At 36.1% G+C, this 115,343-nt stretch carries 91 protein-coding genes; 43 read left to right on the top strand and 48 right to left on the bottom strand.

Translation table 11 applies throughout. The features are described from left to right. Positions 1-244: 244 nt before the first annotated feature. The 5 genes from EKL98_RS06750 to prfA form a co-directional block, all read right to left on the bottom strand. Positions 245-1,030, bottom strand: coding sequence for an alpha/beta fold hydrolase (locus tag EKL98_RS06750; RefSeq protein WP_126461574.1), 786 nt, complete (start codon positions 1,028-1,030; stop codon positions 245-247). A 250-nt stretch (positions 1,031-1,280) separates the two neighbouring features. Further along, positions 1,281-2,093 carry an ABC transporter substrate-binding protein gene (locus tag EKL98_RS06745; protein ID WP_199736841.1) on the bottom strand — a complete coding sequence of 271 codons (813 nt, stop codon included), beginning with the start codon at positions 2,091-2,093 and terminating at the stop codon, positions 1,281-1,283. A gap of 201 nt (positions 2,094-2,294) precedes the next feature. Continuing rightward, positions 2,295-3,122, bottom strand: coding sequence for an orotidine-5'-phosphate decarboxylase (gene pyrF, locus EKL98_RS06740; RefSeq protein WP_126561866.1), 828 nt, complete (start codon positions 3,120-3,122; stop codon positions 2,295-2,297). Between the two features lie 38 nt (positions 3,123-3,160). Continuing rightward, the gene (locus EKL98_RS06735; RefSeq protein WP_126460991.1) at positions 3,161-3,520 is read right to left on the bottom strand and encodes a four helix bundle protein; all 360 of its coding nucleotides are present in this window, start codon (positions 3,518-3,520) and stop codon (positions 3,161-3,163) included. Between the two features lie 63 nt (positions 3,521-3,583). After that, entirely contained in the window at positions 3,584-4,660 is a 1,077-nt protein-coding gene (prfA, locus tag EKL98_RS06730) for a peptide chain release factor 1 (RefSeq protein ID WP_126460993.1), read from the bottom strand. 1,366 nt (positions 4,661-6,026) lie between these two features. Here prfA and EKL98_RS06725 point away from each other — a divergent pair. The 5 genes from EKL98_RS06725 (at position 6,027) to EKL98_RS06705 (ending at position 14,048) form a co-directional block, all read left to right on the top strand. After that, positions 6,027-8,318, top strand: coding sequence for a DNA topoisomerase 3 (locus EKL98_RS06725; RefSeq protein WP_126561865.1), 2,292 nt, complete (start codon positions 6,027-6,029; stop codon positions 8,316-8,318). 648 nt (positions 8,319-8,966) lie between these two features. Continuing rightward, on the top strand, positions 8,967-9,446 hold the full coding sequence (locus EKL98_RS06720) for a DUF6265 family protein (RefSeq protein WP_126561864.1): 480 nt from the start codon (positions 8,967-8,969) through the stop codon (positions 9,444-9,446). 188 nt (positions 9,447-9,634) lie between these two features. Beyond that, positions 9,635-11,782 carry a TonB-dependent siderophore receptor gene (locus EKL98_RS06715; protein WP_126561863.1) on the top strand — a complete coding sequence of 716 codons (2,148 nt, stop codon included), beginning with the start codon at positions 9,635-9,637 and terminating at the stop codon, positions 11,780-11,782. A gap of 63 nt (positions 11,783-11,845) precedes the next feature. Beyond that, complete coding sequence (locus EKL98_RS06710) at positions 11,846-12,973, top strand: PepSY-associated TM helix domain-containing protein (RefSeq protein ID WP_126561862.1); 1,128 nt, start codon at positions 11,846-11,848, stop codon at positions 12,971-12,973. A gap of 526 nt (positions 12,974-13,499) precedes the next feature. Continuing rightward, positions 13,500-14,048, top strand: a complete 549-nt coding sequence (locus EKL98_RS06705; RefSeq protein WP_126555588.1) for a PepSY-associated TM helix domain-containing protein — start codon at positions 13,500-13,502, stop codon at positions 14,046-14,048. 91 nt (positions 14,049-14,139) lie between these two features. On the opposite strand, the gene EKL98_RS06700 is transcribed toward EKL98_RS06705, so the two are convergent. Continuing rightward, positions 14,140-16,833 carry a valine--tRNA ligase gene (locus EKL98_RS06700; RefSeq protein WP_126561890.1) on the bottom strand — a complete coding sequence of 898 codons (2,694 nt, stop codon included), beginning with the start codon at positions 16,831-16,833 and terminating at the stop codon, positions 14,140-14,142. A gap of 217 nt (positions 16,834-17,050) precedes the next feature. Between EKL98_RS06700 and EKL98_RS06695 the strand changes: the two genes are divergently transcribed. Next, positions 17,051-17,437 carry a DUF1573 domain-containing protein gene (locus EKL98_RS06695; RefSeq protein WP_126461017.1) on the top strand — a complete coding sequence of 129 codons (387 nt, stop codon included), beginning with the start codon at positions 17,051-17,053 and terminating at the stop codon, positions 17,435-17,437. 198 nt (positions 17,438-17,635) lie between these two features. Here EKL98_RS06695 and EKL98_RS06690 read toward each other — a convergent pair whose 3' ends face one another. Next, positions 17,636-18,964 carry a PDZ domain-containing protein gene (locus EKL98_RS06690; RefSeq protein ID WP_126561861.1) on the bottom strand — a complete coding sequence of 443 codons (1,329 nt, stop codon included), beginning with the start codon at positions 18,962-18,964 and terminating at the stop codon, positions 17,636-17,638. Positions 18,965-19,091: 127 nt separating this feature from the next. Here EKL98_RS06690 and EKL98_RS06685 point away from each other — a divergent pair, with 127 nt between their 5' ends. The 5 genes from EKL98_RS06685 to lgt all read left to right on the top strand — a co-directional run bounded on the left by EKL98_RS06685 (position 19,092) and on the right by lgt (position 24,155). Next, positions 19,092-20,297 carry a pyridoxal phosphate-dependent aminotransferase gene (locus EKL98_RS06685; protein ID WP_126461023.1) on the top strand — a complete coding sequence of 402 codons (1,206 nt, stop codon included), beginning with the start codon at positions 19,092-19,094 and terminating at the stop codon, positions 20,295-20,297. A 225-nt stretch (positions 20,298-20,522) separates the two neighbouring features. Continuing rightward, complete coding sequence (folE, locus tag EKL98_RS06680; protein ID WP_126461026.1) at positions 20,523-21,194, top strand: GTP cyclohydrolase I FolE; 672 nt, start codon at positions 20,523-20,525, stop codon at positions 21,192-21,194. A 141-nt stretch (positions 21,195-21,335) separates the two neighbouring features. Continuing rightward, entirely contained in the window at positions 21,336-22,814 is a 1,479-nt protein-coding gene (gene cysS, locus EKL98_RS06675; protein WP_126561860.1) for a cysteine--tRNA ligase, read from the top strand. 75 nt (positions 22,815-22,889) lie between these two features. After that, positions 22,890-23,147 carry a membrane protein insertion efficiency factor YidD gene (gene yidD, locus EKL98_RS06670; RefSeq protein ID WP_126461032.1) on the top strand — a complete coding sequence of 86 codons (258 nt, stop codon included), beginning with the start codon at positions 22,890-22,892 and terminating at the stop codon, positions 23,145-23,147. Positions 23,148-23,201: 54 nt separating this feature from the next. Then, positions 23,202-24,155, top strand: coding sequence for a prolipoprotein diacylglyceryl transferase (lgt, locus tag EKL98_RS06665; RefSeq protein WP_126454092.1), 954 nt, complete (start codon positions 23,202-23,204; stop codon positions 24,153-24,155). A 59-nt stretch (positions 24,156-24,214) separates the two neighbouring features. On the opposite strand, the gene EKL98_RS06660 is transcribed toward lgt, so the two are convergent. The 11 genes from EKL98_RS06660 to EKL98_RS06610 all read right to left on the bottom strand — a co-directional run bounded on the left by EKL98_RS06660 (position 24,215) and on the right by EKL98_RS06610 (position 43,260). After that, on the bottom strand, positions 24,215-24,823 hold the full coding sequence (locus tag EKL98_RS06660) for an acyloxyacyl hydrolase (protein WP_233589376.1): 609 nt from the start codon (positions 24,821-24,823) through the stop codon (positions 24,215-24,217). A gap of 139 nt (positions 24,824-24,962) precedes the next feature. After that, complete coding sequence (gene secDF / locus EKL98_RS06655; RefSeq protein WP_126561858.1) at positions 24,963-27,935, bottom strand: protein translocase subunit SecDF; 2,973 nt, start codon at positions 27,933-27,935, stop codon at positions 24,963-24,965. 226 nt (positions 27,936-28,161) lie between these two features. Next, complete coding sequence (mdh, locus tag EKL98_RS06650; protein ID WP_126461042.1) at positions 28,162-29,097, bottom strand: malate dehydrogenase; 936 nt, start codon at positions 29,095-29,097, stop codon at positions 28,162-28,164. 85 nt (positions 29,098-29,182) lie between these two features. Continuing rightward, the gene (gene gyrB, locus EKL98_RS06645; RefSeq protein WP_126461045.1) at positions 29,183-31,126 is read right to left on the bottom strand and encodes a DNA topoisomerase (ATP-hydrolyzing) subunit B; all 1,944 of its coding nucleotides are present in this window, start codon (positions 31,124-31,126) and stop codon (positions 29,183-29,185) included. Between the two features lie 184 nt (positions 31,127-31,310). Continuing rightward, a complete protein-coding gene (asnB, locus tag EKL98_RS06640) occupies positions 31,311-32,927 on the bottom strand; it encodes an asparagine synthase B (protein WP_126561857.1) in 1,617 nt (538 codons plus the stop codon). A 192-nt stretch (positions 32,928-33,119) separates the two neighbouring features. Continuing rightward, positions 33,120-34,745, bottom strand: coding sequence for an amidohydrolase (locus EKL98_RS06635; protein WP_126561856.1), 1,626 nt, complete (start codon positions 34,743-34,745; stop codon positions 33,120-33,122). 171 nt (positions 34,746-34,916) lie between these two features. Continuing rightward, a complete protein-coding gene (gene asnB, locus EKL98_RS06630) occupies positions 34,917-36,593 on the bottom strand; it encodes an asparagine synthase B (protein WP_126461053.1) in 1,677 nt (558 codons plus the stop codon). A 269-nt stretch (positions 36,594-36,862) separates the two neighbouring features. Continuing rightward, positions 36,863-37,312, bottom strand: a complete 450-nt coding sequence (locus EKL98_RS06625; RefSeq protein ID WP_126561855.1) for a hypothetical protein — start codon at positions 37,310-37,312, stop codon at positions 36,863-36,865. Positions 37,313-37,435: 123 nt separating this feature from the next. Further along, positions 37,436-39,241: a TonB-dependent receptor gene (locus EKL98_RS06620; protein ID WP_233589374.1), complete on the bottom strand. Its 1,806-nt coding sequence runs from the start codon at positions 39,239-39,241 to the stop codon at positions 37,436-37,438. A gap of 66 nt (positions 39,242-39,307) precedes the next feature. Continuing rightward, positions 39,308-40,171, bottom strand: coding sequence for a PhzF family phenazine biosynthesis protein (locus tag EKL98_RS06615; protein WP_126561854.1), 864 nt, complete (start codon positions 40,169-40,171; stop codon positions 39,308-39,310). 74 nt (positions 40,172-40,245) lie between these two features. Beyond that, positions 40,246-43,260, bottom strand: coding sequence for a tetratricopeptide repeat protein (locus EKL98_RS06610; protein ID WP_126561853.1), 3,015 nt, complete (start codon positions 43,258-43,260; stop codon positions 40,246-40,248). A gap of 253 nt (positions 43,261-43,513) precedes the next feature. Here EKL98_RS06610 and EKL98_RS06605 point away from each other — a divergent pair, with 253 nt between their 5' ends. From EKL98_RS06605 to EKL98_RS06585, 5 genes are all read left to right on the top strand, one after another. Continuing rightward, positions 43,514-46,015: a TonB-dependent receptor gene (locus EKL98_RS06605; RefSeq protein WP_126561852.1), complete on the top strand. Its 2,502-nt coding sequence runs from the start codon at positions 43,514-43,516 to the stop codon at positions 46,013-46,015. A gap of 5 nt (positions 46,016-46,020) precedes the next feature. Beyond that, on the top strand, positions 46,021-46,974 hold the full coding sequence (locus EKL98_RS06600) for an alpha/beta hydrolase (RefSeq protein ID WP_126561851.1): 954 nt from the start codon (positions 46,021-46,023) through the stop codon (positions 46,972-46,974). Between the two features lie 4 nt (positions 46,975-46,978). Next, a complete protein-coding gene (locus tag EKL98_RS06595) occupies positions 46,979-47,893 on the top strand; it encodes a glycerophosphodiester phosphodiesterase (RefSeq protein ID WP_126561850.1) in 915 nt (304 codons plus the stop codon). Between the two features lie 304 nt (positions 47,894-48,197). Continuing rightward, positions 48,198-48,884, top strand: coding sequence for a cell division ATP-binding protein FtsE (locus EKL98_RS06590; protein WP_126461087.1), 687 nt, complete (start codon positions 48,198-48,200; stop codon positions 48,882-48,884). Beyond that, the gene (locus EKL98_RS06585) at positions 48,884-49,780 is read left to right on the top strand and encodes a glycosyltransferase family 2 protein (RefSeq protein ID WP_126561849.1); all 897 of its coding nucleotides are present in this window, start codon (positions 48,884-48,886) and stop codon (positions 49,778-49,780) included. Before EKL98_RS06590 ends, EKL98_RS06585 begins: the two co-directional genes overlap by 1 nt. Here EKL98_RS06585 and EKL98_RS06580 read toward each other — a convergent pair. Genes EKL98_RS06580 through EKL98_RS06570 form a run of 3 tightly spaced genes read right to left on the bottom strand, consistent with a single transcriptional unit; the run spans position 49,777 to position 52,384 of the window. Next, a complete protein-coding gene (locus tag EKL98_RS06580) occupies positions 49,777-50,880 on the bottom strand; it encodes a glycosyltransferase family 4 protein (protein ID WP_126561848.1) in 1,104 nt (367 codons plus the stop codon). The genes EKL98_RS06585 and EKL98_RS06580 overlap by 4 nt on opposite strands. Further along, a complete protein-coding gene (locus EKL98_RS06575) occupies positions 50,877-51,281 on the bottom strand; it encodes a sugar 3,4-ketoisomerase (RefSeq protein ID WP_126461096.1) in 405 nt (134 codons plus the stop codon). Before EKL98_RS06575 ends, EKL98_RS06580 begins: the two co-directional genes overlap by 4 nt. Then, positions 51,278-52,384, bottom strand: a complete 1,107-nt coding sequence (locus EKL98_RS06570) for a glycosyltransferase (RefSeq protein ID WP_126561847.1) — start codon at positions 52,382-52,384, stop codon at positions 51,278-51,280. Before EKL98_RS06570 ends, EKL98_RS06575 begins: the two co-directional genes overlap by 4 nt. A gap of 46 nt (positions 52,385-52,430) precedes the next feature. Here EKL98_RS06570 and EKL98_RS06565 point away from each other — a divergent pair, with 46 nt between their 5' ends. Further along, a complete protein-coding gene (locus tag EKL98_RS06565) occupies positions 52,431-53,330 on the top strand; it encodes a glycosyltransferase family 2 protein (RefSeq protein ID WP_126561846.1) in 900 nt (299 codons plus the stop codon). A 1-nt stretch (position 53,331) separates the two neighbouring features. Here the strand turns inward: EKL98_RS06565 and EKL98_RS06560 are convergent, their stop codons facing one another. The 5 genes from EKL98_RS06560 to EKL98_RS06540 are packed head-to-tail and all read right to left on the bottom strand — an operon-like array spanning position 53,332 to position 58,273. Further along, entirely contained in the window at positions 53,332-54,087 is a 756-nt protein-coding gene (locus tag EKL98_RS06560; protein WP_231507370.1) for an acyltransferase, read from the bottom strand. Further along, positions 54,080-55,567: an oligosaccharide flippase family protein gene (locus tag EKL98_RS06555; RefSeq protein ID WP_126561845.1), complete on the bottom strand. Its 1,488-nt coding sequence runs from the start codon at positions 55,565-55,567 to the stop codon at positions 54,080-54,082. The genes EKL98_RS06560 and EKL98_RS06555 overlap by 8 nt, the downstream gene beginning before the upstream one ends. Positions 55,568-55,569: 2 nt before the next feature. After that, positions 55,570-56,688: a DegT/DnrJ/EryC1/StrS family aminotransferase gene (locus EKL98_RS06550; RefSeq protein WP_126561844.1), complete on the bottom strand. Its 1,119-nt coding sequence runs from the start codon at positions 56,686-56,688 to the stop codon at positions 55,570-55,572. Then, positions 56,685-57,635, bottom strand: coding sequence for a FemAB family protein (locus EKL98_RS06545; RefSeq protein ID WP_126561843.1), 951 nt, complete (start codon positions 57,633-57,635; stop codon positions 56,685-56,687). The genes EKL98_RS06550 and EKL98_RS06545 overlap by 4 nt, the downstream gene beginning before the upstream one ends. A 35-nt stretch (positions 57,636-57,670) precedes the next feature. After that, positions 57,671-58,273 carry a trimeric intracellular cation channel family protein gene (locus EKL98_RS06540; RefSeq protein WP_126455951.1) on the bottom strand — a complete coding sequence of 201 codons (603 nt, stop codon included), beginning with the start codon at positions 58,271-58,273 and terminating at the stop codon, positions 57,671-57,673. 177 nt (positions 58,274-58,450) lie between these two features. Between EKL98_RS06540 and EKL98_RS06535 the strand changes: the two genes are divergently transcribed. The 6 genes from EKL98_RS06535 to EKL98_RS06510 all read left to right on the top strand — a co-directional run bounded on the left by EKL98_RS06535 (position 58,451) and on the right by EKL98_RS06510 (position 65,276). Continuing rightward, positions 58,451-59,236 (top strand): TrmH family RNA methyltransferase, encoded by a 786-nt coding sequence (locus EKL98_RS06535; protein ID WP_126556320.1) that lies wholly within the window; start codon positions 58,451-58,453, stop codon positions 59,234-59,236. A gap of 394 nt (positions 59,237-59,630) precedes the next feature. Next, entirely contained in the window at positions 59,631-61,850 is a 2,220-nt protein-coding gene (locus EKL98_RS06530) for a RelA/SpoT family protein (RefSeq protein ID WP_126556323.1), read from the top strand. Positions 61,851-61,966: 116 nt separating this feature from the next. Continuing rightward, the gene (locus EKL98_RS06525; RefSeq protein WP_126461125.1) at positions 61,967-62,449 is read left to right on the top strand and encodes a Fur family transcriptional regulator; all 483 of its coding nucleotides are present in this window, start codon (positions 61,967-61,969) and stop codon (positions 62,447-62,449) included. A 31-nt stretch (positions 62,450-62,480) separates the two neighbouring features. Next, positions 62,481-63,752, top strand: coding sequence for an adenylosuccinate synthase (locus EKL98_RS06520; RefSeq protein ID WP_126461129.1), 1,272 nt, complete (start codon positions 62,481-62,483; stop codon positions 63,750-63,752). Positions 63,753-63,813: 61 nt separating this feature from the next. After that, the gene (nudK, locus tag EKL98_RS06515; RefSeq protein WP_126515818.1) at positions 63,814-64,395 is read left to right on the top strand and encodes a GDP-mannose pyrophosphatase NudK; all 582 of its coding nucleotides are present in this window, start codon (positions 63,814-63,816) and stop codon (positions 64,393-64,395) included. After that, positions 64,395-65,276, top strand: a complete 882-nt coding sequence (locus tag EKL98_RS06510; RefSeq protein ID WP_126556329.1) for a DMT family transporter — start codon at positions 64,395-64,397, stop codon at positions 65,274-65,276. Before nudK ends, EKL98_RS06510 begins: the two co-directional genes overlap by 1 nt. Positions 65,277-65,358: 82 nt before the next feature. Here the strand turns inward: EKL98_RS06510 and EKL98_RS06505 are convergent, their stop codons facing one another. Both EKL98_RS06505 and EKL98_RS06500 read right to left on the bottom strand, forming a co-directional pair. Beyond that, positions 65,359-65,997, bottom strand: a complete 639-nt coding sequence (locus EKL98_RS06505) for a peroxiredoxin (RefSeq protein WP_126561842.1) — start codon at positions 65,995-65,997, stop codon at positions 65,359-65,361. Positions 65,998-66,284: 287 nt separating this feature from the next. Then, the gene (locus EKL98_RS06500; RefSeq protein WP_126561841.1) at positions 66,285-67,496 is read right to left on the bottom strand and encodes an MFS transporter; all 1,212 of its coding nucleotides are present in this window, start codon (positions 67,494-67,496) and stop codon (positions 66,285-66,287) included. A 544-nt stretch (positions 67,497-68,040) separates the two neighbouring features. Between EKL98_RS06500 and EKL98_RS06495 the strand changes: the two genes are divergently transcribed. The 7 genes from EKL98_RS06495 (at position 68,041) to EKL98_RS06465 (ending at position 81,970) form a co-directional block, all read left to right on the top strand. After that, positions 68,041-72,774 carry a LamG-like jellyroll fold domain-containing protein gene (locus EKL98_RS06495; protein WP_126561840.1) on the top strand — a complete coding sequence of 1,578 codons (4,734 nt, stop codon included), beginning with the start codon at positions 68,041-68,043 and terminating at the stop codon, positions 72,772-72,774. Between the two features lie 579 nt (positions 72,775-73,353). Next, the gene (locus EKL98_RS06490; RefSeq protein WP_126561839.1) at positions 73,354-73,575 is read left to right on the top strand and encodes a hypothetical protein; all 222 of its coding nucleotides are present in this window, start codon (positions 73,354-73,356) and stop codon (positions 73,573-73,575) included. Positions 73,576-73,764: 189 nt separating this feature from the next. Further along, positions 73,765-74,349: an RNA polymerase sigma factor gene (locus EKL98_RS06485; protein ID WP_126561838.1), complete on the top strand. Its 585-nt coding sequence runs from the start codon at positions 73,765-73,767 to the stop codon at positions 74,347-74,349. A gap of 92 nt (positions 74,350-74,441) precedes the next feature. Then, a complete protein-coding gene (locus tag EKL98_RS06480) occupies positions 74,442-75,386 on the top strand; it encodes a FecR family protein (RefSeq protein ID WP_126561837.1) in 945 nt (314 codons plus the stop codon). A gap of 182 nt (positions 75,387-75,568) precedes the next feature. Beyond that, on the top strand, positions 75,569-78,925 hold the full coding sequence (locus EKL98_RS06475) for a SusC/RagA family TonB-linked outer membrane protein (RefSeq protein ID WP_233589373.1): 3,357 nt from the start codon (positions 75,569-75,571) through the stop codon (positions 78,923-78,925). Positions 78,926-78,939: 14 nt separating this feature from the next. Further along, complete coding sequence (locus EKL98_RS06470; protein WP_126555216.1) at positions 78,940-80,370, top strand: SusD/RagB family nutrient-binding outer membrane lipoprotein; 1,431 nt, start codon at positions 78,940-78,942, stop codon at positions 80,368-80,370. Positions 80,371-80,395: 25 nt separating this feature from the next. Then, a complete protein-coding gene (locus EKL98_RS06465) occupies positions 80,396-81,970 on the top strand; it encodes a calcineurin-like phosphoesterase C-terminal domain-containing protein (protein WP_126561835.1) in 1,575 nt (524 codons plus the stop codon). A 261-nt stretch (positions 81,971-82,231) separates the two neighbouring features. Here EKL98_RS06465 and EKL98_RS06460 read toward each other — a convergent pair whose 3' ends face one another. Beyond that, positions 82,232-83,146 (bottom strand): AEC family transporter, encoded by a 915-nt coding sequence (locus EKL98_RS06460; protein WP_126453692.1) that lies wholly within the window; start codon positions 83,144-83,146, stop codon positions 82,232-82,234. Positions 83,147-83,312: 166 nt separating this feature from the next. Between EKL98_RS06460 and meaB the strand changes: the two genes are divergently transcribed. Further along, a complete protein-coding gene (meaB, locus tag EKL98_RS06455) occupies positions 83,313-84,401 on the top strand; it encodes a methylmalonyl Co-A mutase-associated GTPase MeaB (protein WP_126561834.1) in 1,089 nt (362 codons plus the stop codon). A gap of 2 nt (positions 84,402-84,403) precedes the next feature. On the opposite strand, the gene EKL98_RS06450 is transcribed toward meaB, so the two are convergent. Next, positions 84,404-84,631, bottom strand: coding sequence for a hypothetical protein (locus tag EKL98_RS06450; RefSeq protein ID WP_126453696.1), 228 nt, complete (start codon positions 84,629-84,631; stop codon positions 84,404-84,406). A 27-nt stretch (positions 84,632-84,658) separates the two neighbouring features. Next, on the bottom strand, positions 84,659-86,041 hold the full coding sequence (locus EKL98_RS06445) for an MATE family efflux transporter (RefSeq protein ID WP_126561833.1): 1,383 nt from the start codon (positions 86,039-86,041) through the stop codon (positions 84,659-84,661). Positions 86,042-86,264: 223 nt separating this feature from the next. Here EKL98_RS06445 and EKL98_RS06440 point away from each other — a divergent pair, with 223 nt between their 5' ends. Beyond that, entirely contained in the window at positions 86,265-86,816 is a 552-nt protein-coding gene (locus tag EKL98_RS06440; RefSeq protein ID WP_126461169.1) for a hypothetical protein, read from the top strand. Between the two features lie 40 nt (positions 86,817-86,856). Here the strand turns inward: EKL98_RS06440 and EKL98_RS17835 are convergent, their stop codons facing one another. Next, complete coding sequence (locus tag EKL98_RS17835; protein ID WP_126561832.1) at positions 86,857-87,063, bottom strand: hypothetical protein; 207 nt, start codon at positions 87,061-87,063, stop codon at positions 86,857-86,859. Between the two features lie 100 nt (positions 87,064-87,163). Here EKL98_RS17835 and EKL98_RS06430 point away from each other — a divergent pair, with 100 nt between their 5' ends. After that, positions 87,164-88,000 (top strand): DUF6929 family protein, encoded by an 837-nt coding sequence (locus EKL98_RS06430; protein WP_126561831.1) that lies wholly within the window; start codon positions 87,164-87,166, stop codon positions 87,998-88,000. A gap of 148 nt (positions 88,001-88,148) precedes the next feature. Continuing rightward, entirely contained in the window at positions 88,149-88,865 is a 717-nt protein-coding gene (locus tag EKL98_RS06425; RefSeq protein WP_126461175.1) for a 3-ketoacyl-ACP reductase, read from the top strand. A 148-nt stretch (positions 88,866-89,013) separates the two neighbouring features. On the opposite strand, the gene mtaB is transcribed toward EKL98_RS06425, so the two are convergent. Beyond that, positions 89,014-90,342 carry a tRNA (N(6)-L-threonylcarbamoyladenosine(37)-C(2))-methylthiotransferase MtaB gene (mtaB, locus tag EKL98_RS06420; protein ID WP_126461178.1) on the bottom strand — a complete coding sequence of 443 codons (1,329 nt, stop codon included), beginning with the start codon at positions 90,340-90,342 and terminating at the stop codon, positions 89,014-89,016. Positions 90,343-90,472: 130 nt separating this feature from the next. Here mtaB and EKL98_RS06415 point away from each other — a divergent pair, with 130 nt between their 5' ends. Beyond that, positions 90,473-90,658 carry a hypothetical protein gene (locus tag EKL98_RS06415; RefSeq protein WP_126555233.1) on the top strand — a complete coding sequence of 62 codons (186 nt, stop codon included), beginning with the start codon at positions 90,473-90,475 and terminating at the stop codon, positions 90,656-90,658. Between the two features lie 368 nt (positions 90,659-91,026). On the opposite strand, the gene EKL98_RS06410 is transcribed toward EKL98_RS06415, so the two are convergent. The 11 genes from EKL98_RS06410 to EKL98_RS06360 all read right to left on the bottom strand — a co-directional run bounded on the left by EKL98_RS06410 (position 91,027) and on the right by EKL98_RS06360 (position 102,891). Beyond that, complete coding sequence (locus EKL98_RS06410; RefSeq protein WP_126561830.1) at positions 91,027-91,824, bottom strand: Cof-type HAD-IIB family hydrolase; 798 nt, start codon at positions 91,822-91,824, stop codon at positions 91,027-91,029. 602 nt (positions 91,825-92,426) lie between these two features. Further along, positions 92,427-92,645 carry a DUF2007 domain-containing protein gene (locus tag EKL98_RS06405; RefSeq protein ID WP_113633582.1) on the bottom strand — a complete coding sequence of 73 codons (219 nt, stop codon included), beginning with the start codon at positions 92,643-92,645 and terminating at the stop codon, positions 92,427-92,429. Between the two features lie 353 nt (positions 92,646-92,998). Then, positions 92,999-93,598 carry an REP-associated tyrosine transposase gene (locus tag EKL98_RS06400; protein WP_126461188.1) on the bottom strand — a complete coding sequence of 200 codons (600 nt, stop codon included), beginning with the start codon at positions 93,596-93,598 and terminating at the stop codon, positions 92,999-93,001. A 90-nt stretch (positions 93,599-93,688) separates the two neighbouring features. After that, positions 93,689-94,369, bottom strand: a complete 681-nt coding sequence (locus EKL98_RS06395; RefSeq protein ID WP_126561829.1) for a DEAD/DEAH box helicase — start codon at positions 94,367-94,369, stop codon at positions 93,689-93,691. 96 nt (positions 94,370-94,465) lie between these two features. Further along, entirely contained in the window at positions 94,466-95,629 is a 1,164-nt protein-coding gene (locus tag EKL98_RS06390; protein ID WP_126461194.1) for a sigma-54-dependent transcriptional regulator, read from the bottom strand. Between the two features lie 52 nt (positions 95,630-95,681). Next, a complete protein-coding gene (locus EKL98_RS06385) occupies positions 95,682-96,998 on the bottom strand; it encodes an ABC transporter permease (protein WP_126561828.1) in 1,317 nt (438 codons plus the stop codon). A gap of 97 nt (positions 96,999-97,095) precedes the next feature. After that, positions 97,096-98,016, bottom strand: coding sequence for an ABC transporter ATP-binding protein (locus EKL98_RS06380; protein WP_126555245.1), 921 nt, complete (start codon positions 98,014-98,016; stop codon positions 97,096-97,098). Between the two features lie 231 nt (positions 98,017-98,247). Continuing rightward, complete coding sequence (gene dnaJ / locus EKL98_RS06375) at positions 98,248-99,363, bottom strand: molecular chaperone DnaJ (RefSeq protein ID WP_126453722.1); 1,116 nt, start codon at positions 99,361-99,363, stop codon at positions 98,248-98,250. A gap of 76 nt (positions 99,364-99,439) precedes the next feature. Continuing rightward, positions 99,440-100,012 carry a nucleotide exchange factor GrpE gene (locus tag EKL98_RS06370; RefSeq protein WP_126461203.1) on the bottom strand — a complete coding sequence of 191 codons (573 nt, stop codon included), beginning with the start codon at positions 100,010-100,012 and terminating at the stop codon, positions 99,440-99,442. Between the two features lie 288 nt (positions 100,013-100,300). Beyond that, entirely contained in the window at positions 100,301-101,677 is a 1,377-nt protein-coding gene (hisS, locus tag EKL98_RS06365) for a histidine--tRNA ligase (RefSeq protein WP_126461206.1), read from the bottom strand. Between the two features lie 125 nt (positions 101,678-101,802). Next, the gene (locus EKL98_RS06360) at positions 101,803-102,891 is read right to left on the bottom strand and encodes a hypothetical protein (RefSeq protein ID WP_126561827.1); all 1,089 of its coding nucleotides are present in this window, start codon (positions 102,889-102,891) and stop codon (positions 101,803-101,805) included. A 235-nt stretch (positions 102,892-103,126) separates the two neighbouring features. Between EKL98_RS06360 and EKL98_RS06355 the strand changes: the two genes are divergently transcribed. Continuing rightward, entirely contained in the window at positions 103,127-104,371 is a 1,245-nt protein-coding gene (locus tag EKL98_RS06355; protein WP_199740681.1) for an ABC transporter permease, read from the top strand. Positions 104,372-104,430: 59 nt separating this feature from the next. Here the strand turns inward: EKL98_RS06355 and prmC are convergent, their stop codons facing one another. Both prmC and EKL98_RS06345 read right to left on the bottom strand, forming a co-directional pair. Next, a complete protein-coding gene (prmC, locus tag EKL98_RS06350; RefSeq protein WP_126561826.1) occupies positions 104,431-105,306 on the bottom strand; it encodes a peptide chain release factor N(5)-glutamine methyltransferase in 876 nt (291 codons plus the stop codon). A gap of 14 nt (positions 105,307-105,320) precedes the next feature. Further along, positions 105,321-105,806 carry a GNAT family N-acetyltransferase gene (locus tag EKL98_RS06345; protein WP_126461216.1) on the bottom strand — a complete coding sequence of 162 codons (486 nt, stop codon included), beginning with the start codon at positions 105,804-105,806 and terminating at the stop codon, positions 105,321-105,323. Positions 105,807-105,946: 140 nt separating this feature from the next. On the opposite strand from EKL98_RS06345, the gene ribD reads away from it, so the two are divergent. Genes ribD through EKL98_RS06330 form a run of 3 tightly spaced genes read left to right on the top strand, consistent with a single transcriptional unit; the run spans position 105,947 to position 108,265 of the window. Then, complete coding sequence (gene ribD, locus EKL98_RS06340) at positions 105,947-106,990, top strand: bifunctional diaminohydroxyphosphoribosylaminopyrimidine deaminase/5-amino-6-(5-phosphoribosylamino)uracil reductase RibD (protein ID WP_126561825.1); 1,044 nt, start codon at positions 105,947-105,949, stop codon at positions 106,988-106,990. Further along, positions 106,983-107,585 (top strand): HAD family hydrolase, encoded by a 603-nt coding sequence (locus EKL98_RS06335; RefSeq protein ID WP_126461222.1) that lies wholly within the window; start codon positions 106,983-106,985, stop codon positions 107,583-107,585. Before ribD ends, EKL98_RS06335 begins: the two co-directional genes overlap by 8 nt. A gap of 56 nt (positions 107,586-107,641) precedes the next feature. Then, a complete protein-coding gene (locus EKL98_RS06330; RefSeq protein ID WP_126561824.1) occupies positions 107,642-108,265 on the top strand; it encodes an IMPACT family protein in 624 nt (207 codons plus the stop codon). Positions 108,266-108,294: 29 nt separating this feature from the next. Here EKL98_RS06330 and EKL98_RS06325 read toward each other — a convergent pair whose 3' ends face one another. Continuing rightward, positions 108,295-108,699 (bottom strand): acyl-CoA thioesterase, encoded by a 405-nt coding sequence (locus tag EKL98_RS06325; protein WP_126461228.1) that lies wholly within the window; start codon positions 108,697-108,699, stop codon positions 108,295-108,297. Between the two features lie 186 nt (positions 108,700-108,885). Between EKL98_RS06325 and dnaA the strand changes: the two genes are divergently transcribed. From dnaA to EKL98_RS06305, 4 genes are all read left to right on the top strand, one after another. Next, positions 108,886-110,313, top strand: a complete 1,428-nt coding sequence (dnaA, locus tag EKL98_RS06320; protein WP_126461231.1) for a chromosomal replication initiator protein DnaA — start codon at positions 108,886-108,888, stop codon at positions 110,311-110,313. Positions 110,314-110,320: 7 nt separating this feature from the next. Next, entirely contained in the window at positions 110,321-110,788 is a 468-nt protein-coding gene (locus tag EKL98_RS06315; protein ID WP_126561823.1) for a low molecular weight protein-tyrosine-phosphatase, read from the top strand. Between the two features lie 87 nt (positions 110,789-110,875). Next, a complete protein-coding gene (locus tag EKL98_RS06310; protein ID WP_126555260.1) occupies positions 110,876-111,598 on the top strand; it encodes an SAM-dependent methyltransferase in 723 nt (240 codons plus the stop codon). Between the two features lie 435 nt (positions 111,599-112,033). Then, entirely contained in the window at positions 112,034-112,915 is an 882-nt protein-coding gene (locus tag EKL98_RS06305; RefSeq protein WP_126461240.1) for an SDR family oxidoreductase, read from the top strand. A gap of 215 nt (positions 112,916-113,130) precedes the next feature. Here the strand turns inward: EKL98_RS06305 and EKL98_RS06300 are convergent, their stop codons facing one another. Next, the gene (locus EKL98_RS06300) at positions 113,131-115,062 is read right to left on the bottom strand and encodes a polysaccharide biosynthesis protein (protein ID WP_126561887.1); all 1,932 of its coding nucleotides are present in this window, start codon (positions 115,060-115,062) and stop codon (positions 113,131-113,133) included. Positions 115,063-115,343: the final 281 nt, after the last annotated feature.

Genomic DNA, 115,343 nt, shown 5'->3' with positions numbered 1-115,343 from the left:
AACAAAAAGATAACTCAAAATTAAAACCTGAGACAGTCCATCGTGTAACTTGCTACCGAGTGAACAAAAAGTATGCATTGAAACAAAGTAAAAAAAAACTTAACGTATGTACAACAAAGTAATAACAAAATCTTAACAGCAAAACGCCTCTGTAAGTGTGATCTTTGCAGAGTAATAAACTGGTTATTTATTATTTTGGTTTTGGTTAGTTAAAGAATTGCCTGCATAAAAATGCAGGCAATTTTTATTTAGCAGTGTTTATAAAAGAAAGAACAGCATCGTTAAAAACATTAGGCTGTTCCACATTGACTACATGTCCACAGTTTTGTATTACAAACAACGTAGACGATTTGTAATGATTTTCTACCACTTTTTTAACTGATGGTAAAAACATATAATCCTCTTCGCCCATCACATAAAGCGTAGGAATATTTAACTCGACCTGACGGAACCATTTGAGTACCGGATTTATTTCGGCGGTGAGTTTAAACCATTTGATAAATTCTTTTTGGTATAATTTCTTGGCCTCGTTGATAAAAAGCACCCGAGACTGTTTGTGACTTTTTTTTGGCATGATGACAAAGGCAAAAAACTGATATAAAACCAAATAAGGCAGTACATATTTAAACAAATTACCCAATCGCATCAATACTTGAGAACGGAAATTCATTTTCAATATCGCACCGCCAAGGATCATGCTTTGCACGCGTTCCGGATACATTTCAGCCAATTGTCTGATGAGTATGGTTCCCAATGAAATTCCGACAAAATGTGATTTTTCAATTTTGAGATGGTTTAAGACTTCCAGAATATCATTGGCCAAAGCCGAAAAAGTATATTTTTGTTTGAAAGCTGTTTTCAGCGTAGGTTTTGATTCCCCGTGACCGCGTAAATCCAATAATAAAACACTATGCTGTTTCTTAAAATCCCGTATTTGTTTGAACCATATAGACGAACTTCCACCAGCACCGTGAACAAAAGTTACCCATTGGTCGCTGTTTTTATTTTCGTAAATGGTATAATTGATCACGTCTTTTTTTTGTAAAAATAGCACATTAATTTTAAATCCCAATCTTAACAAATAATAATGCTTCTTTTAAGATCGTAAAATGTAAATTTGCATAAAATCATCACCCATGAAAGGATTATTGCAAGAGAAAAGTGAAATAGAAAAGCTTAAAAAAGAGTACCAAAAGTTCTCAGAACTAAATTTCCATATCGAAAATTCTTCTGTTAAATCGATCGTGACAACAGAAAAATTGATTTTAGAAGAATGCGAATTATAATTTTTGATGCATTTTTTTAAAATAGTCAAACGCTTTTAACAGCCTGCTTCCATACCAGGAAAACATTTCACCATCTACAAATACCGTTTTTGCGTGGTGTGTGTGTCTTCCTATTTCGAAAGCATCTTCCTCTTTGAAAGGATACGGCTCTGATGAAAGAAAAACCAAATCCGGATCCCCTTCTAAACGCATTTTTTTGAGTTCAATTTCCGGGTAACGTCCAGAAGTCTCGGCATTGCCTGCATATATGTTTTGAAAATGGTTTAGTTTCAGTAATTCATTGATAAAATTATTAGAACCGGCAACCATAAAAGGATTTTTCCAAATGAAATATACTACTTTTTGTTGCGGCTTATCTTTTATAAAGTTTTTAAAATCGCTCAGGGCAAAAGCCAATTTATCGTTCCATTTCTGGGCTTCGGTTCTGCAATTGAAAAGTTGACCAAAGTCGGCAATCATCTGAAAATTATCTTCAATCGTGATGATATTGGTCACCCAAACCGGACAAATTTTACGCAACTCTTCCACAATTTCAGCGGTATTTTCCTCTTTGTTACAAATGACAATATCCGGTTGCAACAATCTGATTTTTTCGTAATGCACTTTTTTGGTGCCACCAACTATTTTCTTGGTCGACTTAAAATGATACGGATGCACACAGAATTTTGTAATTCCTATAATTCGGTCTTCCAAACCTAAATCATACAGCAATTCCGTTTGTGAGGGAACCAATGATATAATGCGTTTTGGCGAAGTTTCAAAAGAATGTGTTATTCCGATTTGATCGATTAAAGTTTTTTGTCTCAAGTTTAATGTTTAATGTTTAGTAAATCTAATCAAAAATTATATTTTTAAACCATTAAGAAATTTAGAAAAATTAAGGCTTAAAAAGTTTAGCGCTAAAATTTTTGATTCAAATCTTAGCGCAAGGGTAATAAAACTTAATTTCTTAATGGTTTAAAATGAAGAATGATTGAATTCAAAATATTTTATAAAAACCCAAAAACGTTAAACGTTAAACTTCAAACTCATAATTTGCTCCATTTCCTGTTGCATTTTCAACGCTTCGGTTCTTGCTTTATCGGCAAAATCAGTTCCGTTTGAAGCATAAATAATCGCTCTGGAAGAATTGATTAGTAATCCAACATTCGCATTCATTCCGTATTTACAAACTTCAGCCAGACTTCCGCCTTGTGCTCCTACTCCGGGAACAAGCAAGAAACTGTCAGGAACAATTTTGCGAATTTCAGTGAAATATTCAGCTTTTGTTGCACCTACAACATACATCAGGTTTTCGCTGTTTTTCCAGTTTTTAGATATTTCCAAAACTTGTTTATACAATTCTTTTCCGTTTAAGTTTAAAGTCTGAAAATCAAAAGCACCTTCGTTAGAAGTCAAAGCCAACATAATCGTATGTTTACTTTTGAAAGCCAGAAAAGGCTCCACTGAATCTTTTCCCATATAAGGAGCAACGGTAATACTGTCAAAATTCAAATCTTCAAAAAAAGCTTTGGCATACATGGCAGACGTATTGCCTATATCACCGCGTTTGGCATCGGCAATAGTAAAAATATCCGGATACGTTGAGTTGATGTAATTAATTGTTTTTTGTAGAGACGTCCATCCTTTCAAACCATACGCTTCATAAAAAGCAACATTTGGTTTATAAGCCACAGCCAAATCATGCGTTGCATCGATTATCGCTTTATTGAATTCGAAAATGGGATCTTCCAATTCTAATAGATGCTGTGGAATTTTAGTCAAATCGACATCGAGTCCTACTGCTAGGAATGATTTTTTTTGTTGAATTTGGTCAATAAGTTGTTGTGTAGTCATTTTTTAGGTGGTGGGTTCTTAGATGTTGGGTGTTGGTTTTAAACCTTGGAATCAACATACTTTTTTAAGGATTGAATTCTTTTTTGAATTATGTTAAGCTCGGAAATAATTTCTAAGTGTAAAAACACATCCACAAAACCTATCTCTTTAGCTATTTCAATTTGAGTCTCTAATTCAAAGGCCGAACCTAAACTTATCTGTAAAAATCTAGAAAAATCCTTTTGAGAAGTTCTGGAACAACCTTCCGCTATGTTCGAAGGAATTGAAACTGCACATCTATTGATTTGAGAAACCAGTCCAAATTTTTCTTCTTTGGGAAACGAACCAGTAATAATATAAATTTTTTTAACAAGTAAAACAGAACTTTGCCAAACTTCTAAATCCCTAAAGTTTCTCATATATTTTAGTTTTACAAAAACCTATAACCTACTAAGACCTAAAACCCGGCGCCCAAAACCTATTTAAAAAACCTCGCTGGCTTCTTTCAGTTTTTCCATGTTGTTGACTAACGCCAACTCATCTACAATTTTCTGAATATCACCATTCATGATATTTCCCAAATCGTACAACGTCAAACCTACACGGTGATCCGTTACACGACCTTGTGCATAATTATAGGTACGAATTTTTGCAGAACGGTCACCAGAACTTACCTGAGACGTACGCGTTGTAGCATCTTCCGCTTGTTTTTTGGCTAATTCCTGTTCGTACAAACGGGAACGCAAAACGCCAAAAGCTTTATCTTTATTCTTGTGTTGTGATTTCTGATCCTGACATTGCGCCACCAATCCAGTTGGAATGTGTGTCAAACGAACCGCTGATTTAGTTGTATTTACCGATTGTCCACCAGGTCCTGACGAACAGAAGAAATCCACACGCACATCATTCATATCAATTTGCACATCAAATTCCTCTGCTTCCGGCAATACCATAACAGTCGCCGCTGATGTGTGAACACGTCCTTGTGTTTCCGTTTGCGGTACCCGTTGTACACGGTGAACACCCGCTTCAAACTTCAAGGTTCCGTAAACATCCTCACCGGTAACTTCAAAAATCACCTCTTTGAAACCACCCGAAGTTCCCTCATTCATATCGACCACCGAAGTTCTCCAACCTCTGTTCTCACAATATTTCGTGTACATACGAAACAAATCCCCGGCAAAAATACTCGCTTCATCCCCACCTGTTCCGGCACGAATCTCCACCATAACATTTTTAGCATCTTCGGGATCTTTAGGAATCAACATAAACTTGATTTCATCCTCCAGTTCCGGCAATCTTTCCTTAGCTTCGTCCAGTTGCATTTTGGCCATTTCGGTCATATCCGCATCACTGTTATCGGCAATTATTTCGTTTGCTTCGTCGATGTTTGCCATCAAAACAACATATTCATCGCGTTTTTCAGCCAAAGCTTTTAAACTTTTGTACTCTTGATTCAATTGCACATAACGCTTCTGATCCATAATAACATCCGGCTGAATAATCAAATCCGAAATCTCATCGAAACGTTGTTTTACTATTTGAAGTCTATCTAACATTTTCTTAGTCCTTTATTTCTTCTCGTTTATATTTTGCCCAAGGGCAGAAGTAACCTCTTATGACGATTTTTTATTTTAATCAAAATCATCTTTCGGTTTAGACCGCAAAAATACGAAAAAGTATTGCAGTTTGCAAGGTTCGTTTTTTGCTATTTCAGTAACTACTTGTCATTCCGAGGTACGAGGAATCTCCTAACGGGAATAACCAATGTGATTCCTTTTACCAAGATTTATTTTTTTGCCATTTCAATAACTACTTGTCATTCCGAGGCACGAGGAATCTCATAATACAAATAGCCAATGTGATTCTTAATTATCTTATTGATATAACACGATAATCTAGAGATAATTCAACTATCGAAACATTTTCCCCGATCGCTCAGATATCCACAATCGTTAGCGCAGAATTGCATTCTGTGCCCACAAACGAGGGCAGGAAAAAACAAGTCAGAAAGCTATGTCAGTAAAACGATATTAGCTTTTTTTTAATGTTTAACACCCGATCGCTCGGATATCCACAATCGTTAGCGCAGTTTTGCAAACTGTGCCCAGAACGATGAGCAAATAAAATAATAGACTAACTAGATGCGATTGCTTCGTTCCTCGCAATGACTTAACCCTCCCCGTTCATAACTCCACAAAATTTCTTCTTAATACCAACTTCTAAATTCTTAATTTGCGGACCCGATTGCTCAGATATCCACAGTCGTTAGCGCAGAATTGCATTCTGTGCCCACAAACGAGGACAGGTAAAACAAGTCAAAAGAGCTAATCCATAAAACGATATTAGCTTTTTTTTTAATTTTTAAAGCTGATTTAGAAGTAATTTTGTAAATTAGTTTGGGTGTCAATTGGAGTGGGCACAGAATGCAATTCTGCGCTAACAGTAAATGAGAATATATGAAGTAATCTACGGCATTTTCTCTTTCGTTATTATGAAAATGAGACGTAATCAATAGCCCTGATAGAAGCGGCATCCCACGCTTTTTAGCGTGGATACAGCGGACAGCAGGAAGATGGGTTCTTGAAAAAACGCCATTCGTACTGCTCCTAATAAACAGCACGTCCTAACCGTTCATAACTCCACAAAATTTCTTTTTAATACCAATTTGTAAATTCCTAATTTGCACCCTCAAAATAAGTAGCAAAAATGAAGGTCTGTATTACCGATCGCTCGAATATCCACAATCGTTAGCGCAGAATTGTATTCTGTGCCCATAACGATAAGCAAATAAATAATAGACCAACTGAATGGGATTGCTTCGTTCCTCGCAATGAATCACATACCAGTTCATAACTCCATAAAATTTATTTTTAATACCAATTTCTAAATTCCTACTTTGCACCCTTAAATCAGTAGGAAAAAATGAAGGTCTGTATTGCCGAAAAACCAAGTGTCGCCCGCGAAATCGCATCCGTTTTGGGAGCCAATACCAAGCATGACGGATATTATGAAGGCAATGGTTATCAGGTCACCTACACTTTTGGGCATTTATGTACCTTAAAAGAACCGAACGATTACAAGCCCCATTGGAAAAGTTGGGATTTGAACAATCTGCCCATGCTTCCCGACAAATTCGAAACCAAAGTGGTCGAGAATTCGGGGATCCAAAAGCAATTCCGAATCATAAAAAGCCTTTTCGACAAAGCCGAGTTGGTCATTAACTGCGGGGATGCCGGGCAAGAGGGTGAACTTATTCAGCGTTGGGTGATGAACGAAGCCAATTATAAAGGCGAGGTGCAACGCTTGTGGATTTCTTCCCTAACCACCGAAGCCATCAAAGAGGGTTTCCAGAACTTGAAACCATCTGCCTACTATGATAATTTATACTATGCAGGATTTTCCAGAGCCATTGGCGACTGGTTACTGGGCATGAATGCCACGCGTTTGTACACCGTAAAACATGGCGGATACAAACAAGTTTTGTCTATTGGCAGGGTACAAACCCCAACATTGGCAATGGTTGTGGACCGATTCAAGGAAATCGAGAATTTCAAACCGCAACCGTATTGGGAGTTGCAAACTTTATACAGAGAAACTCTTTTCAGCTATGAAGAAGGACGCTTTTTGAAAAAAGAAGATGGCGAACTCTTGGCCAATAAAGTCAAGGAAAGTGAGTTTGAAATAGTTTCTGTCGAAAAAAAGAATGGCAATGAGTTTGCCCCAAAACTATTTGATTTAACAGGATTACAGGTGTATTGCAATACCAAATTTGGTTTTACGGCAGATGAAACGCTCAAAATTGTCCAAACTTTGTACGAACAAAAAGTGGTCACATATCCCAGAGTTGATACGACGTTTTTGCCCAATGATGTTTATCCAAAAGTGGCTGGGATTCTGAAAAACTTGACAAATTATGCTGCGTTGACGCAACCGCTTTTGGAAATAAAGATAAAAAAATCGCCCAAAGTTTTCAACGATAAAAAAGTTACGGATCACCATGCGATTATTCCAACGGGGATTCAATCCAACTTGCAATACAATCAGCAGCAAGTATATGACATAATTACCAAGCGATTTATAGCCGTGTTTTATGACGATTGTTTGGTTGCCAATACAACCGTTATTGGGAAAGCAGCAGATGTAGCCTTCAAAACGACAGGAAAAGAAATCCTTAAAAAGGGATTTCGCGTAGTCTTTGAAGATCCAAACGCCAAAGAAAAAGAAGCCGATATTTTACCGAGTTTTGTTGTAGGTGAAAAAGGGCCACATGAACCCTCGTTTTTAGAAAAGGAAACCAAACCACCGAATCAGTTTACCGAAGCTACTTTATTGCGCGCTATGGAAACTGCAGGTAAGCAAGTAGACGACGAGGATTTACGCGAATTGATGAAAGAAAACGGTATTGGGCGTCCCTCCACGCGAGCCAATATTATTGAAACGCTGTTTAAACGCCAATACATCATTAGGAACAAAAAACAGGTATTGCCAACACCTACGGGAATTCAGCTTATTGACACCATTCAAAATGATTTGATTAAATCAGCTGAACTCACCGGCTCTTGGGAAAAGCAGTTGAAAGATATTGAAAAAGGAACTTTTACCGCTGCTGCGTTTATTAAGAACATGAAAAACATGGTAGAAGCTTTGGTCTATGAAGTGCGAAGTGAAACCAGACGTGCCAATATCTCGCATGCGGGAAGCATTCAAAAAGAAGTTGTTAAAGTCGAGAAAAAGAAAGCCGCAGGGATTTTGGCGGAAGCCTGTCCAAAATGCAGAAAAGGAACACTTATCAAAGGAAAATCTTCATTTGGATGTACCAATTATAAAGCAGGTTGCACGTTCCTATTGCCTTACACTTTTGCAGAGAAAAAAATATCCGAGAACCAATACTTGCGATTACTACAAAAAGGATCTACTGTAAACTTGAAAGATTTTAAAACTGATATCGGCACTCTGGAAGGTTTGCTTCGTTTTGACGAAAATTTCCAACTTCAATTAGAAGCCAAGAAAGCTTTAAAAAAAGTCATTCCGGACGAATTAGCCTGTCCGAAATGCAAGAAAGGAACGGTGCTAAAAGGAAAAATGGCTTATGGCTGCAGCGATTATAAATCAGGCTGTGATTTCAAAGTGCCTTTTGATGTGGTCAGAGCAAAACTGAAAGATCAAAAACCAACTAAAGAATTGGTTTATATTATTTTGAATGAAAGTGATTAAATTTTGTTTTAACCATATAAGTAGCAAGAAAGATATATTGTCGCAATTATTAAAAAGAGTTTTTGCCACAGATTGTAAGGATTAAAAAGATTTTTAAAATTACATAACGAATTAATCTGTGCTAATCTGTGAAATCTGTGGCAAAGAAATTTAGTGCTTTATTAAAATACGACATTAAATTTTAGTCATTACTTAAGTTATATAAGAAAACCCGTTGGGTGCAATTATTCAAAACGTCAGTTCGAGTGTTTTTTGTGTAGTAAAATGGAACAAACTTCTCGATACGCTTCGCACTCGAAGTGACGTGTATCGAGAACCGTTTTTAATACTAATTTTCTAGTTCTCGATATAATCCCGCCCAAAAGCGGGATCACTCGAACTGACGAAAATTATCATCAAAAATTAATTGCACCCAACGGGTTAAGAAAGTTAGTTTATTTGTCACATTGGCTGAAGAGAATGTAAATTAAAACATTCTTTATGAACTATGCGACTTTCCTTAAATGAACTGTTTTTTTCCTTTATTCTATTCAAATTAAAAACTTATATGACTTATATGGTGAACCTGTGATTCCAAAACTAAAAAAGCGACGTTATTCTATTTTTTCTTAATTTAGCAGTTCAAAATAACACCAAATATTTACACCAATGTTTCAAAAAACAACTCTTATATTACTTTTGTTAACCATTTTTTCCTGCAAAGAATCGGATGCAAATGAATTAGAAAAAATGAAAGCCGCCAATTGGATTTTAGGAAATTGGGAAAATAAGTCCGTTGATGGAAATCTTTCTGAAACTTGGAAAAAAGTAAACGACAGTACTTTTGAAGCGCAATCCTATTTTATCAAAGAAAAAGACACTTTGCATTTTGAATCTATTATTTTGCAACAAAAAGGAGAAGAATTAACGTATTCAACTATGGTAAAAGGACAAAACGAGGATAAAGCAGTCGCATTCAAGTTGACAACGACAACTGAGAAACAACTGGTTTTTGAAAACCCGAAACATGATTATCCTCAAAAAATTATTTATAGTCAAATCAATCCAGACAGTATGGTGACAAAAATTTCAGGAATCCAGCAAGGAAAACCCAGTTCCGAACAATATTCAATGAAAAAAATCAACTAAAATTTTAACATTTTAGTTCCAATCAAAACCTTGCTCGAAATAAGCAAGGTTTTTTTATGCCGTTAAAAAACTGTTTTGCAGTGGAATAAAAATTAATTTTAAATATTATCTATAATTAGTCTAAATAAGTTTTGTTAAGAACAAAAGCACTCTTATATTTGCAACTTATTTTTAATTAATCTAAATAAATGAAAAAGATACCTGCCTTTTACCTGTTCGTTTTGCTTTTTGGAATAACGGTTACTGCTCAAGAAAAGAAAGAGCAAGAAAAAGATACCTTAAAAACATTGAAAGAAGTGATTATAAACACCAACAAATACAGGTATAAAAGAGAAAAAAGCACCACAGTCTCTAAAATGCCTTTGAATAATATTGAAAATCCACAGGTGTACAATACCGTTACCAGCGAGTTAATGAAAGAACAAGTGGTTACTAACTTTAGTGATGCGCTAAAAAATGCAACTGGAATCACGCGTCTTTGGGAATCAACCGGGCGTGGCGGCGATGGTGCTGAATATTTTTCCATGAGAGGTTTTTCAGTTCAGCCAACAATGATCAACGGGCTTCCCGGAATCAACAATGGAAGTATTGATCCGGCCAACGTGGACAATATTGAAGTGATCAAAGGACCTTCAGGAACATTATTTGGCAGTAGTTTGATTTCATACGGAGGTTTAATAAATATTGTAACTAAAAAACCTTATTCAAGATTTGGTGGAGAAATCAGTTATAATGCCGGATCGTATGGTATGGATCGTCTTACTGCAGATGTAAATATCCCACTAAACACAGATGTTTCCGTACGAATAAATACAGCCTACCAAAAAGAAAATTCGTTTCAGGATGCCGGTTTTGGCAAATCCTTTTTCTTTGCGCCTTCCTTGAGTTATAAAGTTAGTGATAAACTTTCGTTCTTGATCAATACTGAATTTACAAACCGAAATTCATCAAATGCCCCGATGCTTTTCTTGAACAGAAATTCCGCTCTATCATTTGATTCGATGGAATTATTCGAAAAAAACTATAATAAATCATTCACTTCAAACGAGCTGTCCATCAGCAATCCTACTTATAATTTACAGGCTCAAATGTTTTATAAAATATCGGATCAGTGGACTTCACAAACGGTATTATCCAGAAGCAACAGTAAAACAAATGGGTATTATTCCTATTTATTTGATGCATCAAACGGAAATGATTTTACACGATTCATTTCTAAAAGAAACGGAGAAACTTTAGCAACGGATATTCAACAAAATTTTATTGGAGACTTTAAAATTGGAAACTTAAGAAACCGATTGGTTGCTGGTGTCGATTATTATAAATCAAATATTATAAACGGGAGTACCGGTTGGGTTGGAAACGGAATTGTCTCCCTAATCGATGGATCAGATACCGGAGATTTGACCCAAGCGGGAGTTGATAATCTTTTAGTAGATTCGTTTGACGGAAATTCAACTGCTGAAGTTGAGGTTATTAGTGCGTACGCCTCAGATGTGTTGAATGTTACCGATAAATTATCGGCAATGATCAGTTTGCGCGTCGATCATTTCAAATCGAAAACAGCGACCGAAGAAAACAGCCAAGCAGCCGTTTCTCCAAAATTCGGTCTGGTTTATATGTTGATTAAAGATAAAGTTTCGGTTTTTTCAAATTATATGAATGGCTTTGTAAATGTAACGCCACGAGAAGTTTCTGAAGTGGATGGTTCTAATACAAGAATGGAATCTTTTGATCCGGAGCAAGCTAATCAATATGAATTTGGATTAAAAACAAACTTATACAAAGACATCATTTCGGCATCGATTAGCTACTACAACATTGATGTAAAAAACCGATTAATGACGGATCCAAACAATATTAACAACGCAATTCAGGGCGGTGAAGTCAACAGTAAAGGAGTTGAAATCAGTTTTACGGCAAACCCAATGAAAGGATTTAATGTGATTGCTGGATTCAGTAATAACAAAAGTGAAGTTACAAAAGACAATCCCGGTGATGGATATTTAGGATTAAGACCTGAAGAAGCCGGACCAGAAACGCTAGTAAATTTTTGGGCAAATTACACGTTGACTTCCGGGAAATTAAAAGGATTCGGTCTAGGATTTGGCGGAAACCACGCCAGTGAATATAAAACGTTGAACAGAGCGAATATCGGAACATTTGCCTTACCAAGTTATACCATATTAAATTCGGCTTTGTCGTATTCGAATGATAAATTCAATTTAGCTTTAAAATTAAATAACATATTAAACGAAAAATATTATTCAGGCTGGTCTACTGTAACTCCACAGCGATTAAGAAGTGTAACTGCCGGTTTGACATATAAATTTTAAGATTCCTAATTCGTTTTGTCTAACTAAACTCCTCTTTTCCTGGAGAAGTTTAATCCATTTATAATGAAAAATAACACCTTAAAAAAAGCAATCCTAAAAATCCATCTTTGGCTTGGCTTATCCTCAGGCATACTTGTTTTCATAATTGCCATCACGGGAAGTTTGTATGCCTTTCAGGAAGAAATACAAGATTACACCGATGAGTACAGGTTTGTTACAAAACAGGAAAAACCATTTCTATTACCTACGCAATTGGAAGAAATTGCCCGAAAAGAAATTCCAAACAAAGTGTTACATGCCATAAAATACAATGGTTCTGTCAAATCAGTGGAAGCTATATTTTTCCATTACGAACCTTCCTATCATTATATTGTGTACCTCAATCCGTATACAGGTGAAGTCCTTGAAAAAACCAATATGGAAGATGGGTTTTTTAACTTTATTCTTGACGGTCATTTTTATCTTTGGCTGCCTCATGAAATTGGACAAACCGTTACGGCATCGGCAACTTTAGTGTTTTTGATTCTGCTGATTACGGGAATGATTCTTTGGTATCCAAAAAATAAAAATGCTGCCAAACAACGTTTTTGGTTTAAATGGAAAAAAGGATTAAAATGGAAACGCAAAAACTATGACTTGCATAATATTACTGGCTTATACGTGCTTATAATTGCCCTTATTTTTGCAATTACGGGTTTAGTCTGGGGTTTCCAATGGTTTGGTTATTCTTATTATACGGTTCTTGGTGGAGAAAAATCATTGGTTTATGAAGATCCAATTTCGACTATAAAAACAAAAAAAGTAGATAAACCGCTGGATCAAATTTGGACTTTGATGCAAAAAGAATATCCAAAAGCAAAATCTATAGAAGTGCATCCACCGGAAAGTGCCAGTTCTTCTATTGCTGCAAATGCAAATCCTGAGGAAGGCACGTATTGGAAAATAGACTACCGTTATTTTGACCAATACAACCTAGAAGAACAAAAAGTCGATCACCTTTACGGAAGGTATAAAGAAGCTAAAATTGCCGACAAACTACTGCTCTTGAATTACGACATTCATACGGGTGCCGTTTTTGGAATAGCCGGAAAAATATTTGCCTTTTTAATCAGTTTACTTATTGCGAGTCTTCCTATAACCGGATGCTATATTTGGTGGGGAAGAAACCGAAAATCAAATGTTAAAATTTAACATTTCACGCTAAAATTAAAAATCCTTGTCTAAAAGCAAGGATTTTTTTTATTTAAAAAACTGTATTACAATACATTAAAAAACATTTAAATTATTATCCATATTTAATCTAAATAGTTTTGTTAAATCAAATTCAGATTCTATATTTGCATCGTTATTTTTAATTATTCCAAATAAAGATTCATGAGAAACATTTTAATACCCGCTTTAGTTTTGTTATTCAGTCTAAGCGGCTTTGCACAAGAAACAGCACACATAATTGAAAATTTCTAAATCTTTTGGTACAAGCGGCAGTCTTGTAGTAGAGGATATTTTAGCAAGAACAACATAACATACAGCCAATTTGAGTTTTTTTTTGCAGATTGTCAAATATTACAAATGTTTTGAATTATACCGTACATGAAAATTACAGTGTAAACCCAACAGCACCTCGTCAAGTGATGACCAGCTTAAAATATAAATTCTAATTAAACCTTTTACCAAATAAAAAGTCTGATTCATAATTCAAAACCTAAAATTCAAACCCATGATGAAAATAAAAGCAAGAAATTTACACCGTGATTTAGGGTATTTCTATATCGGATTAATTGTTTCTTTTGCCCTCTCAGGACTTATGATGAACCACAGAGAATACTGGCATCCGGAAAAATACACTACCGAAACCAAGGCTATCCAAGTAAAAGTTTTTGCTGAAAATGAAATTAATGAAAAATTTGCTGAAGATTTAGGCAAACAATTGGGCATCGATGATAAAATGAGACGTCAAATGGTAAAAAAAGGAACCTTTAAAATTTCTTTTGAAAAGCACGATGTCGAAATTGACCTGAAAACTGGAAAAGGAGAAATTGTTTCCTTCTCTAAAACGCCAATTATCAGCCAAACGATGAAATTGCATAAAAACACCTCTAATTTTTGGATTTATTATTCTGATATTTTTGCGATCAGCTTAATCATTATTGCCTTAACAGGAACGGTTATGATTAAAGCCGGAAAATTCAGTTGGAAAAACAGGGGTTGGAAACTGGCCGTTGCCGGAATTATATTTCCGTTATTATTCTTGTTTTTATTTGGCTAAATTTCTGCTTCAATCCTGCTAAACTAAGTTGACACAAAAAAAAACCCGACCCATATTGAAAATGGGTCGGGTTTATATATTTTGTCTAAGTCTATTTTAAACCCGCCAAACTGTGCTCGATAGTTTCCATTTTTGCCAGAGCATCTGCTTCTTTTTGTCTTTCGTTGGCTAAAACTTTCTCCGGTGCACCAGCCACAAATTTCTCGTTGGCTAGTTTATTTTGTACTGATTTCAAGAAACCTTGCGTATAGACTAACTCCGCCGTCAGTTTAGCAATTTCAGCTTGTACGTCAATATTTCCGGTGATTGGGATGAAATATTCATTCGATTTGACACGGAAAGACAAGGCGCCATCCACTTTATCCAAAACATATTCTAAGGAAGTCAAGTTTCCTAATTTAGTCACCACCGAATCAAAATAATCCGAAGTATTGTCATTATTGACAATTTTAAATTCAATCGCATCTTTAAACGGAATATTCTTGTCTTTACGGATCGTACGAATTCCGGAAATAACCTCCATTGTGTTTTCAAAATCAGCAATTAAACGGGAATCAAACGGTTTTATTTCTGGCCAAGTCGAAACGATTAATGCTTCATCTGTAATTCTTTCGGCAAGAATTTGCCAAATTTCCTCTGTCAGGAACGGCATAAACGGATGCAATAATTTTAAATTATTTTCAAGCATTGCTATGGCTTTCGCCAAAGTAACGCTGTCGATTGGCTGTTGGTACGCCGGTTTTATCATTTCCAGAAACCAAGAGCAGAAATCATCCCAAACCAGTTTGTAAATTCCCATTAAAGCTTCGGAAATTCTGTATTTTTCGAAATTATCTTCGATTTCTAGAAGTGTTTGTTGCAACTTGGCTTCATACCACTCGATTGCTACTTTTGAAGATTCCGGTTGTGGAATCGTTTCCGAAACTTCCCAACCTTTGATCAATTTAAAGGCATTCCAAATTTTATTGGTGAATGCTTTTCCTTGGTTGCACAATTCTTCGTCAAACATAATGTCATTTCCGGCAGAAGCGCTCAAAAGCAATCCAACCCGAACACCATCGGCACCAAATTTTTCTATTAAGTCTAAAGGATCCGGTGAATTCCCTAATGATTTAGACATTTTACGTCTTTGTTTGTCACGAACTAAACCAGTCAAATAAACATTTGTAAAAGGTTTTTTTCCTGTGTACTCATATCCTGCAATAATCATTCTCGCTACCCAGAAAAACAAAATATCCGGACCAGTTACTAAATCATTGGTTGGATAATAGTATTTAAAGTCTTCACTTTCTGGATTCATTATACCTCCAAAAACGGACATTGGCCATAGCCAAGACGAGAACCAAGTGTCAAGAGCGTCAACATCTTGCTTTAAATCTTTTGTTTCAAGTTTAAGGTTTAAAGTTTTCTCTCTCGCTAACTTTAGAGCGTCTTCAATATTTTCAGCGACCACGAAATCCTCTTTTCCGTCGCCATAGAAATAGGCCGGAATTTGTTGTCCCCACCACAATTGACGCGAAATATTCCAATCGCGAATGTTGTTTAGCCAATGGGCGTACGTATTGTTAAAACGTGCTGGATGCAATTTAATTTCGCCATCAACCAATACGGATTGAATTGCCGGTTTTACCAAATCTTCCATTTTCAAGAACCATTGGTCTGATAAACGAGGCTCGATAACTGCTTTGGTTCTTTCCGAAGTACCTACTTTATTTAAGTGTGTTTCTGTTTTTGCTAAAGCACCTATAGTCCCTAGTTCTTTTGCAATTTCTTCACGAACCACAAAACGATCTTTCCCTTGGTAATGCAAACCAAAACTATTCATCGTTGCATCTTCGTTGAAAATATCAATAATCTCCAAATTATGCTTTTCTCCCAATGCCTTGTCATTCATATCGTGAGCCGGAGTCACTTTCAAACAACCGGTACCAAATTCGATATCAACATAATCGTCTTCGATAATCGGAATCACTCTTCCGCAAATAGGCACAATCGCTTTTTTGCCTTTCAAATGAGCAAAACGTTCGTCATTTGGATTAATACAAATGGCGCTATCTCCAAAAATAGTTTCCGGACGCGTGGTTGCTATTGTCAGAAATTCCTCCCCAAAACTCTCCGAAGGAGGGGAGTTAAAAGTTTCAGCTCCCTCTCCTTCGGAGAGGGCTGGGGTGAGGATTTTATATTGTATATAATATAATTTTCCCTGTTGTTCTTCAAAAATCACTTCTTCATCAGACAAAGTCGTTTTGGCTTCCGGATCCCAGTTGACCATTCGATACCCACGGTAAATCAAACCTTTGTTGTATAAATCTACAAAAGAACGAATCACAGATGCCGACATGTCAGGATCCATGGTGAATTTTGTTCGATCCCAATCACATGAACAGCCCAATTGTTTGAGTTGTTCCAGAATTACACCGCCATATTTATCCGTCCATTCCCAGGCATGCGCCAAAAATTCTTCACGTGTTAAATCATTTTTATGGATTCCTTCAGCTTTTAATTTGGCTACCACCTTAGCTTCTGTAGCTATTGAGGCATGATCCGTTCCCGGAACCCAGCACGCATTGAACCCTTTAAGACGCGCTCTTCTTATTAATACATCTTGAATAGTATTGTTCAACATGTGTCCCATGTGTAAAACTCCAGTCACATTAGGCGGTGGAATTACGATAGTATATGGTGTTCTATGATCCGGCTCTGAGTGAAAATAATTGTTTTTCATCCAGTAGTCATACCACTTATTCTCAATAGTTTTAGCGTCAAATTGTGCAGGAATAATCATTTTATTGTGGGTCATTTAATCGTTAAATTCAATTGTTTGTTGGTTCCGTTAAACCAATAACCAGATCAACAAATACCCTTGTAGACTTTGGTCTGATATTTGTAATTCTGATAGGGCACAAAAGTAAATAATTAAGTAGACTATAAAAAGGGAAATAAAAATTTGTGCGTTAATTAAAACAAAGTATATTTACTTTAATGAATTTAAAAAAATGAAAATGAAAAAAATACTAATTTTATTTGCATTCACATTAATTAGCACCGTAGGATTTGCTCAAAATGGCCCTAAAATTGAATTTGCTGCAAAAGACAATACAATCGATTATGGGAGGGTTACCAAAAATGATAATGGAACCCGTAATTTTATTTTTACGAACACTGGAAATGCGCCATTACTTATTACAAATGTACTTTCTACTTGTGGGTGCACCATTCCAACAAAACCAACCGAGCCAATTATGCCAGGAAAAACAGGAAAAATATCCATAAAATACAATATGGCTCCCGGACCAATTAGAAAAACAATAACTGTTGAATCGAATGCCGTGAATTACGATTCCGGGAGAGTCGCTTTAAAAATAAAAGGGGAAGTAGTTGCAAATTAAATCACGCAATTGTGATTTATTTAAAACAAGGAGATACCCTGTTTCCTCAGACTTTCGCGTTAAGGAGCCAATGGACAAAAACACTATTCCTCTAAATCCAATGTGTCCTATTTGATTTTTACCCGACCTACTTGATGGATTTAAATTCCATGTGTACACATCAATACGCTTCCTGAAACCCTCTGGAGGCGTTTTTTGTTAGAGAAAATCCTGTAACTGAAATCTAAATTTCAGAATCTGACTGTTTCTTTCCACTTCCAATGTTATCCATTTTTCCTCCTCAGATCTAAAGAGAGAATTAACTTTTTGCAACGAATATCTATAAGCAGGAGCGTTATTGATTAAAATAATAATATCGCCTTTTTGTACTCCTGAATTTGCTGCAGGCGAATTATTTCTAACATTTGCAATCTCATAAATAGGCTTTAATTGGAATTTATATTTAAAGTCATTGAGTACTTTAGTTTCGCCTGACTCATTATATTTTGGTAACAAAGGGACGGTTTCCATCCGAACAGTTTCCTGAACCCACTGTAATCCGTTGTGCTGGATCTCTACTCCGCTTTTATTGTATGCAAAAGGATCGTTGTAAAGACTATTTTTTTTTACATACATTTCTTTTTTAGGGTAATTAAAAATAACGGTAAATCTTTTCATAATCTCTCCTCCTACTGATCCCATCCGATCAGGAACCATAGTAACATTCCTAATTGAAGTAGAGTCCGGGAAAGCTACTATTGGATTATTAAATACAAACTGATTCCTTGCGAATTTTTGAATTCTGGCTCTTTTTCCTTCAACATCACCACTAAATCCTCTGCCCAAAAAATCAGCAAAATTTTTCGGGGGAACTTTAAGAAATTCGGAGCGATCCTGAAACAACCATATTGCATCACTATTTCCTATATCAATCAGCAACTTGACCACCAGTTCCTTATTATTCAACAACACCGTACCTTTTAAATACGGCTTTGATTTCTCGATAGCGACAGGAATAGTTTTGAACTTTCTAACTATTTTTTTTCTATTTTTAGCGGTATCGCTATAGACTATAACTCTCTTTTTAGAGTAATTAATTTCAACCAGATTATTTCTAAAAAACTGAAATCCTATAATTCCGTTTACAGGAATCCCAATATGAGAGGATAAATTAAAATCCTGATTCAAAACAATATAAACCATATGATCCGCATACAACATGCTGCCGAATTGCAATATATTATTGGTCGATTTCAATCCCTCGACCGCCTCTTGACTCCCTAATCCTCTTAATAGTACTTTTTCAGCGTTAAAAAAACGAACTTCTTTTTTTTCTTCCAAACTAAATAATATGGTCTCTTCTACACCGGAATCCAATAAAAAATTCAATTCTACTCCATTCACTTTTATAGGCAGAAGCACTAAATTATTGATCAACTTGAAAGGCACACTAATTTTGTCTCCGTTTTTTTCAAACTGAAATCCTTGCTGCGCCAAAACACTGAATATTGAGAAGATTAAAAAAAATAAATTTAGCGTTCTTTTCATTGTGCTAGCTTTCTATAAAAATACTAAAAATATAAAACAAAACCGTATTTTATATGATATATCCGGGCATAAATTGTGATAAATTCGAAAAAAAAATCGCAAATTTGCAATTCAATAATTTAAGACTATGCCAACAATATCAAATAAAGGCAAACAAATGCCTGAATCACCAATACGAAAATTGGTTCCCTACTCTGAAATAGCGAAAAATAAAGGCCATAAAGTATACCATTTAAACATTGGTCAACCCGATATCAGAACTCCTGAAGTTGCTATGAATGCGGTTAAAAATATAGATTTAACTATTTTAGAATACAGCCATTCCGCCGGGAATGAAAGCTATAGAAAAAAATTAGCTGCCTATTATACAAATCAAGGAATTCCTGTACATATTGAAGATATTATAATCTCCACCGGAGGATCTGAAGCCTTGATGTTTGCTATAGGCAGCACGATGGATCATGGTGATGAGATCATTATTCCGGAACCATTTTATGCAAATTATAATGGATTTTCAACCGCATCAGGAGTTTCTGTAGTTCCAGTAATCTCGAGTATTGAAACCGGCTTTGCATTACCGGCCGTAGCTGATTTTGAAAAGCTGATTACGCCAAAAACAAAAGCGATCCTGATTTGTAATCCAGGAAATCCAACAGGTTATTTATATTCAAAAGAAGAAATCATGCAACTGGCTGCCTTAGTCAAAAAACATGATTTATTTCTAATTTCTGATGAAGTATATCGTGAATTTACTTATGATGGTGATGTCCATTATTCAGTAATGAATGTTCCCGGGCTTGAAGAACATGCAATCATGATTGATTCTGTTTCAAAAAGATACAGCATGTGCGGTGCCAGAATAGGATGCATTGTTTCTAAAAACAAGGAACTGATGGCTACTGCAATGAAATTTGCACAAGCAAGATTAAGTCCACCAACGATTGAACAGATTGCAAGCGAAGCTGCTCTTGACACTCCACAAAGTTATTTTGACGAAGTAATTTCAGAATATAGAGAACGCAGAGACACTTTGATTGAAGAATTAAATAAAATAGATGGTGTTATTGTAAGCAAACCAAAAGGGGCTTTTTATTGTATTGCGCAACTACCAGTTGCTAATGCCGATGCTTTTGCGCAATGGCTATTAGAAAGTTATGACCTAAATGGAGAAACAGTAATGGTAGCGCCAGCAGCCGGTTTTTACTCTACTACGGGAATGGGATTAAATCAGGTTCGAATTGCTTATGTTTTAAAGAAAGAAGATTTAATTAGCGCAGTACGAATCCTGAAAGCAGCGATTCCTGTTTATAATGCGACACTAACGAAAGTATAATCAAACACATTTTGGTAGACATCCCCTTTAGGGAACCGGAACTATTTTATAAAAGGCAGTAACGAGTTCGTTATTGCCTTTTCTTTTTAGATCCAAAAAAGAGAGTATAACGGGCGGCTGAACCGATAAAGTAGTCTTAAATAGTAGGAGCGATAGAAATTTTTTAATTTTTATTATTTACCTTTACCCCTTAAATATTTACACCAACAATAATAGTTGCTTTTAATGATAAAAAACGAAGAATTTCAAGACGAAATAGGAGAAAACCATATTAGTTTATCCGCAAAAAATCCAGTACGAGATGATGCTTTTGTCATTTCTGATGAGGAAAAAATTGAAAAAATAAAAAAGGACGTAGAGAGCATTCTAATCACACTTGGAATGGACTTGACCGATGATAGTTTAAAAGGCACGCCCAATCGTGTTGCCAAAATGTTTGTAAAGGAAATTTTTGGCGGTTTAAATCCTGCTAAAAAACCAAAAGCATCTACATTTGACAATAATTACAAGTACGGTGAAATGTTAGTTGAAAAAAATATCATCGTATATTCTACCTGTGAACATCATTTATTACCAATTATAGGAAGAGCGCATGTGGCTTATATTTCAAACGGCAGAGTTATTGGTTTGTCTAAAATGAACCGTATCGTAGAATATTATGCTAAAAGACCTCAGGTTCAGGAGCGCTTAACCATGCAAATTGTTCAGGAATTACAAATCGCATTAGGTACAGAAGATGTAGCCTGTGTAATCGATGCCAAGCACCTTTGTGTAAATTCAAGAGGAATCAGTGATATTGAAAGTAGTACCGTAACCTCTGAATTTGGCGGAAAATTTAAAGATAGTGTCACTCGCAGAGAGTTTTTAGATTACATTAAATTAGAAACTAAGTTCTAGTCCTCTCCCCGACCCTCTGCAAAGGAGAGGGAGCCCAGCTTGGTAAGATCAGAACAAGATTACAACAATTATTAATAACGCATTCACGTCTCAACTCCCTTCCCTTTGGGAGGGCTGGGGTGGGGAAAACAATAATCTACAATGCCATTATACAATAGCCAAAATCTAAAAATATACAATTCTCTTTCAGGAGAAAAAGAAATTTTCAAACCTATTCATGAAGGAAATGTAGGAATGTATGTTTGTGGACCTACAGTTTACAGCAATGTACATCTTGGAAATGTGCGTACCTTTATGTCTTTTGACGTGATTTTTAGGTATTTTTTGCATTTAGAATACAAAGTACGCTATGTTAGAAACATTACGGATGTGGGGCATATTGTGGACGATGTGGATGAAGGTGAGGATAAAATTGCCAAAAAAGCACGTCTGGAACAACTCGAACCAATGGAAGTAGTGCAACGCTATACGGTTGATTTTCATGAAATTCTGAATGCTTTTAACTTTTTGTCACCAAGTATCGAACCTACTGCAACGGGACATATTATTGAGCAAATTGAAATTATCAAAACCATAATTGAAAAAGGAATTGGTTATGAAGCCAATGGCTCTGTTTATTTTGATGTGGTAAAATTTAATGAAACCAATCATTACGGCAGATTAAGTGGCCGAAACATTGAGGATATGCTAGCCAATACCCGCGATCTTGACGGGCAAAGTGACAAGAGAAATCCACAGGATTTTGCGCTTTGGAAAAAAGCGGAAACTCAACATATTATGCGTTGGCCTTCGCCGTGGAGTGATGGATTTCCTGGATGGCATTTAGAATGTACTGCAATGAGCACTAAATACTTAGGCAATCATTTTGACATTCACGGTGGCGGAATGGATTTAAAGTTCCCGCATCATGAGTGTGAAATTGCACAAAACGAAGCCTGTACCGGTCAAACTCCGGTTAATTATTGGCTCCACGCCAATATGTTGACTTTGAACGGAAAAAAAATGGCAAAATCTACGGGAAATAATATTTTGCCAAGAGAAATATTGACTGGAGAAAACACCGTTTTAAGTAAAGCTTTTTCAGCATCAGTAGCACGATTTTTTATGCTCCAGGCGCATTACAGAAGTATTCTTGATTTTTCTGATGATGCCATTGTTGCTGCCGAAAAAGGATACAAACGATTGATGGAAGCGATGAATTCGTTGAAAGAAATCACTGTTCACACAAAAAGCACCGTTGACATTCCGGCTTGGAAGCAAACCTGTTATGATGCAATGAATGACGATTTTAACACGCCAATTTTGATTGCGCAGTTGTTTGAAGGTGTACGTTTTATCAATTTATTAAAGGATGAAAAAGAGACCTTGAATGCGGAAGATTTAAACCATTTTGCAAAAACAATGCATACATTTGTGTTTGACGTATTAGGATTAGAAGACGAAAAAGTCTCGGACAGCAATAACGATAAGTTAGAAGGAACGGTCAATATGCTTATTGAAATGAGAAAACAAGCTCGCGACAATAAGAATTTTGCACTTTCTGACCAAATAAGGGATCAATTAATTGTATTAGGAATTCAGTTAAAAGATGGTAAAGAAGGAACTTCGTTTAGTATCTAGTTCGCTAAATACCGAAATCGATTACAACTGAAAAATAATTTTGAATAACAACAGAGAAGTTTTAATTTTAAAATCATGTTATCAAAAATCATCATTTACCCATTTTTACTATTGGTTCGTTTCTATCAAGTGGCCATTTCACCCTTTACACCTGCGGCTTGTAGATTTGAACCCACGTGCTCCTCGTATATGATTGAAGCTTTACAAACCCACGGTTTGTTTTATGGCGGGTTTTTAGGTATAAAACGTGTTTTTAGTTGCCATCCTTGGGGAAAAACCGGCTATGATCCGGTTCCCAAAAAATCATGTACGCATAAAGATTCTCTTTTTTAATACGAATTTTACATTTAATCTCTATTTTTACGTCAAACATATAAAATACAATACATGACACACGCTTTAAACATCGTTTGGAATCCATCAGAAGGAATTGATTTAGGCTTTTTTATCATTCGTTATTACAGTTTAATGTTTGTAATTGCTTTTGGATTAGGCTGGTATATTATGAAAAATATCTTTGATCGTGAAGGGGAATCAATAGAAAAATTAGATTCGTTATTTATCTGGACTGTATTAGCGACCTTACTTGGTGCACGTTTGGGTCACGTTTTCTTTTACGATTGGGAGTATTATCGCAATCATTTATTGGAAATTTTTATGCCAATACGAGAAAATCCAAACGAAACGATTTTATACATTATAAAAGGATGGGAATTCACAGGTTTTCAAGGTTTAGCAAGTCATGGTGCTGCCATATCAATAATTATTGCTATGTATTTTTACAGTAAAAATATATTGAAAAAACCCCAGTTATGGATTTTGGACCGGGTGGTTATTCCTGTTGCAAGCGGTGCTATTTTCGTCAGATTGGGTAACTTTTTTAATTCGGAGATTATTGGTCATAAAACGACTTCTGACTTTGGAATAAAATTCTTGAAAGACCATTTTAGTGCTATGGACGCGGTCAATGCGACTCAAATACCCAATCCTCAAGCTGCGTACTCAGCCATTGCGAACGACCCTAAATTTGTCTCTTTACTGGAACAAGTTCCGGTAAGACATCCTACTCAATTGTACGAGGCATTCTGTTATATTTTTGTTTTTGCAGTCTTATTTTTCCTGTATTGGAAAACCGAAAAAAGAAGGTATACCGGATTTATATTTGGTATGTTCCTGGTTCTTTTATTTACAGTCCGTTTTATAGTAGAATCTGTTAAGGAAAGTCAAGGCGGTTTTGAAAGTGCTTTAGGTTTATTTTCAACCGGACAATGGCTTAGTATCCCCTTTATTCTTATAGGACTGTATTTTATTCTTACGTCAGAAAAAGAAATAACAAACTAAATAACAATACATTACAACAAAAAAAAGCGTTAGCTGCATCTTAGTAGCTAACGCTTTCTTTATAACGAAAAGGAGATCCCAAAGTCAATGTTTTTAGTCGTATATCCCGCATTGGTTTTCTGTAATCCCCCATTAGACACATGACGAATATTTGGTCTTACATCTAAAGTCACACCCTTAAACCTAAAAGTAAATCCTACCGCTAAAACATCTGAAAAGGCAAAACCTTTGGATAGTCGTTCCGTTTCTGTATCTGTAATCATTGGACCTATGCTCCCTAAAACATAAATACTCGCCGATTTAAAGACTGGTTTTCGCACTAAAAAGCCAAGATTAAGAACGTATTCTTTTACATCTTTTAGCTTTGTATAGCGCTCCCGTTTTGCAATATAATCCGGATAATCAGGCTCCACAAAATAAATATTTAGGAGTTGATGGCTTGCAAAATTAATTTCTGGCTGAAGCACTAGTGCGTATTTAAAATTCTTCGTTTGTTTTACAACATAATAAAATTGCACCTTATAAGACTGATTTGTAAAGGTATAATTTCTGTTTTTAAATTCATTTCCTATTCCATACGAAAAACCCAAATCAACTTTACTTGCCTTTTCTTGGGCATAAAATGGAATTGTACAAAGGACTAAAACTAAAATAACTAATACTTTCATCCGCATAACTACTAGTATTTTCGTTTATCTGATTATACAGTTTTCAAAAAAGGAATTAAAATTATGTTTGGAGTTACAAATAAAAAAAGAGATTCAACTTACGCTGAATCTCTTTTTTTGATTGATATAAAAGCTGTTTCTAGTTTTCTAGATGCGCCTTTTCGACTCTGTCTTTATCTTCTTTTGAGATGGTGTCTACAAGTACTGGTGTTGCAATAAACAATGAAGAGTATGTCCCTACAATGATACCAACTAACATAGCAAATATAAATCCTCTGATAGATTCTCCTCCAAAAATAAACATGATCAACAACACCACAATCATCGTCAAAGAGGTATTGATAGTTCTTGACATCGTTGTATTAATAGATTGATTTACGATTTCAGAGAAAGAACCTTTAGTTTTTCCGGCTAAATATTCACGAACCCTGTCAAATACAATAACTGTATCATTCATAGAATACCCAATAACGGTTAGAATCGCAGCAATAAAATGCTGATCGATTTCCATACCAAAAGGCATAAATTTATAGCACAATGAATAAATTCCTAGCACAAAAATAACATCGTGGGCAACAGCAGCAATCGCTCCTAAACTGTATTGCCATTTTCTATAACTGATCATCAAATATAAAAACACAATTGCCATTGCTCCAAGAACCGCCCAATAAGCATTGGTTTTAATATCTTCAGCAACTGTTGGCCCTACTTTAGATGCTTGTAAAATACCGAGTTTTTTACCATCATAAGCATTAACAAATTTATCATACGTCATATCAGCTGAAAAATGTTGTTTTAAAGTAGTAAACAATAATTTATTTACTTCTTCGTCTGCTTTGATTCCTGGCTCTTCCACTTTGTATTTAGTGGTAATTTTCAATTGATTATCACTACCAAAAACTTTTACTTCGGCACTACCATCAAAAACTTCCCCTAGCTCTGCTTTTACTGTTTCAGTTTCAATCGCTTTTTCAAAACGCACCTGAAAAGTTCGCCCTCCTACAAAGTCGACTCCTTCATCAAGACCGTTAATAGCTAATGACGTAAAACTGATGATAACAATAATACTAGAAAATAAATACGTCCATTTTTTAACTCCCAAGAAATTAAACTTGAAATTGACAAACATATTTTTAGAGAAATTAGTAACAAACGTCAAATTGTTCTTTTTACTAATGTTCCAGTCAATAAAAATTCGCGCAATAAAAATAGAAGTAAACAATGAGGTTATAATACCAATTAATAACGTAGTAGCAAACCCCTTAATTGGTCCTGAACCAAAAATGAACAATACAGCTCCGGTCAAAATATGCGTTACATTGGCATCTGTAATAGAGGACATTGCTCCTCTCCAGCTGTAGGAAGTTTTAACGGCTTCTTCTAGTGTTTTACCCGCACGCAACTCTTCTTTTGCTCTTTCGTAGATAATAATGTTCGCATCAACAGCTGTTCCCATTGTCAATACGATACCTGCAATACCTGGCAATGTAAGAACTGCACCAATACTTGCTAAAATTCCGAACAAGAACAGTAAATTAACTGCTAGTGCAACATTTGCATACCAACCCGCTTTACCATAATAGATCATCATCCAAAGTGATACTAAAAGCAATCCTATCAAAGCGGAGCTAGTACCGTGATCAATTGCTTCCTGACCTAAGGATGGCCCAACCACTTCTGACTGAACAATATCTGCAGCCGCAGGAAGCTTACCTGCTCTTAAAACATTTGCTAAATCTTTAGTTTCTGTAACATCAAAAGCTCCTGAAATTTCAGATCTACCACCAGAAATTGGTCCGCTAGAAACTCCTGGCGCAGAGTAAACTACATCATCAAGAACAATAGCGATATTGCTTTTTTGAGTGTATGCTCTACCTGTTAATTCTTCCCATGCTTTTGCACCTTGTCCGTTCATTTGCATTGAAACTGCTGGTTTACCTGATTGGTCAAAGGTATCACTTGCATCTGTAACCACACCACCAGCCATTGCCGGTACATTGTCTCGGTTTCCTTTTAAAGCATATAATTCTACTGCTTCAACAGCTTTTGCTTTATCGTCTTTAATAGTCAAAGGTTTTCCCCAAACAAATTTCACATACCGTTGGTCTGCAGCCAATAAAACTCTAATATCCGCTCTTTTTAAATATCCGTTTACAACAGCCGTATCTTTTGGAGAGAAAAGTCCCAAAACTGGACCTCCACCTTGCCCAATGATTTTATCAAATAAAGGATTATTTCCTTTTTTTGCATCAGCTGAATCTTTACCATCCGAAAGCAAAGCGCTCAAAGAATCTTTCACAACAGGTTTAACTTCGGCAATATTGATTTCAGTTTTCTTCAATGACTCGTTAGCTGCCATCAAAAAATTACCAATTTCTTCTATTTTATATGTTTCCCAAAACTCTAGTTGAGCGGTACTTTGTAATAATCTTTTAATTCTGTCTACATCTTTAGCCCCAGGAAGTTCTACAAGAATTCTTCCCGTCTCCCCTAATTTTTGAATATTAGGTTGGGTAACACCAAATTTGTCTATACGCTCTCTCAATACACCAAAAGCACTTTCTACAGATTCATCTACTTTTCTTTTGATTACTTTTTCGACCTCAGCATCGGTCATTTGAAAATCGACTCCACCTTCACCTTGCAAACTTCTGTTTGCAAAAATATCAGGAGAAGCTAATTTTACGGTCCCTTTTGAATTCGCTTCAAAAGCATTAAAAAATGCATCTAAATAGGTTTGATTTCCTTTTAGATTTGCTGTTGCATCAGCCAAAGATTTATTAAAAACCGGATTTTTTGAGTTATTCGATAAACCTTTCAATATGTCTTTAACAGATATTTGAAGTATTACATTAATACCTCCTTCTAAGTCAAGACCTTTGTTAATTTGCTTATCACTTACTTCATTATAAGTAAAATTAGTAAACCCAAGGCTAAATACTTTTTCTTTACCGATAGAATCTAAATATTTAGCTTCTTTATCAGGGTTTCCACCCGCAAAAGATTTCGCATCATTTTTAATTTTGCTCGCGACAAAAGTGAACGAAAGTTGGTAAATACTTACCAATGCAAATAGAATTGCGAAAAATTTAATAAGTCCTTTATTCTGCATTATTACTAAAAATTAATTATTTTATATTTATTTATTTTTGCTTTAAACCTTATAAAAGAACACTTTACATTCGTTTTTTATATTATAAAAGAATATATCGAGCTACTTCATTTTTTTTAAACCGAGCAAATATATAATTAACGGCAAGATTAACCAATTTATTTATAGATTAATCTCAAGAAAAAGACTGCAAAGATGCAGTCTTCTCTTTTTTATATGTAAATTTTTATACCAAAATCGATTTTAAAGCGTCATTCATTTGTCTGACAGCGTCTGCACTTTTAGCAAATAAGGCTTTTTCAGCATCATTTAGTTTAATGTCAAGAATTTCTTCTACTCCATTTTTACCAATAATACACGGAACACCAATACAGATATCATCCTGACCATATTCTCCTTCAACGAAAACAGAACATGCAATCATTTTCTTTTGATCATTTAAAATACTATCCACCAAGAAAGCAACGGAAGCTCCGGGAGCATACCATGCCGATGTTCCAAGCAGTCCTGTAAGTGTAGCTCCACCAACCATTGTATCGGCAGCTACTTTTTGCAATTCCTCTTCAGATAGAAATTGTGAAACCGGAATTCCGTTATAAGATGCTAATCGTGTCAAAGGAATCATAGTAGTATCTCCGTGTCCCCCAATAACCATTGCTGAAATATCATTGGCCGGTTTGTCTAAAGCCAAAGACAAATACGTTCTAAAACGAGAACTGTCTAACGCTCCACCCATCCCAATAATTCTGTTTTTTGGTAATCCCGTAGATTTCAATGCCAAATATGTCATGGTATCCATAGGATTAGAAACGACCACTATAATAGTATCCGGTGAATGCTTCAATACATTTTCAGCAACCGTTTTCACGATTCCTGCATTAATTCCTATTAATTCTTCCCGAGTCATTCCTGGTTTTCTTGGAATTCCAGATGTAATTACCACTACATCACTTCCTGCTGTTTTAGCATAATCATTGGTAACACCTGATACTTTGGTATTAAAACCAGTATTGGTAGCACATTGCATGATATCTAACGCTTTTCCTTCAGCAAAACCTTCTCTAATATCCAATAGTACTACTTCGCTGGCAATTCCTCTATAAGAAATCACGTCCGCACATGTTGCTCCTACATTTCCTGCTCCTACAATGGTAACTTTCATATTTTAAAGTTTATTCGGTTATTTGTTAATTTGGTTACTTTTTTTGCGTTATTCTATTAGAATAAAAACGGATGATTACGTTACGTTACGCATCAATATTTGCGTAAACTGCATTTTTCTCAATAAATTCTCTTCGTGGTGGTACTTCATCACCCATTAACATTGAAAACACTCTATCGGCTTCCGCCAAACTGTCAATAGTTACCTGACGCAATGTTCTAAAACTTGGATCCATTGTAGTTTCCCATAATTGCTCTGCGTTCATCTCTCCAAGACCTTTATAACGTTGAATTCCTGCACTTCCGCCCATTCTTTCATTTGCTTGATCACGTTGTAAATCATTCCATGCGTATTCTTTTTTGTTTCCTTTTTTAACTAAATACAAAGGCGGTGCGGCAATATATACGTGCCCTTGTTCGATTAATTCTTTCATAAATCTAAAGAAGAACGTCAAGATTAAAGTAGAAATATGACTACCATCGACATCGGCATCACACATAATGATTACTTTATGATAGCGTAATTTTTCGATATTTAATGCTTTGCTGTCTTCGGCAGTTCCTATTGTAACGCCTAGCGCAGTAAATATATTTCGAATCTCTTCGTTTTCAAAAACCTTGTGATGCATTGCTTTTTCTACGTTCAAAATCTTACCACGCAAAGGTAAAATAGCTTGAAACGCACGATCACGACCTTGTTTTGCGGTTCCTCCCGCCGAATCTCCCTCGACAAGGTATACTTCACATTTTGCTGGATCCTGTTCTGAACAATCTGATAATTTTCCTGGCAATCCACCGCCACCCATTACGGTTTTGCGTTGGACCATTTCACGTGCTTTTTTGGCTGCGTGACGTGCTTGTGCTGCAAGAATAACTTTTTGAACAATGATACGAGCATCATTTGGATTTTCTTCCAAATAGTTTTCAATCATCTCACTTACCGCTTGACTTACAGGAGAAACAACTTCTCTGTTCCCAAGTTTCGTTTTCGTTTGTCCTTCAAATTGTGGCTCCTGCACTTTTACCGAAATAATAGCGGTCAATCCTTCCCGGAAATCGTCTCCTGAAATATCAAATTTCAATTTGTCTAACATTCCGGAAGCATCTGCGTATTTCTTTAACGATCTTGTAAGACCGGTTCTAAAACCTTGCAAATGCGTTCCTCCCTCATGCGTATTGATATTATTCACATACGAGAAAATATTTTCCGTATAGCTGGTATTGTAAATTAACGCCACCTCTACCGGAATTTCTCCTTTTTCATGATCCATAGAAATTACGTGCGCAATAATTGGCTCACGGTTCCCATCTAAGTAACGGATGTATTCTTTTAAACCTTCGTCAGAATGAAATACTTCTGAAACAAAATTTCCGTCTTTATCAAATTCTCTTTTATCCGTAAATGTAATCGTGATTCCTTTATTCAAATAAGATAATTCACGCATACGAGCCGACAAAGTATCATACGAATACTCAATAGTTTGGGTAAATATGCTTGGATCCGGATAAAAAGTAACAATTGTCCCTCTCTTAGTCGTTTCTCCAATTTGCTTAACCGGGTATAATGCTTTCCCTTTTTCGTATTCTTGTTCGTATATTTTACCATCACTACTGTGAACTGTAGCTCTCAAATGGTTTGACAATGCATTTACCACCGAAACCCCTACACCGTGAAGACCACCGGAAACTTTATACGAATCTTTGTCAAATTTTCCTCCGGCACCAATCTTGGTCATTACAACCTCTAATGCTGAAACCCCTTCTTTTTTATGAATTCCTACCGGAATACCACGCCCATTATCTTCAACAGAAACGGATCCATCTTCATTAATATCAACTATTATGGTATCACAATGGCCTCCCATTGCCTCATCAATAGAGTTATCCACAACCTCATACACTAAATGATGCAGACCTCGAACTCCCACATCTCCAATATACATCGAAGGACGCATCCTTACGTGTTCCATTCCTTCTAATGCCTGAATACTATCTGCTGAATAACTGTCCTTCTTGATTTCTTCGCTCATATATATTTTATTCTAAAAAAAATGTACTTTTTGTCTAACACGCAAATATATAAAAACGCAAATTATATAACCGTTAAATTCCCTTTTAAAGCCCTTAAGTTATTAACATTTGTTCATATAATTACAAAAAAACGCTCTCAAAATTGAGAGCGTTCTTCATTTATAAAAAATTTAAATTATTGTTTCAAACTACAACTCCTATTTTGGCAATTTCAGTATCTGCCTGAACGTGTGCCGCATTCGCTCTTCCGCTTGGATCAAGGTTTTCCTGCCATTTTGGAATCCACTTCCTAACCGTTTGTGCCGCACTTACTTGCGGATAATATTTATTAAATACCGACCTGTAAAAATACGCTTCTTTAGTTGTAGGAGAATTATACGGAAATTCAGCTACAGCTCCAGCTAATTGCTCATCCGTAACTTGCGTAGCACAATAATCAATTAATTCATCAATCCAATTGTATCCTACTCCATCCGAAAATTGTTCTTTTTGTCTCCACAAAACCTCTTCAGGCAGATACGGATTGTCTGGCGTATCAAATGCTTTTCTTAAAATGTATTTTTCTTTTCCATCGTACGTTTTAGGCATCTTTTCTTCTGCTTTGATGCGAATTGACACATCCAAAAACGCTTTGTCTAAAAACGGAACTCTGGTTTCTAATCCGTGCGCCATCGTTGATTTGTCCGCTCTTAACAAATCGGCGGTAAACAATTTCTGTACTCTTTCAATAGTTTCCTTTTGGAAATCCTCCGCCGAAGGTGCATTTCTAAAATACAAATATCCCCCAAAAATCTCATCGGCTCCTTCGCCTGAGAGCACCACTTTTACACCTAAATCCGTAATTGCTTTCGACAAGAAATACATTGGTGTACTTGCTCTAACCGAAGTCACGTCATACGTTTCTAAATGCCAGATTAATTTATCTAAGATTTTTATTCCTTCTGCAACAGTAAAATGAATTTCATGATGTTCAGTCCCTAAAAATTCCGCTACTTTTCTGGCAGCCGCAGCATCTGGCGCATCCGCATTTAATCCAATAGAAAATGATTGTAATTTTTTGCCGCTTTCCGCCAATAACCTAGAAGCAATTGCTGATGTTAATGAAGAATCCAATCCTCCTGAAAGCAACACTCCAATGGGTACATCGCTCATTAAACGCTTACGAGTTGCTTCAGTCAACGTTTCCCTGATTAAATCCAAATCTAATTCTTGGTCGGCTTTTAAATAATCTTCATATTCCGGTTTGTAATATTTCACAAAACCTGTTTTTTGAGTATAATAATGTCCCGGAGGAAAAGTAGAAAATGTTTTACACTGATCCGCAATAGGTTTCATTTCGGAGGAAAAATAGATCCTTCCTCTTTCGTCCAAACCATAATACAACGGTTTCACACCCATTGGATCTCTGCCGGCAATAAAATCATCGCCATCTACTACCACAAAAGCCCAGTCGCCATCCAGCATATTGCAAAAATCGTATCCAAACTCTTCGTACAAATGCACAATAACCTCTGAATCTGATTTGGTTCTAAAAGCATGCCTTTTCAACACACCATCTCTCAATTCCTGATGATTGTATATTTCGCCATTATGAACCATATAGGCCGTTTTTGTGCCTTGTATCGGTTGTTTTCCAGAATGTAAATCAATTATAGACAATCGTTCGTGACTTAAAATATACCCTTTTTCAGTAACATGTAAATCACTTTCATCCGGACCACGATGCGTCATTCTTTTTGAAAGTGCTCCAAACAATTGTTCCTCTTTTCCTCTTCCGATAATGGCTAATATTCCGCACATAACTCTATATTTTTATTTTTTCCCAATTCTAAGTCGACAAATATGCAATAGCAGTTACAAATACAAAACACAATTATGATATTTAGTTACTATTTAAAACAAAAAAAAACGTTTAACATCAAAAATGTAATTTAATTATCAGAAAAACCAAACCTACTATAATAACTATAACTCATAAACGCATCCGTTTAATTATTTGACTTTTTGACCTTTTAAATAGGTATTACTTGGTTTCATTTTTACTATCATATTCTCTTTCACCATAATTAAATCCTGGTCAAACATCACAAAATCAGCCCATTTTCCTACTTCCAGACTTCCTTTTTCTTTTTCTTCAAAATTAGAATAGGCGGCCCAAATAGTCATTCCTCTTAAAGTTTCGGCTCTGGTCAACGCATTTTCCATTTGAAAGCCCTCTTTTGGATATTCCTTACTGTCTTTTCTGGCTACAGCAGCATGAAAAGTAAGCATCGGATTCACTTCCTCTACTGGAAAATCAGTTCCAAGAGCTACCATTCCAGCTTTTTGAAGTAATTTTTTATAAGCATAGGCATTTTTCAATCTTGCTTTTCCCAATCTGTCTTCAGCCCAATACATATCAGATGTGGCATGCGTGGGTTGAACCGAAGGAATAATTCCAAATTTGAAATAGTCAAAATCCGCTTCACGTAAAACTTGAGCGTGCTCAATTTTCCATCTTCGGTCTTTTGTGCCTGTCAAAACTTCTCTGTAAATTTTCAAAATCACCGTATTTGCTGAATCGCCAATGGCATGTGTATTCAACTGAAAATTTGAAGCTGCAATTTGTCTAGCTACATCGCTTAATCCAGAAATTGGTGCCAACAAAGCGCCATATTCGCCTGGCTTGTCGGAATACGGTTTGTGCATGCACGCGCCACGCGAACCCAAAGCACCATCACCATACATTTTAAAGGAACGCACATTTAGATTATCTGTTTTATAAATTCCTTTTTTTAAGTATAAATCAATGTTTTTTTGATTTGCAGTAATCATTGCATATACATTAAGCTTCATCACTTTTGCCTTTTGCAAACTATCCATCAAGTGAATAATATCCGGATCCAATCCTGCATCATTTACGGTCGTCAATCCGTAATCAAACATCACTTTTTCGGCATCAAGCAAAGCGGCTATTTGTGTTTTACGAGTTGGTTTTGGAATTATTTTGAACACTAATTCCATTGGATTGTCTACTAAAATTCCCGTTGGCTCCCCGTTTGCAATTTCGATCTGACCACCATCAGCTTTCGTATCCTTTGTGATTCCTGCTAACTTCAAAGCTTTACTATTCACAATAATGGCATGACCGTCGATTCGATTTAAAACTACAGGAATATCAGGAAACGCAACATCTAAATCTGCTTTTGTTGGATATTTTTTGACTTTCCAATCGTTTTGATCCCAACCATTACCCACAATAAAGGTTGGATTTTTATCTTTTTGAAAAGCCTTTAAACGGGAAATTATTTCGTTCATGCTTTTGGTACCGCGCAAATCCGATTCCTGCAAGCTCAATCCATAGCTATAAAAATGGCAATGTGCATCAATCAGGCCTGGATAAATGAATTTGCCTTTCGCATCTATCGTATTCTTGGATTCATATTGTTTTGAAATTTCACCATTAGTCCCAATAGCGATAATTTTACCTTCATCGATTGCCATAGCCGAAGCTTTCTCAAAGGAGTTATTGACCGTGTAAATAGTGGCACCGGTAATAATGGTATCAACGGAAATCTTATTTTTTTGATCACACGAAATCAATAAAAATAAAACAAAGAATAAAGTAATATATCTCATAATAAACATTTTAGTTTTGCTAATATAAAGAACTCCTCCTAATTATTTTAGACAATGTGTAATTATAATGTTTTTTCAAATTCTAAACTGCTCTCGAAATATATTTCTCATAAAAAACGCTCTCAAAATGGAGAGCGTTTTATCTATTTATAAAATCTTAATTAATTGTATTTATGCTTTTGCATACGCATCATCATGCACACTTGCCACCGCTCTTCCAGACGGATCATTCATGTTTTTGAACGCTTCATCCCATTCCAATGCAATTTTTGTACTACACGCCACACTTGCTTCTTGCGGCACACACAAAGCGGCGGCATCACTTGGAAAATGCTCATGAAAAATAGAACGGTAATAATATTCCTCTTTTGAAGTAGGAGTTTGCAACGGAAATTTATATTTAGCATTTGCTAATTGTTCATCCGAAATTTCAACAGCTACAACTTCTTTTAATGTATCAATCCACCCATAACCTACACCATCACTAAATTGTTCTTTTTGTCTCCAAGCTACACTTGGCGGCAACATCTCTTCAAAAGCTTTACGAACCACCCACTTTTCCATAGGATGTTCTGCATTGATCATTTTATCTTGTGGATTAACGCGCATCGCCACATCCATAAATTCTTTATCTAAAAATGGCACACGTCCTTCAATTCCCCATGCTGCTAAACTTTTGTTCGCTCGTAAACAATCGTACATGTGTAATTTACCTAATTTACGTACGTTTTCTTCGTGAAATTCTCTCGCGTTTGGCGCTTTGTGAAAATACAAATATCCTCCAAAAAGTTCATCTGCTCCTTCACCTGATAACACCATTTTGATACCCATAGATTTAATAACTCTTGCCATCAACCACATTGGTGTTGATGCTCTAATCGTAGTCACATCGTAAGTCTCCAAGTTGTAAATTACATCTTTAATTGCATCTAACCCTTCTTGAATAGTGAATTTAATTTCGTGGTGAATGGTTCCAATATGATCCGCAACTATTTGCGCCGCCGCTAAATCTGGAGAACCATCTAATCCTACCGAGAAAGAGTGCAATTGCGGATACCAAGCATCGGCAACATCTCCGGATTCAATACGTTTTTGCGCATATTTTTTGGCGACAGCCGAAGTAATAGAAGAATCTAAACCTCCAGAAAGCAAGACACCATAAGGTACATCGCTCATTAGTTGTCTGTGAACCGCTGCTTCTAAAGCCACTTTAATTTCGTCAATGCTGGTTACGTTGTCTTTTACAGCATCGTAATCTGTCCATTCTCTTTTGTACCATTGTACAAATTCGCCATCTTTGCTCGACATATAATGTCCTGGAGGAAATAATTGGATTTTAGTACAATAGCCTTCTAATGCTTTCAATTCAGAAGCCACATAAAAAGTTCCGTGTTCATCCCAACCTATGTATAATGGAATAATTCCCATGTGATCCCGAGCAACAAAATACTCGTCTTTTTCGACATCATAAATAGCAAATCCAAAAATCCCATTCATTTCATCTATAAAATGAGGCCCTTTTTCTTTGTAAAGTGCTAGAATTACTTCGCAGTCACTTTCGGTTTGAAAGTTATATTTACCCTCAAATTGTTTACGTAATTCTCTGTGGTTGTAAATTTCACCATTTGCTGCTAAAACAAGTTGTTTGTCTTCACTGAACAACGGTTGTTTCCCTGAAGCAGGATCAACAATTGCCAGTCGTTCGTGAGACAAAATGGCTTTTTCATTACTAAAAATTCCACTCCAGTCCGGTCCACGATGACGGATAATTTTAGACATTTCTAATACTTGCGGTCTTAAAACTTCCGCTTTTTGTTTTAAATCAAAGGCACATACTATTCCGCACATAATTTTTTTGTTTAAAGTTTAAGGTTTGCTTCGCCTGTTCGAGTAAAACTCTCGAGTCAAGTTATGAAAGAAACCTGCTTTGTTCATTTTGATAGGGCAAAGATGGAGTTATAGTTCTAATTGAAAAACGCAAATACTCTTTTTAGTTATAATTTATAACTAAAAAATAGAATTTACGTTTAAACCGTAATGGAAAGGTGCTAAAAATAGAATTGAAGTTGCGGATTGTAAAATGGGACGCAAATGAGACGGATGTAAATAACGGATTTTTATTTAATTTCCTCAACCAAATACTTCGTACCATTTATCTCAAAAGTAAATCCTTCTTGATTTCCCATGAGTTTATTTCCCAAAGGAGATTGTGGTGATAATGCGATAATATTGATTCCTTCGACATTGATTTTAGGAAGTGCCACACTCAGGTACAAATAGATTCCGTTCGCTTTTACCAAGCTCCCCACAATAATGGTTTCGGCAACTGTGCCAGCATCAATTTTATCCAAAACTGTTTTTTGGTCCAGTACTTCTCTCAATTTACGATTGAGTTTTTCCTGCTCAATGTGCATCATAGACAAAGCGGTTTCATGTTTATCTCCGGCTGAACCTTTAGCATCGTTTTTAGAATCTTCGGTAAGTGCGACAATCATGTCTTTGAAAACATCGATTCGATCCTGAACTAATTGCAGGTAATGGGTATGTATTTTTTGTTTGAAAGTCATAAGTAGATTTACATGCCTGACAGGGTTCAAAACCCTGTCGGGCATTCAAAGTTTTTAAATAAAAAAAGCGAAGATTGTTTTACTTTTCGGCTCCTTCTCCTTCGGGGAGGGCTGGGATAGGGATTAAAAATCAAATTTATAGTTCACGCCTAAAATCACCTGAAATCCCTGCACTGGATAATTTTGCCATTTTTGGTAGGCATTATTAGTGATATTATTGGCTCTGGCAAAAGCAGTCAATCGGTCGCTATATTTGTAACCAACATTTGCATTGACATCAAAATAAGACTTCAAAGTTACAGGAGCAGCGTTAGTCACCACATTGGTATTAACCTGAAAATCTTTTCGCTCGCCCACATAGAACACATTTGTACCAGCAAACCACTTCTCTGATATGTTAACATCCAAGCTTGAATTTAATTTTATAGCTGGCAAATTCCATGCTTCTTGTTGAAAATCATTTGTAAAACTGCTAAAGCTTCCGTTGATTCCAAAAGTCACGTTCTTAGAAAAATCAGCTTTTACTTCTCCATAAAAATTCAACGTTCTCATATCGTCATACACCACTTGAAAAGAATTCCCAAAAGCATAGTCCTGATTGGTTGCATTTTCATTGTAATCATTGCTTTTAAACAACGTCTTATTGCGCTCATTAATATAGGAACCTCTTATATTATAACTCATATTATTAGTCAATTTCCCTTTTAATCCTGCAAAAACATCATACTGCTGATCCGTAGGTGCAATAGCGAGTGTTGGTGACAAAAAAGGATTTTCATCTACAAAGTCCTGGTACGAGTTTTGTTTTAAATTTCCTTCGGCTCCCGCATAAAAAATCATCAAATCACCAACAACATTATAGGAAGCGTTAAATTTTGGATACACAAAAAATTTATTATTGCTGTTTTGATTGTCCAGACTATAAAAAATAGCGGCACCAATATTCAGTGTCCAATCCTCCTCCTGCATCACAAAACTAGGTGCAATTCCCAGATTTGTAAAACCGTATTTGATTGGTTCTGTATTGGTATTTAAATAATTATTATTGAAACTTCCACCAACATAATCTACGATTAAGTCCGTTTTTACAGCACTATCCATCACATCAAATTCTACAGTTGGCTTGGCGTAAAACCTATTTTCTGAAGAATCAAAAATATCAGAAAAATGATTAAATTTCAGACTCATTTTATTAAAAAAACTTTCGTTAAAGGCTACATTCCCTCCTAACGTCAGCGTACTGTAGGATTGCTGCGGCCTGATTCCACTGATCAAGATTGCTCTGTCCTGAGGCGCCAGCGTAGTACCAAAATCAGCCGGTAATCCATACCAATTGTACGTTTGGTTTTGATATCCTAAATCCAGATTCCATGAAACTTCTTTTCGATTTGATCCATACATCAAATCAATCGAAGTGTCATAAAAACGATCGTCCAGAATCACCTTTTCAATACCCCCTTGGGAGGAGTGATGCCGAAACATGCCACCAATATAATCCGTAGCATTAAGGTCATGATTCACATATAATTCCCCTACAAAGGTTCCGTAATTCCCTACACCAAATGTGGCGTAGTTTTGAAACAAAACGGCTTCTTTTTCTTTCTTTACGCCTGCTGCTTTTCCTTTAGACGGCGTGAAAGTTGATGCTACCGGGAAAGAGAAAATAGTATACTTTACGGTTTCCTTTTTTGTGTTATCTTCTTCGTCCAGCAACGGTGTTTCCTTCACTTTGAAAGCATCTAATATGGTTGGTGTGTAGGGCTTGACTACATTTACGGTCTCGGTACCTATTTGCTCTTTCTTTTGTGCAAATGAAACTTGAGAAACGAAAAGAAATAAAATCCCCAACCCAACGCTCCCCAAAGGGAACGGATCCGAAAACGTTACGCTATTATTTATAAACGATATTACTTTGTTTTTAAATGTCATGTTTTATTTTTTTACTGCTAACTTCCTACTGCTACTTTTTTTACTACTGCATTTTTAACCGGTACGTTACACTTCCCATTCTCCTTTTGCGAGGTATTGTGTTTTTCCTCCAATTTTAATATCAAACTGATTTTCAGCTAATTTTCCATCGAAATAAATCTGAGAAGCTCTGTTTATAAAATCGCCCTGATGATTAATCATTTGAATTTCCGGCGAGTAATATTTTAAAAGAAAAGCCTGTAAACACGTGCTCGCACTTCCCGTAGCCGCGTCTTCTATAAGCTGATTCGCTTCAATACAAAACATCCTGCTACTCAGCTTTTTTTCTACCAAACAATAAAAATACAACGCTCTATGACTGGTTTTGCAGTGTGCATGCAGCCATTCTTTCATTTTATCCTTATCAAGAATCAAATGCTCTAGTGCCTTTTTACTTTTAATAGGAACAATCACAAAAGCGCTTCCTGTAGTCACTTCCTGAATGGGAAATTTATCCTCAAAATCAGCTCTGCTTAAATTGCTAAAGGATAAAAAATCTTCCGTTAAAAAAGTATTCAAAAACTCCGGTTGAGCCGCCTGTAGCCAAACCAAATCTCCCGATTGATGTACCGGAATTTCACCAATTGGAACCGACAGCGAAATCTTTTCAGGTTTATTCTCAAATATTTTATGCATCAAAACCCATGATGTTCCTATGATTGGATGGCCTGCAAACTGCATTTCGTGGTCTGGTGTGAAAATCCTAATCGCAGCAGTTTTATTCTCCGGTTGAAGCTTAGTAATAAAGGTGCTTTCGGCAAAGTTGATTTCGCGGGCAATTGTCTGCAGCTGCTGGTCGCTCAAGGAATCAGCACCTAAAAAAACCGCGAGTTGATTGCCTGCATATTTATTCTCTGCAAAAACATCAACGATGTAAAAAGGTAGATTCATTCCGTATGTTTTTTTTGTTTTCAGTTATTTTTTCGCGTTGATTTTGGTTGTTTTTCTAACTTCCACTCACAGCTTTATTTAGTTATCGATGCATTTGTTTTGGACTCTTCCGCTTTGATTCTTTCTAATTCAGTTTGTGCCTCTGAAACTACATCCTGAAAATCAGTAAAATTCTGAATGACGTTTTCTAAAATGTAAGTCGCCTGATAGCTGTCTTTGAGTCCGTAAAAATTTTTCGCCATTAAGACTAATCCTTTGGCTCCAAAATACTTATAGCTCGCATAATTTTCGGCTAATTTTTGAACGGCAACATTAGAAGCTTCAAAATTTTCTTCTTTATTTTTAAAATAAGCATCGTAGTACAGGGCTTCGGCCGCTAATTCCCCCTTAGCAATTGTCATTACTTTGGCATAAGCCGCTCGTGCTATGGCTTCATCACCAGTTTGCATTGCTGCCCGTGCAATGATAATTTGCGCATCACTTTTGACATTATCATCAGTCTTTGGATTCATTAAGACTTTCTCCGCGTACACTACTGAATTTGGATAGTCCTTATTTTCATAAAAACATTTCATCAGATTGGATTGTGCAAATGTTTTATTCTGAGAAACATCTGCTTCGTTTTCTAGACGGGACAATACCGGAATTGCTTTGTCATATTCCTTATTTTTCAGAAAAAACTGTGCCAAACGCACTAAAGATGGCTCCGTAAATTCACTTCTGGATTGGGCTATTACAAATTCATAATTAGGAATTGATTTGCTTTCAGATCCTTCAGAAAAATACAATTGCGCCAGGTAATAATTAGCCTTCAAGGCGTGTATTCCTGGGGAAAATTGACTTAAATACCCACTAAAACCTGTAATTGCCTGTTTGGTATTGTTTTGTTGAAATTGTTTTTCGGCAGCTTCAAATGTATCATTATCCAGCTCTGCATCCGTGACAGCCACAAAATCTAGGGTACGTACCCAAGTTGCATATTCATCTACTCTGCCCATATCTACGTAAATTAATCGGGCTGCAACTACTGCTTCTAATGCCTCCGGAGACCGAGGAAATTCAGCCGCTACTTTCTTAAACTTCACTACTGCCTGATCATTCCTGTCTGAATTAAAATAAATTAATCCCTGGCGCAAAATAGATTTTGAGGCAAAAGAACTCTTTTTGAATTCTGTATTCAGTTGCTCATACGCTTTTAAAGCCAAATCATTTTTATTTTCGGCAACATACGTATTCCCTAGTTCAAATAAAGTATCATCTCGGTAACCCGATTTTGGATACAATTGTAAAAAAGCATTCAATTCTTCTATTTTTTTATCGTTTTTATCCATAAATCCATAGGAAATTGCTTTTTGAAAATACGCATAATCCGCATCGACACTTTTAGAGGCTATCACTTTAGAGTACGCATCCATTGCGGGACCGTATTTTGAGGTTACAAAACGACAATCTGCCAAACGCAAATACGAATCATTCAAACGCACTTTATCCTCTGGTGCTTTTTCAATCTGATTTTCGAAATAATTCCCTGCCTGATCGTACTCTTTCAATTTGAAATAAGCATACGCAATCGTGTAATTGTGATTTTTATATTCAGGAGTTTTTGAGGCTTGTGCAAAGCCTGCAAATTGTTTGAAACTCAACAACGCATTTTTAAAATCATTCAAAACATATTCTGTTTCTGCTTTCCAGAAAGCCGCTCTGGCAGTAAAATACGGATCTTTCTGTTCGTTCATAGACTGCGTAAACATAGTCAAGGCTTCCGGATAATCACCGTCTGTATACAATTCTAACCCATTGAAAAAAGTAACTTTCTGGTACGCTAATTTGTTTTCAGGGGATCTGTTTTTTTCCAATATTACTAAGGCCTCTTTATAGTTTTTAGAAGAAATATAAGAATCAATCAAGAGTCTTTCTATTTCTGAACGGTTGGCATTATTGGGGTATTTCTTCAAAAAAGCATGCAAAATTGCAGGCACACTTTGATAGGAATTTCCAAGTTCATAGCTTAATTTAGCGTAATTCAAACCCGCATCTTCCTGTATTGCTTCGTCAAATGACATTTCCGACGCATTTTTGAAAGCATTTAAAGCTTGCTGTTTCTTGTTTGTATTGAGGTAACTTTCCCCCAAATGATAATAGGCGTTTTGTGCAACAAAATCTTTCCCACCTATGATTTTATTGAACTGAGAAATGGCATTTTCGTAGTCTTTTTGTTTGTAATACGCATATCCTAATTGGTAAAAATCCGTATTATTCCATCTTCCTTTTTTACCTTGATAATCAACTAAATAGGGAATTGCGGTATCGTATTTTTTTAAATTAAAATAGCTTTCGCCAATGATTTTATTAAGTTCCGATTTTTCTAAAGGATTTGATTTGGCCATTGCTTTTTCCCCTAAATCAATTGCGTTTTGGAAATTTCCTAATTTAAAATTCATATCCGCCTGATAATAAGACAGTTTTTCCTTGTATTTTTCTTCTCCGGAAACGGCGTCAAAATATTTTGTCGCTTGCTTATAATCATCTCCTTCATAGGCCATGAATCCCAAGTAATATTTAGCTTGCGAACCATATTCAGGAGCATTCACCACTTTATTAAAATAAACAGTTGCCTCTTTTTTCTTTTTGGCATTAAAAAAACTATACCCTTTTTGAAAATTAAACTGGTCTTGCTCCTTTCTGCTCAGATTCCTTTCATCCACTTTGTCAAACCATTGCAGGGCTTGGGGATAATTTCCCAAACTAAAATGATACTGTGCCACCTCGATATACGCTTGATTTTGTTTGACACTCGTAGGATAATCCGAAACAAAGCGTTCCATCATCTGATCTGCATTGGCTTGATTAGTACGAATGGCGCAATTTGCCACATAATAGGCACAATCTGATTTTAATTCATCGGTGCCGGCGGATTCTTTTACTTTATTAAAAATAATTTGTGCCGATGCATATTGTTCTTCGTTAAACAACGAAACCGCTTTGTTGAAATCCTTTAAATCGTGGGTATAAATAGTTGATTTTTGTGCCGAAATACTGATAGTGCTACTAATGAAGAAACTACAGAAAAGCCAAGAAATTTTACGCATTGTGGTTTTATTTTAATAATTCAAATGTATTGCATTCTGATCTTTATAACGAATTGCGATTGGTTTTTATTATGAATATTTTTTTTTAACCGTTTATAATTTAACCTTCTTAAAACAGACTGACCAATTATTATACCTTTTAATAACCTGATCACCGGATCCGTTAACACAATAGTAACGGACAACGAGTTTTGGCTTAACACCTTAAAAATATCTTTACTTTAATAAATTTAAACATAAACATATAAAAAAAATGAAAGTTAATTACTATTTTATTTTATTGAGTACACTATGGTTTTTTACTATTAAAGCACAAGAAAACAGCACTTTAAATGGAATCATTACAGACGAATCAGGCAAACCTCTTATTGGTGCATCAATCAACATTAATACCATATCTAAGAACACGATAACTGATATTGCTGGAAGTTACCAATTGCAAAATATAAAATTCGGCACTTACACAATTCAAGTGGCCTATCTTGGTTACGAAAGCCAAAAAATTTCAATCTCTTTAAACCAATCCGAAACAACACAAAATTTTATTTTAAAAGAAAGTTCCTTTCAATTAGATGGTATTATTGTTACCGCCCAAAAAAGAGAACAATTAAATAAAGATGTTCCCATCGCCATTACCTCTTATGGGGGGAAATTTATTGAAAATTTAGGGATTTCAGAATATGATGCCTTTTCAGATTATGTTCCTGGATTACAAATCCAGATTCAAAGTGTAAATAATCCTGGTATCGTTATTAGAGGAATTACCAGTGATAGTGGGGATTCTCGAGTAGAACCACGCGTTTCAATTTTTCAAGATGGCGTTTCCATCAGTAAATCCAGAGGATCTGTAGTAGAGTTATTTGACATTGAACGCGTTGAAGTTCTAAAAGGCCCTCAGGGAACTCTTTTTGGCAGAGGTGCACAAATTGGTGCCATGCATATTATTCAAAACAAAGCTAAAAACGAAAATTCAGGAGAACTAAAAATAGGAACGGGTAATTATAACCAATTCTCAGTGAATGGGTTTGTAAACACTTCCCTTATTAAGGACAAACTATTTGTAAGAGTAGCCGGAATCCTGAGTAAAAGGGATGGTTTTATAGAAAACAGATCTGGAGGCAACTTGAATGGTAAAGAAACGCTAGCTTTTAGAACTTCCTTAAAATATTTAATGAGTGATAAAACCAGTTTAGATTTAATTGCAAACTGGCAACAGGACACTCCTCCGGGAACGGGTTTCAAAAGCGGAACTTATGCCCCTTTAGGTGGAACAACCAACCCAAATACCTTTGCGGACTTAGAAAGAGGAACCGAATTGGGAATCGACAGAAAAGTTTATGGTCTTACAGCGATATTGAAATCTGAAATCAATCCTAATTGGGATATGACCGCCACCACAGCTTACAGAGAATTTAAATCAGATGAAGCTTTTGATGCCGATGGTACGGCAGCTCCAGTGCTTTACTTTAGAGAAATTGCTGAAGGAAAACAATTCAGCCAAGAAATGAGATTTAATTTTAATGATAAAAATAAATTATCCGGTTTCGTTGGAGCAAATGTTTTTTATGAAAAAGGATCTCAAGCGGTTCCTTTTGAAGTAAATGAACAAAGTTATTTTGCCTTATTGGCAGCTAGAAATACACTAATCGTTAATGGCGTTCCTACCTTATACCCAAATATTCCAAACGACCCTGCTTTTGGTCCATTGGCAGGAGCTCCGCTTTTAGCTTTCAACAAAGAAAAATCAACCAATTTTGGAGAGAATTATTCTGGAGATATCTTCGCAGATGCCTCTTATGATTTAACTGATAAATTGACTTTTACTTTGGGTGTAAGAGCTACTTTAGAAAATAGTAATGCCGGTTTAGAGGTTCAAAATGCAGATCAGCCTGGTGTATTGGGTAATTTTTTAGGAGTTTTTCCTAACAACTTATTTGCTCCTACAAATGGAAAACGTACTGCCAGCGAAACCTTCACCTCAGCTGTTGGACGATTTGCTATAAATTATGATATAACGGACCACATTACTCTTTTTGGGAATGTTGCCAGAGGCCGAAGACCTAACGTAATTAATGTTACCGCGAAAACTGTTAATGTATTATCGGATGAAACGGTATGGTCTTATGAATTTGGCGCCAAATCTCTCTTCCTAAACAACCGATTGCAATTTGACATCAATGCTTTTATATACGATTACAGCAATTTTCAAACGACTATCGCACGATTAGACGAACAGAATGGTTTAGTGATTCAGCCAAATGACAGCGGTTCTGCCTCAACTTTTGGTTTTGAAACGGCCTTGCAATATCAGTTTACAAAAAACAGTTCTTTCTTTGTCAATTATGCGTACATCGATGCTGCCTTTGATGAAACGGATTCAGACGGGAACCAACAACAATTGGCGGGAAATACTTTCCGATTGACTCCAAAACATTCCTTTTCTGTTGGATTTAATTACAATCCATCTGTAAACACTATCTTAGACCTTTACCTTAGACCAAGCTATACATACAAATCGAAAGTGTTTTTTGAAGAAACAAACTTACCTAATATTTCACAAGCGGGATATGGTCTTTTGAATATCAGAACAGGATTAACCATTAGAAAAAAACACGAAATAGGATTATTCATGACTAATCTTTTTGACAAAAAGTATATTATTGATGCCGGAAATACCGGTGGTGCTTTTGGAATACCAACTTTTATAGCTGGTGCACCTCAGTTCTATGGTGTACAAATGGCTGTTAAATTTTAACAAAAATGAAAAAAACAATAAACACACTACTTGCAACACTCTTTTTTTGTACTTCTATTTTTAGCCAAGAAGGAATAAGCACAGTAGAAATATCCAGCTTAGATTCCTATCTCGCTACTACAGAGGCCAAAGTAATTGGAATCAAGCCAAACAATGCGGCTAAAATAATATGGGCTGATGGGTATAAAAACAAAAAAACAGCTGTTGCTTTTGTTTATTTGCATGGTTTTGGCGCTAGTCACCGTGAAGGAGAACCGGTTTTAAAAATGCTTTCTACACAATACAAAGCCAACATCTACCTCTCGCGTTTAGAGGAACATGGTATTTATCGTAAAAATACCTTTGAATTTCTTACGCCTGAAAACTATATTGCCTCTGCAAAACTAGCATTAGAAATTGGGAAAAAACTGGGAGAAAAAGTAATTTTGGTCAGTACCTCAACGGGAGGAACTTTAAGCTTGAAATTGGCATCCGAAGATCCTAGCATCTCGGGATTGATCCTCTATTCGCCTTTTGTCGATTTATTTAATCCTGCTATGGCGGGTATCATCCTGCCTGGTGGTAGAGAGAAATTCAAAGAAACTATTGGTGGCAATATGCGAACACAAAACCGCCCAGAGGAACAAGCTAAGTACTGGTCTACCAATTACCACATCAATGGCTATGTTTCCTTAATCACTATGCTTAAGCAAAACATGACCGAAACTACATTTACAAAGGTCAAGTGTCCGGTTTTCTTAGGCTATTATTACAAAAACGAAAAAGAACAAGACCAAGTCGTTTCCGTTTCTGCCATGCATACAATGTACAACTCTTTAGGAACGCCTGAAAACAAAAAAACAAAAATAGCCTTTCCAGAAAGTGGGGATCATGTTATTGCTTGTGATTTACGTTCAAAGGATTGGCAAGGTGTTTATCAGGCTACGGTAGACTTTTTAAACCAAACAATTTTACAATAAAAACATGAATAAAATCATAATAACAGCAGTTTTAGCAATATGTACGCTAGGTTGCAAGGCTCAACAAGAAAAACAAATAGTCCAATTACTTCCTGGTGAAATTCAAACTCTCTTTAATTTTGATTTACAGGGGCATCGTGGAGCAAGAGGACTCTACCCCGAAAATTCATTAGTTGCCTTTGAAAACGCAATCAAATTGGGAGTAAACACCTTAGAGCTAGACGTAGTTGTTACAAAGGACGACCAAATACTGGTATCACATGATCCTTTTTTCAACCACATAATTTGTTTGGATAGTTTAGGAAACACTATTAACAAGGAGGACGAATTAAACTTAAATATCTATCAGACTACTTATTCACAAATACGTCAATATGATTGTGGTAGCATCAAACATCCACAATTTCCGGAGCAGACTAATAGTAGGGGTTCAAAACCATTGCTGTTGGATGTAATTGCGCAGTCTGAACTTTTATCTGACCAAAAGATCTTCTATAATATTGAAATAAAAAGTACTCCAGAGGGGGACAATAAATACCATCCAACACCTCAGGTTTTTGCAGATTTATTTATTAAAACAATCCAAGGACGTATCCCTATGGAAAGACTAACAATCCAGAGTTTTGATTTTAGAGTACTGCGCTATATCCATCAAGCCTACCCTGATTACAAACTAGCGGCTCTGGTGTACAAAGATAGTGTCAAAACAAATTTAGATGCTTTGGGATTTATCCCAGACAGCTACAGTCCAGAACATACGCTATTGACTGCCGAAATTGTAGCGGAATTACAGGCCAAAGGAATGAAAGTTATTCCTTGGACTATTAATGAAGCAAGTCGGATGAAAACGGTTCTAGGTTGGGGAGTTGATGGCATCATAACGGATTATCCCGATAGAGGATTGCGCTTTAAAAAATAAGAACTTTCGTCTTGATTTCATTTGTTCCTTAAAGCAACAAAACTATCCTGTTTGGGTGAGGCTACTGAAAAGGTCCTTAACAAATTATATTTCATTAAAAGAGTAGAAAACCTTCATTTTCTACTCTTTTTTTATGCTAAAATAGGAACTTCAAGCAGCAATAAAGTGCGGATAAATTGGCTTTAAATAAAATTCGGACTTTCCCTTGTTTATACCTGTTTTTTGAAAATCCGTTGAATAGAATAGAATTTATTTTGAATAGAACCGTTATCTTGTTACTTTTACCCCATAAACAAACTGTATTATGTCACAATCTGTCCTGTCTTTAAAAAACGTTACTATTTTCCAAGAACAAAAAACTATTTTAGCTCATGTAAATTTGGAGGTAAAACATGGTGAATTCCTGTATATTATAGGAAAAACAGGTTCCGGAAAAAGCAGCTTAATGAAGACCTTGTATGGTGATTTGGCTTTAAAAGAAGGTGAAGGAAGTATTGTTGACTTTGATTTAGCCACCTTAAAAGAAGATGATATTCCGTTTTTGAGAAGAAAAATTGGAATCGTTTTTCAGGATTTCAAATTACTGCCGGACAGAACCATTAAAGACAATATGTTATTTGTCCTGAAAGCTACAGGCTGGACTGATGCTGATGAAATGCAGCGAAAAATTGATGAGGTGCTGGACAAAGTAGCAATGAAAGAGTTTGGCAACAAAATGCCACACCAAATTTCAGGTGGTGAGCAACAACGTGTTGCCATTGCCAGAGCTTTACTCAACGATCCTGAACTTATACTTGCGGATGAACCTACCGGGAATCTGGATCCACAAACCAGTGCTGAAGTCTTGGAAGTATTAAAAAGCATCAATGCCAATGGAAAAACAGTCATTATGGCCACTCATGATTATGCGTTGCTTATGAAATTCCCTTCGAAAACATTAAAATGTGAAGACGAACGAATTTTTGAAGTAGTGCAACAGAGAGCCGTGTAATGCTTTCTATTCTTATTCCAATATACAATTATAATGTGTATCCTTTAGCATTGGAGCTGCGCAAACAATGTTTGGAATGCAATATTGATTTTGAGATTTTATGCCAAGATGATGCTTCTGATTCTTCCCTAAATATTTTTAATGAAAAAATAAATTTGCTTTCTCACTGCAGTTTTGTTTCATTAAAAGAAAACATTGCCCACAGAGAAAACAGGAATTCACTTGCCGAAAAAGCAAAATTTGAGTATTTACTTTTTATAGACGGGGATTCTACTATTGTGAATTCTGATTATATCAAAACATATTTATTTAATTTATTTGATTTTGATGTGGTTTATGGAGGACGCTTGCATCCAGAAAAATGTCCTTCTGATAATCAAAAACTACGGTGGAAGTACGGAAGATTCATTGAAGATAAATCTGCTGCAAACAGAAAGACAAAACCCTACCACTCAATACTTTTTAATAATACCATAATTAAAAAAGTCTGTTTTGACACGGTACAATTTGACAAAACCATAAAAAAATACGGTCACGATGACACCCAACTCTCGTTTCAACTAAGCAAATTAAAATCCAAAGTAAGCCATATAGAAAACCCTGTTGAACATGGCGATTTAGACACTAATCTAGTGTATTTGAACAAGACCAAAGAGTCTTTAGAAAATTTAAATTTATTGTATCAGAAGAAAAAAATTGACATTGAATTTGTACGATTATTACAACTGTATCATTTTTTAAAAACAACCAAATCAACTTTTATTATTTCAAAAATAAATGCCGTTTTTGAAAAATTATTATTTAAAAACTTGACCGGAGAAAATCCTAATATACTGGTTTTTAATTTGTTCAGAGCAGGTTATTTATGCTCCATTGACTTTAAGAGCAGAACCTAAACTCCTTTTTTGAGTCCAATAAACAATTGATGCCAAGTTTGCATAATGGCATCGATGTGATATTTTTTACTCGATAATTTTGCCTTTTTTGCCATTTCACTTCGTAAAACCTCGTTTTCGATTAAAATTTCTATAGCCGCTATATAATCCGATTCGTTCCCGTTTTCAATCAAAAATCCATCTTCTTTATGCGTGATTATTGCTCTTGGTCCGCAAGGACAATCGTAAGCAATACAGGGTAATCCGGAAGCCATTGCCTCAATTAACACCATTCCAAAACCTTCATATCGAGACGTCATCAGATAAAATGAAGCATCTAAATATTTTTCGTTAATATTCTGAACAGGTTCATAAAAAACTATATTATTTGAAACATCCAATTTTTGGGCAAGTTGTTTTAAATCGATATTTTCATTAGATTTTCCATAAATTTCCAATATCCAATCTGGATGTTTTAAAACCACTTTTTTCCAGATGTGCAACATGCTGTCAAAACCTTTTTCGTACGTATGTCGCCCTACCGCAATTACTTTTTTGTTTGTTAATTCACCAGATTTTTCCGTTACAAACCATAAAGGATTCGCAATAACCAGTGTGTTTTTTATGTTCCATTCTGAAATACTCTCGTTTGTTTCAACAACAAATCGATTGTATTTTTTTATTCCGTTTTTTTTCAGTTGTAAAACAAGATTCGAGAACAATTTAGTAAAACTGTTTGTCACAATTTCACTTTCTTCAATAAACCTGGAACTATGCATTTCTAGTACCAGAGGAATTTTATATTTTATAATAAAAGGAATTAAATATGCCTTTAGACCATTATCACAAACAAGTATAATATCCGGGTTTACAGTCTTAATACAACTGTTTAGTTTCTTACAATACGCTTTCAAAAAAGAAAGATTTTTTCCTTTTAAAATCATATCGTGAAAAGTGATCTTCTTATTAAAAGAATAAAACAAAGGAGAATGACCTCCGTTTTGAGTCAGAATAACAACTTCATAGCCTAATTGTTCAACCAGATAATTGGCTTTGACAGCAATAACTCTTGCCACACCTCCGGCGTTATTAATGTTAGGAACTACAAATAGCAACTTCATTTTTTTGATTTCAAAAATTCGTCATAATCTCTGATATAATCTTCTTCTTTAAACATATCTGAGGCTAAAACCAAGCAAACTGATCCCGAAGAAAAGTTTTGCAGTTCTCTCCAAATTCCTGTTGTAATGAGTAAACCTACGTTTGGTTTATTTAATAGGTAGCTTTTTTTCTCGATACCGTCATGAACAACCACCTCAAAACTACCGCTCAATGCAATTAAAATTTCTTGTTGCTGAATATGGGAATGACCACCTCTAAAAGCAGTACTAGGCACATCAAAGAGATAGTAAATTCGTTTGAATTCAAATGGAATTACACCACTTTGAATGTAGGCTAAGTTTCCACGAACATCGTCTATTACAGGAATTTTTAATACTTGTACGTTTTCTACTGTTGTCATTTTCTGCTAATTTTCATTACATCTAACCATTGCATGCCTATATTTTCAATTGAGAAGGATTGTACGCTTGCCAATGCATTTTGTTTACAATACTGATACAATACTTCGTCTTCAATGAATAAATTCATCGCTTCCGTCATTTTACTACCATTTTGATTTTCAACTAATAAACCATTTTCTTTATTTACAATTATTTCACTTGGACCAGTTAAGCAGTCAAAGGATATTACCGGTGTATTACAGGCTAATGATTCTAGTAGAACATTTGGCAGTCCTTCATTCAAGCTACTCAAAACAAAGAATTTAGCATTTTTCAGGTACTTAAACGGATTCTGTTTAAACCCTAAAAAATGAACTTTATCTCCCAGTTTTTTTTCTTTTACTAACTTTAAAAGAATATTTTTTCTTTTGCCTTCCCCTAATAAAACCAAATGTATCCCTTTTTGGGGTAAAGTCGAATGGGCATACGCTTCAATTAATTTATCAAATTGCTTGATATTAGTTTCCATTTGACCTATCCCAATAATATACTTGAAGTTAAGTGCCACAGGTTCTTCACTCTTCCTGACAATTTCCTCAATATCTATAGGATTGTAAATGGTAATCGCATTTTTCAGCTGGTGCTTTCGCGCTATTAACTCTTTCGATTGATTAGAAACACTAACCACTTTATAACAATTTCCATACATGTATCGGGTAAGCACCGACCAATTGGGCATATAATGATTAATCAAATAACTGTGCACGGTGAAAATAGTATTGGTTTTATAAAGCCATTTTGAAATTAATAATTCTTGAATGGGTTTTATCCTAAATCGGAAATCAATAATAAAATCAAATTCATGCTCTTTCAAATAGTTCTTCAAAAATAAAAACCGACTGAATTTATTTAAAAAACCGTTGGTTTTGTTTTTCATTTTACCCAAATTGACTAATTTTCCGGCATAGGAATAGGAAACGGCATCCAGGACAATAATAGTATGAACTTCTATGCCCTGTTTTTCAAAAAAAAAGGATAAAACAGCCATCACTTTTTCAGCACCTCCATCACTTAATCGGTACCCTATTAATGCGATTTTATATTTTTTATTGGGTATTATCATTCTCAATTTGTTATTTTCGTCTCAAATATAACGCTTTTAAAAAAACATGCAAGATAATCCACTAGTCACCGTTATTTGTTTGTGTTACAATCATAAAGATTATGTAATAGAGAGCTTAATGTCCGTATTAAACCAACATTACGATACTATTGAGTTGATTATCGTAGACGATTGCAGTACTGATAATTCTAAATCCGTAATTGAGAAATGGCTTCTGGATTATCCACAAATTCCATTTATAGCCAATGACACTAATTTAGGGAATACTAAGTCTTTCAATAATGCCTTAAAAACAGCAAAAGGGGATTATATTATTGACTTGGCTGCTGATGATGTATTATTGCCCAATTGCATCACTTCACAAATAAATGCTTTCAACAACACAACTTTTAAAAATCTTGGAATTGTATATGGAAACGTCGAATTAATCACTGAAAAAGGCAAACACGAATCTTATTATTTCCCTGTTGATAGCTTTCAAAAGGTAGTCAAGGAAAGAACAACGGGAGATATTTATGAATCCGTTCTTTCTGGTGGTGACTGTATTTGCTCCGTTTCATCAATGGTCAAAAAATCACTGTTCGATGCTTTGAACGGCTATGATGAAACGCTGGCGTACGAGGATTTGGATTTTTGGATTCGGGCTTCCCGAACGTACGAATTTGACTTTATTGATGCTATTCTGGTTCAAAAAAGAATTGTACAACACTCCCTAGGCACGCATTTTTTTAAGAAAAAAGATGCCAGAGCCAGAAAAATTAATCAGAGTACATATTTGATCCTTAAAAAAGCAATTGGGCTCAATAGAACAAAAAAAGAGGATAAAGCAATTTTAAAACGCATTCATTTTGAGATGATTCTCACCTATAAAACTGCTCATAATACGTTGTTACTGCGCTATATTATTATGGAAATTAAGTTGCGATTTCATTTGTTAGCTTCATAAACTACACTATCAAATACTCGTCCAGCAAGGCTTTCTCTCCTTCCCAATCTCTGGAAATGGCGTTTTTTATAAATTTTGCCGGAATACCACCAATCAAAATATTTGAACCAAATGACGTATAATCCGCAGTACACACACTACTGGAGCCTATCGTACAAAAATCAGGGGTAGTCGTATTTTGCAGTACCGTAACCCTGCTGGCTGCATAGTTGTAATTTCCTATTCTAATTGGCGCTGTCATTTTAAACTTTTCACCCGTTGTAGTATCCATCATCTGATGGAAATTAGTGTCCATAATTTGTGATTCCGAACCAAAACGGGCATAATCCCCTAATACAACATGCTCCATACAAATCAATTTTGCATTTGAGGCCAATGAAGCCATGTGTCCCAATTCGCACAATCCACCGTCACCAACATAAATAAAATAATCTTTACCTAATTGTATGTGACCTTTAAAAATGAGCGTTCCCAAAATAGTGATTTCGGCAATTCCTTTGTGAAGCGTATTTATTTCATAAGGTTGTCCAAAACCAATCATTCCCTTTTTGACAACTCCCTCAATTTTGATTGCACCCGTTATTGAAGTAAATTTTACTTTTCCATAAAAAAATACAGGGAGCTGCTTAGCAATAGGATACGGGAATTTTTTAAAATTAAAGTACAGTGTTTTGGTCCAGTTTACGGAATAATACAGTTGTAACCGATGATAAAAAAATCTTACTTTTCTGTAAACATTCTTAAGTATTTCAATCATTCTTTTTCTTAATTATAGCATTGAACAATTCTTTTAATGCGGTCTTTTTGTTCATTTCAAATAAAACAAAAACAATCGACACTACTACCATTAGTGACATTAAGCCATACTTTAAAATTGGATTTGGAAGGTATCGGAACAAAAAAGTTGCCACACACAGCAAGATGCAAATTAAATAAGTGTTATAAAAATCGCTTTCAAAATAAAACCCATATCTTTTTTTGGTGATTATTTTTAAACCCAAAAAATGAATGAAATAATAGAGCAAAAAACTAAATCCAAGACCTTCCAAACCATAATAATAATACCCTAAAACATTCAAAATAAGCGAAATGCTATTAAATCCAACAGCAGTTCGCATAAACATTTTCGAATCGCCTTTGGCAATCAAAATATAGCCCATTGACCACGAAACGGCCCGAAACAACATTGCTATTATTCCAAAACAAACCATTGGAATAATGGCGTTGAATTCCGGTGTAAATATAATTTTCACAATCAACGGAATGCACGTTAAAAACAAAATGATTACCGGTGTAATAATCAATATTGAAACAAACGATTGCTGAACAACACTGGTTCTTACTTTTTCATTATCCGCACTAATGAACGCTAATCTTGGAAAATAATCGGTACTCATGACCGTGAAAATTACTCCCACATAGGAATTCAACAATGTGAAACCGGCATTGTAAAACCCAACTTGTTCTAAACCACCCCATTTTCCAACAAAAATTTGAATCAAATACGTTGATAACAAGGTCAGCAAACCACTTAATGTCAATAAAATACCTAGTCTAATAATACTTTTTCCTTCGGCATTTCCTTGTTCTTTAGAAAACACATTTTTTTCAAATGGTATTTTTTTCGAATAATAAAAAGAAACCAATAGTGAGGCTAAAGAGGCAACTATGATGGTGGGGACAATGGCATCAATCCGGTAATAATAATACAACGGAATTGAAACTAACAACCCCAATCCATTTCCATAAAAATTAGCTTTGGCTAAAAACCGCATTTTTCTTAAACCCTGCAAAACAACCAGCTGGCCAATCATTAATTGCCGGAACAACAAGGTGATCGAAATAAAAACAAAGGTAAAAGTATGATTCGAATTCCCAAAAGTAATTTGGCTCAGCCAACTAGAAAACAGGATCACAAGAACGCATCCTAAAATCCCGGTTAGTACTGCGAGCTTTTTTATAAGTGCTGCTACAGATGCAATCGTACTTAAATTGTCGTTTTTGTAGCTACTGGAAAGGTGTTTTACACCACTGGTTTCAATCCCTAAACCAGTAACACCGCCCACAAGATTCATCGCCGAGTTCAACAAAGAAATAATCCCCATTCCCTCAGGCCCAATAAAAACAGCAATACACTTAGTCCGGATAACCCCAATAATAATCATAAAAAACTGAACGCCTCCAAAAAGCGAAGTCGTTTTTACAATGCGATGATATGACGTTTTACTATCGGACATTTTTAATATGTATTTAAAATTGCAATAATATGACGAACCTCCTCCGGTGTCAAGGCAGGACTTATGGGCAAACTCAAAACTTCTTCATGAATTTTTTCAGTAATTGGAAAGGACAATATATTCCATCCCGCAGTCTCGGAAGAGAAAGCTTTTTGACGGTGGGGCGAAACTGGATAATGGATAACCGTTTGAATTCCGTTTTGACGTAAATATTCTTGTAAATCCGTTCTATCCTGAGTTCGAATGACAAATAAATGAAAGACATGATTGTTTGACAAATCCCAAAATGGAAGTATTATTTTATCGTTTTTTATTTCTGATAAATAGCGATTGGCAATTGTTCTTCGGCGGTCGTTCTCAGCATTTAAAAACGGTAATTTCACATTTAAAAAAGCAGCTTGCAATTCGTCTAATCTGGAGTTTATCCCTACATAGTCATTATAATACTTGGTTTCCGATCCGTAATTTCGAAGCGACTGAATAACCCTGGCTAATTCAGAATCATTAGTCGTAACGGCACCGGCATCGCCTAATGCCCCTAGATTTTTCCCAGGATAAAAACTATAGGCTTGGGTTTTTGGCTTTTGGTTTTGGGTCTTCGCACTTTCATCTTCAAAGGAAGCCCCGTGAGCCTGAGCCGCATCTTCTACTACTAATAAATTGTTTGCTGCAGCAATTTCATTTATTTTCTCCATTTCTGCCAGCTGTCCGTAGAGATGAACGACTAGAATAGCTCCTGTTTTAGAAGTGATTTTTGCTGTAATTAAATCGGGATCCAAGTTATAGGTTTCTAATTTTGGCTCGCTCAGAACCGGAATTAAATCTGCTTGCAAAATAGCGAGAATACTGGCAATGTACGTGTTTGCTGGCACAATGACTTCGTCCCCTTTTTGCAGTTTTCCTAACACGATATAGGCTTTAAAAACGAGCACTAAAGCATCAAAACCATTTCCCGTCCCAATACAGTATTTTGTTCCGCAATAAGCCGCAAAATTGGTTTCAAACTCGCTGACTTCATTCCCTAAAATATACCAACCATTCGCTAAAAACCCTTTTAATTTTTCCTGAAAAGCAGTTTCATAGGGCTTGTTTGTTTTTTTTAAATCTAAAAATGGTATCATACTAGATTCATTTTATAAAAGTCTTGGCCATATACCGTGCACCCTAATTCTTCTTTTTGTTTCAAAAGTCCGGCATGAAATCCGCTTTCATTAGTATCATTTACAATACCCATATCAAAAAAAAGCAGGCCTTGTTTTTTGTATTTTTCTATTAAGGTAATAAATGCAAAATCCAATGCGCGCAACTCCTCGCCTTTTTTAGTGGTGGCTCCATATTGTGATTTCACCACCGTTTCGGTTTCAAACAGGGTCACTCCGGCAACTATTACATCTTCATAATACACTGAAAATTGTTTGATGTTTTGCGGAAATAATATCTTTAATTTTGTGATTTCTTGCAAGGTATGAACTGGTTTTGCATTGTATTTTTCACGCAATCTTGGTTCTAAAACCAATTCCCAGAAAGAGTCCGGCTCCGCTTCCTCGACAAGTTGCAAGTCAAATGCTTCCATTTTTCTCAAATGCTTCAATTTACTTTTAGAAACCGTCAATGGCATTGCTAAATTGATGGCCAAATTCATTTCTTTCTTCTCCAGAAAAGCACCTTTTTTAAGCAAGAAAAACTCCATTTCAGCATTTCCTTTTGAAAGATAAAAAAAAGGGATTTGTTTCAAATAAAAGGATTGGATGCTATGGTCTTTAAAAAAAGACAAAAGACAGTCTACAAGTTCCGCTACTATTTCTGCTTTTATTATAGCTGAATAAACCAAGCCGCCATAGGTCAAACCCTGATGTGAAAAAATGCTGTTTTCCAATTTATTAGCTGGCAAAACTGCTACCAGTTTTTGTTTGTCATAAATAAGTACTGAAAAATCTTCAAAGCGATCCTCATGGTATTCCATAAAATCACGGTGAAACAAAAAGGTTGCATTTTTGGCTTGACCAATAAAGGAATTCCAATGGTCATAATCGCTTTTTTGATATCGTTTGACGGTATAATTTTTCACGCTTTGGTTTTAGACTTTGTGAAAGTAATCATTTTTTATTTAGGTTCTAAAGTGGGCAGATACCATTTGAATTTTACGGCCATCAACCGAATCACAATAATAAAAATTGACGTTGTTATGTATAAAATATCCTTATCCAAATTAAATTCCCGAAGCATAAAAAACAGCATTCCGCCCAGAATACAAATCGTGGCGTAAATTTCCCGTCTGAAAATTACCGGAATATCGTTGCATAAAATATCCCGAATAACCCCTCCAAAACAAGCTGTGATCGTTCCTAATGCAATGCATATAACAGGATGCAAACCAATATTTATTCCTTTTTCAAGACCAATTAATGTAAAAACGCCCAGCCCGACGGTATCAAATAAAAACAAAGAAGTGCGCAAACGATCAAATTTTTTCCTGAAAATAATCGACAAAACAAACCCCAAAAAAATCACATACACGTAATTCAGGTCCAGCATCCAGCCCACGGGCGTCCTACCAATCATAACATCTCGTAAGGTTCCGCCGCCAACAGCCGTTACAAACGCAATGATGAACACCCCAAAAGGATCGAGTTTTTTACTCATAGCGGTCAATGCGCCTGACATGGTAAAAGCAATCGTACCGACAAAGTCTAGAAAGTAAAACATTTAGATTGAAATTTTTTAAATATGGAATTTCTACAAAAATAAAGAAAATACTTGTAAAAATAACCAAAGCAACTGGCATTAATGCTGCTATTGCTTCCAAATAAATATTCGGATCAGATTAGAAAACTGGATTTTCTCTGTGTATCTTTGTCGTGTTTAATTAAATAGAGGAAAGCCTTGAAACAAATTACTTCGATACAAAATCCGCACATAAAATCCTTAGTGCAATTGCAGGAAAAAGCAAAAGCGCGCAAACAATCCGGTACTTTTTTGATAGAGGGAAAACGGGAAATTTCAATTGCCATCAAAGGCGGTTACGAAATAGAAACTTTATTGTTTTTACCTGAACTTTGTTCCGAAACTGAAGCGCATCAATTTTCTGAAAATGCAGAATTGATCGAAATCAACAAAGAAGTCTACCAGAAACTGGCTTATCGCGATACCACCGAGGGTATTTTGGCTATAGCCAAAACCAAATCATTGCGATTATCCGATTTAGAATTATCCGAAAACCCATTGATTCTAGTTGCTGAAGCACCTGAAAAACCGGGAAACATTGGCGCTTTGTTGCGCACTGCGGATGCTGCTAATCTGGATGCCGTGATTATTGCCAACCCAAAAAGCGATTTATACAACCCAAATATTGTGCGTTCCAGCGTAGGTTGTTTGTTTACCAACCAAATTGCAACCGGAACTACAGCAGAAATTATTGCTTTTTTGAAGGAACGAAAAATCAATTTTTATTGTGCAACGCTACAAAACTCCACTTCCTATCATACCCAAGATTACACCACACCAACGGCTTTAGTAGTAGGAACAGAGGCAACTGGCTTGACAGCAGCATGGCGAGAAGAAGCCACGCGAAATATTATTATTCCAATGCAGGGCGAAATCGATTCTATGAATGTTTCCGTTGCTGCAGCCATCTTGATCTTTGAAGCCAAAAGACAACGGGGATTTTAGACTGAAGATGAATGCTTTTTTGATAGGAGATTTCAAAATTTTCATTGGCACACCTAAAGACAATTGGTTTAGAGAAGTGCAACTTTCAGGTAAAAGAGAAATTTTATTTTGCTTTCAAACGTTCCCACAACTTTATGGTGCTATTTTTTCTGCAAAGACAGTAATTGTGTGGTAAAATGGAATAATACCTATTTTCATGCTGATGTGTATTTATTTTTAGAATGTGTGGCAATTGAAAAGCAGTCTGAATCACAATAAAACCCATTTCCGGACGGACTGATTTCAGTTATGACTTTCAAAATTTAGCGTTTAAAAAAATCCTGTAATATCGTGCTTAAATAAAATTGCATATCTGCTAACTTATTGCTATTTTTAAGAAATGAACCATGCCGTTATGATCGAAATAGATTTAGAAAAAGAAAATAAAGCTATAGCTCAGGAGTACAAAGAGTTACTTCGAATAAGCTACCAAACCTTGAGTGATGAGGACAAAAAACTCATCCGAAAAGCCTTTGATGTATCTGTAGAAGCCCATAAAGAGCAACGCAGAAAGTCCGGTGAAGCCTACATTTTTCATCCTATCGCTGTAGCAAAAATTGTTGCTTCAGAAATAGGTTTGGGAGCAACCTCTATTGCAGCTGCATTATTGCACGATGTGGTCGAGGATACACCCACTACAATTCAGGACATCGAGCGCTTATTTAATCCTAAAGTAGCCCAAATTGTTGAAGGATTAACAAAAATATCTATGGTGCAAAGAGACCTGAACGTTTCAATGCAAGCCGAAAATTTTCGCAAGATGATTTTGACGCTAAATGATGATGTGCGCGTAATCCTGATTAAACTTGCTGATCGCCTGCACAACATGCAAACCATGGATTCGATGCAAGAGGACAAGCAGACTAAAATTGCATCTGAAACCTTGTACATTTATGCGCCACTGGCCCATCGATTGGGTTTGTACAATATCAAGACAAAACTGGAAGATTTAGGATTAAAATATACGGAACCAGCAGTATACAATGAAATCGTAAGTAAAATAAAAGAAACTAAAGAGGAGCAGGATGCGTATATTGAGGCTATTTCAAATATTTTAAAAACATCCTTAGATACTGAAGGAATTGATTATATCATAAAAGGCCGTCCAAAATCAATCTACTCCATCCGGAGAAAGATGCAGGCTCAAAATGTAAGTTTTGACGAAGTGTATGATAAATTTGCACTCCGAATTGTTTACAAATCAACTCCCCATGACGAAAAATTCATCGCCTGGAAAATATACTCCATTGTAACGGACCACTACAGGCCCAGCCCGAGTAGGTTGCGCGATTGGATTTCGTCTCCAAAATCTACTGGCTACGAAGCCTTGCATATTACCGTAATGGGACCCAAAGGGCGCTGGATTGAAGTTCAGGTACGCAGCGAACGCATGGATGAAATTGCCGAAAAAGGATATGCTGCGCACTACAAATATAAAAATGGCGCTACCGAAGAAAGTGGTTTGGATGTCTGGCTCAATTTACTAAAAGAAGCCTTAGAGAATTCTGAGACAAATGCAGTAAATTTTGTGGAGGATTTCAAGATGAATTTATATTCAAAAGAAATTTTTGTTTTTACCCCAAAGGGAGAAATAAAATCCTTGCCCAAAGGTGCTACATCGCTTGATTTTGCTTTCAGCATTCACTCCGAAATAGGCATTCGCACCAGGGGAACACGTGTAAACGGAAAATTAGTCCCGTTGAATTTTGAATTAAAAAGTGGTGATCAAATAGAAGTAATCACGTCACAACATCAAAAACCAACGATCAACTGGCTGGATTATGTGACCACTTCAAGAGCCAAAACTAAGATAAAAAATGTTTTAAACGAGAACACCAAGAAAATTGGAGAAGAAGGAAAAGAACTGCTGACGCGTAAACTAAAGCATTTAAAAATAACTTTAAATGAATCTGTTGTAAATGAGCTAGTCAATTTTTTTAAGTTAAAAACAAGCTTAGATTTATTTTACAGAGTCGGGATTGGCGCTATAGAAAACCAACAACTCAAAGATTATGCCGCCCAAAAAAGCAATACTTTTATTAATTTTTTCAAGAATAAAATAAAACGAACCGCCAGCACAGCTGATGAGGACATTCATAAACCAATAATAAGCAGCAATTATGACATGCTCGTATTTGGCAAAGAACATGACAAACTGGATTATAAATTATCCCCGTGTTGCAACCCAATTCCCGGGGATGACGTGTTTGGGTTTGTCACGATAAACGAAGGGATAAAAGTGCATAAAAAAGATTGCCCAAACGCGATTGGAATGCAATCCAACTATGCCTACCGGATCATGACGGCCAAATGGATTGACTCTTCCCAAGAAGAATTCAAAGCCATCATAAACATAACCGGAATGGATGTTTTAGGACTTACCAACCAGCTGACAAAAGTGATTTCGAATAATATGCATGTGAACATCCAGAGTATTTCTTTGAGCACAGAGGCAGGTATCTTTCATGGGCAGGTGGCCGTAATTGTTCAGAACAATACAATCTTAAAAAAGTTAATCAATAATATCAAAAAGATTGATGGAATAGATAAGGTAACCCGAGTTTATAAAACCTAGAAAAGTTGCTGTTTTTTTACATAATGTAGCTTTTCATACCTGAAACGGAACAAACTTGAAACTAAACAAACCGGAAATTTTAATCTTTAAACTAAAAAATTTATCTTTGCCAGCATATGACACTCATTTCCACAGATAACAACAAGAATCAAGAAATTGTAAAAAATGTTTTTACAATGTATCTTGAAAAAAAAGGACATCGCAAAACGCCTGAACGTTATGCTATTCTTCAGGAAATTTACGATAGTGAAGAACATTTTGACGTAGAGAATCTCTACATCAAAATGAAAAATAAAAACTATCGGGTTAGTAGGGCAACCCTTTACAATACGATCGAATTATTATTGGACTGTGCTTTAGTGCGCAAACACCAATTTGGACAGAATCAGGCACATTACGAAAAATCATATTTTGACAAACAGCACGATCACATTATCATGACTGATACCGGTGAAGTAATCGAGTTTTGTGACCCTAGAATCCAAAGCATCAAAAAAACAATTGAGGAAATTTTCGATATAGAAATTACAAATCACTCCTTATACCTTTACGGTGTAAAAAAGGAAAAGAATACTCTGGACGAACAAGATCGTTCCTAAATATAAAAATTAACTACAAATAACATATAGAATGACGGTAGATTTATTACTAGGGTTGCAATGGGGAGATGAAGGAAAAGGAAAAATTGTGGATGTTCTTACTTCGAAATATGACATTATTGCACGTTTTCAAGGAGGTCCAAATGCAGGACACACTTTAGAATTTGATGGAATAAAACATGTTCTTAGAACTATTCCTTCCGGTATTTTTCATAAAACTGCTGTAAACATCATTGGAAACGGAGTTGTAATTGATCCTGTAGTTTTTCAAAAAGAAATTGAAGGCCTTGAAAAATTTAATTTAGACATCAAAAACAAATTAATCATTTCAAGAAAAGCGCATTTAATTTTGCCAACGCACCGCTTGTTAGATGCCGCATCAGAAGCATCTAAAGGAAAAGCAAAAATTGGTTCTACTTTAAAAGGAATTGGCCCTACTTATATGGACAAAACCGGAAGAAACGGAATCCGTGTGGGTGATATTGAATTAGAAGATTTTACAGATCGTTACAGAGCTTTGGCTGACAAGCACGAAGCCATGATAAAATTCTATGATGTTGCGATACAATACAATTTAGAAGAATTAGAAAAAGAATTTTTTGAAGCTATCGAAGAGCTAAAAAAATTAGACTTTATTGATAGTGAAGAATATTTACACCAAGCGCAAAAAGCAGGTAAATCAATATTATGTGAAGGAGCCCAAGGTTCGTTATTAGATGTTGATTTTGGAACCTATCCATTTGTGACTTCCTCTAATACAACTGCCGCAGGCGCTTGTACCGGTTTAGGGATTGCTCCAAATAAAATCAAGGAAGTATACGGAATCTTCAAAGCCTATGTAACACGCGTTGGAAGTGGCCCGTTCCCTACTGAACTTTTTGACGAAGATGGTGCAACTATGGCCCGTGTTGGAAATGAATTTGGATCAGTAACCGGCAGACAAAGACGTTGTGGCTGGTTAGACTTAGTAGCACTGAAATATGCGGTTCAGGTGAATGGTGTAACCCAACTGATGATGATGAAAGGGGATGTCCTTTCAGGATTTGAAACGTTGAAAGTATGTACGGAATACAATTATAAAGGAGAAAATATTTCACATTTCCCATACAACATTGAACCGGAAAATGTAACTCCAGTGTATCAGGATTTCAAAGGATGGAAACAAGATTTGACTGGTATGACCACATATGATGAGTTACCAATCGAATTAAAAGAATACATTGAATTCATCGAAAAAGAAGTAGAAGTGCCTATCAAAATTGTTTCTGTAGGTCCAGACAGAAAGCAAACGATTCTGAAATAAGATTATGAAACGTCCCGATAAATCGGGACGTTTTTTTTAGTTTAAAAATCAATTCCTACGAATGAAAAACCCAACCATTAAAATACAAAAAACCGAATTGCTCTCAGACAATTGGTACCTTTTAAACAAAGTCACTTTTGACTATCAAAAAAAAGACGACTCCTGGATTACCCAAAAAAGAGAAGTCTATGATAGAGGAAACGGAGCCGCCATTTTACTTTATAACACTTTACAAAAAACCGTTATTCTTACACGTCAGTTTCGCTTGCCAACCTATCTTAACGGGAATGAAACCGGCATGATGATTGAGGTTTGTGCCGGCCTTTTGGATCAAGACAATCCGGAGCAATGCATCATTAGAGAAACCGAAGAAGAAACAGGATATCGTATTTCTACAGTCAAAAAAGTCATGGAAACATATATGTCGCCAGGAGCTGTAACTGAAATATTGTATTTATTTGTTGGCGAGTACGATGAATCTATGAAAGTAAGTGACGGTGGCGGAGTAGCACATGAGGAAGAAAATATAGATGTGATTGAAATGTCTTTTGAAGAAGCGTATGCCATGATTGAATCTGGTCAAATGCAGGATGCCAAGACTATTATGTTACTACAGTATGCTAAAATTCATAATTTGGTTTAATGAGTAATCCCACTAAAGGAGTTCTATTTGCCTTATTTGCTACCTTGTTATGGTCCGTTAATATGGTCATCGCCAGTGGCATAAAAGACCACATTCCTCCTATAGGACTGGCCTTTTGGCGCTGGACAATTGCATGTCTCGTTTTGGCTCCATTTGCTTTAAAAAGCACTACTAGAAATTTCACAATTGTTAAAAAACACCTCCGGTATCTTGTGTTTACGGCGGTATTGGGAATCACTATTTTCAACACGTTAATTTACATTGCAGGAAAAACAACGAGTGCTGTGAATTTATCGCTAATCGCCATTTCGATTCCGTTATTTATTGTTGTAATCTCCAGAATTATTTTTAAAGAGACCGTTTCTAATCTGAAAATCATAGGAATTGTAACTATAATCACAGGGGTTCTAGTGCTAATTACCAAAGGTTCGCTTCAGGCCTTGCTAAAAATCAACTTTACCATTGGGGATTTATTGATGCTTGTGGCTTGCTTCTTTTTTGCGTATTACACTATTTTAGTGCGTAAAAAACCACCTGAATTAACACCAAAAGTATTTTTGTTTAGTGTTTTTGTAATAGGCACACTGCTCCTTTTTCCTTTTTATCTTTGTGAACATTTGTTTTACAAAAAAGTTGTTTTTGACACTAAAACGATTCTGATTACCACCTATGTTGGCATTTTTGCTTCGCTGGTTTCTTTCTATTTGTGGAACGAAGCCATACGATTGATAGGCACATCGAAAACAGCTCTAATCTATTATTTAATCCCAATATTCAGCGGTATTCTTGCTTACTTTTTCCTAAATCAAGCAATTGGATTGATACAAATTATTAGTATGGGCATCATTGTTTCTGGTTTATTAATTACCAATAAGAAGTAATTTTTAATTTTTGACAAAATAGAAAAGCAGAATGAAAATAAATTCATTCTGCTTTCATGTTTATACAGTTTTCTAAAAAACATTATTTATTGGGCTGCGGAGTCATTCGCAAATACGGTTTAACCCTTTCGTAGCCTTTTGGAAATTTAGTCGGGATATCTTCATCTTTAACCGCAGGCGAAATTACAACACTGTCTCCATCTTTCCAGTTGGCCGGTGTGGCCACGCTGTAATTAGCTGTCAATTGCAGACTATCGATGACACGCAATAATTCATCAAAATTTCTACCGGTTGATGCCGGATAGGTCAATGTCAATTTTATTTTTTTGTCTGGTCCTATTATAAAAACGGAACGAACGGTGAAACTCTCACTTGCATTGGGATGAATCATGTCATATAGTTCCGCGATATGCTTGTCTTCATCGGCTATTATAGGGAAATCTACAGTAGTATTTTGAGTTTCATTGATGTCTTTAATCCATTCCATGTGTGAATCGACGCTATCTACACTCAATGCGATTACCTTGACATTTCGTTTTTTAAATTCAGGATAATACAGTGCTGCTGTTCCTAACTCAGTGGTACAAACCGGTGTGAAATCAGCGGGATGTGAGAACAAAATACCCCAGGAATCTCCCAGCCATTGATGAAATTCTATTTTTCCTTGTGACGTTTCTGCTTCAAAATCAGGAGCAATATCGCCTAATCGTACTGTTGCCATGCTTGTTTATTTTAATAATTAGTAACACTGTAAGGTATTGAAATAAACACACTATAGAGGGAAAACAACTCTTAAAATTCTACTAATTTTTATAAAAACCAGAACGAAGCCCTTTAAAAAATAATGCCATTAGGAAACCAAATACCTAGAGCTCTGATAGCAGCGACATCTCCCGATTTAGAAAAACGAGGCTTTTTCAGCTGTAGTTTTTATTACCTTGGAATACAAGTACAGAGCAGGATACGAGCGAAGCGAACTGACGAAGTAAATATAGCTACGAAAAAGTATTATTTTTTCTTTAAATTAGGCAAAAAGAAAGCAATAATTCCGATCAGCGGCAAATAGGCACACAGGTAATAGACATAAGTGATGCTGGTGTGATCTGCTAGATTTCCGAGTAAAGCAGAGCCTAAACCTCCCATTCCGAAGGCAAAACCATAGAAAAGTCCAGAAACCATTCCGAGTTTTTTAGGCAGTAATTCCTGTGCAAAAACCAGAATAGCCGGAAAGGCTGAGGACATTATAGTTCCAATGAGGACGGAAAGGACTCCGGTCCAAAATAAATCGACAAACGGCAACAGTAAGGTAAAAGGCGCGGCTCCCAAGACAGAGAACCAAATGACGTATTTCCTGCCGTATTTATCGCCCAAAGGCCCACCAATTAAAGTTCCTATTGCACAAGAGGCTAAAAACAGAACCAAGTGAAACTGGGCATCCTGCACTGATAATCCAAATTTTTCGATTAAATAAAAGGTGAAATAACTGGACATGCTGGCCATGTAAAAGAATTTTGAAAATATCAAAACCATCAAAATTCCCACGGAGATTGCGATCGTTTTTTGAGACAAATTAGGCAAATTGATTACCGTTTTTTTAGTGCTCTTTAAACTCAAATGCTTTTGATACCACAGGGCAATCCTACTCAAAACAACCAATCCAATAAGGGCGACGGCGACGAACCAAATGATGTAATATTGAGAATTAGGAACCACAATTAAGGCAACCAGTAAAGGCCCGATCGCTGTTCCGGCATTGCCCCCCAACTGAAAAATGGATTGTGCCAAACCCCGTTTTCCTCCAGAGGCCAAAAAGGAGATTCGGGATGCTTCAGGATGAAAAATGGACGAACCAATCCCGACTAATACAACCGACACTATGATCATTGAAAAACTGGACGCATAGGACAAACCCACAATTCCGGATAAGGTAAAAAGCATTCCGAAAATTTGGGAAAAAGGTTTTGGTCTTTTGTCCGTGTAGAGTCCCACGATCGGCTGCAAAATGGAAGCCGCTAATTGATAGGCCAAGGTAATTAACCCGATTTGGGTGAAGGTTAAATTAAAATTTTCTTTTAAAATAGGGTACGCAGCCGGAATAACGGCCTGTAATAAATCATTGAGCAAATGAGCAAATGCAATAGAAAACAGGACAGGATACACGGTTTGCTGTGCAATAACAGCAGTGTCAATTTGTGTTGCATTATCAGAAGATGAATTCATATTTTTTAATAAAACTGTATTATTAACGCGAATAAGGAGTAGCAAAAAGCAGCCTAAACCTTTAAATTAATTAAAAACAAAAGACTGAAAGCCATACTATTTAAGATGCTTTTGACTCCTTTTTGACCTAGCTGTATACTCTGAATAAGGTGCTAAAATTAGTTAAAAATTGCGTTTTAATCCGTAAAAAAGATGGAAAAAAATTAAAACAAGCACGATTTGTTATTACAGTAAATTAAAATCCTGTTTAGGTATTTATAGAAATTATTACGCCTCTCTTTGTAGAAATTCAGTACTGCCTTGCCTATTTTTTTTTTACAAAAAAAGCAGAAAAAATACATTTTTATGCGTTTAAACGGTAATAATAGCTTTTAAACGGTAAAAAAAGAGTGTTTTACTAAAAAATATTTTATATTTGAACAGTTAAATTATAGTGTAAAAGTCTTAATTGAATGAGGATTAAAATTCATTAATAACGATAATTAGTCTCTTGTACCATACCAGTTTACAATTATAACCACGATAATTCATACATTTCCTAAACATGAAAAGAACTTTACTTTTTACAAAAACAACCTGTTTTACTATAGCGCTTTTATGTCTTGTTTTTTTAGGATATTCACAGACCAAAACCATACATTACGAAAATTTTGACGCTAATAATGGAGGCTGGACATCAAGCACTGAATCAGGGAGAAATGGATCATGGTCCTATAACGCAAATCCTATAATTGGCGAAGGAAGTTACTGGAGCATAAATAATTACAACGATTATGGAATTAATTATTTAACAAGATTAACGAGTCCTGTAATTTCAACTAGCGGTTTTAATAATGTTAAATTCTATATTGATATTCGTTATAAAACAGAAGTCAACTTTGATGGTATGAATATAGAATATACTACTGACCTAACTGGACTATCAGGATGGATCAGATTAGGAAACTCTGGTAATGGAAATAATTGGTACAATAACAATGATGTTAATGGTATAGGTAATAATGTTCATGGATGGTCTGGAATAAATACTGAAGTAGAGCTAAGTCCATCAAAATTTATAGAAGCCTCGATATCTAGTAGCGATGTAGGTGCATTGAATAATGCCGCTTCATTACGATTTAGAATTAATTTTGGATCAGACAATAGTACTAACGATGATGGGGTTGCTATAGACAATGTCATTATAAAAGGAGAACATATTACAGCACCTGCAAATCCAGCGATAGGTCCTGGTAATATAAACGGAAACCTTAAACTTTGGTTAAAAGCAAATATAGGAACAAACTCAACAACTGATAACAGTACAGTAACCTCATGGTCAGACCAAGCCTATGACAATAGTGCAAACGGTTATGGTACTTTTGCTCCTAAATACAGAAACGATGCGAGTCGAAACATTAATTTTAATCCTGTTGTAGATTTTAGTCGAAGTGGAAGTAATGTTTTAAAAGGAAAGGGAGGCTATTGGTCTACGGATTATTATGTTGTAGTAAAAACAAACGGTAATTCCGATAAATCAACAAATAATTCACAAGAAATAATATCTGGAAGGATAACAACTGAAAATTTTGGGCAAGATGGAACTGGACTGGGATTAGGAAGAATTTCCTCTCGATTTAATAGTGACAATTTAATATCCCACATGATTGGAACCTATTCAGTGTCCAGTAATCCAGACTCTTATGGTCGAAGTTATGCACCACCTTCTCCTACAAATACTGTTGGAGGAACCGTAATGATTTTAAATATCAAATCAAATACCTCAGTAACTCCAAACGTTACTGAAATTTATTTGAATGGTAAAAAAATTGATACTCATACAGCTACAACTGGGACAAGTGGTACAGGAACTCCGTTAACTTTTTCGGATTTTAACAATTCTGTTTATCAATTAGGAGTCGGTAGATTTACTCTTAATGGTTTTTTAGTAGGAGGAGTTTTATTTAACACCTATCTAGATGGTAGAATAACAGAGGTAGCAAGTTATTCGACCGCCAGAACTGAGCTTGAGCAACAAAAAATACAATCTTATTTGGGAATTAAGAATGGAGTAACCTTACACGCAAGCGGAAGTACGACAGCAGATAATTTTGGAGATGTAAACTACATCGATTCCAATGGAGATCCTATTTGGGATGTTGCAGCTAATACAGGTTTTAATTATGACATAGCTGGAATAGGAAGAGATGATAATACTGTACTAATACAAAAGCAATCTAAAAGTGAAAATCCTAATACAGTTTTAACTATTGGGCTTGGTGATATAACAAGCACCAATAGTAATAATCCAAATAATTTTGGAGGAGATAGAAACTATCTGATGTGGGGTTCCAACAATGGCACAATGTCAAACTCTGGAATCAACTTAAACATTAATCTTGGACCAACAACCATTTCTACTAGTACTGAGGTAGTCAACAGGAAATGGAAAGTAGTAGAAAAAACAGGAATAGACGTAGGCACCGTTCGTGTCAACATTCCAGCGGCGACATTCTTAAGCGGATTACCTGCTTTAGGCCCAACAGACGCATACGTAATGGTTGTGGCTACCAATTCAGCTTTTACAACAGGACTTGAAACTGTTTTCATGTCAACAGCGAGTGGCAATCAAACCTGTTTATATGATTTTGATGGAACTAAATACATCACTTTTGGTGTGGCACATAGAGCCACAAAACCGTTACATATAACACTCGATGGGCTTGACGATTTTGTAAGAATTGGCAATAGCAACGAACTACCTGCTGCATTTTCTTTTATGACCTGGATACAACCAAATGGCAATAATACTTTAGCAAATGAACGAACTATTTTATCAAAAAAATCCGCTGCTGGAAATGGATATCAAATAGTTTTACAAAACGACAATAGAGTTAGGTTTGAATGGTACAATGGGTCAGCTGTTTTAAGTACCGCTATCACAAATACCATTTTACCAAATGCAAAATGGCATAATATAGCATATACCCATACTTCCAATACATTATCTATTTATATTGATGGTGTTTTTGAAAAAACAGTGACAATGACCGGAAATCCTGGTACATCAACAGGGACTTTCAGTATTGGTGGCCAGTACATAACTAAAAACGCCATTAATAACCTCTTTAAAGGTGATATAGACGAACTCAGAATGTGGAATCGAGTACTTACCGCAACAGAGATTCAATTTATTATGAACCAAGAAATAGTACAAAGTAATACCGGAACAATTGGAACTATTATTCCTTCTACAATTACTAAAAACGATACTAATACCTTACTTTGGAATAATTTAATTGCTTATTACTCTATGAACTCTTACATAGGAACACATCTTGACGATGATTCAGTAAATGTGAACAGAGGAAGTTTAGTAATTCCTGATAAAATATCAATCAATGTACAAAATGCTCCGATGCCATACATTAGTGATAGTAATGGGTTATGGCAAACTCCAACAACATGGAAAAATGGAGGAAATCAAGATGTACCATATAGTTTATCTATTATCAACAATACTACTCCCATAGATTGGAATATTGTAAAAACAACCCACATTATTACTTCTCCAGGAAATAAAACCGTTTTAGGATTATTTGTTAACAGCAATACTTTAAGTGCAACTAACAATTCCAAAATAGAAGTCTCCCATTATCTAAAACTCGATGGAAAAATAGACTTAGTAGGCAGATCCCAATTGGTACAAAAACTAGGCAGTGACTTAGATGCAACAAGTGCAGGATCCATAGAAAGAGACCAGCAAGGCCAAGGCAATAAATTCAATTTTAACTATTGGAGTGCTCCGGTGGGTCGAATTAACGATACTACCAATAATTTTACTGTAGCTGAAGTCTTAAGGGACGGAACAAATCCTGCAGTTCCAGGAACGATAACTTGGATTAATGGTTATGACGGCGCTACGACTCCATTTAGTTTAGCACGCTACTGGATTTATAAATTTGACAGCAACCTGAATACCTCTGATTATGCTAATTGGACTCAAATAGAAGAAACAGGCACACTTCAAGCAGGAAAAGGATTCACCTTGAAAGGACCGGGAACTTCAGGAACACAAAACCTTACCTTTTCAGGAAAACCAAATAATGGTACTATAACAAATACCGTTGGTTCTGATCAGTTATTACTGGTAGGCAATCCGTATCCTTCAGCATTGGACGCTGATCAATTTATAATGGATAATATTAATTCTATTGAAACGTCAACAACTAATCCGGCAATTGATGGCGCCTTGTATTTCTGGGAACATTATTCGACCAACAATTCGCATGATTTAACGGCGTATCAAGGTGGTTATGGCATTAGAAACTTATCCGGTGGAGTCGCTCCAAGTGCTACAGGAGTCGATTTCATAAGTGGTACTGGATCATCCTCAAAATTAGATCCAAAAAGATACATTCCCGTAGGACAAGGATTTTTTGTAATTGGAAAAATTGGATCTGGTGGTACCGTAACTTTTAATAATAATCAAAGAGATTTTGTTAAAGAAGATTCTCTCGGTCTTTCGCAGACAATCTATAGAATCTCTAAAACACCTAAAGATTCAAATCATTGGACTGACAACAGCAATGCTCGAATTGAGAACGACACGCACAAAAAAATACGTCTCGGATTTAATGTTATCGACAAAACTTTTCACAGACAGGTACTTCTAGCCTTTATGGAGGAAAAAGCGAACACAGAAATGAATGATGGCTATGATGCCTATAACATTGATGATTATCCTAGTGATATGTATTTATTGAATGGCGAAAATAAATTAGCCATACAAGGAGAAGGTTATTTTAATCAAGAGACCTCCTTCCCTATTGGGGTTCAAACAGAGGCTGCTGGAAAAGTATCGTTTGGTATTGATGCCTTAGAAAACTTTGATGAAAACCAAAATATCTTTATTTACGATAAAGAAACTGATACTTACAATAGCCTAAAAAACAAACTTTATGAAGTAACACTTCCCGAAGGATATGTTACGAATCGTTTCTCTTTGCGATTTACTGACAAAAGTCTTGCGGTACAAAACCCAGTATATGATAGCGCTATTACTGTATTCTTTACCCGTTCTAATAATGTTTTGAATATTGCAAATAGTGCAAATGACAACACCGTTCTTTCTGTTTCTCTTTTCAATATTCAAGGGAAATTAATGGATGAATGGAAGGTTGTGGACAAAGAACAAACCAATATGAAAATCCAGATTCAAGATAACGCAGCTGCAGTGTATATTGTAAAACTGAAAACGTCCAAAGGAAGCATCAGCAAAAAAATTATCGTAAAATAAGTTCCTACCCATTTGTAATTTAGCACCAATAAATTGATTTTTTCATTCCAATAAAATAACCCGTAATTGACCGCAAAATCCATTCAATCTATGGGTACTCCTTTTTATATTTTTTTGATTCCATTCTTTTGTATTGCAGGCTAAGTCAAAAATAACCACAATTTCATTTTTTAGCATGGGCCTTATTGATAATTCTGTAAAAGGACAGTTGCTAAAAAACAAAAGGACTCTCGACTAAGTGGACTATATTTACAAAAGAGAACTATTCCTAAAAAAGTTAGCATCGAATCACATTAATTTTCAGCATTTTTTTTAAAATTAAAATAAAAATTCCGGGTAATTCGGGTAATTCGTGGCTGGAATAATTAAGTGGTATTAGTTACGGACAGTCCTGTAAAATAATCTTATTAATGGCAGAACAGCAAAACTTATTTAGAGAAATACTTAAAAAGTATATTTATAAAAAATAAAACTTGCCTTATATTTTTAATAGTACTCTGAATTTTAAAATTGATTTGAATTATTATCTATATTTGGACTGATATCCAAAGTAAATAAACCAACTTTAAAATTTATAACATGAAAAAAATACTAACATTTGTTGCAATTGCATTCTTTACTAGCGCTCTTAGTGCGCAAGAAGTAAAAGCTGTCGCAAAAGCTAAAAAAGAATCCTGTTGTGCCAAAAAAGACTCCAAAGCAATGACTGCCGCAGAAGTTGAAACATGCAAAACAAAATGCAAAGCCGAAGGAAAAAAGTGTGCGGCAACAATGGCAAAAGTCAGCGGAAAAAAATGCTAAACTAAAACCTTCCATTTTCACTTTATAAAAAACGACGCTTATTTCAGCGCCGTTTTTCTTTTTAATAACCAGAAAAAAAAATGTTTAACACCGTTGGGGATAAATCATCGACATTCGTTAACCATAGCTTAAACTCCTTTCGAATCCCAGCTTGTTAAAATTGATTTCATTTGTAGCAACTACTACAGCATGAAAACAACACTACTGCTATTATCCGATACGGAATTACAAACAAGATTGCAGCACCAGGATCAGCTTGCCTTTGGCATCTTATTTGACCGTTATTGGAAAAGATTGTATACCTATGCTTTTAAAATCTACAAAGAGGAAGCCATTTGCGAAGATATTGTTCAGGAAATATTTATTAGTCTCTGGGAAAAATCAGCCAATACATCTATTGAAAATTTAGAAGGTTATTTACTCCGAGCCGTCAAATACAAAGTTGCCAATCACATTCGGGATTTAAAATTTGATTCCGGGCATCTTGAAATACTCCAAAACATCCCGAATCCTTCCGGAACCGACAAGCATTTAGTATACCAAGAATTTGAATCCGAAATTTTTAAGCAAATAAAGAAACTCCCTCCCAGAAGCCAAGAAGTCATAATCCTGAGCCGATTGGAACATTACACCAATATTGAAATTGCCCAAAAATTAAACATTTCAGTCCGCACCGTAGAAAAGCACATCAGTGATGGATTGAAATTGCTTAAAATGAAGATTGACCCCTGCCAATTCTCGATTTTTATTACGGGAATGTTGCTGCAATGTTAATCCACGCCCACTTCTGTTACCAAATCTTTAAGACTGAATTTCCCACTACGTAAAAACAATACCAGCGGGTACTTATAGTAAAAAGACCCGTTTTGCAAAAAGAAGACTTCCTCACATTAGCCCAAAAATATGTTCAAAATAAATGCACCCTATCCGAAAAAGAGGCTGTAGAAACCTTCTTCTTTAAACAAACAGAGAAAGAACAAAACATCATAATCTTTTCTTTAACCCAAGAGAAAAGAAATGCAATCCTACATAAAATAAATACTACCATTAACAAGCCCAAAGGAAAGCAGCAAAAACGCTATTCGAATATAGGCAAAATAGCTGCCATTGCACTTCTTTTTATCGGAATTTCTTTCGTAATAACCCAATCTACCAGTACAAATCGCATCACACAATCCGCTGCCAAAGGGGAAATAAAAACACTCTTTTTGCCTGATGGCAGTCAGCTGGTTTTAAATGGCAACAGCAGCGTTACTTACGCAACCAATTTCAAAAACAACCGAAAACTAGACCTTAAAGGAGAAGCTTATTTCAAAGTAGTTCGCAATCCAAAAAGTCCTTTTACAGTAGAAACCCCTCAATTCAAAATCAAAGTTTTAGGAACTTCTTTTACCATTAGCGCGTATGAAAATTACCCCAATACCATCCGTGTGCTATCCGGAAAAGTAACCGTGAATTCTAAAGAAAACCCCAATCACAACGTATTGCTAACTAAAAATCAACAACTGCGTTTTCATACATCACAGCTTCCACTGCTCACAAACAATACCCGGGAAGATTTCTTGGCTTGGACTAAAAATATTATAGTGCTCGAAAATACAAGCCTTGGCGAAACAGCCGCAATTTTGAGAAATAAATTTAATGTCACCATTCTTTTTGAGCATCCGGAATTAGAGCAACTTCGGATTACCGGAAAATTTAAAAACGAAAATATCACTACTATCCTCAACAGTATTGCCGAGGTAAAACAATTAGAAATTCACGTTCAAAACCAAAACACCATTTTTATACGAGAAAAACCAAAGAAGTAAATGCTGGAATTCGCTATTAAAACCAATACTTAAGTGGCATTCGAATTGAGATCCCATTAAAACAAAATAAATATTTAAAACCTATTAAAATGAATTTGAAAATCCAATTTCTTTTTTCCCTAAAATTAAAAAAATACCTGTACCTGTTCAGTTTCCTCTTCATATTTTCTGAAATGGCTGCAATGCCTTATACAACTATAACTACCGAGGAGAAAAACTTCTCTATCGACATCAAAGAAATCCAAATCAGGGAAGTCTTTGATATCTTAGAAAAAAAGACTCCTTACACCTTTGTTTTTGACGAAGCAATCGCCTCTTCAAAACAACGTTTGACTTTATTGGTAAACAAGGAAAGCATACATACTATTTTAAATAAAATTACCGCCCAAACTGGCTTTCAATTTCGCCGCATCAACAATACCATTTCTGTAACCAAATCTCCTTCAATCCAGCAGCTCACCCGCGGCACAGTAAATGATTCTCAAGGCTTGCCTTTACCTGGAGCAAGCGTTTTAGAAAAAGGAACTACAAACAGCACCACAACTGATTTTGACGGAAAATTTAGTCTGACCACCTCCACGGCTAATGCGATTTTAGTAGTTTCCTATATGGGTTTTGATGACAAAGAAGTATCCGCAAATAATTCTGCGCCACTGGTAATCCGCTTAACAGCGAACACTAATGCGCTGAACGAGGTTGTGGTAACCGCTTTAGGAATTAAAAGACAGGAAAAACAATTGGGTTTTTCGCAACAAACCATCAATGCTGATAATCTGGCACAAACTGCTCCAAATAACTGGTCTTCAGGCCTAAAAGGAAAAGTGGCCGGTTTAAATATCGTTTCCTCAGGATCCGGGCCTCTAAATTCCCAACAAATTACCTTAAGAGGAAATAATTCGTTGAATCCCAATGGGAATAATGCCTTAATTATTGTAGATGGTGTTCCCTTAAACAGTAAAATAACCAGCTCAGGATCTGACAGTGCGTATATGGGCCGCGATTCTCCAGTTGATTTTGGTAACGGTATTTCAGACCTTAACCTTGATGATATCGAAAACGTAACAGTCTTAAAAGGACCCGGAGCCACTGCACTTTATGGAAGTCGTGCCGCAAATGGTGCGTTAATTATCACTACCAAATCCGGTAAAAAGAACAAAGGCCTTGGGATTAGCTATAATACAGGAGTCACTTTTGACGTCATTCAACGTTGGCCAGATTACCAATATGAATATGGTCAGGGTACCGGAAAATCATTTGATCGAAATGGAAATCCATATTATTCCTATTTAAGTTCTTCCGATGGAAACAATACGGGTTCCACCAGTAGCGCCTGGGGACCAAAATTTGACGGACAATCCTATTTTCAATACGATCCTGTAACGCAGACTCAAGGAACCGAAAGAACCCCTTGGATTCCCTACAAGAATAATATTAAAGATTTCTGGCGTACCGGAATTACTACAAACAACAACCTCACGCTTCAAGGCGGGGACAAAAATGGTTCCATGAGAATGTCTATTGGTCATTCTAAAAATGAATGGATCATGCCTAATACCGGATTTGAAAGAATAACAGCCTCTGTGAATGCGGATTATAAAATATCGGATAAAATTAAAATTGCTTCGGTGATCAATTACAACAACAGAGACAGTGACAATTTACCGAGTACCGGTTACAATAATGGCTCTATCGCCTACTTTACGATTTTCCAAAATCCAAATGTAGATCTCGATTGGTACCGCCCTATTTGGAGACAAGGTCAAAACCAAATCCAACAGCTGCAACCTTTCAGTAGTTATATTGATAATCCCTATTTAATTGCCAATGAAGCTACAAATTCCTTAGCGAGTAACCAAATCGTGGGAAATCTGAACGCCACAATCCAGTTGGCTCCCAATTTAGATCTTTTATTGAGAACTGCTTTAAACACCTACCATCAGGATCGGGAGCAAAAAAGGCCCTACAGTATCAATCGGTATGCTAAAGGATTTTTTAGAACACAGGATGTATTTATGCAGGAAGTAAATTCTGATTTTTTATTGACTTACAAGAATAAGCTGTCAAACGATTTTTCCTTTTCTGCGTCAGCCGGTGGAAATGCGATGAGCTATAAATACCAAAGAATGGATGCTGCTGTGGAAGGCTTGGTCGTTCCTGATGTTTATAAATTGGCAAATGGGGTCAGCAATCCAATCATAAGTGTAAATGACAGTTATAAAAAAGTCAATAGCTTGTACGGACTGTTTTCCCTTTCTTTTAAAGATCAGATTTTCTTAGATGTTACGGGCAGAAACGACTGGTCCAGTACTTTACCAGTACAAAACAATTCTTTCTTTTACCCTTCTGTAAATACCAGTTTTATTCTTTCTGAAATATTCAACTTACCCAAATCACTGGAATATTTTAAATACCGATTGTCTCTTGCCCAAGTGGGTAATGATACTGATCCGTATAGAACCAGTAAATACTACGATCAATCTGCCTTTGCAAGTTCAGCAGTAGCGCCATCAACCTTGTATAATGCAAATTTTAAACCGGAAATCACCACCAGTATTGAAACCGGTTTTGAAGGGCGATTATTCAAAAACAGAATCAATTTTGACGCGACGGTCTATCAGACAACGACTAAAAACCAAATTATTTCTGTTCCCTTAGACATCACAACGGGATTCAGTTCCGGCATCATGAATTCTGGCGAAGTTCGAAATCGAGGAGTTGAACTCACCCTAACCGGAAAAATTGTCAATATGGATAAATTTAAGTGGTCAACCACTTTAACTTGGTCCAAAAACTGGAATCGCGTCATGGAACTTGCCGATGGTATTCAGGGACAACAAACCATTGGTTCAGGAGGTTCAGCCACATTGATTGCCAAAGAGGGTGGGACAACAACCGCAATATACGGCTACGGTTTTGTACGATCTCCTGACGGTCAGATTGTATATGACAATGCGGGTTTACCGGCCTATCCGGATGAAATTCAATACATAGGCGATGCCACTCCGGATTGGAGAGCCGGATTATACAACAGTTTTAAATTTGGAAACATAGGTTTAAATGTCATGTTGGATGGTCAACTTGGCGGTATCATCTATTCCCAAACCCATCATAAACTATCTGAAATGGGTAAAATCAGATCTACCATAAAAGGACGCGAAGAAGGAGTGATTGTAGGCGAAGGAGTAGTATTAAATTCCGATGGTACGTATTCTCAAAACACTACTGAGGCACTGACTCCGGACTGGTACGCCAGGTATTACCGCAGAGCCAATGTCGAGTCCAACTCTTTTGAAGCTTCTTATGTAAAATTGAGAGAAGTAAGTCTGCAATACAGTTTCTCTCCAATATGGCTTAAGAATACCGGCATTACAAGTTTAGATGTATCGGTTTTTGGTAGAGACTTAGCGGTTCTTTCTGACTTTCCTATTTTCGATCCGGAAACGGCAGCCTTAAATGGAGATACTATTTTACCCGGTATCGAAATGGGTCAAATGCCCACTCCTGCTACCTATGGTTTTAATTTAAAAGTGAATTTCTAAACTATTATTTAAAGATGAAAAAGATACAAATTTTTACTGCAACTTTAGTTCTAATACTGTTAAACTTTGCTTGCACGGGCGATTTTAGCGAGCTCAATGAAGACCCTAACCGGATTGCCCAGATAAGTCCGGGAACATTAATTAATCCTATTATTTATGGTCTGGCTACACACAACGCGACTAGAAGTGCGGGTGTCACGTTCGATTTGATGCAGGTATCGCTCCCCTTTCCCAGCGTTTCCGGAGGGCTTCACCGTTATGATTTAAGTCAGGAAATAGGCTATTCGTCCTGGGCTAATTATTACAAATGGCTCAATAATATCAAGGAAATGAAAACTGCGGCGATACGGGCAGAGGATCGCAATTATGAAGCCATTGCACTGACACTAAATGCTTGGGTGTATGCCAATCTTACGGATATTTTTGGACCGGTTCCCATGACCGAAGCTGTAAACGGTGAGGAAGGCAACCTTTATCCCGCATTTGATTCTCAGGAATTAATTTACACCACTATTTTAGCCGATTTAGAACGAGCAAATGCCCTTTATAATTCCGCTACACCTATGATTTATGCCAGTGACATCCTCTTTCAAAACAATGTCACAAAATGGAGAAAATTCACTAATTCCCTTCAAATGCGTTTGTTGTTGAGAATATCCAACCGTACCGAAACCAATTCTTTTCAAAAGTTGGCAACGATGATTCAAAATCCAACACAATACCCTGTTTTTGAAAACACATCCGAATCTGCCATCCTGAAAGTAACTGGAGTAACCCCTAATGTTTCTCCTTGGGGAAGACCGCAGGATTTTAGTTTAAACGTAAAAATAGCCTCTTTTTTCATAGACAATCTAAACACCATGGCCGATCCCCGAAGACCTGTTATTGCTGGTGTTGCAAGAGACTTGAACAATGTTTCCATAGGCTACAAAGGAATTCCCAGTGCCTATGCAGGAGCTGAATCTCAGTTTGCTTACAATGCTTCTACGTTTAATGCAACTCAGATAACCAATCCCATGAATATTTTCTTGATGACGTATGCCGAAGTAGCTTTTATAAAAGCCGAAATGGCGCAAAGAGGATTCACTACGGATGCCGAAACGCATTATAAAAAAGGAGTTCAGGCCGCCATGGAGCAATTGGGAGCCACAATACCCAGTACTTATTTTAATAATTCATTAGCAGCTTATGATGGTACTTTAGAAAAAATCATGCTTCAAAAATATTATGCCCTTTATTTTATCGATTACCAACAGTGGTTTGAATACCGCAGAACTGGATTCCCAATTCTTCCAAAAACGACTGCTATGGAAAATAATGGAATTATGCCTTCCCGTTTTTATTATCCAACGAGCATTCAAATCAACAACCAGCAAAATTACCTCAAAGCAGTTGAAATGTTGGGTACAGATGATATTAACACTAAAGTTTGGTGGGACAAATAAAATCTTAATTTAAAATAAATAAACAATGAAAAAATCAACATTCTCCATTTGTGCCTTGCTGTTTTCAATAGGAATTATGGCACAAACCAACGTTCAAGGTTATGTTTTTGAAGACCACAATCAGAACGGCAAAAAAGAACGAAATGAAAAAGGAATTGCTAATGTTTCCGTAACCAATGGTCTGGAAGTGGTCCTTACCGATAAAAAAGGCAAATACATCCTGCCTAGTAGCGACGATGCAATTATAGCCGTAATTAAACCCGCCAATTATAAAGTAGGCGTGGATGAAAATAATCTGCCTCAGTTTTTTTACAATCACAAACCCAATGGCTCTCCTCAATTAAAATTCAAAGGAGTAGACCCCACGGGAAAATTGCCTAAATCAATCGATTTTGGTTTGGTTCCCCAACAGGAAAATCAAGAGTTTACAGCTCTTATTTTTGGTGATCCGCAACCTTATACCCAGGCTGAAGTTGATTTTTTTGCCAAAGGGATTGTAGCCGAAGTAGAAGGAATTAAAAATGTTCCTTTCGGATTGAGCCTGGGAGATCTAGTAGGAAATGACCTTGCTCTTTTTAATCCTTACATTAAAGCGGTACAAAAAGCGGGGATTCCGTGGTACAATTTATTGGGAAATCACGATCTTAATTTTGATGCCACCACAGATGAAATGGCCGATGAAACCTACGAAGCCCATTTTGGCCCAGCAAATTATGCCTTCAATTATGGTAAAGTCCATTTTATCGTCATGGATAATGTGCTCTATCCTGATCCCCGAAATCAAAAAGGATATTGGGGCGGTTTTACACCAAAACAGTTGCAGTTTATAGCCAATGATTTGAAATTGGTTTCAAAAGAACATTTAATAGTGCTGGCTTTTCATATTCCAATAAGTGAGCCTACCGATGAAGATACTTTCAGAGATGCAGATCGGGATCAGTTATTCGAGCTTTTAAAAGATTTCCCAAACACACTTTCTCTTTCTGCCCATACCCACATTCAACGCCAGGATTACTTTGACAAAACCGATGGCTGGTTACAGGAAAAACCACACCATCATTACAATGTTGGAACCACTTCCGGAGATTGGTATTCCGGAAAACTGAATTCCGAAGGCGTTCCGGTTTCGACCATGCGTGATGGAACACCAAAAGGATATGCCTTTATTAATTTTAAAGGAAATAAATACAGTCTGGATTATAAAGTGGCGGGCAAACCCAAAACCTATCAAATGGAAGTTTTTGCACCCAAAGTAGTGGAAAAAGGCCGTCCTACCCGATCCGGAATTTATGTGAATTTCTTTATGGGAAGTAAAAACGACAGCCTCGAATACCGCGTAGACCAAGGCGAATGGAAAGCAATGGACTATGTAAAGGAAATAGATCCTTCGTATGCCACTGAGGTTTATGAATGGGATCTAACCGAAGAATTAATTCCTGGCAGACGCTCGTCTAATCCTATAGAAAGCAAACATCTTTGGAAAGGAAAAATTCCTACGAATCTGGAAATAGGCGTACATACGATCGAGATTAAAGCCACAGATCAATTTGGAAAAACCTACACTGAAACAACTTCCTACCGCTTGGAGAATCAAAAATAAGTTTGTTTGTTTTTTATTTTTTAAAAGGCTCGCTAAAGATTTTAATCCAGGCGAGCTTTTTTTATTCAAAATAAATAGGAGTACGCTGCTCCCATATAATAGTACGGCACATTCCTTTTTCTGGATTTCAAACTAAAATCAACTTTTTTTCTTTCAAAGCAGTGCGAAATCATAGTCCTATACCAACGTATCACCATCCTTTCCGATATTGGAATGAAGTAAGTGAAGCTAGTTTATCGTTTTTCTTTAGCAACCGAGAAATTACACCAATTGAACCAAAAAATACCAAAACAACAACGTGATAAAAGATAGTGGTATTCCAAAACCGATCATCATACTGCTCAATCGAGGTTTTAAACCGTGCGTAGAAGCTAAAATACAAGCTGTAATCATTGGGGCCATAGCCGACTCTAAAATAGCAACTTGAATAATTTTAGAATGCTGTTGCAAAATCAATACATACAACACATAAATAAGAGCCGGGGTCAAAATTAATTTATACAAAAGGCCCAGTCCTAAAAACTTCCAGTGCTGGCTTTTCCGTTCAAAACGCAATTGCAAACCAACCGATAGCAAAGCCAAAGGAGTTACTGCGCTTCCCATTTTTTGAAATAAAACTTGGATGTACTCATGGAAATCCACATTACAAACATTCATCAAACAGGCTACTAAAAAAGTTATAAAAGGTGGAAAAAACAGAATCTTCTTGGCAATTTGAACACCATTTGGACTTCCGGTAGAGTATACTGTTGCCACCAGAATCCCTAAGGTCGAAAGCACTACAAAAGAACCGGGCTGATCTACTAAAATAGCCGTTTTCAAACCTTCTTCACCGTATAATGCTTCAATTATTGGAAAACCTAAAAAAGATGTGTTCCCTAAACCAGCCGTGATAATTAAACACCCAGTGAGTTTCTTAGACCAGCCAAATTTGTTTCCTAAAAAACTAAAAAACAAATAGGAAACTACAAATCCAATCCAGGCTACCCCAATAGGGAATAACAATTCAGGACTCCAGTCTATTTTTGGAATATAATACAAGGCCAGAGCCGGAAGGCAAATATAAATAACAAGCTTATTTAACAGCTTGTAAACACTAATAACAGGGAATGCTTTTATATTTTGCAGCACAATACCGAGGAATAAAAAAACAAAAATCAAGATAAAATTATTCATAATGGTGCAAAGATATTGACAAATCCTTTATAAACTCAATTCAAAAAATAAAATTATTGATTTAGCTGTGCATCAAAAGCGTGATCACGATCAATTTGATATTTTATGCAAATCACCATTCATTCACCATCCTTTTTTATTAATTTTACTTTTAAAAAAAGCTGCTTTGCCAAATAAAAAACTACCTCATTCTGCCCTTAACGAAAAACCTGGGATTTCTTCTCCTGAAGCTATCAGTGCTGCAGCGGTGGAACATATCCAGCAATTTAGAAAAATACAGCCTTCATCTAACGAACTCTTTAGCGGCATATTAGCGGGAAATATCACAGCTTTGAGTCGTGCCATTACGTTAGTAGAAAGTACAAACACCAACCATTTAGCGAAAGCCAATGAAGTCATAAATGCTTGTTTGCCTCACGCCAATAAATCCGTCAGAATAGGAATAACAGGGGTTCCCGGAGTAGGAAAAAGCACTTTTATTGAAGCCTTTGGTTTGCACTTGACCAGTTTAGGAAAGAAAGTAGCTGTTTTGGCAGTAGATCCGAGCAGTACCATTTCGCACGGAAGTATTTTAGGTGATAAAACCCGAATGGAGGAATTGGTTAAAGACAAAAATGCATACATCAGACCATCTGCTTCTGGGGAAACCCTAGGTGGAGTAGCCCGAAAAACCAGGGAAACCATCACGCTTTGTGAAGCCTGCGGTTTTGACACTATATTGATCGAAACGGTGGGTGTTGGTCAAAGTGAAACCGCAGTACACAGCATGGTAGATTTCTTTTTGTTGTTAAAAATTACCGGGGCTGGTGATGATTTACAAGGAATAAAACGCGGTATTATGGAAATGGCTGATGCTATCGTAATTAATAAAGCCGATGGAGACAATATCCGAAAAGCTCAATTAGCCAAACTGGAATTCAAGAGAGCTCTGCATCTTTTTCCGGCTAAAAAATCAGGCTGGATCCCTACCACTTCTACCTGTAGCTCCATAAGTCACGAAGGAATAGCGGAAGTTTGGGAAACCATTCATAAATTTCTGGAACTTACTAAAGTCAATAATTATTTCTTTGAAAAACGGAAAGAACAAAACCAATATTGGATGTTAGAAACCATCAACGAACAATTAAAAACTAATTTTTACAATAATCCGGAAATTCAAGTATCAATGAATGCAACTAAAAAAGCGGTGCAAAATGATGAAATTTCACCCTTTGCAGCCGCTCAAAAATTATTAGAAACCTATTTTAAAAAATAGATTTACTCCTCGTAAAGTTTGATTTCTCTATCGTAAAACTCATTGGCAAGAACAATTAATCCTTCCATTTCTGCATTTAGTTCGCCTTCATCCAGATCTTCGGCTTCTTCGATAAATTCGACTTCATCGTCTTTCAGATTGATAATAAATCGGGGATAATCCAAATGAATGATAAAAATATCTTCAGGAAAATCGGTGTTGTCGCCCAGTAAAAATTTTGGTAATTCCATGAATTTAATAGTTAAGTATTTATTGTTTTATTTATTCTCGCTTTGCATTACCAACTTTCTTGTCAATCTCGCAAAGCGAATATACAAAAATAAAGCGGCTGCCGTCAATCCTGCCAAAAGCCCGATCCAAATTCCAACTGCTTTTAGATTGGTATAGTTTCCCAGATAGTAGGAAATTGGAAAACCAATAACCCAATAGGACACAAAGGTAATATACATGGGGATTTTCACATCTTGCAAGCCACGTAAAGCACCAAGAACAACAACTTGAATTCCATCTGAAATTTGAAAAACAGCGGCTACTAACAGTAATTTTGATGTGATAGTGATAATTTCAGAATTATCAATCATTTGAGCCGAATCAGACATATTCAAAAATAAATGTGGCAAGTATTGATGAAACGCCACAAAAATAATGGCAAAAAATGTTTCTAAAATTATAGCCAGTAAAAAGATAGAACGGGCTACAACAATCAATTCTTTGTAATCATTCATTCCCTTGGTATGACTCACGCGGATCATAGCGGCAACACTCAATCCCATAGCGACCATAAATGTTGATGATGACAGGATGAGGGCTATTTGATTGGCGGCCTGACTGTTTTTTCCAATCGAACCTGAAAGCCAAATAGCAGCGGTAAACAATGCTACTTCAAACAGCATTTGCATGGCTGAAGGCAACCCAAGATTGATGATTTTTTTCAACACTGATTTTCGTATTTCCTTGAAACTGAAATTTTTGAAATATCGTTTTAATGCTGCATTTCTTTTTATTAAATAATGCATAAAAACGACCATCATAATTCTTGAAATGACAGTTCCTAAAGCCGCCCCAAGAATACCTAATTTAGGAAAAATCCAAATGCCATAAATAAGAACATAGTTAAAAAAAATATGCACCACATTAGCCATAAGTATGGCATACATAGAATATTTAGTTTTTGCTAAACCATCCGCAAATTGTTTGTATCCCTGGTATATTATTACCGGAATCAAAGAAAAAGCAACCCAGTCAATGTACGGAGCAGCCATGTCAGCCACTTCTTTGGGTTGGTGCATCAAGTACATAATTTGTTTGGACAAAACGGTCAGAATAAATAAAGCGACTCCAAGAACTGTACATAAAAGCAATCCATGGTGAAAAATAGAACGGATTTTATCCTCCTCTTTTTCCGCATCAGCTTCTGCAACTAAAGGAGTAATTGCTGTTGAAAATCCTATTCCTATCGATAACGCAATAAAGATGAAACTGTTTCCCAGTGATACCGCCGCCAGCTCCGTAGACCCTAATTTTCCTACCATGAAATTGTCAACAATCCCTATTAAGGTATGTCCCAACATTCCTAAAATTATGGGATACGCTAATCTTATATTATAAGAAAACTCTTTGAAGTATTGGGATAAATTCACTTTTTGCTTTTTTGATGGCAAATATAATTAGAAGCTTTCAATTGCATCACTACTATTTGATATATATCACTACTTTTTTAGTGAAACAGGCTGCAAGTTATAAATTCTATAACAAAACGAAATAATTGTATAACTTTTTCAGCATTGGTACTGTTACTTTTGATATGTTGTTTTGGGGGCAGTTTAACCTACAAAACAGAATATAAATTTAAAAAATACAATTATGAAAATCACAGAAAAAATGAAAATCGCATTTGCATGTACCATCGTAATGATGTTTGCAAATAATGTACAAGCTCAAGAAACAACCAAAGTAGAGCACTATGATCAAGGATTCCGTTTAGGAGTTGGTGTAAATGGTGGATATTCCGTAAATGATCCATACAAATTAACTTTAGGAGCCGATGCCAGATTACAATATGATTTATCAAAACGATATTCTGTAACCGTAACAACTGGTTTCAACAACTTATTTGTAAGTAAAGCTGATGGATCTGATCTAGGGTTTATTCCGGCAAAAGCAGGTTTTAAAGCTTTTATATGGGACGATCAATTTTATGTAATGGGAGAAGCCGGTGCTGCTTTTGCAGTGACTAACGGTTATAATGAAACCTCATTAATCGTAGCGCCAAGTATTGGTTACGCTACAAAATACATTGATATCTCTTTGCGATATGAGCACTATTCTGATTTTCCTAGAGTGAATAACAATGGAACTCTAGGAGAAGGTGTAGGACAAGTTGGCGTTCGTGTGGCTTATGGTTTCAAACTATAACGTTATTTTGCATTCGGTTAAAAACCGCAAACTTCCCGAATCAGGCTACACTTAACGATGTATCCATGCCTTGCAAACAAATCAAAACCCGAACCTGTTGTGCGCATGCATCACATCCTGCAACTCGCTCCATTTTGCCAATCACTTTAAAATCATCGGGATTTATAGATTTCATAACAAATAATTTATCTTTGCAACTCAAATGTAACAAACTATAAGGATTAATCCTGATGAATTTTAGGAGCATATTCCAGCTATTCGTTGCAATCTTTTATTATTTTAAAGAAAAATAATAAAAGGATTTCCACTATTATCTGGGCTAGGCACTTGTTTTCAAAACACATACAATGGAAAAATTCACACTCGAATTACTGTTTCAAATTATCGGCATTGGTTCCGCATCAGGACTTGTTTACAAAGACAATTCGCTACTGATTATTGGCGACAACAGCGGCTTTCTTTACGAATATCACATCGATTCCAAGGATTTAAAACGCTATCCGCTACTGGAAAATCCTACAGAGAACACGCCAAAAAAAGACAAAGCTGATTTTGAAGCCATAACCCATTTTGAAGACAGCGTGTATGTTTTTGGCTCCGGTTCCACCGAAAAAAGGAACAAAATGATTCAAATCAACTCCAGCCATAAAAGAGTAACTGCCACAAATGATATCACTAATTTATATGCAGCGCTGCAAAGTTTCGGGGAAATAAAAGCCGAAGATTTCAACATTGAAGGTGCCATCTACAATGGCAAAAGTTGGTTTTTAGTGAATCGTGGCAACGGAAGCGCCAATAAGAATGTCCTTTTTACCATCGAAGGAAAAAACCTCACTACTGATTTCGCTATTCTTTCAAACAACTACAAACTCCCAAAAATACAAGGAGTACGAAGTAGTTTTACCGATGCCGTTTTAGTCGACAACAGCATTTATTTTTTGGCCACAGCCGAAGATACCAAATCTACTTATGAGGATGGCGAAATTTCAGGAAGTCTTATTGGAAGCATCAACCTGACAACCATGAAAATCGATTTCACACAAAAAATTAGCAGCACCCATAAATTCGAAGGGTTGACTTTATACGCCAATTCAAAAGAAAAAATAGAATTTCTGCTCTGTGAAGACAAAGATACCGAGGTTTTAGAAACCGAAATTTACAAACTGACATTGGACAACAAATAAAGTCCATTTGATTAAAAAATGTTCGTTGCTGTCAAAATAGCAGAACGTTAAATTTAGATTAAATAGAAAATCAAAATAGATTTCAAATGTAAAACGGACTACTTTTACAGTAAACTTAGCCTTTTATTGGCCTAAAATAATTCTCCAAATGACAGATTTAAAAAATAAAAATGCCCTGATCACCGGCGCAGGAAAAGGAATTGGTAAAGCAATCGCTTTGGCCCTAGCCAAAGAAGGTGTTAATGTAATTTTGATTGCCAGAACACAGGATGAAATAGACAGCGTAGCGGCAAAAGTGCGTTCGTTGCGCGTAAAAGCACTTGCAATAACTGCTGATGTTGCTGATATCAACTCGGTAAACGCTGCCGTTGAGCAAGCATTGGCTGAATTTGGAACCATTGATATTCTAATCAACAATGCCGGAATAGCCGCTTTTGGAAAATTTTTAGAATTAGAACCTACGGATTGGGAACGCATCATTCAGGTAAACTTAATGGGAACCTATTATGTAACTCGCGCCGTTTTACCCAATATGATCGAAAGACAAACCGGGGACATCATCAACATTTCTTCCACAGCCGGATTAAGTGGCAATGCATTGACAAGCGCTTACAGTGCCTCAAAATTTGCCGTTTTAGGATTAACGGAATCGTTGATGCAGGAAGTGCGTAAACACAATATTCGTGTAACAGCCTTAACCCCAAGTACGGTTGCCACGGAAATGGCCAAAGATTTAAAACTGACCGACGGGAATCCGGAAAAAGTCATGCAAGCAGAAGATATGGCCGAATTAATTATCGCACAACTCAAACTTAACCGACGCGTTTTCATTAAAAACAGCAGTATTTGGTCTACGAATCCTTAAAAGTAGTCGGAAGTCAAAAGTCTTAAAGTCGAATGACCAATATCTAGTAAAAAAAAGCATTAAGGGATTAAGCATAAAACTTAATGAACTTAATCCCTTAATGGTTTTTTAATCTTTTGCTTATATGACTTATATGTTTAAAAACTAATTAAACCAAAGTTGTAACAAATTCCATTCGAACACTACCGTCTTCATCAATTTTTGTCAAATTGATTTTTTGTAATGTATTTACTAATTCCGGATTCCAAGGGGTTTTTACTTTCACATAGTTTTCCGTAAACCCGTGAATATAGCCTTCTTTATTTTCACTTTCGAACAAAACGGTTCTATTAGTTCCCAACTGACTTTCATAAAAAGCACGGCGTTTTTTGACGGATAAACTGCGCATCATTTTACTGCGTTTAGCCCGAACATTAGCAGGAACAATACCTGCCATGGTTGCTGCCTCAGTATTATCACGTTCAGAATAGGTAAAAACGTGCAAATACGAAATATCCATATCATTCACGAAATGATAGGTTTCCAGGAAATGCTCGTCTGTTTCTCCAGGGAAACCCACAATCACATCCACGCCAATGCAAGCATGCGGCATCACTTCCCGAATTTTATTTACCCTTTCAGTATAAATTTCACGTTGGTACCGACGCTTCATTAATTTCAAAATATCATTGCTTCCAGACTGCAACGGAATATGAAAATGCGGCACAAAAGTTCTGCTTTTTGATACAAATTCAATCGTTTCATTTTTCAATAAATTCGGTTCAATAGAGGATATTCGCAATCTTTCTATTCCTTCTACTTTGTCTAATTCCCGAACCAATTCCAGGAAAGTATGTTCGTGTTTTTTATTACCAAATTCCCCTTTTCCGTAATCCCCAATATTTACGCCGGTAAGCACAATTTCCTTGATGTTTTGTTTCGAAATTTCGGCTGCATTTTTCAATACATTTTCCAGTTCATCACTTCTGGAAATTCCTCTTGCTAATGGAATTGTGCAATAAGTACATTTGTAATCACAACCGTCCTGTACTTTCAAAAACGCACGGGTTCTATCCCCAATCGAGTAACTTCCCACATAAAAATCAGCTTCGGAAATCTCGCAGGAGTGTACTTCACCAAAATCATTTTTGGACAAATCATTGATATAATCGGTCAATTTAAACTTTTCGGTAGCACCAAGAACTAAATCCACACCATCAACAGCCGCTAATTCTTCCGGTTTCAATTGCGCATAACAACCCACCGCCGCTACAAAGGCTTTATTGTTCAATTTCATCGCTTTTCGCACAACTTGCTTGAACTGCTTATCCGCGTTTTCCGTAACGGAACAGGTATTAATCACATACATATCAGCCACTTCCTCAAAACCTACCCGATCAAAACCCTCGTCTTGCAGGGTACGGGCAATTGTTGACGTTTCTGAAAAATTCAGTTTACAACCTAGTGTATAAAAAGCAACTTTTTTTCTGTTTTCCATAAGATAACTCAATTAATGAAATCGTTGTCAAAAAATTAAGAGTGCAAATTTACGAACAATATTCTGAAAAATGAAATCAATAATTTTCTATATACTAGCATCGTGAAGTAGACTACTTTAGACTCAAAAGATGAAAAAAATAATTTTAATTATATTCCTTTTTAATGCAATTCAAGCAAATGCTCAAAACATTGTTGAATGGCATGATAAGTACCAAATGCAGCTTTCCGATTTTCAATCTAGCGCTACTCAAATTGGGAATATAAAATCAATAGTATTCATAACGCTTCCAGTCCTGATTTTGCGTTTCAAATGAGCAATATTGAGTTCCTGTTTACCAAGGATTTTAATTCAAAAGTGCTACGGCATCCATTATTGCAATTAAAACTAATACAGCAAACCATTTAGTGAATTTTGCTCAGTATGAATTTAATTTATCTGTACTCTATGCATAAAATTGCTAAAATAAATTTACAACCCAAAAGGAATTTTTTCTGACACCACCTTTTACAAGTGCTTTTTAACGCCGTTCAGAAACAATACAAGAAGGAATATGCAATTGCTTCAAAAACTACTGAACTGAGACAAAAAGAGAAAAGCTTTTAGAAATTCGAACAGGTCTCCTACAAAGATTACAACAATACCTTGATTTTTATATTAGTTGTAAAACTCTTAAAAAAAATCTTAGTTCAATATAAACCGTCTTACCACCTCAGCCACTCCATGATTATTATTTGATGCCACGATAAAATCTCCTCTGTGTCTTAATTCAGGATCCACATTATCCACCCAAATACCCAATCCAGCATATTCAATCATGGTTAAATCATTCCCTGCATTTCCAACAGCAATAATTTCACTTTGCAGAATATTTAATTTTTTGGCTAAAAATTCAATACTGGCTCCTTTATCAATTCCATTTTGTGCTACTTCCAGAAAAAACGGCTTAGACATGCTGACACTTAGATGCGGCATATCGATTTTCAGGTCTTTTTCTACTTCTTTAAGATAACTTGGCTCTTGCAATAAAATACATTTTACAGCTGAAGACTGCACTTCCTCTTTAAAACTCACCACTTTATTATGGGCTAAACCGGTAATTTTCTTTTCAATTTCTATGTATTCAGAATCCGTTTCACTTACAATTTTACCGTCAATATAGGTAATAATATGTGTCTTACTTTTTATACTATAATCGTACAATTCATGGATTTGCTTTTGTGTCAACATTTGCTCAAAAATAATTTTATCTTCCTTTAAATCGGTAATTACTGCCCCGTTGTAGGATATCATGTAGGAATTATCCAATTGTAGCTCTTTGGCGTAGGCAATCATTGCAGGTGTAGGTCGCCCAGAAGCCAGAATAACATAAACCCCTAATTCCTGCGCCTTAGCCAACATCTCTTTATTCTCGTCTGAAATGGTATGATCATCGTTCAACAATGTGTCGTCCATGTCCAAAACCAACATTTTATATTTCATTTTTATTTTTTAAACGTAGTAGTTTCAATTACTGCGGATTCACAAATTACTTTTTCAATTTGATTGAATTCTGACGATTGTCAAAAATTTGAAGAATACGAATTTTCATTTCAGAATGAATTTTATAAATAATTTTATACGTTAGAATAATCATTCTTCTGTATGGTTCTCCCAAGAATTCATCAAGTTGATATTGTTCCACAAAATGAATATTTTTACTTTGAATTACAATATCTCTGATACCATTTCTCGCTCCTTGAAGAGATTTTAATTTAATCAATTCAACTATTAATTTTAAATCGGCTTTCGCTTCATTATACTAAAGTATGGTAATTGGCTTTTGCATATTACCATTTCTCCATTTCTTTCTCTAAATCCTCAATAGTTGTATGTTTTTCTGATAAAATTCATCTATCAGCTTCTTTATAAACTGTATAACAGCTATAGTATGAGCAACAAATTTCTGGTCTAAAACAGATTTAAACACTATTATTTTCTCAGTTTACGTTCATGATCGATGTGAAGTAATCAATCCATCAATTCTATTTTTTTTCGCAGTTATATCCGTCTTATAGCCGTATTTGAATAGCAAATATACTAATTTAAATACTCATTCTGAATTCTTCAATAACGGGGTTTACTTTTGCAAACTCGGTTTCCTGAACAAACAATTCAACCGCCAAATCTGAATTTCCAAATCCTCCCAATCGAGCCGATTGTATATTGTTTTTCACTACTACATTTACACCAATCGCTTCGATTTTTTCTTGTAACGCCATTGCTAAAATTTCACTTCCCGAAAACACTTTCATTAATCCCATTTTACTCTTTATTTAATTGTTTAGCTCCGCAAAGTTTCCAACTTTGAGGATGCGTTAAATGTCTCCTGACCTTGTTATTTATAATCTAATATCCTGTTCTTAGCTCCCAGCTCCGCAAAGTTTCCAACTTTGAGGATGCGTAAAAGGTCTCCTGACCTTATTATTTTCAATGTAATATCCAGCTCCGCAAAGTTTCCAACTTTGAGGATGCGTTAAAGATCTCCTGACCTTGTTATTTTCAATGTAATATCTGTTCTTAGCTCCGCAAAGTTTCCAACTTTGAGGATGCGTTAAAGGTCTCCTGACCTTGTTATTTATAATCTAATAGTTTTCCCTATTTTATTTTGACCTCGTTACCAAATAAAATTATTCGTTATTGAAGACGGTTTTAAAACATCTATTACTGGATTGTCAACTTTTGTAATTGCTATGATTCCTTCATCATTTACATAATTCGATGCACTTGAATAGTAATAATGTGACGCTTTAATAACTATTCCCGCTCGTATTGGGTTCATGTGGATATAATCTAATTTAGACCACATAAATTTTTCAGAAAAGATTTCTTCGGGATGGCTGCCATATTGCCAAAACTGATATTTTTCATTACGCGTATGACTTTTACAAGCAAATTCAAATCGCTTTAACATCCAGTCTGCGCGACTTTCCGGTCCGTTTTCTATTTTATTCAAAATAGTCTTTGCGGTAAACTTTTTGAAATCTCTAATCAAATCAGATAATTTACTTTCTTCGGATTGAATAATCAAATGAATATGATTGGACATAATTACAAATCCATACAAAATCATCCCTTTGTTTTTTATGCAAAAATCCAAGCTTTCAATAATGCAATCTTTGTAATTTTTTCTAGAAAACACATCTACCCAATCTACAACTGTTGCCGTAATAAAATGAGGTTTTGATTGGTCTCGGATAATGTAGCCTTCTTTCATATCGTTATTATTTCAGTCTGAGACTTGACTACACCTCCTCAAAGTTAAAAACTTTGCGGAGCATAAGGAGTATAAATTATTTATTTCCTTCTAGCTATGGAAGTCATCTCCAACTTCAGGTTCTAAATCTTCCTCCTCTTCCTCTTCCTCTTCCTCTCCTCCATCAAAATCGAATTCAAAAGGCTCCACCAGCATTTTTTCAGCAAGAACCTCTATTCGCTCGGTGAATTGTTCCGACAAAATAATACGTTGGGTTTTGACAATGCTATTCGAAATACGCATGATTTTTGTCTCATGACGCAATTTCAAAATTGGATCTGCATCATCAAGAACAAGCATTTTTAATCGGTTTACATTATAACCAGCCGTAGTAAACATTTCACTTAGTTTATTTGGAGTCCCTATCAACACATCAATTCCGCTGGAAATATAATTCTTATCGTATTCCATATCTCCTTTGTCATGAACACCATAGACTTCTAAATTAGAATACTTCCCATATTTTTCAAATAGGGATTCCATTTCCAATACTTTCGCTTTGTCTTCAACAATTATCAAAGCCCTTGGCGATTCTTCGGTTGCTCCTGTCAATCTCTGAATTACATTTAGCACGATTGTAGTTGATTTCCCGCTTCCTTTTGGTGCAATAATAATACAATCCGAACCACTTTTTAGTGTCGAAAATGTTTCTTTTTGAATTGCATTGGCCTCAGTCAAACCGTTTTCAATCAGGGCTTGTTGTAACGCTTGGTTTATTTTTTTTAGTTTCATTTATTTTAGATTGAAAGATTAAAAATTAAAAAATTAAAAGATTAAAGCTATTGCCAAATCTTTAAATCATTAAATTTTTAAATCATTAAATTAATTTTATTTAGATGCGAATAACTTCACATCATTCTCAGAAATTTCGTTTCCGCCAAGGATAATCAAACGCTCCACTACATTTCGTAATTCCCGAATATTTCCTGTCCAATCATAATCCTGCAATAAATGAATCGCTGCTGAAGAGAATTTTTTTACCGCATTTCCTTGCTCCAAAGCAATTTTTTCGGCAAAATGAGCAATCAACATCGGGATATCATCCCGTCTTTCGTTCAATCCCGGAACTTTTATCAAAATCACGGCCAAACGATGGTATAAATCTTCCCGGAAACGTCCTTCGGCAATTTCGACTTTCAAATCTTTATTGGTTGCCGCAACTACACGAACATCGACTTTGATATCTTTGTCCGCTCCCACTCTGGTAATCATACTTTCCTGTAAAGCACGCAATACTTTAGCTTGCGCCGAAAGACTCATATCTCCAATTTCATCCAAGAAAATAGTGCCTTTATCTGCCGCTTCAAATTTTCCTGCGCGGTCTTTCACTGCGGAGGTAAACGCTCCTTTTACGTGACCAAATAATTCGCTTTCAATCAATTCCGATGGTATAGCCGCACAATTCACTTCGATTAAAGGGAAGTTAGCTCTCTCACTTTTTTCATGTAATTGATGTGCAACCAGTTCTTTTCCGGTTCCGTTGGGTCCCGTAATTAAAACTCTGGCTTCGGTTTGGGCTACTTTCTCAATCATCACTTTAATGTGATTGATGGCGTCGCTTTCGCCAATCATTTCGTAGTTTTTGCTGACTTTTTTCTTCAGAAATTTGTTCTCTACTACAAGTTGTTTTTTGTCCAAAGCATTTCGAACTGTATTCAACAATCGGTTTAAATCGGGCGGTTTTGAGATGTAATCAAAGGCTCCCAAACGCATTGTATTGATAGCCGTTTCCATATCGCCATGACCAGAAATCATCACCATAGGAATTTCGGGCTTGATTTTTTTGACGGCTTCCAGTACCTCAACACCATCCATTTTAGGCATTTTGATGTCGCACAAAACCAAATCGTAATCGTTATTTTTTATTTTTTCAAGACCTGCAAGACCATCTTCGGCTTCTTCCACCTGATAAGTATCATTTTCTTCCGAAAGTATTTTTGTAAGTACTCTTCGAATGGCGGCCTCATCTTCTATGATTAGTATTTTTGACATCTCTTTTCTTTATTGGGTTAATCAGTTAACCAAATAACCGATTAAACTTCTATTAGTATTTCAACCATTTATATAATTCCCTCCAAGTGGGTTTCTTGCCATACATTAGTATTCCTATTCGGTATATTTTTGCGGCAAACCAAACTACAGAAAAGAAGGTGCCAAATAGCAGCGTTACTGAAATGGCGATTTGCCACAAAGGTACGCCAAACGGAATTCGCATCAGCATAACAATTGGTGATGTAAGCGGAATCATTGAAAAAATAACGGCAATTGTTCCGTGTGGATCATTGATAACCGTAAAAAAACCAACGTAAACACTCAGCATCAATGGCATAATGATAGGTAAAAGGAATTGTTGTGAGTCCGTCTGATTGTCTACTGCGGCACCAATGGCTGCGTAAAACGAACTGTACAAAAAATAACCGCCGATGAAATAAATCACGAATCCAATCAAGATATTTGCAATGGGCAGATTCCATAATTCCTTAATATACATTTGGGCAGTTCCAGTCATTTCCTGCTGTGCAGCTTGCATCAATTCAGGCGAAACGCTGGAGCTTGGACCCACATTTACCCCAAAAAAGACTGAGGCTGCAAACATTAATGAGAGTCCAATGATAGCCCAAATAAGGAACTGCAGCAATCCGGCTAGCGCAGTTCCAATGATTTTGCCCATCATCAGTTGAAACGGTTTGACCGAGGATATAATAATCTCTACAATTCGGCTGGTTTTCTCTTCGATCACACTTCGCATCACCATGTTTCCGTAGATGATTATGAACATCATTATGAGGTATCCAAATGCGCCACCAATCCCAATTTTGATTTCGTTAAGTCCTTTGACACTCTCTTCACCCGATGCTTTCGTCAAACTAATATTGACTTGGGCCTGGGCTTTTTTTATGGCAAGCGTATCTAAATGTGCTTTTTCTAAATTGTTTTTAGTCAATTTATTAGCAATCACATCCTGAACTTTTTCTATAAAGGAAATACTGGGACTGTTGTTTGAAATAAACTGTATTTTATTTTCGAAATCCTTTGTGTGTTCTGACTTTGGAATATACAATAGTCCTTCATAGCGCTCGTCAGCGATGCTGTCTTTCAAAAATTTTAAATCTACAAGAGATAAATCGAGGTATTTGTACTGGCTGTTGTTGTTGTTTTTAAGTATAAATTCTTTAACGAACAAACCTGATTCATCATGAATGGCGATGCGTTTGGTATCCGCTTTCATGGAACTTAAATAGCCTATAAATGCTGCTATCCCAACAAATAACAACGGACTTAAAAAAGTCATTACAACAAAAGATTTATTACGCACTTTAGTAATAAATTCTCTTTTTATGATTAATGAAATGATACTCATTTTTTAGACTGCTTAAATTTTTAAATTACTTAGATTTTTTTAGAACAATTAGATTAGGAAACTGTAAAAAGTCTGACAATCTAAGAAGTCTAACCATCTATTGTGTTACTGTTTGAATGAAAATATCATTTACACTTGGAATTTTTTCTACAAAATGTGTTACTTGTCCACATTGCGTGAGGATATTCAATAATTCATTTGGCGTAGCATTTCCGAGTTGGATTTCCAGTTTTAACTCGTTGTTCAGTGATTTAAAATGTGCCGGAGCAACGCTAAATTTCTGTGTAATAGCAGACATCAATCCCGTTGCATTATCCGATAAAATACCCACTTCAAAACTATTGGTTTTAAATTGTCTTTTAACATCGTCCAGTTTTCCTTCAATCAGTTTATCTGATTTGTGAATCAAAGCGATGTGATCACATAATTCTTCTACACTTTCCATGCGGTGTGTCGAAAAAATTATGGTGGCTCCTTCTTCTCGCAACGCCAGAATTTCTTCTTTGATAATAGTGGCATTCACGGGATCAAAACCAGAAAAAGGTTCATCAAATATCAATAGTTTTGGTTTGTGCAACACACACACGACGAACTGAATTTTCTGAGCCATTCCCTTAGAAAGTTCCTGGATTTTCTTGTTCCACCAGCCTTGTATTTCAAACTTTTCAAACCAATACTCCAGTTGTTTTTTGGCTTCAGCTTTAGAAAGCCCTTTCATCTGAGCTAAATACAAGCATTGTTCTCCTACTTTCATCGTGTTGTACAAGCCTCTTTCTTCCGGTAAATATCCTATATATTGAACGTGTTTGGGTTGCAGTTTTTCGCCATCAAGAATAATTTCGCCACTGTCCGGTAATGTAATTTGGTTTATTATTCGGATAAGTGATGTTTTTCCGGCTCCGTTTGGACCTAAAAGTCCGTAGATACTTCCTTTAGGAACCGTTAATGAAACCTGGTTAAGCGCAACATAATCACCGTATTGCTTGACAACTTTATTCACTTCAAGAATATTACTCATGCTTATTTTTTAATTGGTGTAAAAGTAAATAATTAGTACCAAAATACTAAGAATTGTTTCCTATATGTAGCATTTAATATTCAGCGGTCATCTATGTTATCGCTTTGTATTTATTGCTGTTTGTATGCAAACAAATTGTTAATGGTGATTTCATAAAAAACCCATCCTTATTATAACAAGGATGGGTAATGTATTTTTATAATCGAATCGATAACTCGAGTCTAACTTTTTTTATGAAAACATGTCTTTTACTTTCTCAAAAAAGGATTTGTCTGATTTTTCCGGATTTGGAATAAAATTCTCATCCGTAAGATTTTTTTCGAAAAACTGTTTTTGATCTTTATCCAGCGTTTTTGGCGTCCAAACATTGACATGAACCAGTAAATCGCCGTTTCCATACCCATTGATACTCGGAATTCCTTTTCCTTTTAATCTCAAAATTTTACCGGATTGGATTCCTTCTTCTAGTTTGATTCTCACTTTTCCGTTTATAGCTTCAATGTCTTTGGAAATTCCTAGAACCGCTTCTGCAAAACTAATGTATAAATCGTAGTGTAAATTCTCTCCTTCGCGTTTCAAGAATTCATGCTCTAACTCTTCAATTGCCACAATTAAATCTCCAGGAATACTGTTTCCCGGAGCATCGTTCCCTTTATTAGACACTTTCAATTGCATGCCGTCTACCACACCCGCAGGTATTTTTATAGAAACCGTTTCATCTTCAAGAATCATTCCTTGTGCGTCTGCTTCGGCTGGTTTTTTATCTAGAATTTGTCCGGAACCACCACAGGTAGGACAGGTAGAAGCCGATTGCATTCTGCCCAAAATGGTATTCGTAACCCGCATTACTTGTCCTTGACCGTTACAGGTTGAACACGTTTTATAACTAACTCCAGGGGCCTGAACTTTACGTTTTACTTTTACTTTTTTCTCCACGCCGTTGGCAATTTCTTCCAACGTCAATTTTACTTTGATACGTAGGTTGCTTCCTTTAGCGCGACGAACACCGCCTCCACCACTGTTGAAACCACCAAAACCGCCACCAAAAATATCCCCAAACTGACTAAAAATATCATCCATATTCATGCCTCCGTGACCACCTCCGCCACTGAAACCACCCGATCCATCAAAAGCTTGATGGCCGTATTGGTCGTATTTGGCTTTTTTCTGAGGGTCGCTCAATACTTCGTAAGCTTCAGCAGCTAGTTTGAATTTATCTTCTGCCGATTTGTCTCCGGGATTTTTGTCAGGATGGTACTGTAAAGCGTTTTTTCTATATGCTTTTTTAATTTCAGCAGCATCAGCACTTTTAGAAATGCCTAATATTTCGTAAAAATCTTTTTTCATTTTTATTTTTTTATACAGTACAGACGCAATGTATCTCGTCTTTGTCTATTTAATTAAGACGCAATAAATCGCATCTCTACTGACCGATAACCACTTTTGGAAAACGAATGATCTTGTCTCCTAATTTATATCCTTTTTCAAGAACATCAACAATTTTCCCCTTCATCTTTGGAGCTGGAATCTGAGTAATTGCCTCTGCAAAATCCGCATCAAAAACATCTCCAGCTTTAACCTCAACTTGCTCTAATCCTTTAGAAATCAAAGTGCTTTTTAATTTCTCATGAATAAGCTCCACTCCCTTTGTCAACAATTCGTCATCCGATTTGTTTATTTCAACCAAAGCCCTGTCAAAATCATCCAATACAGGCAGCATCGCTAATAACACTTCTTGATTAGCCGTTTTGAATAATTCAATACGCTCTTTGGTTGTTCTGCGTTTGTAATTTTCAAATTCAGCAAATAAGCGTAAATATTTATCTTTCTCTTTAGCTAAGTCTTGCGTTAATTGCTCTTCTACACTTAATTCCTCAACAATGATTTGCTCTTCATTGGCATTATTTTCTAATGTCACCTCCTCTAATTCTTGATCGATTTCTGTATTTTCGGTAGTCATAGTACTCGTATTTTTAAAAATATTCTTAAACTTCATTTTTATTCTTTTTGGGATTGCAAAAGTACTGCCAATTCTTTTAAAATGTCAAATTGTCATCTTTTTATTGATTTCGCTTTTCTTTTCAATATAACACCTGAGTACTCAAAATTTTAAGATTATTTTAAGATTATCTTGCTATTGTTTCTTTAGCTTTGTTAAAATTTTTTATTTAGAACACTTTTAGAAAGTAAAAACTCACGATTTTATTCTAAACAATTATTAATTCACCATTACCTAATAGTAAAAAAAAGCTTCGTGTACTAAAACGGAGCTTTTTTTATGTGTTTAAGACCGTAATAAATCTTGTTTTAGACTCTCAAAATCCACTGTACGCTGTTCCCCCGATATTAAATTTTTGAGCACAAACGTATCCGACGCTATTTCCTGTTCTCCTGCAATTACGGCAAAAGGAATTCCTCGTTTGTCCGCATGCTGAAACTGCTTGGCCACTTTAGCATTATCCGGATACAATTCCACTTTAATTCCTGCAGCTCTAAGCTTCTGAATGGCTTGCAATCCATAAAAAGCTTCAGCATCACCATAATTAATAAACAATGCTTTTGAAGTTGCTGTTACGGTTTCCGGAAACAAATTCAATTCTTCAATCACCAGGTAAATGCGGTCCAGTCCAAAAGAAATCCCCACACCACTCATGTTTTTCAATCCAAAAATTCCGGTCAAATCATCGTATCGTCCGCCGCCGCCAATGGAGCCCATTGCAACAGCTTTTGGCGGCGCCACTTCAAAAATGGCACCGGTATAATAATTCAATCCCCTAGCCAGAGTTACATCCAGGTCTAAAGTCGAATTGCTCAAACCTAATTTCATCACATTATCACAAATGAAACGCAATTCTTCCACGCCTTTCATTCCTTCCTCTGACTCAGCAAGCAAGACTGAAAGTTGGCTTATTTTTTCAGAAATGGTTCCTGTAAAATGGAATAACGGCTGGACTTTCAGAATTGCTGCTGCTGAAATTCCTTTCTCCATCATTTCTTTTTTGACACCGTCTTCGCCAATTTTGTCCAGTTTATCGAGTGCCACTGTGAAATCGATCAGTTTATCCGATGCTCCAATCACGTCTGCAATTCCGGATAATATTTTTCGATTATTGATTTTGATGGTTACCCCTTCTAATCCCAAAGCTGAAAAAACAGTGTCATATAATTGCACTAATTCTACTTCTTGCCACAATGATTTAGACCCTACCACATCCGCATCACATTGAAAAAACTCTCTGAAACGGCCTTTTTGGGGGCGATCCGCTCTCCAAACGGGTTGGATTTGGTATCTTTTGAACGGGAATTCAATCTCGTTTTGGTGCTGTACCACATACCGGGCAAATGGAACGGTTAAGTCATACCGCAACGCTTTCTCCGAAATGCTCGCTGTCAGTTTTGTACTGTCTTTATTTTCGAGATGCGTGGCATTGGCTTTCGCCAAATAGTCTCCGGAATTCAAAATCTTAAAAATCAAACGGTCGCCTTCTTCTCCGTATTTTCCCATTAGGGTTTCGGAATTTTCAAATGAAGGGGTTTCTATGGGTTGAAAACCAAATTTCTCGAAATTGTTTTTTATGATTTGGATGATATAGTGCCGTTTTGCCACCTCGGTTGGTGAGAAATCTCTGGTTCCTTTTGGAATACTAGGTTTTGATGCCATTTTAATTAATTACAAATTACGAAATACGAATTACAAAAAACAAAATCGATTTCTTCAAAATCGTAATGGCTACATTGAAAATCCTAATTCTCTCTGCAAATATCCTGATTTTTAAATAAAAAAAATTAGAAATTTCCAATTATCTCAAATTCCTTCTTTTGGTCTTTGTTATCAGAAACTCGTTTCAAAAAATCTTTAAGCTCATTCGTTAAAGGCAGTTGATTTTGAGTGTTCCAAAAGGTTGCCGAATAAGGAAATTTAGCTTTAAAAACATCTTTGTCAACAGCAAAATTGGATTCTACTTTTTCATTAGTAACAGAATTGGTTGTAAAATAATCCATTGTTAAGTTGTATTTAAATGACCCAGCGCTATTTTTATCAGCTAATACTTCTACCTGTGCATTCAGTTTTGCTAAATTGAGATAGTATTTATTTACTGTACTGTTTTTATTGTAGGTGACGAGTTTTTCGTATCGTGTGGTCCTATATTGCGTACTTGAAAGCTTAAATTTCTTAAAAGGTATTACTTCAGGATTATCATAGATTGACACAAAAAATTCGACAATTGCGTAATCATTTCTATTAATAATAAAATACCCTTTACTAATTTGCCCCCAAACATTTTTTTGTTTGGCTTCAAATAAAAATTTTCTAAAATCAAAATCATTATAATCCACCTCGGTAAAAATATTTTGATCCAACGCTGGATAGAATCCACCAAAAAACTCTGTAAAATCTGGAAAGGCAAAATCAATCTGCTTCTTTTTTTCAAAAAAACTAGTTTTCCTCATATTTAAAACTTCGATCTCACTAAAATTTTTGGGAAATGAATTTTTACCTCTTTTGGCGTGAATATCCTGCAACACGACGATGCTGTTGCCTTTTTTGAGTACATTTCTTAAAAAGAAGTTTGAAGTATACTTTGCACTATAATTGTCGACCATTTTATCATATACTTTTTTGATAAACGATTCATTATTAGCCACAACAACCTCCTTTAGTTCAAACGCTTTGGCTTCCATAAAAATGGTGTCGTGCCTTTCTATTCTTTCAAAAGTAGTTTTCAGAGAATTATAGCCCAGCAAATTAAAATTAATTTCATTACGGCCAGAAATAAATACAAATAATCCTTCTTGATTTGTTGTAGAATTATCTTTATCATTATATATATTAACGTTTTCTAAAGGTACTTTTGTTGTTTTATCAGCAATCATTTTAGTGATTTTAAAATTCTGGGAGTGACCAATATTGCTACAAAAAAGAATACAGAAAAAGGCGAAAAAAATATTATTCATTTCAAATAATTATAAATTAAAAATTTCAAAAAAATATATTTCCTAAAAATGGAAATTTAAATTTTTCTCCCACCAAATATATTGATTCAAAATAAATATTCTGTCTTCGAAAGCTTAATTTGTAACAAAAATTGTAATTTCGTGTCAAACGTATATGATGTTAAAATTATTCAAAGAAAATATTCGGATTGCATTTGGTTCCATCCGAACGCAATTGTTGCGAACGGTGCTTACGGTGATGATTATCGCTATTGGGATCACGGCTTTAGTCAGTATTCTTACGGTTGTTTCGGCACTTGAAAACACTATTTCCTCAGATTTTGCCTCCATGGGAGCCAATACCTTCAACATTAAACAGTACGAAAACACCACTCGAAATCGTGGCGGGGACGAGCGAGAAATCATTAATCCCATCATTTCTTATCCGGAGGCTGTAGCTTTCAAGAAAAAATACAACTACCCATTTACAGAAACGTCGCTTTCCTTTACCGCGACATCTGCCGCCGAAGTAAAATATGAGGCAACAAAAACGGATCCCGAAAATGCGATCCTCGGAGTTGACGAATTTTTCATAACGAATTCCGGATTAGCAACCAGTTCCGGTCGCAATTTTACAGGATTTGACATTGACAACAATGCGTATGTATGTGTTGTAGGGTCTGATTTTGAAAAAGGATTGCTGAAAGACGTAAATCCCATTGATAAAACAATATCCATCCGAGGAGCTAAATTTAAGGTCATCGGAGTTTTGAAAGAGAAAGGATCCACGTTTGGGAACAGTCAGGATTTACGGGTTTTGATTCCAATTCAACTAGCGCGCTCCTTGTTTACGGCACCCAACATCAATTATACAGTGAGTGTCATGGTGGGCAAAAAAGAATTACTGGAACAAGCCTTGGACAACGCCACAAGTACGATGCGCCGGGTTCGTAAATTGAGTCCCGTAGAAGACAGTAATTTTGGCGTCGTGCGCAGCGATGACTTGATCAACCGAATTTTAGGAATCACAAAATACCTGGGACTGGCATCCTGGCTTATAGGCATCATCACCGTGCTGGGATCTTCGATAGCCCTGATGAATATCATGATCGTCTCCGTTACGGAACGCACCCGGGAAATTGGAGTCCGTAAAGCCTTGGGAGCCAAGAAAACGACAATCGCCATTCAGTTTTTTATAGAAACATTACTGATAGGCCAAATGGGCGGATTAGTAGGCATTATTTTTGGAATCCTAATCGGATTTGGTATTGCCACAGCCATGGACTTTGCCTTTGTAATTCCGTGGGGCGCTATCATGGCGGCTTTTATTACCAGTTTCATTGTAGCGATTGCTTCCGGTTTATATCCCGCAATCAAAGCGGCGGTCCTGGATCCCATTGAAGCCTTGCGTTATGAGTAGATTACAGTGGTCAGTCTCTAAAACTTTTGAAAAACTGATCCGTTTTCAACTTATAAATACTAATTACTTATTTCTCCTTTAATCATCCGGTCATTCCCGTAAATATCTTTTCGTAATTCGATGTTTTTGAAATTCATTTTTTCGAGTAAATCGACCATTTCTTTGCCTAAATACTGATTAATTTCAAAATACAACTTTCCGTTTGGCAGCAGATTTTTTTGAGCCAGTTTGGCTATTTTTTTATAAAAAATCAATGCGTCATTATCTTCTACAAAAAGTGCCAGATGCGGTTCATAGTCCAATACATTTTTCTTAATTTCCTCTTTTTCTAAATTGCGAACATACGGCGGGTTAGAAACAATAACATCAAATTCCTGAAGTAAATCTTCAGTTTCAAGAATGTTCTGCTTGATAAAAGTAATATTTACAGCATTATTGTGGGCGTTATTGTGGGCTGTAGCCAACGCTTTTTCAGACACATCAATTGCAAAAACCTGCGCATTCGGAATGTGTTTTGCCAATGAAACAGCAATACAACCACTTCCCGTGCCTATGTCAAGAATCTTTAAATCTTTGAATTTTTCAATCTTTAAATTATTTCTAATAATCCATGCGACTAGTTCTTCGGTTTCGGGTCTTGGAATCAATACATTTTCATTGACTTCAAAATCCAATCCGTAAAAACTCGTTTTGCCTAAAAGATATTGTATCGGGATTTCCTGTTTTAATTGTGCCAAAATCGAGTTCCAAACTACCGTTTCCGTTTCCGAAAAAACCAAATCAGGATGCAAGGCCAGATCTATTCTTTTCAGTTGATGCTTTTCTTCTGCTATTAAATAGAAAAAACTCTCTGCTTCTCCGGCATCATAAATTGGAGTCAGTTCTTGAATAAATTGGGTTCTGTAATCTCTAATTTTAACGGAACTGTTTTTCATTTAAAATTCATGATTTATAATTTTTTGAGCATCCATATCGGACAACTGGTATGACCAGTGCTTCCCATGGGCGACTCAAGGTATTCAAAACCTACTTTCTTATACAGTTTCTGGGCATCAAGCATAAATGGCATCGTTTCAAGATAACAATTTTCAAAACCAAAATCCTTGGCACTTTCTAAACACTGAGCCATCATCTGACTTCCAAGTCCAAGACCTCTGGTTTCCGGCAGGAAATACATTTTTTGAAGTTCACAAATGGTTTCTGCTTCATTTTCAAGTGGGGCAACCCCGGCAGAACCTATAATTTTCCCATCCTTTTCCACCACATAATAAACTGATTTTGGCTTATTATACTCCTCATACATTAAATCCAAATACGGATCTTCATACGCCGTTCCTACTTTTGGAATCTTTAATTCGTCAAAAACTGCTCGTATCAATGCTGCAACTGCGAGATTGTCTTCTTTTTTTATTTTTCTAATGCGGTACTTTTCCATTTTTTTTCAGAAACTAATTTTAGCCACAAAAGTATCAATTGTTTGTTGTTATTCTCTAAAGTTTTTAAAACTAATCCTGCCTCAATCCCAAGTTTGGGTACCTGATTGGGGCTACACGCAAAAATCACTACTTTTGTAGAGTGAAAATACATGAAAAATACATCAAACGGTGCGTCGAGCTGGCCAAAAATGGTCTGGGAACCACCTATCCAAATCCGTTAGTAGGCAGTGTAATTGTTTGTGACGACAACATCATTGGCGAAGGCTGGCATCAAAAAGCAGGAGAACCGCACGCAGAAGTCCTTGCAATAAATTCCGTAAAAGACAAATCGCTGCTGAATAAAGCAACTATTTACGTGAGTTTAGAGCCCTGCAGTCATTTTGGCAAAACACCGCCCTGTTGTGATTTGATTATCAAAAATAAAATTCCAAATGTAGTTATAGGCACTGTTGACCCCAATATAAAAGTGGCAGGAAACGGAATCAAAAAGCTCATGGAAGCCGGAATACACGTAACCCTGGGCGTTCTGGAAGACGAATGCCAGGAGCTCAACAAAAGGTTTTTTACCTTTCACGAAAAGAAAAGGCCGTATATTATCTTGAAATGGGCACAAAGTCAAGATGGTTTTATTGCGCCAAAAGAAAAATCAGAAAAAAAACCGGTCTGGATCACCACTATTTATTCCAGACAACTGGTTCATAAATGGCGCACCGAGGAGCAAGCCATTCTGGTGGGAACACAAACTGTTATTGATGATAACCCAAAACTCAATGCGCGCGATTGGTATGGAAACAATCCCATTCGGGTGGTTTTAGATCAAAAGAACCGCATCCCAAAAGACAGTCACATCTTTGACAATCACGTTAAAACTATCCTTTTTTCCGGATTTAAAACGGGTGTTGAAAAAGAAAATACTATCTTTGAGTGCATCGATTTTGAAAAAAACACAGCTGAACACTTGGTTCAATCCCTGTACAAACATCAAATTCAATCCGTTATCATTGAAGGCGGAAGGCAAACGCTGCAAACTTTTATCGATGCTAATCTTTGGGATGAAGCTCGAATATTTGTTGGAAATATCCAATTTAAAACTGGAATCAAGGCGCCTATTCTTGTTCAAAAACAGTTCACAAAACAATGCATAGGTTCAGACGAACTTCTAATTCACAGAAACCATGATTAACACTATCATTTTTGATTTTGGAGATGTTTTTATCAACTTAGACAAACAAGCCACCGTTACTGCGTTCCAGAAATTAGGCCTGAAGGAATGGAATGCTGATTTAGACCATTTGAACATCCAGTTTGAAACCGGAAAAATTTCCCGTGAAAATTTCCTTTTGGGCATTCAAAAACATCTTCCAAATGCCACCACCAAAGAAATTCTAGCCGCTTGGAATGCCATACTCCTCGATTTCCCGTTGTATCGATTGGAATTCCTGCAAATGCTTTCGCAAAAATACCGCTTGTTTTTATTATCCAATACGGATGCTATTCATATAGAAACGTTCGAACGCAAAAACGGGATTTCTTTTTACAGGGATTTTTACCAATGCTTTGAGAAAGTCTATTTTTCATTTGAGCTAGGCTTAAGAAAACCAAATCCTGACGCTTTTCATCATTTGATAAGCAACCATGAATTAGCGCCCAAGCGAACATTATTTGTCGATGATAAAAAAGAAAATACAGATGTCGCACTCGCATTGGGATTTGAAGTTTGGAATTTACAAGTAGGCACAGAAGATGTCATCCATTTACTGGACAAAAAAATAATTTGAAAGAACCGCTTCAAATCATATCAAATTTCAAATTTCACTCTTTTTTTTAATTTCAATTGAAAGACACATACAACACCATTGCATTTTCTTCAGAGGAACTGCTATTCAAAGAAAAAAACAGCAAATTTTTTGGCTATGCCTATCCCATTCAATCGGAGGACGAAGTAAAGCCGCTCATCGATATTTTGCGGAAGCAACATCCTCATGCAGGACATTTTTGCTATGCCTATCAAATTGGCACCAGCACAGTGGCCTATAGAGCAAACGATGACGGAGAACCAAGCCATAGTGCCGGTATGCCTATTTACGGACAAATTCAGTCGTTTTCAGTCACTAATATCCTGCTAGTCGTAGTTCGGGTTTTTGGCGGCGTGAAGTTAGGCGTTGGCGGCTTGATTACTGCCTATAAAACCACGGCACAACTGATTCTGGAAAGCTGTGCCATTATAGAGAAAACAATCGATTGTCATTTTAGCCTCGCCTTTGAGTACCAAAATATGAATAAAGTAATGCGGGTCATCAAGGAACAAAAATTGGAAATTGTATCTCAGGAAATGGAAATAAGTGCGATCACTACCCTTCCGATAGGTAAAATCGAGCTAAAAACCCGAAAAAAAAATGCCGAAAAACTATTCGACACTTTCAATTCGATGTTTGAAATCGGTATAAAACGACTCTAATTCCCATTCAATATTGCTTCTTTTGTACTTTATTCGATTGTTTTTAACAATTCTAAAATATACGCTGGAGGAGCCATTGGACGACCTGTTTTTAAGGAGACAAAAACCAAAATAAATTGAGCCGTTGTTAATAACTCATCAGATTCATTATAAATAGCACAATCAAATTCTATCTTCACCGAAGTCTGGCTTTTGAAAATCGTATGAACCGTTAACAACTCATCATAGCGCGCTGATTTTTTATAATTAATATTCATAGAAACAATAGGCAGCGCAATTCCGCTTTGCTCCATATTTTTATAGGAGATCCCTTTGTTTCTAAGCCATTCCACCCTTCCTATCTCAAAATAAGGAATGTAATTCCCATGGTATACAACTCCCATTTGATCCGTTTCCGAGTATCGCACCCGAACTTCTATTTGATGATCTTTCATTACTTATGTATTAAAAAAATTTAAATTTAAAAAAGCGCCTTACAACAATAATTCGGGAAATTAGTGCCCTATATATTTTTTTTTACAGAAATTTGTTCACATATTTGTTACCCCAATAAATAATCACACAACCTCTTTTTTTTAGTAAGATAAAAATTACCAATTAAAAATAATTTAATAGAATATATGAACAAAACTGCTCAATCAGTATGGGAAAACTGTTTGTCTTTCATAAAAGACAACATCCAAGACCAAGCGTACAAAACTTGGTTCGAACCAATCAAATCAGTTGAACTTACCGATAACGCATTATATATTCAGGTACCTAGTAAATTTTTCTACGAATGGCTCGAGGAGCACTATGTAAAATTGTTAAAAGTGGCCCTTACTAAAGAACTTGGAAAAAATGCTAAGTTACTTTATAAAATCAGAATGGAAAACACTTACGGCAATAAACAACCGTTTACGGAACAGTTGCCAAGCGCCAATAGAGTTCCTATGAAGCCGCAAGAAGTAGATGCACCTTTTAAAAACTTAAACCCCGAATTAAGAAATCCATTTGTAATTCCAGGCATCCGAAATTTAAAAATCGAATCACAGCTGAATGCAAATTATAGTTTTGACAACTTTTTAGAAGGGGATTCAAATCGATTGGCTCGTTCTGCAGGTATGGCTGTTGCCAATAAACCGGGTGGAACTTCGTTCAATCCGTTATTAATTTTTGGTGGTGTTGGTCTTGGAAAAACGCATTTGGCGCATGCCATTGGGGTAGAAATAAAAGACAAATACCCTGAAAAAACCGTTTTATACATTTCGGCTGAAATTTTTACCCAACAATACATCGACTCGGTTAAGAAAAATAACCGAAATGATTTCATCCATTTCTATCAATTAATTGATGTTTTAATTATTGATGACGTGCAATTTCTTTCCGGAAAGTCAGGAACTCAGGATGTGTTTTTTCACATATTCAACTATTTACATCAAAACGGCAAACAGGTCATCCTAACTTCGGACAAGGCGCCTGTTGACATGCAAGATATTGAACAACGGTTACTTTCGCGTTTCAAATGGGGATTGAGTGCTGAATTGCACCAACCGGATTATGAAACCAGAATTTCCATCCTAAAAAACATATTGTACAGAGACGGCGTTGAAATTCCGGACGAAATCATCGAATACGTAGCGCGTAATATCAAATCGAATGTAAGGGAATTAGAAGGAGCCATTATATCATTGATTGCACAATCGTCTTTTAATAAAAAAGAAGTAACGCTGGAACTGGCTAAAAGTGTCGTTGAAAAATTTGTAAAAAATGTAAAACGAGAAATTTCTATTGATTACATTCAAAAAATTGTTTCGGAGTATTTCCAACTGGATTTAGAAACACTGCAATCCAAAACCAGAAAAAGACACGTGGTGCAAGCCCGACAACTGGCGATGTTTTTTGCAAAAAAATTCACAAAAGCCTCTTTGGCAAATATTGGTTCCCAAATTGGAGATCGCGATCATGCTACAGTATTACACGCTTGCAAAACCGTTGATAATTTAGTGGCTACGGACAAACAATTCAAAAAATTTGTGGAAGACATCAATAAAAAATTAACGCTATAGACACCTTATGTCCATAAAAATTTTAATGGTTTGTTTGGGAAACATTTGTCGTTCCCCATTGGCTGAAGGCCTATTAGCTTCTAAGCTTCCAAAGAACAAATTCTCAGTGGATTCGGCAGGAACTGGATACTGGCACATTGGCCATTCGCCAGACGAACGCTCTATTGCTGTTGCAAAAATAAACAAAATCAACATTTCAAATCAAAAAGGAAGGCAATTCAGCAGTGCTGATTTCGACACATTTGATTATATCTATGTCATGGATAATTCCAATTATGAGGATGTAGTGCAGCTTGCGGAGCACCCGAAACAAATAGAAAAAGTACAACTAATTTTGAATGAATTATTTCCAAACGAAAAAGTAGATGTTCCTGATCCATATTTTGGTTTGCCTAATGGATTTGAAATTGTGTACAACATGCTGGATGAAGCGTGTACGGTTCTTGCACAAAAGCTAATCGCCAAACACACCTAGTTTTTTCGGATAAAATTATTTTGGATATCCTAACAATATACTGATCATACTATAAACACACTATTTTAAGGAACATAAATCACACCTATGAAACCAAACGCTGTTTTAGGAAAACTCTATCTAATCCCTACCACAATGGGCGATTGCGATCCTATGGATGTTTTGCCGCAAACCATAAAAAGAAGTATTGACCTCCTTGATTATTATATTGTAGAAAACGACAAAACAGCCCGCAAATCGATCAAAGGTGTTAGTCCTGAGAAGAAACAATCTGAGTTAAAACTTTTTGTTTTAAACAAACACACTGAAACCAAAGAACATTTAGACTTTATACAACCATTGCTGGAAGGGCAAAATATGGGATTAATGAGCGAAGCAGGCTGTCCCGGAGTGGCTGATCCTGGCGCTGTGATTGTTAAATTAGCCCATGAAAAAGGCATTCAGGTTGTTCCTTTGGTTGGCCCTTCTTCCATTCTTTTGGCCATGATGGCTTCCGGAATGAACGGACAAAGCTTTACGTTTCATGGCTATTTGCCTATTGAAAAAGACGAAAAAAAAGCCAGTTTCAAAACCTTGGAAAGAGTTTCTTTTGAAAAAAATCAATCTCAGATTTTCATAGAAACGCCGTATCGCAACAACAAATTATTGGAAGATTTAGTACAAACACTGCATCCTGAAACACACTTGTGCATTGCTGCGGATATCACTTTACCTACCGAATATATCAAGACTAAGAAAATTGCGGCCTGGAAAAAAGAAACCATCGACTTGCACAAACGACCGACTATTTTTATCATCCACAAAATGTAAATTTAAACTTCTTTTCCTTTTACTAAAAAGGTAAACCAGATCCGTTAACAAAGTTACAATTCAATAAAACAACAGAATACGCTGAATTGTTGGACTTAATAAAACAACACCTCTAATCATTAATTCTAATTATAAAACCCTATTTTTATGATTAGAATTAATGATTTTTTTTAGGAGTAAACTTCCAAATAGCAGCACGAGTATATTTATTGTTATGAAGTTCCCATAGTACGCGATCATTACACCCCAAATTGGGCGATTATAGAAAAAGCATGCACTCCAAAAACAAAAATGATTACAACACACACGCGGGAGAAACTGTTGAATCGTCGTGTAATGGATTCATCCTTTAGCAAATCGTTTCAATATATTATTATTTTATTATGCATGCATACTATTTAATTTTGCTATATTTACCATTAAAACATAAAAAACATGAGTTATACAGATAAAATGTTACGGGACGATGCTCTTAAAGGCAAAGTGATTGTAGTCACCGGAGGCGGAAGTGGTTTAGGAAAAGCGATGACTCACTATTTCTTGGAATTAGGTGCGCAAGTCGCCATCACCTCCAGGGATTTAGAAAAACTAAAAAAAACCGCTGCGGAGCTGGAAACGCTAACTGGCGGAACCTGCCTTCCTATTCAATGTGACGTACGTCATTATAGTGAAGTCGAAAACATGCTGCAAGAGGTTTTGAACACTTTTGGCAAAGTGGATGTCCTGCTTAATAACGCCGCCGGAAATTTCATTTCCCCCACAGAAAGACTCTCTGCTAATGCTTTTGACACCGTGATTGATATTGTTTTGAAAGGGACAAAAAACTGCACCCTTGCTTTTGGGAAACATTGGATTGACACCAAACAAAAATCAGCAACCATTTTAAACATCGTAACAACGTATGCCTGGACCGGTTCTGCTTATGTGGTGCCTAGTGCGACAGCAAAAGCAGGTGTCCTGGCAATGACGCGCAGTCTTGCTGTAGAATGGGCAAAATACGGAATCCGTTCTAATGCAATTGCACCGGGACCTTTTCCGACTAAAGGCGCATGGGACCGTTTACTACCCGGTGACTTAGCCGAGAAATTTGATATGGCAAAAAAAGTGCCATTGAAACGCGTGGGAGACCATCAGGAATTGGCTAATTTAGCGGCTTATCTGGTCTCTGATTTTTCAGCGTATGTCAATGGTGAAGTGGTGGTGATTGATGGTGGTGAGTGGCTGAAAGGCGCCGGACAATTCAATCTGTTAGAAGCGATACCGGAAGCACTTTGGGATCAGCTGGAGCTGTTGATTAAAGCAAAGAAAAATAAATAATCCATACCCAACTCGGAACCAATTAAGTCCAAAGTTTAAACATCATAAAGTCAAATATGAAACTCGCTGGATGAAGATTGTTTTAATTGCAATTTTCATCCGTACGAGTGATCTTGATTTTGGGAGATCGTATGGGAAGTAATAAATTTGGAATTAAAAACGGTTCTCGAAACACGTCGCTCCGAGTGCGAAGCGTATTGAGAAGTTCACAATAATTATTGTTCTGTTAAATAAGGAACCGCAGCAACTTCCTCGTGTTTATCTAATATTTCATACGCTGAATTCATACTTTTAAATTCAGGCACAATCTTTTTCATTTGCGTCACAATAGCCTTATTTCCGAACCTGCTGGCAATACAAATTAATTCATCAATATCTGCATGTAATGCTTCAAACTCTTCTTGAATTTCCTGCGCAATCATAATTTTAGCATGGTGTGTGGGTATCGACTTAGACGTGTCATTGAGCAATTCCTCGTATAATTTTTCCCCGGGACGCAACCCTACAATTTGTATTTTAATGTCTTTATCCGGAATAAATCCCGCTAACTTAATCATCTTTCGAGCCAAATCAATAATTTTAACCGGTTTCCCCATGTCAAAAATATAAATCTCCCCTCCGTTCCCCATCGCACCCGCTTCCAGCACTAGTTGACACGCCTCTGGTATGGTCATAAAATAACGGATGATGTCCTTGTGGGTGATGGTCAGCGGCCCTCCTTCGGCAATTTGTTTTGTAAACAAAGGCACTACAGATCCATTGGATCCCAAAACATTACCAAAACGCGTCGTAATGAACTTTGTAGCTTCCGCCCCGTTCTCAATCTGATCCCTGAGTTGCAAGGACTGCACGTATTTTTCGGCGATCCGTTTGCTGGCTCCCATGACATTACTGGGGTTTACCGCTTTATCGGTAGAGACCATCACAAACTTTTTGACTTTGTACAAACAAGACAAATCAGCCAGAATTTTAGTTCCTTCAATATTGGTGAATATAGCCTGACAGGGATTTTCTTCCATCAGCGGCACATGTTTATAAGCTGCAGCATGATAAACAACCTGCGGACGGTAGGCTTTAAAGATTTCATCCATAGCCTGTCTGTTTCTGACATCTCCAATTACCGTGCATATTTTTACTGTGGTACTGATGTTTTCGGTTTCCAGTTTTAAATGATGCAATGGGGTCTCCGCCTGATCCAGAATAATAATTTTCTTAGGATTAAACACCAATATTTGTCGGACGATTTCGCTTCCTATAGAACCTGCTGCACCAGTAATCAAAACTACCTTATCCTTTAATTGTTTCGATATGGCTTTATTGTCCAGCACTATTGGTTTTCGCTCCAGCAAATCTTCAATTTGTATGGTTTTTACTTTTTGGGAAATTTCCTTTTGATTTTCCCAATCGGAGATCAGCGGAACGGTAAATACCTTATAATTATACTCCAGACACTGGTCTACGATCACAATCTGTTCTTCTTTAGACAAACTTTTATCCGCTATAATGACACTTTCGGCACCTATAGAACGCATTAGTGTAGGCAACTTTTTCTTTTGGATTAAAATAGGCAAATCCAGCATGCGCTTAGATGCGTTTTGATTGTTCTTATCTACAAACCCGACTATTTTAAAGCGGGATGGTGTTTCAAATTTCAGCGCATTCGCTACCGAAATCGCATTGGCATCGGTTCCATAAATTATGGTTCGTATCAATTTACTGTCGTTCTTTTCTGAAAAATATAACTCAAACGTTTGCTTCACGACCACTCGGTATAAAAACAGGCCACAAAAAGAAAGTACAATATTGATAAAAAGGGCTGTATTTAAGAATGCTTTTTGTTTAAAAAAAATTTGGAAAAGAAAATTAAAAATAAAAAAAACAATCAGTACGGACATTTGTGAAAATAACAACTTGACCGCATCAATATTAGAAGAGTGCCTAATGATCCCGGAATAGGTTCTGAAAAGCCAAAAGAAAAACAAATTAGTCGCAAAAAAACCAGCAATTAAAATTGTGCTGTGGTCGGTAATAATATAATCCATTCCTGTTCCTTTAAAGATCAGAAAAGTAAACACAAAGGAGGTGGTAAGCACCATAAGATCAATTAATACGATGATCCATCGGGGCAAATAACCTAAATTATGCATGTTCAGCCTTCGGTTTATTCTTGAAAAAAATTTAGAATTAAATCGGGTTGCATTTCTGTTGGTTTCCGGGTTCAAAATTGATTGGTTTTAGGTTATGCGCTTTAAACGATATTCACGTCAAATATATGAAATAAAACATTTTCTTACACGCACTATTTTTTTTAAGCCGAACAAAAAGACTATTCCTTGTGTGTCATCAATAAAAATAGAGGTGTTTTGTCTGGATAGATGTTAGAGGAAGGAGACCAAAGAACTGTGTTCAAACGGCTTAAGTAAATCAC

It is taken from the genome of Flavobacterium bomense (genome assembly GCF_003970355.1).
Note: the sequence above shows the minus strand (reverse complement) of the source record. Positions and strands in the feature narration are given on the sequence as shown.

Bases quoted from the DNA above. Each gene is read 5' to 3' on its own strand.
- pyrF (WP_126561866.1), bottom strand. From the start codon at position 3,122: ATGACTACACAACAACTTATTGACCAAATTCAACAAAAAAAATCATTC.
- EKL98_RS06735 (WP_126460991.1), bottom strand. From the start codon at position 3,520: ATGAGAAACTTTAGGGATTTAGAAGTTTGGCAAAGTTCTGTTTTACTT.
- prfA (WP_126460993.1), bottom strand. From the start codon at position 4,660: ATGTTAGATAGACTTCAAATAGTAAAACAACGTTTCGATGAGATTTCG.
- EKL98_RS06725 (WP_126561865.1), top strand. From the start codon at position 6,027: ATGAAGGTCTGTATTGCCGAAAAACCAAGTGTCGCCCGCGAAATCGCA.
- EKL98_RS06720 (WP_126561864.1), top strand. From the start codon at position 8,967: ATGTTTCAAAAAACAACTCTTATATTACTTTTGTTAACCATTTTTTCC.
- EKL98_RS06715 (WP_126561863.1), top strand. From the start codon at position 9,635: ATGAAAAAGATACCTGCCTTTTACCTGTTCGTTTTGCTTTTTGGAATA.
- EKL98_RS06710 (WP_126561862.1), top strand. From the start codon at position 11,846: ATGAAAAATAACACCTTAAAAAAAGCAATCCTAAAAATCCATCTTTGG.
- EKL98_RS06705 (WP_126555588.1), top strand. From the start codon at position 13,500: ATGATGAAAATAAAAGCAAGAAATTTACACCGTGATTTAGGGTATTTC.
- EKL98_RS06700 (WP_126561890.1), bottom strand. From the start codon at position 16,833: ATGATTATTCCTGCACAATTTGACGCTAAAACTATTGAGAATAAGTGG.
- EKL98_RS06695 (WP_126461017.1), top strand. From the start codon at position 17,051: ATGAAAAAAATACTAATTTTATTTGCATTCACATTAATTAGCACCGTA.
- EKL98_RS06690 (WP_126561861.1), bottom strand. From the start codon at position 18,964: ATGAAAAGAACGCTAAATTTATTTTTTTTAATCTTCTCAATATTCAGT.
- EKL98_RS06685 (WP_126461023.1), top strand. From the start codon at position 19,092: ATGCCAACAATATCAAATAAAGGCAAACAAATGCCTGAATCACCAATA.
- folE (WP_126461026.1), top strand. From the start codon at position 20,523: ATGATAAAAAACGAAGAATTTCAAGACGAAATAGGAGAAAACCATATT.
- cysS (WP_126561860.1), top strand. From the start codon at position 21,336: ATGCCATTATACAATAGCCAAAATCTAAAAATATACAATTCTCTTTCA.
- yidD (WP_126461032.1), top strand. From the start codon at position 22,890: ATGTTATCAAAAATCATCATTTACCCATTTTTACTATTGGTTCGTTTC.
- lgt (WP_126454092.1), top strand. From the start codon at position 23,202: ATGACACACGCTTTAAACATCGTTTGGAATCCATCAGAAGGAATTGAT.
- EKL98_RS06660 (WP_233589376.1), bottom strand. From the start codon at position 24,823: ATGAAAGTATTAGTTATTTTAGTTTTAGTCCTTTGTACAATTCCATTT.
- secDF (WP_126561858.1), bottom strand. From the start codon at position 27,935: ATGCAGAATAAAGGACTTATTAAATTTTTCGCAATTCTATTTGCATTG.
- mdh (WP_126461042.1), bottom strand. From the start codon at position 29,097: ATGAAAGTTACCATTGTAGGAGCAGGAAATGTAGGAGCAACATGTGCG.
- gyrB (WP_126461045.1), bottom strand. From the start codon at position 31,126: ATGAGCGAAGAAATCAAGAAGGACAGTTATTCAGCAGATAGTATTCAG.
- asnB (WP_126561857.1), bottom strand. From the start codon at position 32,927: ATGTGCGGAATATTAGCCATTATCGGAAGAGGAAAAGAGGAACAATTG.
- EKL98_RS06635 (WP_126561856.1), bottom strand. From the start codon at position 34,745: ATGAGATATATTACTTTATTCTTTGTTTTATTTTTATTGATTTCGTGT.
- asnB (WP_126461053.1), bottom strand. From the start codon at position 36,593: ATGTGCGGAATAGTATGTGCCTTTGATTTAAAACAAAAAGCGGAAGTT.
- EKL98_RS06625 (WP_126561855.1), bottom strand. From the start codon at position 37,312: ATGACTTTCAAACAAAAAATACATACCCATTACCTGCAATTAGTTCAG.
- EKL98_RS06620 (WP_233589374.1), bottom strand. From the start codon at position 39,241: ATGACATTTAAAAACAAAGTAATATCGTTTATAAATAATAGCGTAACG.
- EKL98_RS06615 (WP_126561854.1), bottom strand. From the start codon at position 40,171: ATGAATCTACCTTTTTACATCGTTGATGTTTTTGCAGAGAATAAATAT.
- EKL98_RS06610 (WP_126561853.1), bottom strand. From the start codon at position 43,260: ATGCGTAAAATTTCTTGGCTTTTCTGTAGTTTCTTCATTAGTAGCACT.
- EKL98_RS06605 (WP_126561852.1), top strand. From the start codon at position 43,514: ATGAAAGTTAATTACTATTTTATTTTATTGAGTACACTATGGTTTTTT.
- EKL98_RS06600 (WP_126561851.1), top strand. From the start codon at position 46,021: ATGAAAAAAACAATAAACACACTACTTGCAACACTCTTTTTTTGTACT.
- EKL98_RS06595 (WP_126561850.1), top strand. From the start codon at position 46,979: ATGAATAAAATCATAATAACAGCAGTTTTAGCAATATGTACGCTAGGT.
- EKL98_RS06590 (WP_126461087.1), top strand. From the start codon at position 48,198: ATGTCACAATCTGTCCTGTCTTTAAAAAACGTTACTATTTTCCAAGAA.
- EKL98_RS06585 (WP_126561849.1), top strand. From the start codon at position 48,884: ATGCTTTCTATTCTTATTCCAATATACAATTATAATGTGTATCCTTTA.
- EKL98_RS06580 (WP_126561848.1), bottom strand. From the start codon at position 50,880: ATGAAGTTGCTATTTGTAGTTCCTAACATTAATAACGCCGGAGGTGTG.
- EKL98_RS06575 (WP_126461096.1), bottom strand. From the start codon at position 51,281: ATGACAACAGTAGAAAACGTACAAGTATTAAAAATTCCTGTAATAGAC.
- EKL98_RS06570 (WP_126561847.1), bottom strand. From the start codon at position 52,384: ATGATAATACCCAATAAAAAATATAAAATCGCATTAATAGGGTACCGA.
- EKL98_RS06565 (WP_126561846.1), top strand. From the start codon at position 52,431: ATGCAAGATAATCCACTAGTCACCGTTATTTGTTTGTGTTACAATCAT.
- EKL98_RS06560 (WP_231507370.1), bottom strand. From the start codon at position 54,087: ATGATTGAAATACTTAAGAATGTTTACAGAAAAGTAAGATTTTTTTAT.
- EKL98_RS06555 (WP_126561845.1), bottom strand. From the start codon at position 55,567: ATGTCCGATAGTAAAACGTCATATCATCGCATTGTAAAAACGACTTCG.
- EKL98_RS06550 (WP_126561844.1), bottom strand. From the start codon at position 56,688: ATGATACCATTTTTAGATTTAAAAAAAACAAACAAGCCCTATGAAACT.
- EKL98_RS06540 (WP_126455951.1), bottom strand. From the start codon at position 58,273: ATGTTTTACTTTCTAGACTTTGTCGGTACGATTGCTTTTACCATGTCA.
- EKL98_RS06530 (WP_126556323.1), top strand. From the start codon at position 59,631: ATGATCGAAATAGATTTAGAAAAAGAAAATAAAGCTATAGCTCAGGAG.
- EKL98_RS06525 (WP_126461125.1), top strand. From the start codon at position 61,967: ATGACACTCATTTCCACAGATAACAACAAGAATCAAGAAATTGTAAAA.
- EKL98_RS06520 (WP_126461129.1), top strand. From the start codon at position 62,481: ATGACGGTAGATTTATTACTAGGGTTGCAATGGGGAGATGAAGGAAAA.
- nudK (WP_126515818.1), top strand. From the start codon at position 63,814: ATGAAAAACCCAACCATTAAAATACAAAAAACCGAATTGCTCTCAGAC.
- EKL98_RS06510 (WP_126556329.1), top strand. From the start codon at position 64,395: ATGAGTAATCCCACTAAAGGAGTTCTATTTGCCTTATTTGCTACCTTG.
- EKL98_RS06505 (WP_126561842.1), bottom strand. From the start codon at position 65,997: ATGGCAACAGTACGATTAGGCGATATTGCTCCTGATTTTGAAGCAGAA.
- EKL98_RS06500 (WP_126561841.1), bottom strand. From the start codon at position 67,496: ATGAATTCATCTTCTGATAATGCAACACAAATTGACACTGCTGTTATT.
- EKL98_RS06495 (WP_126561840.1), top strand. From the start codon at position 68,041: ATGAAAAGAACTTTACTTTTTACAAAAACAACCTGTTTTACTATAGCG.
- EKL98_RS06490 (WP_126561839.1), top strand. From the start codon at position 73,354: ATGAAAAAAATACTAACATTTGTTGCAATTGCATTCTTTACTAGCGCT.
- EKL98_RS06485 (WP_126561838.1), top strand. From the start codon at position 73,765: ATGAAAACAACACTACTGCTATTATCCGATACGGAATTACAAACAAGA.
- EKL98_RS06475 (WP_233589373.1), top strand. From the start codon at position 75,569: ATGCCTTATACAACTATAACTACCGAGGAGAAAAACTTCTCTATCGAC.
- EKL98_RS06470 (WP_126555216.1), top strand. From the start codon at position 78,940: ATGAAAAAGATACAAATTTTTACTGCAACTTTAGTTCTAATACTGTTA.
- EKL98_RS06465 (WP_126561835.1), top strand. From the start codon at position 80,396: ATGAAAAAATCAACATTCTCCATTTGTGCCTTGCTGTTTTCAATAGGA.
- EKL98_RS06460 (WP_126453692.1), bottom strand. From the start codon at position 83,146: ATGAATAATTTTATCTTGATTTTTGTTTTTTTATTCCTCGGTATTGTG.
- EKL98_RS06450 (WP_126453696.1), bottom strand. From the start codon at position 84,631: ATGGAATTACCAAAATTTTTACTGGGCGACAACACCGATTTTCCTGAA.
- EKL98_RS06440 (WP_126461169.1), top strand. From the start codon at position 86,265: ATGAAAATCACAGAAAAAATGAAAATCGCATTTGCATGTACCATCGTA.
- EKL98_RS17835 (WP_126561832.1), bottom strand. From the start codon at position 87,063: ATGCTCCTAAAATTCATCAGGATTAATCCTTATAGTTTGTTACATTTG.
- EKL98_RS06430 (WP_126561831.1), top strand. From the start codon at position 87,164: ATGGAAAAATTCACACTCGAATTACTGTTTCAAATTATCGGCATTGGT.
- EKL98_RS06425 (WP_126461175.1), top strand. From the start codon at position 88,149: ATGACAGATTTAAAAAATAAAAATGCCCTGATCACCGGCGCAGGAAAA.
- mtaB (WP_126461178.1), bottom strand. From the start codon at position 90,342: ATGGAAAACAGAAAAAAAGTTGCTTTTTATACACTAGGTTGTAAACTG.
- EKL98_RS06415 (WP_126555233.1), top strand. From the start codon at position 90,473: ATGAAAAAAATAATTTTAATTATATTCCTTTTTAATGCAATTCAAGCA.
- EKL98_RS06410 (WP_126561830.1), bottom strand. From the start codon at position 91,824: ATGAAATATAAAATGTTGGTTTTGGACATGGACGACACATTGTTGAAC.
- EKL98_RS06405 (WP_113633582.1), bottom strand. From the start codon at position 92,645: ATGGGATTAATGAAAGTGTTTTCGGGAAGTGAAATTTTAGCAATGGCG.
- EKL98_RS06400 (WP_126461188.1), bottom strand. From the start codon at position 93,598: ATGAAAGAAGGCTACATTATCCGAGACCAATCAAAACCTCATTTTATT.
- EKL98_RS06395 (WP_126561829.1), bottom strand. From the start codon at position 94,369: ATGAAACTAAAAAAAATAAACCAAGCGTTACAACAAGCCCTGATTGAA.
- EKL98_RS06390 (WP_126461194.1), bottom strand. From the start codon at position 95,629: ATGTCAAAAATACTAATCATAGAAGATGAGGCCGCCATTCGAAGAGTA.
- EKL98_RS06385 (WP_126561828.1), bottom strand. From the start codon at position 96,998: ATGAGTATCATTTCATTAATCATAAAAAGAGAATTTATTACTAAAGTG.
- EKL98_RS06380 (WP_126555245.1), bottom strand. From the start codon at position 98,016: ATGAGTAATATTCTTGAAGTGAATAAAGTTGTCAAGCAATACGGTGAT.
- dnaJ (WP_126453722.1), bottom strand. From the start codon at position 99,363: ATGAAAAAAGATTTTTACGAAATATTAGGCATTTCTAAAAGTGCTGAT.
- EKL98_RS06370 (WP_126461203.1), bottom strand. From the start codon at position 100,012: ATGAAGTTTAAGAATATTTTTAAAAATACGAGTACTATGACTACCGAA.
- hisS (WP_126461206.1), bottom strand. From the start codon at position 101,677: ATGGCATCAAAACCTAGTATTCCAAAAGGAACCAGAGATTTCTCACCA.
- EKL98_RS06360 (WP_126561827.1), bottom strand. From the start codon at position 102,891: ATGATTGCTGATAAAACAACAAAAGTACCTTTAGAAAACGTTAATATA.
- EKL98_RS06355 (WP_199740681.1), top strand. From the start codon at position 103,127: ATGATGTTAAAATTATTCAAAGAAAATATTCGGATTGCATTTGGTTCC.
- prmC (WP_126561826.1), bottom strand. From the start codon at position 105,306: ATGAAAAACAGTTCCGTTAAAATTAGAGATTACAGAACCCAATTTATT.
- EKL98_RS06345 (WP_126461216.1), bottom strand. From the start codon at position 105,806: ATGGAAAAGTACCGCATTAGAAAAATAAAAAAAGAAGACAATCTCGCA.
- EKL98_RS06335 (WP_126461222.1), top strand. From the start codon at position 106,983: ATGATTAACACTATCATTTTTGATTTTGGAGATGTTTTTATCAACTTA.
- EKL98_RS06325 (WP_126461228.1), bottom strand. From the start codon at position 108,699: ATGAAAGATCATCAAATAGAAGTTCGGGTGCGATACTCGGAAACGGAT.
- dnaA (WP_126461231.1), top strand. From the start codon at position 108,886: ATGAACAAAACTGCTCAATCAGTATGGGAAAACTGTTTGTCTTTCATA.
- EKL98_RS06315 (WP_126561823.1), top strand. From the start codon at position 110,321: ATGTCCATAAAAATTTTAATGGTTTGTTTGGGAAACATTTGTCGTTCC.
- EKL98_RS06310 (WP_126555260.1), top strand. From the start codon at position 110,876: ATGAAACCAAACGCTGTTTTAGGAAAACTCTATCTAATCCCTACCACA.
- EKL98_RS06305 (WP_126461240.1), top strand. From the start codon at position 112,034: ATGAGTTATACAGATAAAATGTTACGGGACGATGCTCTTAAAGGCAAA.
- EKL98_RS06300 (WP_126561887.1), bottom strand. From the start codon at position 115,062: ATGCATAATTTAGGTTATTTGCCCCGATGGATCATCGTATTAATTGAT.